This window comes from Brevundimonas sp. GW821-FHT09G01, assembly GCF_059416065.1.
On the sequence record NZ_JBWKOL010000008.1, the window covers coordinates 1 to 108,059 of the forward strand.

A 108,059-nucleotide genomic window follows, 5' to 3' on the forward strand; every position below is an offset into this window, starting at 1 on the left:
CCCCTAGCCGCCGCTCCGGCCGCCCCGCCGGTCGCCGCGCCCGCCGCCGCCAACGCGCCGTCCGCTCCGCCGGCGGTGGCCCCCGTCACCATCCGCGTCGACCTGGACCGCGTCGACCGCCTGATCAACGTCGTCGGCGAACTGGTCATCCAGCAGGCCATGCTGGCCCAGCGCGTCGCCGAAAGCGGCCTCACGCGCTCCTCGGGCGTGCTCATGGGTCTGGAAGACCTGGAGCTGCTGACCCGCGAGATCCAGGACAGCGTCATGGCTATCCGGGCCCAGCCGGTGAAATCGGTGTTCCAGCGCATGCCGCGCCTGGTCCGCGAAGTCGCCGACATGACCGGCAAGCGGGTTAAGCTGGTCACCGCCGGCGAGGACACCGAGGTCGACAAGACCGTGGTCGAACGCCTGGCCGAGCCGATCACCCACATGCTGCGCAACGCCATCGATCACGGGCTGGAGACGCCCGCGGACCGCGAGGCCGCCGGCAAGAGCCCCGAGGGCGTGGTCCACCTGGCCGCCCTGCACCGCTCGGGCCGCATCGTCATCGAGATCAGCGACGACGGCCGCGGCATCAACCGCGAACGCGTCAGGGGCATCGCCGTCAGCCGCGGCCTGATCGCCGAGGACGCCGTCCTGACCGACGAGGAGGTCGACAACCTGATCTTCCTGCCCGGCTTCTCGACCGCCGAGACGATCACGGACGTCTCGGGCCGCGGCGTGGGCATGGATGTGGTCAAGCGCTCCATCCAGGCGCTGGGCGGCCGAATCTCCATCAGCTCGATCCCGGGCAAGGGCTCGACCTTCACCCTCAGCCTGCCGCTGACGCTGGCCGTGCTGGACGGCATGGTCGTCGGCGCCGCCGAACAGACCCTGGTCGCCCCGCTGACCAATATCGTCGAGAGCCTGACCCCCCGCGCCGAGGACGTGCATTACGTCGGCGGCCGCGACGCGGTCATCCGCTTCCGCGACAGCTTCGTGCCGCTGGTCGACGTGGCCCAGGTCATGGGCTTCCGGGACACGCCGGTCCCGCCCGGTCAGGGCGTGGCCCTGGTCGTCGAAACCGAATCCGGCGCCCGCGCCGCCCTGATGGTCGACGCCATCCAGGGCCAGCGACAGGTCGTCATCAAGAGCCTGGAGACCAACTACCAGCAGGTCCCCGGGGTCGCCGCCGCCACCATTCTCGGCGACGGCCGCGTCGCCCTGATCCTCGATGTGGACGCCATCGTCGCCAACGCCCGTCGCCGCGCGGCGGGTCCCGAACTCAAGCTCGCGAGCTGATCCATGACCGAAGTGCAAACCAACGCCGCTGTCCGTGAACTGATCGCCTTCCGTATCGGCGAGCAGGAATTCTGCGTCGACATCATGTCGGTGCGCGAGATCCGCGGCTGGACCCCCGCCACCCCGCTGCCCAGGTCCCCCGGCTATATGAAGGGCGTCATCAACCTGCGCGGGGCCGTGCTGCCGATCGTCGATCTGGGCGCCCGCTTCGGCCTCAGCACCTCGGACCCGACCGCGCGCCACGTCATCATGGTGGCCCACATCGGCGGCCGCACCGTGGGCCTGCTGGTCGACGCCGTCTCGGACATCATCCAGCTGACCGACGGCGCCGTGCAGCCGACCCCCGACGTGGCCAGCGACGACGTGCGCACCTTCGTGAAGGGCATCTTCGCCCTGGAAGGCCGGATGATCAGCCTGATCGAGCTGGACATGATCCTGCCGGAAACGGAAGCCGAAGCCGCATGACGTCCGCCGCCGGGGCGTCGTCGATGGTGGAGGGCGAGTTCGTCCTCACGCCGGAAGACTTCCGCCACATCGCCCACACCCTGCATTCCTACGCCGGCATCGCGCTGGGCGAGGGCAAGGCCGCGCTGGTCTATTCGCGCCTGGCCAAGCGCCTGCGCGTGCTCGGCCTGCGCAGCTTCCGTGAGTATTGCGCCCTGATCGACGGCGTGGACGGGGTGGACGAGCGCCAGCTGATGACCGCGGCCCTGACCACCAACGTCACCCGCTTCTACCGCGAGCCGCACCATTTCGATCATCTCCGGGACAAGGTGATGCCCCGCCTGGCCGAGCGCGCCCGCGCCGGCGGCCGGGTCCGGCTGTGGTCGGCCGCCTGTTCGAACGGGCAGGAGCCCTATTCGATGGCCCTGACCGTCCTGCAGACCCTGCCCGAGGCGGCCGAGCTGGACGTGAAGATCCTGGCCACCGACATCGACTCCAACATGGTCGCCCAGGGCCACGACGGCACCTATTCGGAAGAGGCGCTGGAGCCCGCGCCCGTCACCCTGTGGCGCAAATATTTCGACCGCGCCGACCGCGGAAACTGGACCGCCGGGGCCCAGCTGAAGCGTCTGGTGTCGTTCAAGGAGCTGAACCTGATCGGCGACTGGCCGATGAAGGGCAAGTTCGACGTCATCTTCTGCCGCAACGTGGTCATCTATTTCGACGACGCCACGCAGGAGAAGGTCTGGAACCGGTTCACCCCGCTGATGAACCCGGGCGCCACCCTCTACATCGGCCACTCCGAACGGGTCGCCGGCGCGGCGATGTCCCGCCTGCAGACCAGCGGCCTGACCACCTACCAGCTCGGGACCGCCGCATGAGCCGTCCGGTCACCGTCCTGGTCGTAGACGACAGCCCCACCATGCGGGGGCTGCTGACGGCCGCCCTGCGCCGCGATCCCGAGATCGAGGTCGTCGGCTCGGCCGCCGATCCGCTCGAGGCCCGCGAGGCGATCAAGCGGCTGAACCCGGACGTCATCACCCTCGACGTCGAGATGCCCAACATGAATGGGCTGGAGTTCCTCGAGAAGATCATGCGCCTGCGGCCGATGCCGGTGGTCATGGTTTCGACCCTGACCCAGGCCGGGGCCGAGACGACCGTCGCGGCGCTGGAGATGGGCGCCGTCGACGCGATCGGGAAACCCATGGACGGCACCCCCGCCGCCACCGCCTTCGCCGAGCTGGCGACCAAGGTGAAGACCGCCGGCCGCTCGCGCGTCCGCGCTCGGGGCGACGCGCCCGCGGCGCCGCCGCCGGTCGACACCGACTATCGTCCGGATCCGAACCATGTCCTGGCCATCGGCGCCTCGACCGGCGGCGTCGAGGCCCTGCTGACCATCCTGCAGGGCTTCCCCGCCGACTGCCCGGCCACGGTCATCACCCAGCACATGCCGGCGACCTTCACCAAGAGCTTCGCCGCCCGCCTGGACAAGGTCTGCGCCCCGACCGTCTCCGAGGCCGAGGACGGCGCGCCGGTGAAACCCGGCCACGTCTACATCGCTCCCGGCGGCGAGGCTCATCTGGAAGTCTCCGGCGCCTCCCCGCGTTGCCGCCTGGTGCGCAGCGAGACCGTCAACGGCCACCGTCCGTCGGTCGATGTCCTGTTCCACTCGGTCGCCCGCCTGGGCCGTCCCATGACCGGCGTCATCCTCACCGGCATGGGCAAGGACGGGGCCCAGGGCCTGCTGGCCATGCGCGCCGCCGGAGCCCGGACGCTGGGCCAGGACGAGAATTCCTCGGTCGTCTACGGCATGCCGCGCGCCGCCCAAGAGATCGGCGCCGTCGAGCGCCAGCTCCCGCTCCACCGCCTCCGTCCCGCCATTCTCGACCTCTGCGCCGCGTCCCCCCGCGCCGTAACGCCTGCCGCCTGAAGGATTCCGCATGCCCTCCGCCGCCGCCCTGAATGTCCTTGTGGTTGATGACCAGCTGACGATGCGTTCGCTGGTCCGCAACAGCCTGCAGCAGCTCGGCGTGCGCGAAATCCGTGAGGCCGCGGACGGCGAGATCGCCCTGCGGGAGGTCGTGACCAAGCCCGTCCATCTGGTGATCTCGGACTTCAACATGCCGAACCTGGACGGCCTGGGCCTGCTGCGCGCCATCCGCGCCCACCCGCCGATCCAGACCACGGCCTTCATCATGCTGACCGGCCGCGCCGACCGCGAACTGGTCCAGCGCGCGGTCCAGTTCGGCGTCAACAACTACCTGGTCAAACCCTTCACCGTCGCCCAGCTGAAAGAGAAGCTGGAAGGCGTGTTCGGACCCCTGACATGACCCCCGCCCAGTCTTCGGACCGCGGCGAGATCCGCATCCACGTCGGCCAGGGCGAGCACCATGTGACGGCCGATCCGTCGGTCATGCTGACCACGGTGCTGGGCTCCTGCGTCGCCGCCTGCCTGACCGATCCGGTGGCCGGTGTCGGCGGCATGAACCACTTCCTGCTGCCGGACGGCGCGGGCGCCGGGACCGACGCGGGCCGCCGCTACGGCGCCTATGCGATGGAGCTGCTGATCAACGAGCTGATCAAGGCGGGCGCTCGCCGCGAGCGGCTGGAGGCCAAGCTGTTCGGCGGCGGCCGCATGTTCGACAGCCTGCGCGATGTGGGCATGGCCAACGCCGACTTCGCCGAACGCTTCCTGCGCGACGAAGGCATCCGCGTCATCGGCGGCAGCCTGCGCGGCGCCGGCGGACGCCGGCTGCACTATTGGCCCGTCAGCGGCCGCGCCCTGCAGCGCGGCGTGACCGACGCCGCCACCGTTCCGACGCGTCCGGCGCCCATTCTTCCGCCGGTGGTCGCCGGCGGCGAACTGGAGCTGTTCTGATGCCCGCGGACGCGCCCGCCCTGCTGGCCGCCCTGGCCGCCGAGATCGGCGACGTCCGCGCGGGCGTGGACCGCATGTCCACGCTCGTTTCCGACCTGGTGCGCCGCCTTCCCGCCGAGGACCGGGCCGAGGCCCTGACCGACGCCCAGGCGCTGGACGTGCTGATCCAGCGCCTCGACGCCGTGGCGGGCGTCCTGCACGGCCTGTCCGATGGCCAGACCTCGGCCGACGCCGTCTCCACCGTCCTGCTGGCCGATGTGGCCGGCCGACTGAAGGGCGAGACGCCCGCGTCGCCCGCTGTCGCCCACCCGCCGCCCGCCTCGGGCGATGTCCTGCTGTTCGACTGATCCCATGTCCGCCGCTTCCTCCCAGTCCGCCGCCAACACCCGGGTCAACCTCGAGCACTCGACGGTCCTGCTGATCGACGACAATCCCAAGTCGCTGGATATGCTCAGCTCGATCTTCCACGGCTTCGGCGTGAAGGAGCAGATCAAGTGCGAGAGCGCGGCCGAGGCGGCCGAGATCGTCAAGCGCCGCGCCGTCGACCTGATCCTGGTCGACTGCTCGATGCCCGAGATGGACGGCTATGACTTCACCCGCTGGCTGCGCCGCGAGACCCCCGCGCCGACCCGCCACACGCCGGTGATCATGCTGACCGGCCACGCGGCCCAGTCCAGCATCCAGAAGAGCCGCGACTGCGGCGCCAGCTTCGTGGTCGCCAAGCCCCTGACCCCGACGGTGCTGCTGCGCCGAATCCTGTGGCTGGGCGGCGACGAGCGCGAGTTCGTGGAGTGCGAGACCTACGTCGGCCCCGACCGCCGGGTGCGCAATTTCGGCCCGCCGCTCGGCGAGCCCGGCCGCCGCGCCGGCGACCTGTCCACCCACGTGGGCGAACCGGCCGAGGCGAACATGGATCAGTCCGATATCGACATGCTGATGAAACCCATGCGGGTGGCCCTGTGACCCAAGTGCGCACGACGAAGATCAAGAGCTCGCTGGCGAAGCAGCTGGAACGGCCGGGCGGTCGCACCATCGCCGACGCCCAGCGCCTGGCCGAGGCCGGCCTGCAGAGCCACAAGGCCGACATCATGGCCGACCTCGGCCGCCTGATCGGCCAGCTGGAGGATCTGTGCGCGGCCGCCGCGCCGGAGGGCCGGGAACGGGTCTACGTGCTGGCCGCCGCCCTGGTCGACCTGGCCGGTTTCTTCGACACCGGTCCGCTGTACAGCGCCGGCTACAGCCTGTGCGACCTCAGCGACCGCATGCGCGCGCCCGCGCCGTGGAACTGGCCGGCGGTCGAGGTGCATGTGAAGGCCCTGCGCCTGATCCACACGGGCGGCTGCAAGGCCGGGGCCGAGTCCGATATCCTGCTGGCGGGGCTCCGCAGCGTGCTGGGCGCGTTCACGGCGGCGGCGTGAGGCCAGTTTTCTCCCTCCCCCGGAGTGGGGAGGGATGTCGGCGCGAAGCGACGACAGGGTGGGGAATTTCGGTTCGCCGCCGTTCCCCACCCGTCCCGCTTCGCGGTCCACCCTCCCCATGAGGGGAGGGAAATTTACTATCCGAACCGCGCCTTCAGCTCGGCCTTGACCACCTTGCCCGCCGCGTTGCGGGGCAGGGGGCCGTCGATCACGAAGATCTCCACCGGCGTCTTGAACGCCGCCAGCCGCGCCGCCGTCAGCGCCTTCAGCGTCGCCGCGTCCACCGTCTGGCCGGGCGCCAGCGAGACCACGGCCACCGGCTCCTCGCCCAGCACCGGATGCGGCCGGGCGATCAGCGCGGCCTCGGCCACCGCCGGGTGGTCGAACAGCACCGCCTCGACCTCCTGGCAGTAGATGTTCTCGCCGCCGCGGATGATGATGTCTTTCTTGCGATCGACGATGAAGCAGAAGCCCTCCTCATCGATCCGCGCCAGGTCGCCGGTGCGCACCCAGCCGTCGACGAAGGTCGCGGCGGTCTCCTCCGGCCGGTTCCAGTAGCCCTTGACCACATTGGGCCCATAGGCCAGCAGCTCGCCGACCTCGCCCGCCGGCAGATCGGCGCCGTCCGGACCGACCACCTTGATCGCGCTGACCGGCATGGCCGGGCCGCAGCTGTCGGGGCGGTTGACGTAGTCCTCGCCGAAATGATGGGTGTGGGTGGCCGAGGTCTCGGTCATGCCCCAGCCCGATCCCGGCGAGGCGCTGGTCCGATCGGCGATCTGGCGCACCAGGTCCGTGGGCGCCGCCGCCCCGCCGTAGGTCACGGTCTCCAGCGAGGACAGATCGTACTTGTCCCGGTCCGGATGCTGCAGCAGCTGGATCGCCACCGTCGGCACCCCGCCGATCAGGTTGATCTTCTCCCGCTCGATCAGCATCAGCGCCTCGGCGGCGTCGAACCGGCGCTGGCAGACCAGCGTCTGCCCCGTCACCAGCGCGGGCAGCAGCAGGGCGTTGCAGCCGGTCGTGTGGAAGAAGGGGATAGACACCAGCCCGACCTTGGCCGGGGCCGCCGGGTCCGGCGTCGGCGGCGCCTCGCCCCGGCGCACGAAGCTGCGGACATAGGAATACAGCCCCGCCACCGCGCCGCAGCCGGCGTTCCGATGGGTGCCCAGCGCCCCCTTGGGGAAGCCGGTGGTGCCGGAGGTGTAGAAGATCGCCGCCGGATCCTCGGGGTCCAGCGGCACGCCGGGCATCTCGCCCGCGGGCAGGTCCGCCCAGGTCGCCGGGGCGCCGATGACGGCCTCCAGCCGGCGCACGCGCGGATCGCCGACCGCCTCGGTTCCGCGGCAGACCAGCACGTCGGCCAGGGCCGTCAGCTCCGGCAGGTGGGGCGCGATCCGTTCCAGCCGCTCGATGTCGACGATGGCGACCGTGCTGCCCGAGTCCGCCAGTCCATAGGCCAGCTCCGCCCCGGTCCACCAGGCGTTCAGCGGCGTGGCGACGGCGCCGCACAGGGCGGCGGCGAAGAAGGCCACGGGCCATTCCGGCAGGTTGCGCATGGCGATGGCGACCCGGTCGCCCTTCTTCAGCCCGCGCGCCTTCAGGTCCGCGGCCAGCGCCAGGGTGGCGCGTGCGAAGGCCTCGTACGACACCCGTTCGTCGCCGTAGACGATGAAGGTTCGCCCGCCCCACTGGCGTCCGGCCATGAAGCTGTGCAGCAGCGTCGGCGGCGCGTTCTTCCAGATCTTGTAAGGCCGCCCCTCGATCACGGCGTCGACGACCTCGAACGGCGAGCCCGGCGCGGTCAGGGCGGCGGTCGCATGGGCCAGGGGCAGGGCGGGCCACGGGCGTGTGGTGGTGTCGGTCATGGAGCGTTTCCTGGTCGGGGCCGCCGCTTTGCGCGGTCTGGTCTGGCGCCACACTGACCCCGATTACCGCAACTGATCAAGGTTCAGTTGGTCGCAGCAAGGCGGAGTCTGAAACGGGCGGAGCCTGGCGCTCCGCCCGTGCCCTCGGTTTACTGATTGCGGCCAGTGCTCCGCGCCGCCTGATCGATCACGTCGGCGACCTCGTGCGGCCGGGACACCATCGGAACGTGGCTGGCCTCGATCTCACGCACTTCGGCGCCGATCTTGCGCGCCTGCTGGCGAAGCATGGCCGGGGCGATTGCCGCGTCCTCCGTGGCGACGATGAACCAGCTCGGACGTGTTCTCCAAGCGGCTTGGGTCACCGGCGTTCCAAAGACCGACATTGCGATCGGCACCTGAGAGTCGCGCATGAAGGCGGCGTCCGCGTCATTCACGTCAGCGGCGAAGCCCTCCTGGAAGCGCTCGGGGTTGATGAAGCCGAAGCCGTCGGCCTGGGTGTCGATCACGAAGGTCGAGGGGATGCCAAAGCCTTCGTACTGGTCGCCGGCCGTCTCGCCCACGTCCGGGGTCAGGGCCGAGACATAGACCAGACCCTTCACCTTGTCGTCCACGCCCGCCTCGGTGATCACCACGCCGCCCCAGGAATGGCCGACCAGGATGACGCCGCCCTCCTGGCGGGCGATGGCGCGCCGCGTCGCCGCCACGTCATCGGCCAGCGAGGTCAACGGGTTCTGGACGATCGTCACTCGGTAGCCTCGGGCGGTGAGGTCATCATAGACCCCGCGCCAGCCGGAGCCGTCGGCGAAGGCGCCGTGCACCAGCACGACGTTGCGGACGCTTTGATCCACGGGGATGTGTTGAACGGACTGGGCCTGGGCGGCTCCGCCGATGCTGGCGGCGCCGACGGCGGCGAGGAGGATGTTGCGGAACGTGATCATGGTGGTCTCCTGTCGATGGTGTGAGCGGCGCTGACCGCGCGGGGAAGAAGGTCCCGCGACAACTTTTATCGCGATAAATGAACGTATCGACGAGGGCGGGTTTGTTGTCAAGCGAATAGTTGTCGCGATATAGGTTGCGCCGTATCGCAGGACTGGATGCCGTCATGACCGCCCGCTCCGGGCCCGTTCCAATGGAAGATCAGCTGTGCCCTTGGGCGGCGAGCGGCGTCGCAAGCCTGACTTCTGTCGGATCGATGGGGCGTCCACGACGTCAAACCGTCGGTATGGTCCCTCCGTCGATGACGTAGTCGCCACCGTGGATGGACGACGCCCGGTCCGAGGCGAGGAAGGCGATCAGCTCGGCGATCTCTTCGGGCTCGGCGGGGCGACCCAGCGGGATGCCACCCAGGCCCGCGAGCACGCTCTGTCGGGCGTCCTCGATCGTGCCGCCCGTACCCTCGGCGATCCGTTCGAGCAGTCGCCCCGACGCCTCGGTCATGATCCAGCCGGGGGAGACGACATTGACCCGCACGCCTTTCGGGCCAACCTCCTTGGACAGCGCCTTGCTGTAGGTTGTCAGCGCCGCCTTGGCCGCGGCGTAGGCTGTGGTGGAGTCAGGCAGCGGCAGCCGCCCCTGGATCGATGAGACGTGGATGACGGCTCCGGAGCCGCGCGCGATCATCTGCGGGACCAGCAGGCGATCAAGGCGAACCGCCGGCATCAGGTTGATATCGAACTCTGCCCGCCAGTGGTCGTCGGTCAGGGCCGAAAAGCCGCCTGCCGGCGATGACGACCCGCCCACGACGTGAACCAGGACATCGACGCCGCCCAGCCGGCTCATGGCCGCGTCGGCCAGGGTCTCGCAACCGTCAGGCGCCGCCAGATCGGCCTGGATGAACTCGACTCCGTCGAGGCTGTCCGGCGTGGCGCGGGCGGCGGTGATCACGCGGGCGCCGCCGGCCAGGAAGCGCTGCACGGTCGCCCGGCCGGCGCCCTTGGTGCCGGCGGTGACGAGGATGCGTCGGCCTTCAAACTCGGTGGGATCCGGACGGGGCATGGTCATCCGATCTCCAGGGCGCGGATGACGTCGCCCTTAAGCGTAAAGCGCAGGGTGAACCGTAGCGGACTGCCCTTGAAGTCGCCGCTGGTCACGCCGTCGACGACCACCTGGCCATTCTCCTCGCGATGCGTTTCAGGGGTGAAGATCGCCCGGGCGGCGATGGTCGCGTTCTGGATCCAGGTCCGGAGTTCGGCATGGCCTCGGTGCTCTCCGCCGTCGTCTTGCACGACGCAGTCGGGGGCGAATGGCCGCAACATTCCCTCAGGATCGAGGCGGGCATTAGCCGCGACATAGTCGGCTATGGGCTTGGGAAGGGCGGTGGCCATGTGGCTCTCCGGTTCAGGTGGTTGCCTGAGACCCAAACTGGAAATAAGCTGCGAGGATGGCAAGTACGGACGAAAAAGTAAGGTACTCACCTGAAGGTGAGCGCATCGACTACACGCCGTGGACGGCGGCCTCGAGCGCGCAGAACGTCATCCGGATTCTGGAGGGGCGATGGAAGCTGGTGATCCTGTTCCAGCTCTTCGGGTCGAACGTCCGCCGGTTCTCGGAGCTGGAACGGGCGATACCGGGCGTGTCGCAGAAGATGCTGATCCAGCAACTGCGACAGCTCGAACTTGACGGAGTGGTGGCCCGGATCGTCCATCCCCAGGTCCCGCCCAAGGTCGAGTATCACCTTACGGAATGGGGCCAGTCGCTCTGCCCTGTGCTCGACAAGCTCCTGACCTGGGCCGAAGCCGCGCCTCTCGACGTCCGTGATCGGCTGATCGAGACAGAGAGGAGCTAGCCGAATGGGGCGAGCAGATGTTCGAAAGGGAAAATGGCGCACCCGAGAGGATTCGAACCTCTGACCCCTGCCTTCGGAGGGCAGTACTCTATCCAGCTGAGCTACGGGTGCGTCTGGCGGCGAGAACGCCGGAGGCAAGGCCTCTACAGGATGAGCGGCCCGCCCTCAATCCCGAAAGCATGACCGCTCTTGGCCGGACGGCGCCGCGGGCCTAGGGCGAAATCGGCGGTGCGGGACATCGGTCCCGTGCAGCTCAGATTTCGCTCCTGGATGATGCTGGACCATTTTTTGGGTTCAGGGCGGGTCGCCCTGAAGCAAAAATGGTCTAGCCTGCCGCCGCTTCATCGACGGGAGGTTCCGATGCGCGCCCTCATTCTCGCCCTGCTCTGTCTCGTGGGGGCCTGCGCCACCGCGCCGTCAGCTCCGCCGACCGGACCCGGGGGCGACACCCTGGACGCGGTGGCCCGCGACTATGTCGCGCTGATCCTGGAGATCGGCGAGCGCGAGCCCGGCTATGTCGACGCCTACTACGGCCCGGCCGAGTGGCAGGCGGCGGCGCACGCCAATCCGCGCACCGTGCCGCAGCTGATCCAGGGCGCCGCGACGCTGACCGATCGTCTGAACGCCATCTCAACGACCGGCGCGGAAGCCATGACCGACCAGCGCAAGGCCTATCTGCTGGCCCACGTTTCGGCGGCTTCGGCCCGCCTGCGCATGCTGTCGGGTGAGAAGATGAGCTTCGCCGACGAGGCCTTCGCCCTGTTCGGCGTGCGGCCCGAGCTGAAGCCCCTGTCGGACTATGACACGGTGCTGGCCGAGATCGACGCCCTGCTTCCCGGTCCGGGGGCCCTGTCGGACCGGGTGACCGAGTTCAAATCGCACTACGTCATTCCGAAGGATCGGCTGCAGGCCGTCATGGACGCCGCCATCGCCGAGTGCCGCGCGCGAACCGCCCGTCACATCCGCCTGCCCGCGAACGAGAACTTCACCCTGGCCTTCGTCGGCGACAAGCCGTGGTCCGGATATAATTATTACCAAGGCAATTCGCAGTCCAAGATCGAGATCAACGCCGACTTCCCGATCTACACCGAACGCGCCATCGATCTGGGCTGCCACGAGGGCTATCCCGGCCATCACGTCTATAACGCCCTGCTGGAACAGACCTTCGTGCGCGACCGCGGCTGGGTGGAGATGAGCGTCTATCCGCTGTTCAGCCCCATGTCCTTCGTCGCCGAGGGCAGCGCCAACTACGGCATCGACCTGGCCTTCCCCGGCAGCGAGGGAACCCGTTTCGAGCGCGAGGTGCTGTTCCCCCTGGCCGGCCTGGACCCGGCGACGGCGGAGAAGAAGGCCCGGCTGGGCGCGTTGACCCGCCGCCTGGCCCGCGCCGAATACACCATCGCCGACGACTATCTGGCCGGACGCGTCAGCCGCGACGAGAGCATCGAGCGGCTGATGAAATACAGTCTCGCCGACCGCGCCAAGGCGACCCAGCGGCTGCGCTTCATCGACACCTACCGCAGCTACATCATCAACTACGGCCTGGGCCGCGACGTGGTTCAGGCCTGGGTCGAGCGGCAGGGACCGGATCACTGGCGGGGCATGGAGACCCTGCTGTCCAGCCAGATCCTGCCGGCCGACCTTACGGACTGAACCTCAGCCGGCGACGCGCGGGTCCTGGTCCAGGCGCCGCATGAAGGCGGTCAGCCGGGCCAGGGCGCCCAGGTCCCGGTCGTCCGTCCGGCTGCCGGCGCGCAGATTGTCCTGGAGCACTTCCAGGATCATCGCCGCGTGCTTGGGCGTCTCCGGTTTCTGGTCGAGGATCTGGGCCTCGGCGCGGGCGCGCCGGACCTCGTCGCTGGTGTCAGGGCCGCTGGATTGCGTCCAGATCGACCAGGCTTGATCGATGTTTGTCTTGGTCATGAAACCCGCCCTCCCGGGCAAAGCGTCGAGCGGCCCAGGCTTCCCAGGCGCCGACGAAGAAAGTGATACAGATCAGTAGCCACACCTCCAGGCGGATGGTGATGGCGGTCCATGCGAAGTGCCGGCCGGCGGCCAGCACGGGTACGACGTGGGTCAGGACCGAGATCAGCTGGAAGCCGGCCAGGGCGGTCAGCCACCAGCGATCACGGACATAGGTCAGCCACAGGATCGCGAACAGGAAGGCGATCTCCAGTCCCGCCACTCCGGCGCGCAGGGTGCCGATCTGGATCGGCTCCACGACGCGAATGAGGATCAGCAGGGCCAGAACCATCACGCCGACGGCGCGCTCTTCCCATCCGCCGAAGCGGAACAGGGCCAGCACACCCGCGAGGGTGATGGCGATGATCACGATTGTGGTCACGCGGGGCTGATCGTCAGACCGTGGCCAGACGGCCGGTCGGTTTCGGATTGGGCGTCAGCACCTCGCCGTCCTGGGGCTTGGTCTCGCCCGGGATCAGCAGGGTGTGGTTCAGCCCCATGCGGCGCGCGTCGCGCAGGGCGTGGCCATGGGCCTCGACCAGCTCGCCGCGGGCTTCGGTCAGGGTGTGCAGCGCCTTGGCGGCGGCGCTGAACGCCCGGTGACCGGCGCCGGCGGCCAGGCCGGCGCTCATGCGGCCGGACAGGGCGTGGGAGATCATGTCGGCCAGCCGGGCGCCGGCCGCGTCGATCATGTGTTCGGCTTCCCGCAGATCCAGCGCGACGGCGCTGGCGTACTGGTCGGGCTTCTGAGCGATGTTCATGAGATCCTTCAGGGTCAGGGATTGCCACCTGTCGGTGCGAAAGGATCCGTTCCCCCGAAGACCAGACCGACCAGCCCCGTAAGGATGGTCAGCAGGATCAGCCCGACCATGGCCCATCCGAAGATGGCGAAGGTCCGGACGCGCAGAGAGCCTGGCGTCCGCCACCGTCCCAGTCGGCTGTAGACTCCGTAGAGGCTGCGGTCGGCCGGAACAGTGGAGGCGAGGGAACCGGCGACCCGGTCCGCATCGACCCCGCGATCTGGCGTTGAAAAAGGGCCGGGCGGTATGGCGTCCGTCGCGTATGACGCGTCAGACGCCAGTAGGCGCAAGGCGGCTTTTCGCGTGTTGACCCCGAATTTCCGGAGGATTTCGCGGAAGTGTTTGTCGACGGTGTTTTCAGAGATGCCGAGCGCGCGCGCGATCTCCTTGTCGGTCATGGTCGCCGACAGGCGCAGGCATTCTTCCTGCCGTTTCGTCAACCTTTCCGGCATTCCGCGACCCCTCCCGGAGACAGCTAAGTCCGTTAGGTCGTGGCCGTCCAGAGCCTTGATTCTTCACGCGGCTTTCGAGGCGCCGGGACCACGTTCATCCTTAACGCCCCAAGGTAGTGTTGAGCACCTGACAGACAGATGAATGCGTGAGAAAGGGCGTTCGGCGCGGGCCGTTCGCGGTATGCGAGTCCGCGCTCCCCGCTTTGTCCGGAGCCGGATTGTTCGAGCGCGTCCCGATGAAAAAGGGCCGCGACAATAGTTCGCGGCCCCTTCCGTTCGGTTTGATCGCGACTCAGCCCGGGTCGCCGGGACGTGTGCCGCAGGCGGGGGACGGAGCGTCATCGATCATGACCGAGCCCGCTCTCACAATCCCGGGATCACTGGCCCGGCGAAGGCGCCGCGGGAGCCGCCGGAGCGACGCTCTGGAACAGGGTGCGGGCGAACTGGGTCAGGAGTTGGAGCCAGATGTAGGTCGGCTCCTGCAGCTGGGTGTTTCCGTCGGCGAGCAGCAGGACATCGTACTGGGCCAGGATGGTGGCGTCGGCGCCCGCCGTGGCGGGGGCGACCCAGACCGCCTTCAGATAGCGGTTGTCACGATTCCAGGCGGTGACCTGGGCCTCGGTGATCGGGCCGGTGAAGACGGCGTTGTACTGGATGTCGTCGCAGCGGGTCTGGCAGCCGAACAGGCTGAGGCTCCACGGCAGCGGTTCGTCGGACACGCGCAGCAGGAAGCCGCCGTCGACCGGCGCGGGGTCTGCGACCGTGCCGCCCAGGCTGGTCAGCCAAGCCTTCACCTCGGCCGGAACCACGCCGCGCTCGGGCGCCGCCGCCGCCGGGGGCGGAGTCTGGGCGGCGGCCGGCAGGGCGATGGCGAGCGTCAGGCCGAGAGCGGCGGCGAAGGGGGTCAGGCGGCGCATGGCGATCTCCGTGGGTTCGCGATCAGGTCCGACCGGCGAAGCGAAATTGTGGCCACACCCTAAGCCGCTCTTTCGTGCTCAAGCCAGTCCGCCGAGGCCATTTCATTCAGGCGCGAGACCGTCCGCTCGAACTCGAAGGCGCCGACGCCCTCGGTGTAAAGCGCCTCGGGCGGAGCGGCGGCCAGCGCCACCAAACGCGTCTTCGCCTCATACAGGGCGTCGATCAGGGTCACGAAGCGGCGCGCCTCGTGATGATTGGCGGGGCCCAGGACCGGGACGGCCTCGATGAAGACGGTGTGGAAACGTCCGGCGACGGCCAGATAGTCCTTCGGTCCCAGCGGACGACCGCACAGCTCCTCGAACGTCGCGCGCGCCATGCCGCCGTCGGTCCGCTCGATGACCACGTCACGGCCCAGAACGGTCAGATGCGTCGGACATTCGTGCTGGTCGCCCTTGAGGTCGGACCACAGGGCTTCGAAACCGGCGCGGGCGTCGGCGTCGTTCGGCGCGAACCACATGCGGTCGCCCCTCAGCCGGTCCAGCCGCCAGTCCCGGGCGCCCTGAACCGAGACGACCTCGCACTTCGCCTCGATCATGTCGATGAAGGGCAGGAAGAGCTGGCGGTTGATTCCGTTCAGATAGAGCTGGTCCGGCGCACGGTTGGAGGTGACGGCCAGCACCACCTTCTTCTCGAACAGGGCTTCGAACAGCCGGCCCAGGATCATGGCGTCGGCGATGTCGGTGACCTGCAACTCATCGAAGCACAGCAGCCGGGCTTCCGAGGCGATCAGGTCGGCCACCGGCTCGATGGGGTCGTCGCCCTTGTGCGTCCCGAACACCGCCTGGCGAGCCTTCTTGTCGCCCTTGCGCCACTGGCCGATCAGGTCGTGGATGCGGGCCATGAAGGCATGGAAATGGGCGCGGACCTTCCGCTCTTCCGGCGCGCTGGCGAAGAACAGGTCCATCAGGATGGATTTGCCGCGTCCCGGCGGGCCCCAAAGATAGACGCCGCGCACCTCCGGCCGGGCGCCGAACAGGCCCCGTTTCTCAAGGTCGGCCTCCAGCCGCCCCAGCGCCTCGACCACCGTCACCTGCGACGGATCGGGCGTCAGCCGCCCATCGGCCAAACGACGGTCATAAGCTGTGCGTATGCGAGAGGACATCGTTCTCGGGCTTAACCGTCGCCGTCCCGCCTGAAAAGCGATTGCTTCGCGCCTGCGAAGGGCTACATGCAATCTTGCTTATCCACACCCCCTATCGCGCTCAAGCCGCAAGCCACCGTGTGGCGAGCGTAGGCGCACCAAGGAATATGCTCATGGGCTATCGCGTCGCTGTCGTTGGCGCCACCGGCAATGTCGGTCGGGAGATGATGAACATCATCGAGGAACTGGAATTCCCCGTCGATGAAATGCACGCCATCGCCTCGCGCAAATCCAAAGGCATGGAGGTCTCCTTCGGCGACCGCACGCTGAAGGCCCAGGACCTGGAGCAGTTCGACTTCTCGACCGTCGACCTGGTCCTGATGTCGGCCGGCAGCGGGGTGTCGAAGGAATGGTCCGAAAAGATCGGCAAGGCCGGTCCGATCGTGATCGACAACTCCTCCGCCTTCCGCATGGACCCGGATGTGCCGCTGATCGTGCCGGAAGTGAATCCGGACGACATCAAGCTGGCGAAGAAGAAGAACATCATCGCCAACCCGAACTGCTCGACCGTCCAGCTGGTCGTGGCCCTGAAGCCCCTGCACGACGCCGCCAAGATCAAGCGCGTCGTGGTCTCGACCTATCAGTCGGTGTCGGGCGCCGGGAAGGAAGGCATGGACGAGCTGTGGAACCAGACCAAGGCCATCTACGGCCTGGGCGACGCCACGCCGAAAAAATTCCCCAAGCAGATCGCCTTCAACGTCCTGCCCTTCATCGGCTCGTTCCGCGACGACGGCTACACCGACGAGGAAGCCAAGATGTGGGACGAGACCCACAAGATGCTGGATCCGAACATCAAGCTGACGGTCACTTGCGTCCGCGTGCCGGTCTTCGTCGGCCACTCCGAGTCGGTGACCGTCGAGTTCGACAAGTCGATCAGCCCCGACGAGGCCCGCGCCATCCTGCGTGACGCGCCCGGCGTGCAGGTCATCGATAAGCACGAGGCCGACGGCTACATCACCCCGGTCGACGCCGCCGGCGAGCACGCCGTCTACGTCAGCCGCATCCGCAAGGATCACACGGTCGAGAACGGCCTGTCGTTCTGGGTGGTGTCGGACAACCTGCGCAAGGGCGCGGCCCTGAACGCCGTCCAGATCGCCCAGCTGCTCGACGAGACCGGCACGATCAAATCCTCCAGCGGCTATCGCACCCTGACTGTCTAAGCGTCGGCGCGTCTCCAGACGCGGCCGTTTCCCGCCAGCCTCGCCGCCCTCCCCGGACTAGTCCGTCGGCGAAGGAGAAGCCCATGGCCCCCGCTCCCGGCTCCGACCAGAGCCGTCCCGCCCTGCTGTCCGCCTTCGCCTGCTACACCCTGTGGGGGCTGATGCCCCTGCTGTTCATGGGCCAGCACGCCGTCGGTTTCGACGCGTTCGAGATCCTGGCCCACCGCGCCCTGTGGGCGGTGGTGGTCGCGGGCCTGCTGGTCCTGCTGGCGAAACAGGGCGGCCAGGTCCTGGCGGTCTTCCGCACGCCCAAGGTCCTGGCCTGGCTGTCGCTGTCGACGGTGCTGATCGCAGTGAACTGGGGCATCTACGTCTGGGCGACCACCCACCATTCCACCCTGGAAGCCAGCCTCGGCTACTACATCAACCCGCTGCTCAACATGGTCGTGGGCCTGTGGCTGTTCCGCGAGAAGATCGACAAATGGGGCTGGGTCGCCATCGGCCTGGCCGCCGTCGGCGTCACGCTCCAGGCGGTGGCCCTGGGTCGGCCGCCATGGATCTCCATAGCCCTGGCCCTGTCGTTCGCCAGCTACGGCGTGATCCGCAAGCGCGTGCCGATCGACGCGCAGGCCGGCCTGCTGGTCGAATGCCTGCTGTTGGCGCCGCTGGGTCTGGTCTGGGTGCTGTGGCTGCAGCACACCGGCGGGGGCGTGGCCTTCGACAGCCCGACGAACACCCTCTGGGCCCTGGTCAACGGGCCGGCGACGGTGCTGCCCCTGGCCCTGTTCGCCTGGTCCGCGCGCCGTCTGCCGCTGTCGACCATCGGCTTCATCCAGTTCCTGGCCCCGACCCTTCAGTTCGCCGTCGGCGTCTGGGCGGGCGAGGCGCTGACAGGGCTTCGCATCGCCTCCTTCGCCTTCATCTGGATCGGCGCTGGCGTGTTCGCGGCGGCCGCCTGGTTCCGGGTGCGCGCCGCGCGTCAGGCGTTGAAGGATTCCGCTGAACCGGCGTAGCGTCGGTTCATGACCCTGTCCAAGAGCCGTAAACACTGGGTGCTGGTCGCCACGGTGCTGGGCAGCAGCCTGACCTTCATCGACGGCTCGGCCCTGGGTGTGGCCCTGCCCGCCATCCAGCGCGATCTGGGCGCCGGGCCCGCCGCCGTGCAGTGGGTGTCGAACGCCTATCTGCTGACCCTGGGCGCCCTGGTGCTGATCGGCGGGGCGGCGGGCGACCGGTTCGGACGGCGTCGGGTCTTCCTGATCGGGGTGGCGCTTTTCGCTCTCGCCTCCGTCGCCTGCGGCCTGGCGCCGAGCGTCGAACTCCTGATCGCGGGGCGGGCGGTGCAGGGGGTCGGCGCGGCCCTGCTGACGCCGGGGGCCCTGGCCGTCATCGGCGCGGTCTTCCCGCCCGAGGAGCGCGGCAAGGCCTTCGGGACTTGGGCCGGGGCGGGCGCCCTGTTCGGCATGATCGGTCCGCTGGTCGGCGGCTGGCTGGCCGATGCGGCGGACTGGCGCTTCATCTTCTGGATCAATGTCCCGCTGGCCGCCCTGACCGCCCTGGTCACCCTGAAGGCCGTGCCCGAAAGCCGGGACGCGGACGCCAAGGGACTGGACTGGCTCGGCGCCGTGCTGGCCATGACCGGGCTGGCCGCCCTGACCTGGGCGCTGACGGCGGCGCCGGACCTGGGCTGGACCGACCCGTGGATCGTCGGCGGCCTGGCGGGCGGAACGGCCCTGCTGGCGGCCTTCCTGTGGGCCGAGGCGCGGGAGAAACACCCGATGATGCCGCTGGGCCTGTTCCGGTCCCCCGTGTTCAGCGGGATCAACCTGCTGACCCTGCTGCTCTATTTCGCGCTCGGCGGGGCGATGTTCTTCCTACCGTTCCAGCTGATCCGGGTGCACGGCTGGAGCGCGACGATGGCGGGCGCCGCCATGCTGCCCTTCGCCGTGATCATGAGTCTGTTCTCGGGCGCGGCCGGAAAGCTGGCCGACCGGTTCGGAGCGCGGCTGTCGCTGGGGCTGGGCCCCGCCCTGGCCGGCGTCGGCCTGATCCTTCTGGCCATCATGCCGCGCACCGCGGGCTATGTCGGAGGTCCCCTGGCCGGAATGACCGTGCTGGCCGTCGGCATGACGCTGGCGGTCGGACCGCTGACGGCGGCGGTGATGGGCGCCGTTCCCGAAGGCCACACCGGCGTGGCCTCGGGGATCAACAACGCCGTCGCCCGAGTGGCCGGTCTGCTCGCGGTCGCGGTGTTGGGCGTGGTGCTGTCGGCGCAGTTCGCCCACCATGCCGAGGGCCGTGGCGTCGCCCGGGACTTGCTCGGCGCCTTCATGTCGGGAGAGACCGACGACGGCGGGCTGAGGAACGCGTTTCACTGGGGCTACATCTGGGTGATGTTCAGCTGCGCGCTGGCGGCCTTCGCCGCCGGGATCATCGGCGCCCTGACGGCGCCGAAGCGAAGTCAGAGCGCGCCGTAGAGGGCCCCGATCAGCCGCTGGGCGCGCGGGTCGCCGATCAGATAGGCCGACTGGCGGGTCATCACATAAGCCGCCGACAGGCCGCGCGCCGGGTCTGCCAGGACGCAGCTGCCGCCCCAGCCGCAGTGGCCGACCGTGGTCTCGTCCGGGCCGAAGATGTTCAGCCCGTCGTTGCGGGTGAAGCCGACCGCCCAGCCCATGACGAAGGGCAGCACCTTGTCCAGGCCGTGGATGCGCTCGCGCGTCGCAGCGGCGAGGGTTTCCGGCGACAGGACGGTCCGCCCCTCGAACGCGCCGCCGTTGGCGATGACGCCGGCGATGCGGGCCAGATCCAGCGCGGTCCCGTGCAGGTTGGCCGACGGGATCTCGATCGAGCGCCACTCGGCCGAGCCCCGCCCGCCGGGCGACGAGCCCTTGTCCAGGAAGGCGGCGGTCTTGATGGCGTCGATGCGCCCCAGGTCCGTCGCCTTGGCCGGCTTGCGCATCTGCGCCACCCGGTCGTGCTCCGCCTCCGGTAGGCCGATCCACAGGTCGAGGCCGGGGAAGTCCTGCCGCAGCGCCGTGCCCATGGTCCGGCCGTCGACGATGCGGAACAGCTCGCCCGCCAGATAGCCGATGACGATCGGGCTGTATCCTGACGCGGTGCCCGGCTCCCACATCGGCGTCTGGGCGCACAGCCGCGCCAGGGTCGCCTCGCGGTCGAACCAGATCGCCGGGTCCTCCGGCGTGTCGAAGCCCGGCAGGCCCGCCTGATGGCTCATCATCTGGGCGACGGTGATCCGGTCCTTGCCCGCCTGCCCGAAGGCCGGCCAATAGCTGGCGACCGTCGCCTCGTAATCCAGCAGCCCGCGCTCGACGCAGGTCGCGATCAGCAGGGCCATCACCGCCTTGCCGGTCGAGAACACCGGCGTCAGGGTCCGCTCGCCGAACGGAACCGTCTTCGCTGCGTCGGCCCAGCCGCCCCACAGGTCGACGATCACCTCGCCGCCCCTGCAGACGCTGAACCGCGCGCCCTGCTCGTTCAGCCCCTCGGGCGCATCGGTGAAGTTGGCCGCGAAGGCGTCCTTCACGGCGGCGAATTCGGGCGGGCAGACGCCGTGGATGTCGGGCAGGTCGGTCATGCGGTCCTCCTACCGGCCTCGCCCGCGTCCGTCACTCCCGCCGATCCGCCGAGGCGTTCCGCGCCGCCTCGAACTCGGCGCCTGCGTTCCATTGCGGCCACTCCCGGCTGTCGGCCAGGTCGCGGCCAACGGCGTAGAGCAGGTTCACGTCCACGGCGGCGGCGTCCATCACCCAGTCCGGCGTCCACTCGTCCGAAGGCTGATGATAGCGGTTCTGGACGTAGTCCCGGCTGGCGGCGTTGTGGCCGGTGAAGCCGGCGGCGGCGAACAGGGCCGGGACGCCCATCTTGGCCAGCGGGAAGTGGTCGGAGCGGTAGAAGCCGCCGGCCTGGGGCGCGGGGTCGGGGATCAGGCGGCGGCCCTGTTCGGTCGCCCGGCGTTCGATCCAGGCGTCGGTCTGGCTCTTGCCGGCGCCGATGACGACGATCTCGGGCGAGACCTCCGTGCCCGGAAGGAAGCTGTCCATATTGATGTTGGCGACCGTGGTCTCCAGCGACCAGACCGGATTGGCGGCGTAGTATTCCGCGCCCAGCAGCCCCGCCTCCTCTGCGGTCCAGGCGGCGAAGACCACCGAGCGCTGCGGCGGCGGGCCTTCCTTGAACAGCCGCGCCAGTTCCAGCACGGCGGCCACGCCGGTCGCGTTGTCCACGGCGCCGTTATAGATGTCGTCGCCGTTCTTCGGCGTGGCGCGGCCATAGGCGTCCCAGTGGGCGCCGTAGAGCACCGTCTCGTCCGGATGCTCCGACCCCGGAATGCGGGCCAGGATGTTGCGGCTTTCGATGTTGGCGTGGGTCTGGCCGAAGTCGATCGACATCGTCACCCCGGGCAGTGCGACCGGCCGGAACTCCGGCGTACGGGCCTGATCGCGCAGGGCGGCGTAGTCGAGACCCGCGTCGCGGATCAGCTGTTCCGCCACCGCGCCCTGGATCCACCCTTGGGCCGGCACGCGCTCGGCCTCCCAGTTGGTCCGCACGATGTCGAAGTCGGGCGCGGTGGAGGAGTTCTCCAACACGCTCCAGCCATAGCCGGCGCCGGCGGTGTCGTGGATGACCAGAACGCCCGCGGCCCCCTGCCGCGCCGCCTCCTGGAATTTGTAGGTCCAGCGACCGTAGAAGGTCATCGCATTGCCGTCGAACCGGTCCGTCACAGGGTGGCCCTCGGGCGCGCCGAAGTCGGGGTCGTTGACGATGACGAGCAGGATCTTGCCCCGCACATCGACGTCCTTGAAGTCGTCCCAGTTCCGCTCGGGCGCATCGACGCCGTAGCCGGCGAAGATCACCGGGGCGTCGGCGACGGTGATGCGGTCGACGGGCCGGTCGCTGGCCACGAGGATCTGCGGACCCCGCTCCAGCGTCCGGGTCGCGCCGCCGACGGTGGCCGTGATGACGGCGGGTCCGTCCTGCTGGGTGCGGCTGAGATGGGCGGTCTGCACCCATTGGCCGTCCGGTCCCCCCGGCTCGAGGCCGAGCGCCCGGAATTGCGCCACTACATAGTCGACGGTCTTCTGTTCGCCCGGCGTGGCCACGCCCCGGCCTTCGAATTCATCCGAGGCGAGGACGCGGGTGTATTCGTTGAGGCGGGCTGGGTTGGCCTGCTGGGCCCAGGACAGACTGGGGGCGGCGCTCGCGAGACAGAGCAGCGCCGTGGCCGAAACGAGGATCGATCTCAGGCGCATGCGGATACTCCGGGCGGTCAGGACGGGCGGTCACCCTGCCCCGCGGGACCCAGCCAGTCCAGCAGCCCGTCCGCCGCGACCACGCCCGACGCCAGGCTGGCCTGAAGCAGATAGCCGCCTGTCGGAGCCTCCCAGTCCAGCATCTCGCCGGCCACGAAGACGCCCGGCAGGGCCTTGAGCATCAGCCGATCGTCGACCTGGTCCAGACGGACGCCCCCCGCCGAGGAAATGGCCCGCTCCAGCCCCTGCACCCCGGTCAGGGTCAGGCGCACCGCCTTGATCCGCCGGGCCAGCTTGTCGGCGCCTTCCGGGATCGCGCCCGGGATTTCCCGCATCAGTCCGACCGCCGCAGGCGACAGGCCGCCCGCCTTGCGCAGCCAGTTGGTGACGCTGTCCTTGCCGCGCGCCCGGGTCAGCCGGGCCGCGAGTTGTTCGATGGTCAGGTCGGGGCGGAGATCGACCGCCACCGTCGCGGCGCCGTCGCGCGCGATGGCGTCGCGCAGGGCGGCGGACAGGGCGTAGACCACCCCGCCCTCCAGTCCGTAGCGGGTCAGCATCAGATCGCCGCGCACGGTCTGGCCATCGTGGGTCAGGCTGATGGTCTTCAGCGGCTCGCCCGCGAACCGCTCGATCAGGACCTCGCTCCACGCCACGTCGAAGCCGACGTTGGAGGGGCGGAAATCCGCGACCTCGACTCCCGCCGTGCGCAGATCGTCCGCCCAGCTCCCGTCCGAACCCAGACGCGGCCAACTGGCTCCACCGAGCGCCAGAACCACGGCGTCGGCCTGTTCGACGGTCTCGCCGTTCGGGGTGGCGAAGACCCAGCCGCCGTCGCGGCGGCCGGTCCAGCGCGAACGGGTCCGCACCTCGACGCCCAGGTCCGACAGCCGGCCCAGCCAAGCCCGCAGAAGGGGGGAGGCCTTCATCGCCCTGGGGAACACCCGGCCCGAGGAGCCGGTGAAGGTCGCCTGTCCCAGACCCTCCGCCCAGCCGATCAGGCGGGTGGGGGAGAAGCGGTCCAGCCAGGCCGAGACCGCCGGCGCGGCCTCATTGTAGCGGCCCAGGAAGCTGTCCAGCGGCTCGGAGTGGGTCAGGTTCAGGCCGCCGCGTCCGGCCATCAGGAATTTGCGAGCGACCGACGGCATGGCCTCGTGGACCACGACGCGGACGCCGCCGCCGGCCAGCCGTTCGGCGGCCATCAGGCCCGCGGGTCCGGCGCCGATCACATGGACGGTCTTCATCACGGTTTTGCTTTCGATCGGACGGGCGGGACCTCAAGCGCGGTTCGGGCCGCCGCGCAACCTCAGACCGCCGCGCGCTCGCGCTCGCCCGGAGCGTTGGGATCGGGCGCGGTAGCGGGTTTGCGCGTGTCCTGGCGGCGCGGCAGCCGCCAGGTCTGGCTGGGCTCGAACCGCTCGCCGGTCCAGGCGATCGCCGTCACCGTGATCTCGTGGGCGTCCCATTCGATCTGGTTGAAGCCGGCCGGAACCCCCCGCTCGCGGTGCGACAGCGTCCCGCAGCCGACCGCATAGGAGCAGTGGTCGCCCAGGTTGATCGGCAGGGCGAAGGGCACATGGACGTGGCCCGTGGTGATGAGATCGACCCCGGCCTCGGCGAAGATCAGCGCCGCCTCGTCGCCGCGCTTCACATCGCCGGTCATGGGCGTGCCGATCATCTCGACCAGCGGATGATGGCAGGCCAGCACGCGCAGGGCGCCGACCGGGGCCTGCCGCAGGGCTTCGGCGGCCTTGCGGGTCTGATCCAGGTCGATGATGCCCTTGGACCAGTTGGCACGGGCCTGCCAGCCGCGCGCCGTCACCACGCCGCGCACCATGAGGTCGGGGCTGAGGAACTGGTGATCGTGGGCCGGATGTCCGGTGGCCTTCTCAAACGCCTTCCACGGATGGAACAGGCGCGCGGTCAGGCTCCAGTAGGGCACGTCGTGATTGCCGACGATGACGAAGCGCGGGTCTGGCATGCGCCGGATCCACTCGCCCGCCGCGGCGAACTCGTCAGGGAAGCCCTGCTGGGTGATGTCGCCGGTGATCAGGATCAGGTCGGCCGGGTGGGCATGGGCGTAGTCGAGCGCGGCGGCGCAGGCGTGGCGATGCTCGCAGCCGAAATGGATGTCAGAGAACTGGAGGATACGCCCCACTAGACGGCGTCCTCCGCCGCCGGCGGGATGGGCGCCAGCGCCTGGAAGGCCTTGGGAATGAAGCGCACCTTGGCCTCATGCCGCAGCAGCACCGGCTCGCCGTCGATGACGGCCGGGATGCGCGAACGGGCGCGGATCGTGACGTTCCGGGTGGCGCGGGTGGTCACCGCCGGATCCTGTCGCCAGTCGTCCATCACCGCATGCGCCGCCAGACGGAAGGCTTCCATGGCGTCGCTGGGGTTCATGGCCGCAGCCTCCAGCCCGGTGTTCTCCTCCATGGCGCGCGAGATCATCGGGCTGATCAGGACCAGGGCCTCTGCGCGGCGCTCGGGCCGCTGGTCCAGCGAGAAGCGCAGGCGGCCGCTGAACGCCCGCTTGAAGGCCCGGCGGGCGTAGAGCCAGGCCAGTTTCAGCTTGCCGGTCCGCATGGCCTCGCGGGCGGGCGCCCACAGCGCCGGCGAGCCCATGATGGCCGCGCAATAGAAGGCCTGTTTGACCTCGCCGTCCGTGACCTCGCCGCCCGCGACGCACTGGGGCGCGCCCTCCTCGAGGGCTTTCTGGAGCGCCAGCTTCCAGTCGGCGGTGCCGTACAGCGCCCGCGGCAGCATGTTCATGGTGCCGCCGGGCAGGGGCGCGACAAGGGGGCCGTCCGGACCGGCGCGCGAGGCGATCGTGCCAGCGGTGCCGTCGCCCGCCAGCACGAACAGGACGTCGGGCCTGGCGTCGAGCGCATCCTGGATCTGCTGGTCGAACTGGTCGCCTTCCAGCGACACCACCGAGGCGTCACAGGCGTACTGGGACAGGATGGCCTCGGCCTCCGCCACCGCGCGCGAGCCCACGCCGCCGGACAGCGGATTGACCAGCATGATCACCCGCGACAGCTCCAGATGGGGCGTCAGCGGGCGTGGTTCGACGACCGCATCCGGAGATGCGGCCGCCGGGTCGGAAACCGTAGCCGTTGTCGTGCTCATGCCGCCCGAACGTCCCGCGACGGGGGATGTTCCGGCGGCGCGAGGCCCCGCGGCGCCGGTTATTTCTTGAGTTCGTCGGTGGCGGCGGCGGCGCCGGCCTGGGCCGCGTCACCCGCCTTGCCGGCCGCGGCGCCGGCGGCGTCGACCGCCTCGTCAGCGACCTTGGGCGCCTCGCCCTTCACGGCGGCCACGGCGCTGGAGATCCAGCCGTCCATGATCGCGCCGCCTTCAGCCAGCGACCGTTCCTTGACGCCCAGCACGGCCGTCAGAACGCCGAACACCGCCAGCAGGGTCACGATGACGCCCACCAGGGGATTGGCCCCGCGCCGACGCCTGGTGCGCGCCCATACCGGGCTGTGCTCGCCATCGTCCGCCATACGAACCGGTTCAGAAAAACGCATACGAAACCCCCGTCTCACCCGAAAATCCCGACGCGCGCCCTCCGCGCCGCCGGAACCAAGCCTAATACAGGCTTAACCTTCGTCATAGGCCGGGGAACCGTGACGCTTATCCAGCGTTCTCACCCACGGGGCGAACCCGAGGGATGTGAGGAACACACCATGAAGAAGGCGATCATCGCGATTGCGGCCGCCGGCATGATGGCTTCGGCCTGCGCCAGCGACGGCTACGGCGGCTCGAATGAAACGGTCCGTCAGGGCGCCATCGGCGCCGGCATCGGCGCTGTCGCCGGCGCCATCATCGGCAACAACGTAGGTAACGGCAACGCCGGCACCGGCGCGGCCATCGGCGCCGTCGTCGGCGGCGCCGCCGGTGCGATCCGCGGCTCGTCGCAAGACCGCGCCAACCAGCGCCGTTACAGCGACAGCCAAGGCCGGTACTACTATTGCTACGACGGCCGTCAGGACGAGTGCTATTGGGAAAACGGTCAGCGCCGCCGCTAGGGAGCGCGGGCCTTTAGCCTGAAGTTCCGGGGCGGTTCGTCGGCGACGAGCCGCCCTTTTTCTTGCGCCGCCCGGGGCTGGGCGGAGGAGACAGGGGATGCCTATGAAACGTCTGATCATCATCACGACCGCCGCGGCGGCCCTGGCCGGGTGCGGCTGGACGCCGGGCATGCGGGACCGCAGCGAATTGGTCGCCGAGCCATCGGCGTGCTCGACGAAGCGGTTCGAGGTCTATTTCGCCGAGAACGAGGCGCGGCTGACCAATCCGGCGCTGCAGGCCATCGGCCTGACGGCGACGCAGCTGCAGGGCTGCGACATCAAGCGGGTGCAGGTGCTGGGCCTGGCCTCGGCCACCGGCGACGTGGCCTCGAACCTGAGCCTGTCCGAACGCCGGGCCGTGGCGGTGGCCGAGGCGCTGGCGGCCGCCGGATGGCCGACCCCGGCCTTCGAGCTGGGCGCGGTCGGCGACGCGGGCGCGACCACGACGGCGGGCGCCAACGAGCCCATGCGCCGCCGCACCGAGGTGCTGGTGGAAGCCGCGCCCCGCGGACGCTGATCCGGAACGCTGAGGCGACCTGACGCTGGCGGCGGACAGTGACGGCGGGGGGCAGGGGCGGCTAAGGTCCCCGCTTCCCGAGCGAGAGACCGTCGCGTGCGCCGCCTGCTGTTCCGTTTCCTGATCCTGACCGGCCTGCTGCTGGCCCCCGCCATGGCTTGGGCGCAGGCCGGCCCCCAGCGCAGCGAGCGCATCGAGGCCGAGCTGGTCTCGATGAGCCGCTGGGCCGCGCCGGGTTCGACCGCCGTGGTGGCGATCCGTCAGGACATCCAGCCCGGCTGGCATACCTACTGGCGCAATCCGGGCGATTCCGGCGGCGCGACCACCCTGAACTGGACCCTGCCCAACGGCGTGCGCGCCGGCGAGATCGTCTGGCCCCTGCCCGAGCGGCAGCGGCTGCAGGGGCTGGTCAACTACGGCTATGAGGGCAAGGTCTATCTGCCGGTGCCGGTCGAGATTCCCGCCGACGCCCGGCCCGGCTCGACCCTGCCGCTGTCGGTGAAGGCCCTGTTCCTGGTCTGCAGCGCCGAGATGTGCGTGCCGGACGAACTGACCCTGAACATGGACCTGCCCATCCGCGAGGGCGCCGCGCCCCAGGATTCCGCCCACGGCGCGGCCATCGCCCGGGTTCTGGAACAGGCCCCGCGCCCGGCCGGGATCACCGCCCGGGCGACGCTGGACAACGGCGTCCTGACCCTGACCGCGACCGGCGGGCCGCTGGCGGGCAAGGATCCGGGCGCCGGCTACTTCTTCCCCTACGCCGCCGGGACCATCGACCACGCCGCCGCGCAGACGGGCTCATGGGGCCCGAACGGCCTGACGCTGGTGCTGGGCGCGGGCGGCAAGGTCCTGGCCGGAGGGTTGACCGGCCCGGTGACGGGCGTTCTGGCCACCTCAGAAGGGGCGTTCGAGATCACCGCTGAGCCGGGTCCCGTCCTGCCGGGCGCGACCGGGTCGGGCGACCTTGCCGCCCTGCCCGACGCGGCCCCGGCGGCGCAGGCCCCGGGGACCGGCTGGGCCGTCTTCGCCCAGGCCATGGCCTTCGCCCTGCTGGGCGGGCTGATCCTGAACCTGATGCCCTGCGTCTTCCCCATCCTGGCGATGAAGGCGGCGGCGTTGGCGGCCTCGGCTCACAACGCCCGGCGCTCGCGGATGGACGGGCTGGCCTTCCTGGCGGGCGTTCTCGTCACCTTCCTGGTCCTGGCGGGCGTGCTGCTGGGCCTGAGGGCGGCCGGCGAGGCGATCGGCTGGGGCTTCCAGCTGCAGTCGCCGCCGGTGACGGCGGGACTGGCCGTGCTGATGCTGGCCGTGGCCCTGAACCTGTCAGGGGTCTTCCACGTCGGGGCCGGGCTGCAGGGCGCCGGGTCCGGTCCGCTGGCCCGCCTGCCGGGCGGGATCGGCGCCTTCTTCACCGGGGCGCTGGCCGTGATCGTGGCCGCGCCCTGCACGGCGCCCTTCATGGCCTTCGCCCTGGGCGCCGCCCTGCTGATGCCCTGGCCGATGGCGCTGGCGGTCTTCCTGATGCTGGGGCTGGGCCTGGCCCTGCCCTATGTGCTGGTCAGCCTGAGCCCGCGCCTGCTGGCCAGGCTGCCGCGCCCCGGCGCCTGGATGGAGCGGCTGAAAGGCCTGCTGGCCTTCCCCATGTACGGCGCCGCCCTGTGGCTGGCCTGGGTGTTCAGCCGCCAGACCGGAGCGGACGCCCTGGGCCTGCTGTTCGTGGCCGGACTGCTGGCGGCGGCGGGTCTGTGGCTGGTCGGCGCCGGTCAGGGGCAGCAGGCGCTGGGCCGACGCGGCGTGATCCATGCGACGGCGGGTCTGGTCCTGCTGGTGCTGGCGGGCGGAGCCCTGACGCTGGCCGTGCGGGCGCCGGTCGAAGCCGCCGCCGATCCCGCCGGACCCGAGGCGGCCGCCTGGTCGGCGCCGGCCGTCGACGCCGCGCTGGCGCAAGGCCGCCCCGTGCTGGTCAACTTCACCGCCGACTGGTGCGTGACCTGCAAGATCAACGAGCGCACCGCCCTGGGCGCGCCGGGGGTGAAGCGGGCGATGGAACAGACCAACGCCGTCTACCTGGTCGGGGACTGGACGCGGCGCGATGACGCAATCACCGCCGAGCTGCAGCGCCGGGGCCGCTCCGGCGTTCCTCTTTATCTGCTGTACCGGCCCGGACAGGCGGAGCCCGAAGTCCTGCCCCAGTTGCTGACCGAGGGCGTCGTCGTCGAGGCCCTGACCCGCCGCTGAAGGAGACCGCCATGATCCGCCTGACCGTCGCCGCTCTCGCCGTTCTCGCCCTAGCCGCCTGCCAGCAGCCCGCCGCCGCGCCGGAGAAGGCGAAGGCTCCGGCCCCGGCGGCCGCTCCGGGCGCGATGCCGATGGCCGGTCAGGCGGCTCCAGCCTTCACCCTGGTCGACGCCGAAGGCGCGCCGCGTTCCCTGGCCGACTACCGCGGCAAGGTGGTGGTGCTGGAGTGGACCAATGAGGGCTGTCCCTATGTGAAGAAGCACTACTCCGGCGCCATGCAGGCCCTGCAGCGCGAGGCCGTCGAGGACGGCGTCGTCTGGCTGAGCGTCATCTCCTCGGCGCCGGGGACGCAGGGCTATGTGACCGGAGACGACGCGCGCGGCTGGAAGGCCCGGACCGGAGCCAACTCGACCCATCTGCTGCTGGATCCGACGGGCCAGGTCGGCAAACTGTACGGGGCCAGGACCACGCCGGACATGCGGATCATCGATCGCGAGGGGCGGCTGGTCTATGTCGGCGGCATCGACGACAAGCCGACCACCGATACGGCCGACCTGCAGGGCGCGACCAATTTCGTGCGCCGGGCCCTGGACGATCTGGCGTCGGGCAACCCCATGCGCACCGCCTTCGCCACCCCTTACGGGTGCTCGGTGAAGTATGCGGAGACGGCGGAGACCTAGACCGGCGGCGCGGGCGGGGCGGTGATGACCTCGACGTTGTCGTTCAGCAGATAGGCCAGCTCATCCAGGGCCACGCGGCGGGCGGCGGGCGAAGCGGCGGATTCCACGGCCTCGACCTTTTTCGGCATGTCTTCTGAAATGCCGCGCAGGATGCATTTCAGGTCGCCGTCGGTGCCGCGTTCCTTGAGGATCAGGTGACCCTGCATGTCCAGCGCTGCCAGTTCGGCGGCGCGCGCCTTGAAACCGGTGAAGATCGCGCCGGTCAGGAAGTTGGGCTGGTCGGCGGCGCCCGAGGCCATCCAGTCGCGGACGACGCCGCGCAGGTCGCCCGAGCGGGAGATGATGTCGGCGAACAGGGGCTCGCCGGCGACCGAAACCGGTGCATCGGCGGCGGGCGGCGGCAGGGCCGCGGCGGCGGCCACGTTCGGATCGGTGAGCAGCAGGGAAATGGCCAGGGCGACGCCGCAAGACATGGCGAACCTCAATTGTTTTGCCGAATCACGGATTCAGCGTTGAACCGGCTTACGCCCGACCCGTAAACGAGGGTTTACCTCTCCCGCATCGAGTCCCCCGCCGATGACCGCTCGCAAACAAGCCCTCGACCTGCTCCGCGCCGTCGCGCGCAAGGACGCAGGGGCGCGCATCGTCCATCATTTCGCGACCGATCCGGGCCGCGTCGACCGGATGAGCGTGGACGCCGCGGGCCTGTATCTGGACCTGTCGAAACAGTCGTGGAGCGCCGAGGGCTTCGAGGCCGCGCTGGACGTGGCGCGGGCCTGTGACGTCGAGGGCCGTCGCGCCGCCCTGTTCGGCGGCGAGGCCGTGAACAACACCGAAGGCCGCGCGGTCCTGCACCCGGCCCTGCGCGCCGCCGCCGGCGCCGACTTCCACGCCCTGGGCGAACCGGTGTCGAAGGAGGTCGACGAGACCCGCAAGGCCATGGCGGCCTGGACCGCCGACATCCGGTCGGGCGCGGACACCGGCGGGACCAAGCAGCCGTTCACGGCCATCGTCCACATCGGCATCGGCGGCTCGGACCTGGGGCCGCGCCTGCTGTGGGACGCCCTGCGCCCGCTGGAGCCGGCTATCGACCTGCGCTTCGTCGCCAACATCGATCCGCGCGACATGGCCGAGGCCCTGGCCGGGCTGGATCCGGAGACGACGCTGATCGTGGTGGTGTCCAAGACCTTCACCACGCAGGAGACGCTGGCCAACGCCGACCTGGCCAAGGCCTGGCTGGCCGAGAGCCTGTCGCCGCGCCGTATGGTCCGGCATCTGGTCGGGGTCACCGCCGCGCCGGAGAAGGCCAAGGACTGGGGCTGCGGCCGCACCTTCGGCTTCCGCGACTGGGTCGGCGGCCGCTATTCGCTGTGGTCGGCGGTCAGCCTGTCGGTCGCCGTGGCGCTGGGCTGGGACGTGTTCGAGCGGGTGCTGGCCGGCGCCCGCGCCATGGACGAGCATTTCACTCACGCGGACCTTGAGAAGAACGCCCCGGTGCTGCTGGCCCTGGCGCAGATCTTCAACGTCGAGGGCCTGGGCCGCAACGCCCGCACCGTCGCCCCCTACGCCCACGGCCTGCGCCGCCTGCCCGCCTTCCTGCAGCAGTTGGAGATGGAGTCGAACGGCAAGCGGGTGAAGCGTGACGGAAGCCCCGTGGACACCGGCACAGGCCCCATCGTCTTCGGCGAGCCCGGCACCAACGGTCAGCACGCCTTCTTCCAGCAGATTCACCAGGGTCCGACGGTGGTCCCCGCCGAGTTCGTGGTGGTCGCCCACACCTCGACGGCGGCGATCGACGACCGCGAGGGCGACGCCCCCCTGTGGTCGAACGCCCTGGCCCAGGCCCAGGCCCTGATGGTCGGCAAGACCGAGGCCCAGGCGCGGGCCGAGCTGATCGCGGCGGGCGCCGACGAAGCCGAGGCCGACCGTCTGGCCCCGCACAAGACCTTCCCCGGCGACCGGCCCTCGACCACCATCCTGACCGACGCCCTGACCCCCGAGGCCGTGGGCGCCCTGCTGGCCCTTTATGAGCACAAGACGTTCGTCGAGGGCGTGATCTGGGACATCAACAGCTTCGACCAGTGGGGCGTCGAGCTGGGCAAGGTCCTGGCCAAGGCGATCCTCAAGGACGTCGAGGCGGGCGAACCCTCGCCGGGGCTGGACCCGTCGACGGCGGAACTGATGAAGCGGCTGATGGTGTGACCCACAGGGACCTTCTCCCGATGGGAGAAGGTGGCCGGGCGTAGCCCGCTCGGATGAGGGGACGCTGATTCATTCGGCCTTCCGCCGCTCCGGTCGGCGACACAGCTTACGCCGACCGCCAAGGATCGACCCTCACCCTTTCGCGCAGGGACGACGGCTGCGCCCTCGTGCGCTCAAGCCCTCTCCATCGGGAGAGGGTGCGAAGAAAAAGGCGGCCCCGTTGCAGAGGGGCCGCCTTCCTCGCCCACGTCCGGCCTACTTATGCGGCCGGACGAAGAGGTGTCTGACTACCAGCGGCGATCGTAGCGGTAGTCGCGGTCGCGACGGTCATAGCGGTCGTCGCGGCGATCACGACGGTAGTCGCGATAGTCCTGGCGCTGCTCCCAGCGCGGGTCGCGGCTGTTGATGCCGTGCTCGCGTTCCCAGTGGCCCTGGTTCCGGTAGCACCGGCCGCCGCGGTAGTAGCCGCAGTCGTCGCCGCGATTGCTGGAGGCGGTGCCGACCGCCGCGCCGGCAAGCGCGCCGCCGGCGATGTAGGTGCCGTCGCCGTTGCCGATCAGGGCGCCGGCCAGGCCGCCGACGACGGCGCCGACGATGGCGTTGCGGCCGGTGTTGTCGCGGTCACGGCTCTGGGCCTCGGCGGGGGCGGCGGCCATCAGGGCCAGGGCGCCGACCAGGGCCGGCGAGGCGAAAGCGATCTTCGAAAGCATCTTCATGGTCGTGTCCCTTCAAACGGTTCGGCGCTGTCCGCCGGTTGTGGAGACCCTTATGAGCGTGGCCGTCTGAACGAGTTCGGGGGGAGGCGTTCAGATACGGTTCACCTTGCATACAACGCCGTAATGCGGCCCTGTGCGGGTCTGAGGGGGAGGCGCGGGTGCGGCGGCTGATCGGGATCGGGATTCTGGGGGCGGCGCTGGCGCTGGCGGCGACGCAGGCCCTCGCCCAGACCGCCCCGCCTCAGGAGCCGCCTCCCCGCCCGACCCGGCCCGCGCCGGTTCCGCCCCCGCCGCCACCCCCTCCGCCGCCCCCGCCGCCCCCGGCCGATGTGCGCATCTCGGCCGAGACCGAAATCGACCCGGTGCGCGCCATCCTCGTCCGCGAGAGCGACCCGCAGGCGGCCGCCGAGGCCCTGGTGGCCCTGGGTATCGAACGCTACGGCGCCGATGACGTCCCCGGCGCCGGGGCGGCGCTGAAGGCCGCGGTCGAGGTGGTGGAGACGCGGCTGGGCCCGGTCGCGAAGGCGCTGGTCCACCCGCTGGCGGTGCAGGCGCGTCTGAAGCTGGAGGTCGGCGACTATCCCGGGGCCCTGGCAGACCTCGAGCGGGCCCTGTCCCTGATGGACGAGGCCTCCGATCCGCTGGAGCGGGCCACCCTGATCTACGACCGGGCCCGGACCTTGGACGCCCTGGGCCGCAACGAGGAGGCCGAGGCCGCCGCGCGCGAAAGTCTGGCCATCCGCCGGGCCCAGCTGGGCGAGGTGCACGAGAAGACCGCCGACAGCCTGAACCTGGTCGCCAACGCCCTGACCGCCCAGGGCCGCCACGCCGAGGCCGATCCCCTCTATCGGCAGGTGCTGGGCATGTATGAGGTGCTGTACGGCCCCGACGACTTCCATGTCGCCATCGTACTGTCGAACCTGGGCAACTCCCTGCGCCGCACCGGGCGCGCGCATCAGGCCGAGCCGCTGTATGTGCGCGCCGTGACCATCGCCGAGGGGGCCAATGATCCGGTGCTGCTGGCCCAGTGCCTGACCAATTACGGCTGGTTCCTGCATGTCGCCGGCGACGGGGCGCGGGCCGAGGCGCCGTTCCGCCGAGCGCTGGCGCTGGCCCTGGAGATCGTCGGGCCGGATCATCCCTTCACCGGCAACGCCCGCGCCAACATCGGCTACGCCCTGTCCGACCAGGGGCGCTGGACCGAGGCCGAGGAGCCGTTCCGGCAGGGGCTGGCGATCTCCGAGGCCGGCGTCGGCGCCGACAGCCCGGACCTGCTGGACACCCTGACCGGCTACGCCGCCGTGCTGGACCGGCTGGGCCGGGGCGAGGAGGCGGAAGGCCTGTACCGCCGCGCCCGGACCATCGCCGGCGCCCGCCTGCCGCCCGCCCACGCCACGGCCCTGGCCGGAACAGAGCAGTATGCGGGCTTCCTGATCAACCGGGCGCGCTCGGACGAAGCCCTGGTGCTGGTGCGCGGCGGGCTGGGCGACCTGCTGGGCCAGCAGGCCCGCGGCCGCGACTGGCGCACCCGCGTGCGCGGGGCCCGTCCCCTGTTCGCGCGGCAGGTCGAGGCCGCCTGGACCCTGGCCGCCGCGACCGATTGATCCTCTTAAATCAGCGGTCCTGCTTGACGCTGTGGGCCGCCCGCCCTACCTCCCGCTCGCGTTAGCACTCGGGGCTGTCGGCTGCCAAAATCGACGGTCGCCCGGGTCGCGCATCGAACTTCTCAAGGGAGATACATCAGATGGCGTTTCGTCCGCTCGGCGACCGCGTGCTCGTGAAGCGCGTTGAAGAAGAATCCAAGACCAAGGGCGGGATCATCATCCCCGACACCGCCAAGGAAAAGCCGCAGGAAGGCGAAGTCGTCTCCGTCGGCCCGGGCGCCCGCGATGACAGCGGCAAGGTCAATGCGCTGGAACTGAAGGCCGGCGACCGCATCCTGTTCGGCAAGTGGTCGGGCACCGAGATCAAGATCGACGGCGAAGACCTGATCATCATGAAGGAATCGGACGTCCTGGGCGTGCTGTCCTAAGCACCCGCGTCTGACTTTCCTCCCCAAAATCATAGAATTAGGAGCTGCCTGATGGCTGCCAAACAAGTTCAGTTCTCTACCGACGCCCGCGAAAAGATGCTGCGCGGCGTCAACATCCTCGCCAATGCGGTGAAGGTGACCCTGGGTCCCAAGGGCCGCAACGTCGTGATCCAGAAGTCCTTCGGGGCCCCGCGCTCGACCAAGGACGGCGTGTCGGTCGCCAAAGAGATCGAGCTGGAAGACGCCTTCGAGAACATGGGCGCCCAGATGATCCGCGAAGTCGCTTCGAAGACGAACGACAAGGCGGGCGACGGCACCACCACCGCGACCGTCCTGGCGCAATCGATCGTGCAGGAAGGCCTCAAGTCCGTCGCCGCCGGCATGAACCCGATGGATCTGAAGCGCGGCATCGACAAGGCCGTCACGGTCGTCCTGGCCGACATCAAGGCCTCGGCCAAGAAGGTCTCGAACAACTCCGAGATCGCCCAGGTCGGCACCATCTCGGCCAACGGCGACTCCGAAGTCGGCGAGATGATCGCCAAGGCGATGGAAAAAGTCGGCAACGAAGGCGTCATCACCGTCGAGGAAGCCAAGACGGCTGAAACCGAGCTGGACGTCGTCGAAGGCATGCAGTTCGACCGCGGCTACCTGTCGCCCTACTTCATCACCAACGCCGACAAGATGGAGGTTCAACTCGAGGAGCCGCTCATCCTGCTCCACGAGAAGAAGCTGTCCTCGCTGCAGGCCATGCTGCCGATCCTGGAAGCCGTCGTGCAATCGGGCCGTCCGCTGGTGATCATCGCCGAGGACATCGAGGGCGAGGCCCTGGCCACCCTGGTCGTCAACAAGCTGCGGGGCGGCCTGCGCGTCGCCGCCGTCAAGGCTCCGGGCTTCGGCGACCGCCGCAAGGCCATGCTGGAAGACATCGCCGTCCTGACCGGCGGTCAGGTCATCTCGGAAGACCTGGGCATCAAGCTCGAGAACGTCACCCTCGACATGCTCGGCAAGTCCAAGAAGATCACCATCACCAAGGACGACACCACCATCGTCGACGGCGTCGGTGAGAAGGACGCGATCGAGGCCCGCATCGGCCAGATCAAGGCCCAGATCGAAGCCACGACCTCGGACTACGACAAGGAAAAGCTGCAGGAACGTCTGGCCAAGCTGGCCGGCGGCGTTGCTGTCATCCGCGTCGGCGGCTCGACCGAAGTCGAAGTGAAAGAGAAGAAGGACCGCGTCGACGACGCCCTGAACGCGACCCGCGCGGCCGTTGAAGAAGGCATCGTCCCGGGCGGCGGCATCGCGCTGCTGAAGGCGACCAAGGCGCTGGAAGGCCTGACCGGCGACAACGCCGACCAGACCGCCGGCATCGCCATCATCCGCCGCGCCATCCAGGCCCCGATCCGTCAGATCTCGGAAAACGCGGGCGTCGAAGGCTCGATCGTGGTCGGCAAGGTGCTGGAGAACGCCGACAAGTCGTTCGGCTTCAACGCCCAGACCGAAGAGTACGGCGACCTGGTCAAGATGGGCGTCATCGACCCCGCCAAGGTGGTCCGCACCGCCCTGCAGGACGCCGCCTCCGTGGCCGGCATCCTGATCACGACGGAAGCCGCTGTCGCCGACGCGCCGAAGAAGGCCTCGGCCGGCGCCGCTCCGGGCGGCATGGGCGGCATGGGCGGTATGGGCGACATGGACTTCTAACCGGATCGAGGCGGGCGGCGACGCCCGTCTCGTGACGTCCCGGCGAAAGCGGGGTCCGTATCGTTCAGCGCTTCAGCTGAAACAAAAGAGGGCGCCCCGGGAAACCGGGGCGCCCTTTCTTATGGGTGGCCGGCGCCCGCAAGCGGGCGACCGGGACGTTGTCAGATCAAGCCAGCGAGGGCTCGATGTCCTTGCACGCCTGGATCAGGCCCTGCACCGACTCGACCGACTTGGCGAACATCGCCTTTTCGTCGGCGTTGGTGGTGAACTCGATGACCTTCTCGACGCCGCCGGCGCCGATCAGGGCCGGCACGCCGACGTAGAGGTCCGACAGGCCGTATTCGCCCGACAGCCAGACGGCGCAGGGCAGGACGCGCTTCTGGTCCAGCAGGTAGGAGCGGGCCATGGCGATGGCCGATTCAGCCGGGGCGTAGAAGGCCGAGCCGGTCTTCAGCAGGGCCACGATCTCGCCGCCGCCCTTGCGGGTGCGCTCGACGATGGCGTCCAGTTCGGCCTGGGTCAGGAAGCCGGCGGCGACGGCGTCCGGCAGCGGCAGGCCGCCGACCGTCGAGTGACGGACCATCGGGACCATGTCGTCGCCGTGACCGCCCAGGGTCCAGGCGTGAATGTCCTGCACCGAGACGCCGGTCTTTTCGGCCAGGAAGTAGGCGAAGCGGGCCGAGTCGAGCACGCCGGCCATGCCGACGACCTTTTCCTTGGGCAGGCCCGAGAATTTCTGCAGGGCCCACACCATGGCGTCGAGCGGGTTGGTGATGCAGATGACGAAGGCGTTCGGCGCGTGGGCCTTGATGCCTTCACCCACGGCCTTCATGACCTTCAGGTTGATGCCGATCAGGTCGTCGCGGCTCATGCCCGGCTTGCGCGGCACGCCGGCGGTGACGATGCAGATATCGGCGCCGGCGATGTCGGCGTAGTCGTTGGCGCCCTTCAGGGCCACGTCCTGGCCGAACACGGCGGAGGCCTCGGCGATATCCAGCGCCTTGCCTTGCGGGGTGCCTTCGGCGATGTCGAACAGGATGATGTCGCCCAGCGCTTCACGCGCGGCCACGTGGGCCAGGGTGCCGCCGATCATACCGGCGCCGATGAGGGCGATCTTCGCGCGAGCCATATCATTCTCCGTTGGCCTACCGCGCTTTGCGCTACCTGAGGCCGGGTCAGGGTGGGGAGGGAAGGTTGGCGGCGGTCTAGACCCGCGCGCTTTCGCCTGCAACCGTGACGCCGCGTGAGGTTTTCCCGACCATGACCCATCCCCCCGAGACCCTGCCCGAATTCGTCGCCCCCGATGAGGTGCCGACGGGTCTCGTCGCGATCACGGACGAGCGGGCGATCCGGGCCGAGATGCAGGTCTGGCGGGACAGGGTGCTGAAGCGGCCCGGCCTTTGGGACAAGGCGACGCGGGGGACGCAGGACCGGATCAACCGCATCATCCCCGAGCGCGTCCACGCCATCATCACCTCGGGCGTCGAGGCGATGACCAAGGGCATCCTGCTCGGCTCGGACCTGATCCAGCCGCGGCGCACGGCGGAAGGCTCTCTGGCGGCGCGAGAGCAGCGGGCCCGGGCGGCGATCCGCGCCTACCGCAACACCGCCAGCGTCGAGGGCGGGGTGGCCGGGGCCGGCGGTTTCGTGCTGGCGGCGGCGGACTTTCCGGCCCTGATGGCCATCAAGGTGCGGATGCTGGGCGACGTGGTCGCGGCCTATGGCTGGGGCGGCGGCTCTGTGCGCGAGCGGCTGTTCGTGCTGCATATCTTCCACCTGGCCTTCGCCAGCGCGCGGCGGCGGCCCGAGGCCCTGGCGGACCTGGAGAAGTGGATCGCCGGCGTCGACCAGCCGGAGATTCTCACCGAATACGACTGGCGGACCTTCCAGATCGAGTACCGCGACTACATCGATCTGGCCAAGATGGCGCAGCTGATCCCCCTGGTCGGCGCGCCGATCGGGGCGGTGGTCAACTGGCGGCTGGTCGAGCGTCTGGGCGAGACCGCCGTCATGGCCTGCCGGATGCGGTGGTTCGGCGAGACGGAGGACGCCGTCTAGGTTTCTCCAGCGGGCGCGTCGTCGGTCTTCGGCCGGGTGTTCAGCCGCCGCGCGGCCAGCGCCCCGGCCAGGAACAGGGCTCCGACCACCAGGAAGGAGGCGGCGCGGACGATGCCCTGCAACTGGCTGAGATCGAAGAACAGCACCTTCACCGCCGTGACCAGCAGCACCAGCAGGCCCGCCCAGCGCAGGGTCGCGTCCTTGCGCAGCGTGCCCAGGCTCAGGGCCGCCAGACCGAACACCGCCCACAGGGTCGAGAAGGTCCAGGTCTCCAGCCCGCCGCCCTCCGACGCGTCGCCCATATCCACGCCATGGAAGACCCAGCGGATCAGCAGGGTCATCAGGACGAACAGAACGCCGACCGTCGCCGCCGTCGCGGCCTTGCCCTGGGCGCCCGGCCCCTTGCGCAGGCCGAAGATCAGCCCGGCGCCCGCGGCGTAGAGGGCGAACAGCAGCAGGGCGTGAGGCACGGAGGCCAGCGGGGCGTCCAGCGGGCCCCACCACGGGCTGGCATAGAGGCCGAACACCAGCACCGACACGCCCAGCGCGATCCAGTTCAGCGACCGGGCGATGATCCCGGTCCATTCGCTTCGGGCCCGGAGCGTCAGGGCCTGGCCGGTCAGCAACAGCAGGACGGCGTAGGCGGCGCTCTCGGCGCGGCCGATCCCGGCCCAATTCATGGCGTCGCCATGGAACAGATGACGCAGGACCAGCAGGGCCCAGAGGAAGGCGAACAGCGCGGCCGCCGCCGCCCAGACCCGGGTCCAGACGTCGGCCGGACGCCGGCGCCATGCACTGACGGCCAGCAGGGCCGCGGGGGCCAGGAAGGCGACGATCAGGGTGTTGACCACCGGCAGGCCGACCGGCGCCGCGCCGCCGCCCCACCACGGGTTCCAGACCAGCCCTTGCATCAGCATTCCGTGCAGAGCGCCGACCCCGACCACGATGACCGTGCGCCAGCGGGCGATGGGGCCGTCGTCAGGCCGCTGACGGGTGACCAGCAGGACCCCGGCGGCCAGCAGCAGAAGCGTGCGCAGGGCGCCTTCGAACAGACCGCCCGACACGTCGCCCTTCACGCCGGCCAGCAGGACATGCAGGCCGATGAACAGGCCGGTCAGCAGCACCATCAGGGAGGCGGTGACCTGAGCCTCGACCTCGTTGCGCCGCGCTCCGTCCGGACCGGACATCAGCCGGGCGCCGAGGAACAGAAGGGCCGCGGCGCCGATGGAGACGCCCATCGCGACCGGCAGGGCCAGCCGCCCGTCCAGCGCCGCGCCGATGAAGTCGAAGCGGAACAGCATGGCCAGGGTCAGCAGGCCGCCGACCACGCTGGCCTGGGCCAGGCCCCGCCAGGCGAGGCGGCCGGCGGCGACGGCGAGGAGCAGGGCGGCCGCGGCGAGGGCCAGTGGCTCCAGATGCGTCGGGACCGCCGCATGGATCGACAGGAAGGCCAGCTCGGCGGCGGCGGCGAGCCAGAAGGTCAGCCCCCTGTCGCTCTCGGGCTGTTCGACCCGCCGGGCGATCACGGCGGCCGAGGCGAACATCGCGCCGCTCAGCAGGGCGGCGGGCAGCCAGGGCAGGCGAGCGCCGATCTGATCGAGCAGGGGCCAGGACAGGCTGGCGAGCAGGGCCAGGCCGATACCGCCGACCGCCAGCAGGGTGCTGCGCGCGGCGGGGGGCGAACGGAGCGCTCCGATCAGGGTGACGACGGCGATGACGGCGGTCAGGCCATGGATCCAGACCAGGGGCGTGAGCTGGGCCGGATCGTAGGCGAGGGACGCCAAGGTCAGCAGCGAGGCCAGCACCGCCATGCCGACGGGGACCGCGAAGATCATGGGCATGGCCATGCCCAACGCCACGACGGCCGCGCCGAGCGCGACGAGGACGCCGGCGACCAGCACCGCTTCCGGAACGTCGGCGGCTCCGGTCGGAGACAGCAGCCACAGATGCGCCGAGACCAGGCTGGCCAGGATCAGGGCGACGGCCGGCTGCGCCCGGAAGGTCGCGAGGGGCTGGCCCGGCCGGTCTTCAAGCCCCTGGCGGCGGCGCCACAGGACGGCGAAGACGGGACCGGCCGCGGCGAGGATCAGCAGGCCTGAGCCGTCCCCGAATTTCGGCGCGAGGCTCCACAGCAGCAGGCCGGCCACGGTGATGAAACCGGCCCGGCCCCACAACCGCGTGGCGCTGAGCACGAAGCCGGTGACGCCGATCAGCAGGGCGTAGGCGTACAGCACCGTCGGGGACCAGGCGTCCATGCCGGTCACCCACGGCGTGATCACCGCCCCGAACAGCGCCAGGAGGGCCAGGGGTTCGCCATGGCGGAGGGACAGGCCGAGCAGGCCGACCGATATGGACGCCGTCAGCATCGCCGCGACCGGGAAGGGGATCAGGCCGTACAGGGTGTAGGCCGCGCAGACCGCGCCATACAGGGTGACCGCCCCGGCTCCGGCCGCGACGGCGGCGGCCAGCAGGTGCCGCCCGCCGGGCGCACGCTTCTGACGCAGGATCCATTCGCTGGCGGCGATCATCAATCCGCCCAGGACCACGGCGGCGGCGATGCGCAGCGGCGGGCCGAAGACGCCCTGCTGGGCGGCGTAGACCACCAGCAGCAGGCCGCCCAGGGCCAGCCCGCCGCCGCCCAGCCAGGCCAGACCGTTCTCGGCCAGCCAGGTCGACAGCGCGGCCCAAGTCAGATCGGGGGAGGACCGGCGCGGCTCTGGAATCGGCGTCGGACGGGGCTCGGCGCGCCATTCCGACCGGCGCTCGGACCGCGAGGTCGGCGCGTCATCCGAGACGCTCCAGTCGTCGGCGGGCGTTCGCTGGGCGGGCGAAATGGGGGCGGGCTGCGGTGTGATGGGAGCGCTGGCGCGCGCGACGGGGAGACTTTCGGCGACGGCGGGCGCCGGCTTCGGCGTGGCCGGTTCGGGGGCCGCCCGGGCGACCTCGGGTTTCGGCGCCGTCGGGGCGGGCCGGCGCTGGGCCGCCTCCAGCGCGCGCAGCACCATGTCCAGCCGGCGTTCCAGCTTCTGCAGCGCCCTGGCCTGCACAAACACGAACCCGGCCAGCACCAGGGTCAGAAGCCAATGCAGCATGGTGACGCGCCCCCGAGACACAGGCCTGTCCCTGGGACAGGCTCATCCGGCTATCGCCAGACAGTTGTGCAGGAAGCGTTACCTGCTGCAACCAGCCCGGTCGTCGGAGGGGTGACCATAACCTGTACTGTTCCCAACGACAAAGTTTATTGATTTTCCCTGTCCACAGTACGGGCATAGGCTCCTCCCACCATCAGGGAGAAGACATCATGGACGGCAACGCCGGCGGCCCCTCGCCCCTCAATGATCCGAAGAAGGAGCCCGCGGCGCTCCGCAGCCTTGTGGGACGCACCAACCGCGACTGGTGGCCCAACCACCTGTCGATGGACATCCTGCATCAGCAGGGCAAGTCGGGCGACCCGATGGGCGACGACTTCAACTACGCCGAAGCCTTCAAGACGCTGGACTATGCCGCGGTCAAACGGGACCTGACGGCCCTGATGACCGACAGCCAGCCGTGGTGGCCGGCGGACTACGGCCATTACGGGCCCTTCTTCATCCGCATGGCCTGGCACTCGGCCGGGACTTATCGCACCGGGGACGGCCGCGGCGGCGCCGGCGCGGGCCAGCAGCGCTTCGCCCCGCTCAATTCCTGGCCGGACAACGGCAACCTGGACAAGGCGCGCCGCCTGCTGTGGCCGATCAAGCAGAAGTACGGGGCCAGCCTGTCGTGGGCCGACCTGATGATCCTGGCCGGCAATGTGGCCATCGAGAGCATGGGCGGGCCGGTGTTCGGCTTCGGCGGCGGCCGCGCCGACGTCTGGGAGCCCGAGAAGGACGTCTACTGGGGCACCGAGGAGCAGTGGGTCGGCGAGGAAGGCAACGAGACCCGCATCCAGCCGGACAAGCAGATGGCGCTGGAAGAGCCGCTGGCGGCGATCCAGATGGGCCTCATCTACGTCAATCCCGAAGGTCCGGGCGGCGTGCCGGAAGCCCTCGCCTCGGCCCGCGACATCCGCGAGACCTTCGCCCGCATGGGCATGAACGATGAGGAGACGGCCGCCCTGACCGCCGGGGGTCACACCTTCGGCAAGGCCCACGGCGCCGGCGACGCCTCGAAGGTCGGGATCAGCCCCGAAGGCGCTGACATCGCGCAGCAGGGCCTCGGCTGGATCTCGGGCCACGAGAGCGGCGTGGGCGACCACGCCATCACCTCGGGCATCGAGGGCGCGTGGACCCCGACCCCGATCACCTGGGACATGAGCTTCTTCGACATGCTGCTGGACCATGACTATGAGCTGGTCCGCAGCCCGGCGGGCGCCAAGCAGTGGCAGCCGGTCGGCAATCCGCCGGAGACCCTGGCCCCCGCCGCCCACACGCCGGGCAAGCGCGTCCCGACGATGATGACCACCGCCGACATGGCGTTCAAGATCGACCCGGAATACCGCAAGATCATGGAGCGGTTCCGCGCCGATCCGGCCTATTTCGGCGACACCTTCGCCCGCGCCTGGTTCAAGCTGTGCCACCGCGACATGGGCCCCAAGGTCCGCTACCTCGGTCCGGAGGTCCCCGCCGAGGACCTGATCTGGCAGGATCCGATTCCCGCGCCGTCCGGCCCGGCCCTCGGCGCCGCCGATATCGCCGCCCTGAAGGCGAAGATCGCGGCCTCGGGCCTGTCCGTGGCCGAGCTGGTCTCGACCGCCTGGGCCTCGGCCGTGACCTATCGCGGCTCGGACCATCGCGGCGGCGCCAACGGCGGGCGTCTGCGCCTGGCCCCGCAGAAGGACTGGGACGTCAATGAACCGGCGAAACTGGCCAAGGTCCTCAAGGTCTATGAAGACATCAAGGCCGGGACCAACGCCTCCATCGCCGACCTGATCGTGCTGGGCGGCTCCGTCGGCGTCGAGCAGGCGGCGAAGGCCGCGGGCCAGCCGGTCGAGGTTCCCTTCACCCCCGGCCGGACCGACGCTTCGCAGGAACAGACCGATGTCGAGGGCTTCGCGGTTCTGGAACCGCGCGCCGACGGTTTCCGCAACTATCTGCAGGTGCGCTTCAACGTTCCGACCGAGGAGCTGCTGGTCGATCGGGCCCAGCTTCTGGGTCTGACGGCGCCGGAGATGACCGTCCTGGTCGGCGGCCTGCGTGTGCTGGGCGCCAACCACGGCGGATCGAAGCATGGCGTCTTCACCGACCGGCCGGGCCAGCTGACCAACGACTTCTTCGTCAACCTGCTGGATATGAAGACCGGCTGGAAACAGGTCGATGGTCATGCGGATGAGACCTTCGTCGGCACGGACCGGATCAGCGGCGAGGAACGCTGGACCGCGACCCGCACCGACCTGGTCTTCGGCTCCAACTCGCAGTTGCGGGCCCTGTCGGAAGTCTATGCCTCGGCCGACGCCGGTCCGAAGTTCGTGAAGGATTTCGTGGCCGCCTGGACCAAGGTCATGAACGCCGACCGGTACGACGTCACCCTCGGCGAGGAGTTCGGCGCCGCCGCCGTCTGAGCCTGTTCGCCCTTCGCGGCCTCGGTCGCGAAGGGCGGCCTCATAGGAGGCGTGGATTGCCATGGCTTTCCCTATAGCGAACGCCTATGTCGCTCGCATGCTTCCCACCCTGCGCCAGCTTCAGTATCTGCGCCTTCTCGCCGAGCACGCCTCCTTCAGCCGCGCCGCCGAAGCCGCGCATGTCAGCCAGCCCGCCCTGTCCGCGGGCGTGCAGGAGCTGGAGCGGATCCTCGGCGCGCCCGTCGTCGAGCGCACCCGGGGCAATGTCCAGCTGACCGCCGTCGGCGCCGAGGCCGTGCGCCGCGCCGAGGATGTGCTGGCCCGCACCGAGGACCTGGTCGAGGCCGCGCGCAACGCGGGCAAGCCCCTGTCGGGCCGGTTCCGGCTGGGCGTCATCCCGACCGTCGCCCCCTTCCTGCTGCCGGCGCGCCTGCCGGACATCAAGCGAGACTATCCGGCCCTGCGCCTGTTCATCCGCGAGGACCTGACGCCGCGCCTGGTCGCGGCGCTGAAGAGCGGCCACCTGGACGCCGCGGTGATCGCCCTGCCTTACAGCGCCGCAGGCATCGACCACGCGCGCATCGGCGACGACGAGATCCTGGCCGCCGCCCCGGTGGGCCATGCGCTGGCGGGACCCGGCCCGATCGCCCCGGGCTCGCTGAAGGCCGAGGACCTGATCCTGCTGGAGGACGGCCACTGCCTGCGCGATCAGGCGCTGGCCGCCTTCGACATCGAGGCGCCGAAGGGCGACGACGTCTTCGCCGCCACCAGCCTGCACACCCTGGTCCAGATGGTCTCGTCGGGCCTGGGCGTCAGCTTCCTGCCCGAGATGGCGGTGCGCGCCGGTCTGGCCGACATGCCCGGCGTGGTGGTCCGGCCCATCGCCGCCAAGGCGCCCCGCCGCGAGATTGTGGTCGCCTGGCGCACCGGCTCCAGCCGCGCGGCGGAGGCGAAGCTGCTGGCTGAGGCCCTGACCCTCGACTGAGGGCTTCATTACCACTCTGTAAGGTGCGCCCCGGATCGGCCCTGATAGGGTCGCCCCGCCCGTCGTCCGGGCGTCCGGAGTTGTCCTACATGAAGACCCGCCTGATCCTCACCGTCGCCGCCTCGGCCCTGCTGCTCGGCCTGCCCGCCGCCGCGCCGGCCTTCGCGCAGACCGCCGCCCCGACCGCCGGTTCGGTGGTGGTGCCGCCGCTGGGCTTCCAGGAGCGCACCCTGCCGAACGGCCTGAAAATCTATACGGCGCGGGACACCTCGACCTCCAACGTGACGGTGCAGGTCTGGTACAAGGTCGGCTCCAAGGACGACCCCCAGGACCGGTCGGGCTTCGCCCACCTGTTCGAACACCTGATGTTCAAGGCGACGCAGAACTTCCCGGACGAGACCTTTGACCGCCTGACCGAGGACGTGGGCGGCAACAACAACGCCTTCACTTCCGACGACGTGACCGCCTACCACGAAACCGTTCCGGCCAACCACCTGCAGCGCCTGATCTTCGCCGAGGCCGACCGCCTGGGTTCGCTGGTGGTCAATGAATCGGTCTTCGCCAGCGAGCGCGACGTGGTGAAGGAGGAATACCGCCAGGGTGTCCTGGCCAGCCCCTACGGCCGCCTGTTCAGCCTGTTCGTTCCGGCGACCATCTATCAGGACCACCCCTACCGCCGCTCGACCATCGGCTCGATCGAGAACCTCGACGCCGCCACCATCGAGGACGTGCGCCGCTTCCACGCTACCTACTACCGCCCGGACAACGCCTATCTGATCGTGGCGGGCAATTTCGACCAAGCCCAGTTGGACGGCTGGATCGACCAGTATTTCGGCCCGCTGACCAATCCGTCGCGCCCGCTGCCGGTCAATAATGTGCGCGAGCCGGAGCCGACGGCTCCGCGCGAGACCACCTTCTATGCACCCAACGTGCCCCTGCCCGCCGTGGTGCTGGCCTGGCCGGCGGTGCGCTACGACGATCCGGACCGCGCCGCCCTGACGATGCTGGACGGCATCCTGTCGACCGGCGAGAGCTCGCGCCTGTACCAGGCCCTGATCTACGACCAGAAGATCGCCACCCAGGCCAGCTCGAGCCTCGACGCCAGCCAGCAGGCCGGCGCCGTCGTCACCTACGCCATCATGGCCGAGGGCGAGACGCCTGAGGCCGGTCTGGCCTCGCTGCGCGCCGAAGTCGCTCGCCTGCGCGACGCCCCGGTCACCGAGGCCGAGCTGACCGAGGCCAAGAACGAACTCGTCGCCGGCGCCCTGCGCGACCGCGAGACGGTTGAGGACCGCGCCAGCGCGCTGGGCTGGTCGCTGATCAATACCGGCGACGCGGCCGCCGCCGACCGCGAGGTCGCGGCCCTGCAGGCGGTGACCGCCGCCGACATCCAGCGCGTCGCCCGCCGCTATCTGACGGATCAGCGCAGCATCGCCATCCGCTACCTGAACGCCGACGACCAGCACCCGGCCACGGCCCAGTCCGTCGACGTCGAAGCTCCGGTCAAGGTCGCCGACCTGGCTCCGGTCGGCCGCATCTTTGAACTGCTGCCCGAGGCCCAGCGCGTCGCGATCCCGGCCGCCGGTCCGGCGGTGGATCTGGCCACCCCGGCGGTCGAGACCTTCACCCTCGCCAACGGCCTGGAGGTCTATGTCGCCCACAAGCCGGGCATGCCGCTGATCTCGGCCCGTCTGGGCCTCGCCGTCGGGTCGGCGGACGACGGCGCCAAGTCCGGTCTGTCGGTGCTGACCGCGGGTCTGCTGACCCAGGGCGCCGCCGGCCGTTCCGCGCCGGAGATCGCCGCCGAGATCGAACAGCTGGGGGCCCAGGTCGGCGCCTCGTCCGGCCCGGACTTCTCCAACGTTTCGGCCAATGCGCCGTCCGACGTCTTCCCGCGCGTGCTGGGCCTGATGGCCGATCTGGTGCGCCGTCCGGACTTCGCCGCCGAAGAGGTCGAACGTCAGCGCGACCAGTCGCTGGACGGCCTGCGCGTGCAGCTCAGCTCGCCCGGTCCGGTCGCCGCCATGGCCGCCGGCCGTCTCGTTTACGGCGACGCGCCCTATGGATCGCCTTCGGGCGGCACGCCCGACAGCCTTCCGGGCCTGACCCGCGAGGACGTGGTCGCCTTCCACGCCAGCCGGTACCGGCCGGAGACCGCCCGCCTGATCTTCTCGGGCGACATCACCGTGGCCCAGGCCCGCACCCTGGCGGAACAGGCCTTCGGCGACTGGCGCGCCACCGGGCCGGCGCCGGCCCCGCGCGCCCATCCGGCGGGCGCGGTCACGACCCCGCGCGTGGTGGTCATCGACCAGCCGGGCGCCGGTCAGGCGGCGGTCTATGTCGCCATGCGCAGCATCGCCCGCAGCGACAGCGACTACTTCCCGCTGACGCTGGGCAACACCCTGCTGGGCGGCAGCTTCACCTCGCGCCTCAACCAGGAAATCCGCATCAAGCGCGGCCTCAGCTACGGCACGCGCTCGAACATGGGCGTCCGTCAGGACCAGGGCGCCTTCGTCGCCTCGGCCCAGACCCGCAACGACGCCGCGGTCGAGGTGTCCGACCTGATCCTGGCCGAGATCGCCCGCCTGTCGAACAGCCGTCCGACCGACAGCGAGATGACCACGCGCCAGGCCATCCTGTCGGGCGGCTTCGGCAGCTCGCTGGAGACCGTCGACGGCCTGGGCGGTCTGGTGGCCGGCCTGGCCCTCTACGACCTGCCGATGAGCGACCTTGCCGCCTATGTCGGGCGGGTCGAGGCGATCACGCCCGATCAGGTGCAGGCCGCCTTCGCCGAGCATCTGCCCGCCTCGAACGCCAGCCTGGTGATCGTCGGCGACGCCTCGAAATTCCTCGAGGCCCTGCGCGCCAAACACCCGAACGTCGAGGTCATCCCGCTGACCGACCTCGACCTCGATACGGCGGCGCTGAAGTAGGGATACGGATCTCCCTCCCCTTCATGGGGAGGGATGTCGGCGCGGCGCGTCAGCGACGACAGGGTGGGGGACCTTACGGCCGCTCCCCACCCGTCCGGCTGCGCGGTCCACCCTCCCCATGAGGGGAGGGAGAGATCACCCCGTCATTCGCCTAGACCGACAGACACACCACCCGCGCCACCCGCAGGTCGCGGCGCAGGTTGTCGGCGACGAGGAAGTAGTTGTCGATCGTGACCGCGCGGCTGGTCAGGGGCTCGTCGGCCTTCTGGACCCCGCGCATCGCCGGCAGGAAGGTGTCGGGCGCGGTCGTGTAGATGCGCCCGCGGCGCGGGCTTTCGGCGATGGTCACCCCGACCACCCGGCCCTGACGATCCATCACCGGTGCGCCCGACAGCCCTGCAAGGGTCCCGCCCAGCCCGTCGGTCCGGCCGACCTCGGCCCAGACCAGAACCGGCTCGGAGCGTTCGCCGCGACCGCGAATGTTCAGGGTCTCCCGACCCAGCAGGCGCGAGGTCACCTCGCCCGCCCGCGCCTGCGGAAAGCCGGGGTGGAAGCCTCTCTGACCCGCGCGCAGCGTGCCGGGCGGGGCGATCGGCAGGGCAGGGGGACCGCCGGCGGTTTCCAGCACGGCGATGTCGGCCCGGGCGGCCAAGCGCACGTCGGCGGCCACGGCCCGCCCGCCGCCCACCATGATGGCAGGGCGGCGGCAGCCTTCGACCACGTGGCGGGCGGTCACCCAGCGGCCCGATCGGGCGATGGAGAAGGCGGTGCCCGTGCTGGGCTGGAAGGGAATGTCGGGAGCGTTGACGGTGACGGCCGGATCGAAGGGCGTCACCGGTCCCAGCAGGGCGCCTTCGACGTCGTCCGGAGCGGCCGGCGCGGCCGGGGCGTCCGCGTTCTCGCGATGCGCCAGCGACGCGACCAGAAGGGCTCCAAGCACCGACGAATAGATCAGCCAGTCGGGAACCCGCATCCGATCAGCCCGTGAGAGCCGCCGCGAGGATCACCGCGGTCGCCAGCTTGGCGCCGACCAGCAGGACGGCGGCGGACACCTCGCCCTCGCGGATGCGCTGGGGCAGGCCGGTCAGCAGCAGATCGACGACGCGGAAGGCCAGCAGCTGCAACGCCAGGGTCGCCACACCCCACAGGGCGATGTCCTTGATCGAGGTGGACACGCTGAGCGAGACCGCCAGCGGCACGGCCAGGCCGACCAGAACCCCGGCGAAGGCCACGGCGGCGGCGGCGTTGCCCTCACGGATGAGCGCGATCTCCTTCCACGGGGTGAACAGGGCGTAGACCACGGCTCCGACCAGCAGCAGGCCGAGGGTGACGGCCAGATGGGCCATCGTGGTCGGGAAACCGGTCGCGAAGGCCTGCACCTCGGCGCTTTCGAGCACATTGGAAAGGGACGAGGAGTCCATGGGAGTCCGGCTGGTCAGGGGGTCGAAAACGATTGCCCGTTTTTCGCCCCAATCCGCAAGCGCGTGGAAGCCACAGGTGGTCAAGATTGGTGACGGGGTGTGTCTGGGGGAGTGATTAGTGGTTAGTGATTAGTGGTTGGTTGGATCAGGCATCCCAGCCAACGGACCGACCACCGGCGCGTCCGCATCGACCCACTAATCACTAGCCACTAATCACTTGCCAGGCTCAGGCGGCTTCCGCGCTCGCACTGTCGTCCGCGCCAGCTTTGCGCAAGGCGCTCGCCCGCACCTTCTCGCTCTCGGACTTCAGCTGACCGCAGGCGGCCAGGATGTCGCGGCCGCGCGGCGTGCGGATCGGGCTGGCGTAGCCGGCCTTGTTCAGGATGGCCGCGAAGCGCTCGATCGTCTTCCAGTCCGAGCACTCATAGTCCGTGCCGGGCCAGGGGTTGAACGGGATCAGGTTGATCTTGGCCGGGATGCCCTCAATTAGCTTCATCAGGGCGCGCGCTTCCTCGGGACTGTCGTTGACGCCCTTCAGCATCACGTACTCAAAGGTCACGCGGCGCGCGTTGGACAGGCCCGGATAGGCCCGGATCGCCGCCATCAGCTGTTCCAGCGGGTATTTCTTGTTCAGCGGCACCAGCACGTCGCGCAGCGGGTCGTTGGTGGCGTGCAGGCTGATCGCCAGCATGGTCTGGGTCTTCTCGCCCAGTTCCGCGATCTTGGGGACCACGCCCGACGTCGACACCGTGATCCGGCGGCGCGAGATGGCGATGCCCTCGTTGTCGGAGATGATGTCGATGGCGTTGGCGACGTGGTCCAGATTGTACAGCGGCTCGCCCATGCCCATGAACACGATGTTCGACAGGCGGCGGTCTTCCTTGGGCGACGGCCATTCACCCAGGTCGTCGCGGGCGACCTGCACCTGGGCCACGATCTCGGCGGCGGTCAGGTTGCGCACCAGCTTCTGGGTGCCGGTGTGGCAGAAGGTGCAGTTGAGCGTGCAGCCCACCTGCGACGACACGCACAGGGCGCCCGCGCGGCCCACGTCGGGGATATAGACGGTCTCGATCTCGATGCCCGGCGCGGTGCGGATCAGCCATTTGCGGGTGCCGTCCTTGGACACCTGCCGCTCGACGATCTCGGGGCGGGCCAGGGTGAAGGCCTCGGCCAGCTTGGCCTGCATGTCCTTGGCGACATTGCTCATCGCCGCGAAGTCGGTGACGCCGTAGTGGTGGATCCAGCCCCACACCTGCGACGCCCGCATCTTGGCCTTCTCGGGCGGACAGACCCCGGCGTCGACCAGCGCCTGCCGCAGCTCCGCGCGCGTCAAACCGGACAGGTTGACGGGGGCCGTGGACGGGGTCGCGGTCGTGCGCGATAGATCGAGCGTCAGGCTCAAGGCGGCATCCTTCGGGATTGGGAGACCTGCCTTATACCACAGATCGCGCTGGTTTTAAGGCGGGGGCAGGAGGCGGGCGTAGAGCTCGGGTCGCTCTGTCGCCAAGCGATGGCGAGCTTGACGGGCGTCGGCCATGTGCGTGGTCGTTCTCTCCCAATCTGCAACCGCCCTGGCAAGCCGTCCGTCACGGCCCAACAGGCGATCCGCATGTTCGATCACGACAAGGTTCGGTGTGGCCTGCGGTCGAATGGCGATGAGTTGTTCGACAGCGTCGGGCTCCCGACCCGGACCCAACCGATCCGCGATCACGGCCAGCGCGATCGCCGCCGAACGACCGACGCCATGGAAGCAGTGCACCAGCAATGCGACGTCCCGATTGTCCCGGGCGAACTTCAGGGCGCGCTCGACCTGTTCTCTGGTCGCGACCGCCAGACCGAGCGTATCGTCATCGACATCTTCAAAGGCCAGGACGAGGTGTGGGGGCGCCGGCTTTCGAGTGAAGCGCAGTCGGTTCGCCGGTCGAGCGCCAGGATCCTCAAGAGTGATGACCGCTCCGAAGGCCCGCTTGTGCTTTCGAGCCTGCGAGAGGCTTCCGACGGTGATCTGGCCGGAGGACGGCGTCATGGTTCAATCCGCCTCATCTTCGATGTGGTGGATCTGGTCGTCGTCCAGGCCGAAGTGGTGCCCGATTTCATGGATCAGGACGTGGGCGATGATCTCGCTCAGCCCCACGTCGCCACGCTCGCACCATTCGTCCAGGATCGGGCGGCGGTACAGGAAGATGCGCGAGGGCTCGGCGGCTGGGCCCATGCTGTCCCTCAGGCCGATATCGACGCCGTGGTACAGGCCCGTCAGCTCGAACGGGTCCTCCATCCCGAACCCCGCCAGCACCTCGTCGCTGGCGAAGTCGTCGACGCGGATGACCACGTCTCCGGCCAATCCCTTGAACGGTTCGGGCAGGGCGTCGAACGCCTCGCGCGCCAGCCGGGCGAAATCCTCGAGGGAGGGGGCGAGTTGGTCGGTCCAGGGGGAGGGCATGCAGGATAAGTGAGCAGGCGACGGGCGGCAGGCAACAGGTAAAGCGGTCGCGGGGTCGGTCCAGAGCGTCGCACCATCCCGCCGCCTAACTCCCTAGCCCCTCGCCCCCCATGCGGTATGGTTACCGAATCGGAGCGTGGGAGCTGATCGACACACAATGGCCGAGGCGGACATCGCCTATGTCGCGACCGCGGGCGCCGCGGGCCTCGCCCTGGCGCTCAGCGCTTGGGCCGCGCGGCTGCGTGGGCGGCTGGCCGATCGCAACCGCGTGCTCGAGGCGGCCATGGGCCGCGCCCACGCCGACATCTCCGCCCGAGACGGCGCGCTGGCCGCCTTCGAGGACGTGCGCATCGCCCTGACCCCGGGCGGCGGAGCCGACCGGCTGGGGTCGCCCGCCACCTGGGACGTGATCGTCCGTGATCTGATGACGGACTCGGATGTGGTTGCCTCCGACCCTGTCCTGGTCGTGCTGGACGCCGTCCGCGCCGCCGCCGGCGCGCGCCTGGACGGCCTGATCGACCGGGGCGAGGCCTTCGACGCCGTGCTGGAGGGCCAGTCCGGCGCCTGGGCCGTGGAGGGGCGGTCGGCCGCGGGCGCCGCCTGGCTGCGCCTGTCGCGTCTGGGCCTGATCGGCACGGCGGCCGAGAGCGGCCTGGGCCTGCTGGCCGACTACTATCCGGCCCCGACCTGGGTGGTCGATGCGGGCGGACGCCTGGCCTGGGCCAACCGCGCCTGGCTGGCCGAGATGAAGGTCGAGACCGCCGAGGCCGCCCGCGACAAGGGTCTGACCTTCGACCGCGGGGCCGACGCCATCGTCGCCGAGGCGGGGCGCCTGCATCAGCGTCAGGAAGGCTTCCGCTGGACCACGGGCGGCGGTCGCCGCCGGGCCTGGCGCATCGTGGCCGAGCCCGCGCCGGGCGGCGGCGTGCTGGCCTTCGCCCTGGACATGACCGAGGCGGAAGAGACGCGCGACACCCTGCGCCGTCACGTCGAGGCGCATGACGAGACCCTGAACCACCTCGCCGACGCGGTCGCCATCTTCGGCCCGTCCAAGCGGCTGGCGTTCCACAACACCGCCTTCCAGTCCCTGTTCAGCCTGGACCCCGCCTGGCTCGACGAGCGCCCGACCCACGCCGAACTGCTGGACCGCCTGCGTCAGCGCCGGCTGCTGCCCGAGGTCGTCGACTACGCCGGGTGGAAGGCGCGCGAACTGGACTTCTACGGCGCGGCCGCCGCCGCCCCGGACGACAGCTGGTCCCTGCCTGACGGCCGCACCCTGCGCATGGTGCGCCAGCCCCATCCGCTGGGCGGCGTCCTGCTGCTGTTCTCGGACATCACTGACGAGCTGAAGCTGCGCAGCCGCTTCAACGCACAGATCCAGGTCCAGACCGCCACCCTCGACAAGCTGAACGACGCCGTCGCCGTGTTCGGGTCGGACGGCCGCATCCGGCTGCACAACGAGGCCTTCGAGACCTTCTGGGGCGTCAGCGGCGATCAGCTGCGCGCCGCCGGCGACTTCGACGCCGTAGCGGCCCTTTGCCAAACCACCATGCCCGATCCCAGCCTGTGGCTGGGCCTCAAGGCCCGGGTCGCCGATCCGGATCCGGAAAGCCGTGTGCCGATCTCAGGCGAGGGCCGCACCGCCGACGGCCGCGTCGCCTCATGGCAGACCCGTCCCCTTCCGGATGGCGCGACCCTGGTCGCCTTCTCCGACGTCACCGCCCGCCGCGATCTGGAGCAGGCGCTGGCCGCAAAGGCCCAGGCGCTGGAGGAATCCACCGCCCTGAAACGCGAGTTCGTGGGCAGCGTCTCCTACGAGCTGCGCACCCCGCTGACGACCATCGTCGGCTATTCCGAACTCCTGGAGCTGCAGGGCGAGCTGCCCGAGCGCAGCCGCCAGCACGCGGGGGCCATCCGCGTCGCCGCCAGCCAGCTGGCCAGCTCCATCGACGATGTCCTGGACATGGCCCAGATCGACGCCGGGGAGATGGAGCTGACCCTCGGCGACGTCCGGGTCTGCGACCTGCTGGATACGGCGGCCGACAAGGTCCGTGCACGGATCGAGGGTCGAGGCGCGACGCTGACGGTCGCTTGCCCGGCCGGGCTGCGCCCTATCCGCGCCGACGCCCAGCGGGTCGGTCAGGCGCTGGAACACCTGCTGGACAACGCCGCCCGCGCGGTGGGCGACGGCGGCGGCGTCAGCCTGATCGCAGAAGGCGCGCCGGCCGAGGTCCGCATCCGTGTGGAGGACACCGGGCGGGGCATTCCCTATCACCTGCAGGCCCACGTCTTTGACCGCTTCGTCCGGCGCGAGCGCGGCGGTCCGGGCGTCGGCCTGGCTCTGGTGAAGGCGCTCGTCGAGCTGCACGGCGGCTGGGCCGAGGTCGAGAGCGAGCCGGGCAAGGGCGCCGCCTTCATCCTGCACCTGCCGCTGGAAGCGGCGGGCGTGGCGGCCCCGCCGGAGTTGCGGCTCGGCTGAAGCGTTAGCTCCGCGCGCCCTGGCTGACCAGATAGGCGACGACAGCCGCGTGGCGATTGCGACGCGCCTGGCTGAGGGGGGAGCGGATTTCCGTGGCGCCGGAGTTCAGGGTGACCGGCACGGCCAGGTTGACGTCCGCACCGGCCGCCACAAGCTGTCGCACAACATCCAGATGGCCTTCGCGCGCCGCGTTGATCAGGGGTGTCTCGTCATCCGGGACGACGGCGTTCACATCGGCCCCGAGGCTGATCAGGTAGTCCGCCATCTCGGCCCGACCATTGGCGGCGGCGGCGATCAGGGGATTTCCATCGCCCTTCATCGGACGATCGACTTCAGCGCCTTGCCCGACCAGGAAGCGCGCCATGACGAGATCGCCGTTCCGGGCGGCCACGATCAGGGGCGTGCCGTCGTGGTCCCGGCCTGTATTCACATCGGCGCCGTGAGCGATGAAGACCGCGGCTGCGCGCGTATCCCCGGTGCGGGCGGTATCGACCAACCCGCCGCCGGAAGCCCGCGCGACGGGGGTCTGAGCCGAAGCCTGGATGGCGGCGCCGCAAAGGACGGTCGCGGTGAGAGCGCCGGCGGCGATCAGGGTACGGGCGAAAGCAGGCTTCGAGGGCATAAGCGGCTCCGTAGGACAGTCGAACTATGACAGAGGACCGTCACGGAGGTACTTAAGGTTTGGTCATCTCTTGGCGGCGCTGGCGCGCGGTCGAGTGGAAGAATAAGAACCCGGCATGACGAAGCTTCTGAAAACCGCCCTCATCTATGATTTCGACGGCACCCTCGCGCGTGGCAACATGCAGGAGGTCACCTTCATCCCCTCGATCGGGATGGGAATCGGCGACTTCTGGGCCGAGGCCGAAGCCCTGACCAAGGCCGCCGACGGCGACGGCATCCTGATGTACATGCAGTTGATGCTGGCCCACGCGCGCCAGAACGATGCGCCGATCACCCGCGACACCCTGCGCGAGCACGGCCAGGACGTGAAGCTGTTCGACGGTCTGAAGAACGACCTGACCGGCAAGGGCTGGTTCGATCGGATCAACGCCAAGGGCGCCGAGTACGGCCTCGACATCGAGCACTACATCATCTCCGCCGGGCTGGAGGAGATGATCGACGGCTGCCCGATCCGGGACGAGTTCCACCACGTGTTCGCGTCCAAGTTTGTCTATGACGAGCACGGCGTCGCGATCTGGCCTGCGGTGGGCGTCAACTACACCACCAAGACCCAGTATCTGTTCCGCATCAACAAGGGCGTGCTGAACCACTGGGAGCACGACAAGATCAACAAATTCATGGCCGACGACGACCGGCCCGTGCCGTTCGAGCGGATGATCTTCCTCGGTGACGGGGACACCGATGTCCCGACCATGAAGATGATGCACACCAAGGGTGGCTTCTCGATCGCGGTCTACGACCCGCGCTTCAACGAGAAGGATCAGAAGAAAATCTACTCCCTGATCTCCGAGGACCGGGTCAATTTCGTCGCTGCCGCCGACTACCGCGAGGGTTCGGCGCTGGACCTGATCGTCAAGGGCCTGATCGGCCGTATCGCCATCAACGCAGGGACGATGCCGGACGGGGTGTAGTTCTCCCTCCCCTCCTGGGGAGGGTGGCCGAGCGATGCGAGGCCGGGTGGGGCCCCCTCGCAAGGAGAAACTGCCCCGTCGTCCCCCGCCCTGTCGTCGCTTCGCGCCGACATCCCTTCCCACAAAGGGGGGGGAGAGTCTTACAGCCTACCCTCGCACCCTGTTCCGCTCCCGGACGAACGCGACGAAGGCCGCCAGCGCCGGCGGCGCATGTCGCCGCGACGGATAATAGAGGAAGGGCCCGTCGAAGGGCGGCAGCCAGTCCTCGAACAGGGACACCAGCCGTCCGTCGGCGATGTCGTTGCGCGCCCAGGCCTCGAAGGTGGCGAAGAAGCCCAGCCCGTCCAGCGCCGCGGTCCGGGCCATTGACGCGTCGCTGATCGTCAGGGGCCCCTGCGGCTGGATGCGGACTGTCCGCCCGTCCTTCTCGAACTCCCACGCCATGACCCCGCCGGGCAGCCGCATCCGCAGGCAGGGCAGGGACGCCAGATCCTCCGGGCGTTCCGGCCGCCCGACCCGGTCCAGCAGCGCGGGCGCGGCGACCAGCACGAAGCGCTCGGGCCCGCCCAGCGGCACGGCGATCATGTCCTTGTTCAGCCGTTCGCCGTAGCGCACGCCCGCGTCGAAGCCCTCGCCGACCACATCGGTGAAGGCGTTGTCGATCACGATCTCCATCTGCACGCCCGGGTGGGTCGCCAGGAAGGGTGCGATCAGCGGCCCCAGCGCCGTATCCGCCGCGCCCGGCGCATTGATCCGCAATCGCCCGACCGGCGCGTCGGCCGGCAGGCCGGTCGCCGCCACCGCCTGGGCCAGATCCTCCAGCGCCGGACCGATCCGCGCCATCAGCGCCTCCCCCGCCTCGGTCGGGCTGACGCTGCGGGTGGTCCGGTTGAGCAGCCGGACGCCCAGCCGATCCTCCAGCGCCCGGACGCGCTCGCTCAGGCTGGACGGCGACACCCCCGCCTCGGCCGCCGCCCGGCGGAACCCGCGATGGCGGATCACCGCGGCCAGCAAGGCCAGATCGTCGTAGGAGGGATTCATTGTTCGCTATTCCGAACGGCTCATGCGGACATTGGCGGATTATCGAACGGCGGGGAAGGGCGCACATATCGCTCCACCGATAAGGAGATCCTCGATGACCGCTTCCCTCCCTACCCGCCGGCTCGGCCGCACCGGTCCTGAAACATCCGCCCTCGGCCTCGGCTGCATGGGCATGTCCGGCATGTATGGCCCTGCCGACCGCGCCGAGAGCATCGCCACCATCCATGCAGCCCTCGACCAGGGGATCACCCTGCTCGACACCGGCGACTTCTACGGCATGGGCCACAACGAGATGCTGATCGGCGAGGCCCTGAAGGGCCGCGACCGCGACGCCGTCATCCTCAGCGTCAAGACCGGCGCCCTGCGCGACCCCGACGGTGCCTTCAACGGCTACGACAGCCGTCCCGAGGCCCTCTACAATTTCGTCGCCTATTCTCTGCAGCGGCTGGGGGTGGACCACATCGACATCTATCGCCCGGCCCGCCTGGACCCGGCTGTGCCGATCGAGGAGACCATCGGCGCGCTGGTCCGCATGGTCGAGAAGGGCTGGATCCGGCATATCGGCCTGTCCGAGGTCGGGGCGGAAACCATCCGCCGGGCCGCCGCCGTCGCTCCTATCGTCGATCTGCAGATCGAGTATTCGCTGATCTCGCGCGGCATCGAGGATGACATCCTGCCGACCTGTCGCGAGCTGGGCGTCGGCGTTACTGCCTACGGCGTGCTGTCGCGGGGCCTGATCAGCGGCCACTGGTCCAAGGACCGCGCGCTGGGTCGGGATTTCCGCGCCATGAGCCCGCGCTTCCAGGGTGAAAACCTGGACCGCAATCTGGCCCTGGTGGACGCCCTTCGCGGCGTCGCCGAGGGGCGTGGCCTGACGGTCGCCCAGGCGGCCATCGCCTGGGTGGCGGCGCAGGGCGATGACATCGTCCCGGTCATCGGCGCCCGCACCCGCGAGCGCCTGACGGAAGCGCTGGGCTCGCTCGACGCCGTCCTGACGCCCGCCGATCTCGCCGCGCTGGAGGCCGCCGCGCCCAAGGGCTCGGCCGCCGGATCCCGCTATCCGGAAGCCCAGATGAAGCACATGGACAGCGAACGCGGCTGAGGTTGCATCCAAAGGCTCCCCCGGCGACGACTACTCCATGAAGGCGGATGATCCGCCGGGGGAATTCCAGATGCTTCATCGAATGGCCGGACTTCTGGCCGCCTTCGTCTTGCTGGCCTTCGGGGGCGTGGCGGCGGCTCAAACCGTGACCGAGCGCCCTATCGCGGGCTTCCCGCACGCGGTCCTCTATACCGTGGGCGAGGCCCCGAAGCCTGTGGTGGTCATCCTCCACGGCGCGGACGGCAATGACGAGGCGAGCACCCGCTTCGGCCCCATCCTGGCCCGCATGGGCTATGCCGCCGTCGGCCTGCCCTACTATTCGCCGAACTGGGGCGAGTATGGTCCGCCGCCGAAATTCCCAGACCTGCCGGGCAGCTTCATCGACATCCGCGTCGACCAGATCGCCGACCTGCGCGAGACCCTGAGCGGCATGCCGGGCGCTGACGTCGAGCGCTTCGGCCTGTTCGGCGCCTCCAAGGGGGCCGAGTTCGCCCTGATCGCCGCCAGCCGCTATCCGTGGATCGACAGCGTCGTCGCCTACGCCCCCACCGACGTGGTCTGGGAGGGCTGGGGTCTGGAAATGGTGGAGGCCGAGGGCACGCGGTCGTCCTTCTCATTCGGCGGCCAGGCGCTGCCCTTCATGCCCTATCGCGGCTTTGTCGAGGGCCTGCTGGCGGGACCCGCCGCCGACCTGCGCGCCATCCACGCCAACGGCCGCACCGATCATCCCGAGAGGGAGGCTGCGGCCCGCATTCCGGTCGAGGCCTACCCCGGCGCCCTGCTGCTGATCGCCGGCGGCAAGGACGCCCAGTGGGATTCAGCCGCGGCGGTGAGCAACATCGTCCGTTCACGGAGCGCAGCGAGTCTTGAGACCACCGCCCTGGTCTATCCGGACGCCGGTCACGACCTCGTGGGCGACGGCGGAGTGCGTCAGGCGAACCGCAGCGGCGGGTCGCCCGAGGCCGATGCGGCGGCGCGCCAGGACGCCTGGCCCCAGGTCGTGGCCTTCATGACGCGAACCCTGGCGAACTAGCGCCCGCCGGCTCTCAGGAAGGCGGCGCGGGCCGCCGCGAAACGCGAGGGGGTCAGTCCGCGCAGGCTGGACTGGCCCTTTCGTTTCAATCCCGCCTCCTGCCCTTTCGACCAGGCCACGTCGGCTTCGATGGCGACGCCCTGGGCGATGTCCACCACCTGCACCTGGGGCGGCAGGGCCAGCTTGCGGTCCAGACGAACCTTCAGTCCGGCGCCGGACACGTCCGCGATCAGACACGGCATCTCGAGCCCGGGCGCGACGACGATTCCGCGCGCATTGGCGGGCGAGCGCGGTTCAAAACGGCGGTCCTGGGAACTCATGCGGACACCGTGACCGGCAATCGGTTTCGATCCAGTTTCACCACCACGTCCGCGCGCACGCCGCCGTCGATCATATGGCGGGTCAGGCGTTCGAAGGCCTGGATGAAATCCGCGATCCGGCCGCGTTCCGCCCCGGTCAGGGCCCTGCCCCGTAACGTCTCTTCCTGCTCGCAGCGCCAGTCCAGGACCACCTCGAACCCCGGCGCTTGGAGGAATACGCGCGCGTCCAGCCGCTCGGCCAGCGCCCGGTAGGTCCCGCCGGTGAAACCGTTCACGGCCCTGCGCCAGACACCGTCCGAATCCTGGTCCCGTTCGAGCGGGTTCAGGGGTTCGATCAGGGAAGCGCCGTCCTGGGCGACCGCGCCGAGGCACCATCCGTCGATCAGGATCGCCGCCGGCCGTCCTCTGAAAGGCGTCCAGTCCTGTTCGGGCACGCGGTCGTCCGTCAGCTTGTCGAAGGCCGGGATCGGGGTCGTGTCGTCCGGTGCCGCCGCGGACAGGCTCGTCACCGTACGCTCCAGCAGCCTCAGGTCATGAGTCCCCGGCGGTCCCCGGACCGCGAACAGGGGATGGACCTTCCGCGCCATGGCCTCGCGTTCGGCCCGGGTCAGGTAGACGTCGTCCAGCGAGATCTGCACCGCCCCGAAGGCCTTCGCCGCGGCCCGCGCCAGAGTCGTCTTGCCCGAGCCCTGCGACCCGGCGATCCCGATCAGGGGCGGACGATCCTTCGGTCCGGCGGCGATCAGGCCGCCGATCAGCGCGACCAGATCGGGCCGGGCGTCGGTCAGTGCTGGTTTTCCGGCAGCCGCACGATCAGGCCGTCCAGATCGTCCGACACGCGGATCTGGCACGACAGGCGGCTGTTCGGCTGGACGTTCTCGGCGAAGTCCAGCATCGACTCCTCCATCGCCGAGGCCCTTCCGGTCTCAGCGGTGAAGGCCTCGTCGACGTAGACATGGCAGGTCGCGCAGGCGCAGGCCCCACCGCAGTCGGCGTCGATCCCGGGCACATTGTTCCGGATCGCGCCTTCCATGACGCTGAGGCCGTTCTTGACCTCGACGACGTGCTCGCGGCCGTCATGCTCGATGTAGGTGATCTTCGCCATTGATGGGCTGCTAGCAGACTATGAACGGGCGACATAGACCCAGGCGACCCGCCCGGATTGCAGTGTCACGAGAATGCGGTGGTAGTCGTCGACCTCATAGTCGTCAGCGGCGCGAAGCTCGGCTTCGGTGATGTGGAAAACCGTGCCGTCGATCCGCCCGCCGCCATCGGCCGTCGGGCGGACGATCGGATGATGAGTCAGGCCGCTTTCGGCGATGACTTCCGGATCGGTGATTTCGACCAGGGTGCGGTCATAGCCCGGCAGGGCGTCCACCGAACCGTCCAGCCGCCGCCCGAAGTTCGCCTCCTGCACCCGCGGATCCTGAAGGGTGCCGTAGGAGAAGAGGAGAACTTCGGTCATCCGGATCAGGCCGAAGCCTTTTCCTTCTTGCGGCCCGGCGCGACCATCAGCTTCTTGGTCTTGGCGATGGCCTCGGCCGGGTTCAGCCCCTTGGGGCAGACCTGGGCGCAGTTCATGATCGTGTGGCAGCGGTAGAGTTTGAACGGGTCCTCGAGGTCGTCGAGGCGCTTGTCCGTCGCGTCATCGCGACTGTCGGCGATCCAGCGGTAGGACTGCAGCAGGGCCGCGGGACCCAGGTACTCTTCCTGGTTCCACCAGTAGCTGGGGCAGGAGGTCGAGCAGCAGGCGCACAGGATGCACTCGTACAGGCCGTCCAGCTTGGCGCGGTCTTCCGGCGACTGCAGGCGTTCCTTCTCCGGGTCCGGCTCGTCGGACTGGAGATAGGGCTGGATCGAGTCGTACTGGGCGTAGAACAGGCTCAGGTCCGTCACCAGATCCTTGACCACCGGCTGGTGCGGCAGCGGCCCGATCGAGATCGTGTTGGACGCGCACTCGTCCATGCCCTTGGTGCAGGCCAGCGCGTTGCGCCCGTCGATGGTCATCGAGCAGGAGCCGCAGATGCCTTCCCGGCACGACCGGCGGAAGGCCAGGGTCGGGTCGATCTCGTTCTTGATGTGGATCAGCGCGTCCAGCAGCATCGGGCCGTGGTCGTCGGCCGAGACCTCATAGACGTCCCAGCGCGGGTCGGCGTCGACCTCGGGGTCGTAACGATAGACCTTGTAGGTCTTGACGTTCTGCGCGCCGGCCGGGGCCTTGTGGACCTTGCCGGTGGTGGGCTTGGAGCCGCGGGGGAGAGTGAGCTGGACCATGTTCAGTAAACCCGCGCCTTGGGCTCGATGTACGAGACATCGTCCGACATCGTGTAGTTGTGCACCGGACGGTAGTCGATCTTGGTCTGGTCGCCCGGCGTCTTCCAGGCGAGCGTGTGCTTCATCCAGTTGACGTCGTCGCGATCCGGGAAGTCCTCGCGGGCGTGGGCGCCGCGGCTCTCGGTGCGGTTCAGGGCGCCCTCGATCGTGACCAGGGCCTGATCGATCAGGTTGTCATACTCAAGGGTCTCGACCAGGTCGGTGTTCCAGATCAGGCCGCGGTCTGTGGTCTTGATGTCCGCGCCCTGGGCATGGATGGCGCGCAGCTTGGCGACGCCTTCTTCCAGGGTCTTGCCCGTGCGGAACACGGCGGCGTCCGACTGCATGGCGCGCTGCATCTCGATGCGCAGCTTGGCGGTCGGGGTCGAGCCGTCGGCGAAGCGGAAGCGGTCCAGGCGGGCCAGGTGGCCGTCGGTCGAGGCCGCCGGAGCATCCGGAACGGCGCCGGCCTTGTCGACGATCTCGCCGGTGCGCAGGCCGGCGGCGCGGCCGAACACGACCAGGTCGGTCAGGGAGTTGGAGCCCAGACGGTTGGCGCCGTGCACCGAGACGCAGGCCGCCTCGCCCACAGCCATCAGGCCGGGAACCACGCTGTCAGGGTTGCCGTCGCGCAGGGTCAGGACCTCGCCGTGATAGTTCGTCGGGATGCCGCCCATGTTGTAGTGGACGGTCGGCAGGACCGGGATCGGCTCCTTGGTCACATCGACGCCGGCGAAGATCTTGGCCGATTCCGAAATACCCGGCAGGCGTTCGTGCAGGATCGCCGGATCCAGGTGATCCAGGTGCAGGAAGATGTGGTCCTTCTTCGGACCCACGCCGCGGCCTTCGCGGATTTCGATGGTCATGGAGCGGCTGACCATGTCGCGCGGGGCCAGGTCCTTCACGGTCGGCGCATAGCGCTCCATGAAGCGCTCGCCTTCCGAGTTGGTCAGGTAGCCGCCTTCACCGCGGGCGCCCTCGGTGATCAGGCAGCCGGCGCCGTAGATCCCGGTTGGGTGGAACTGCACGAACTCCATGTCCTGCAGCGGCAGGCCGGCGCGCAGCACCATGGCGTTGCCGTCGCCGGTGCAGGTGTGGGCGCTGGTGGCCGAGAAGTAGGCGCGGCCGTAACCGCCGGTCGCCAGGATCACCATCTTGGCGCGGAAGCGGTGCAGGGTGCCGTCGTCCAGCTTCAGGGCCGTCAGGCCGGTGCAGACGCCGTCCTGCATGATCAGGTCCAGGCCGAAATACTCGACGAAGAACTCGACCTCGCGACGGACCGATTGGCCGTACAGGGTGTGCAGGATGGCGTGACCGGTGCGGTCGGCGGCGGCGCAGGTGCGTTGCACGGGGCCTTCGCCGTAGTTGCGGGTCATGCCGCCGAAGGCGCGCTGGTAGATGCGGCCGTCATCGGTCCGGCTGAAGGGCACGCCCCAGTGTTCCAGCTCGTAGACCGCCTTGGGGGCCTCGCGGACCAGGTATTCGATGGCGTCCTGGTCGCCCAGCCAGTCCGACCCCTTAACGGTGTCGTACATGTGCCATTTCCACGAGTCCTCGCCCATGTTGCCCAGGCTGGCGGAGATGCCGCCCTGGGCCGCGACGGTGTGCGACCGGGTCGGGAAGACCTTGGTCACGCAGGCGACCTTCAGGCCCTGCTGGGCGGCGCCCAGCGCGGCGCGAAGGCCCGAGCCTCCGGCGCCCAGGACCACCACGTCATAGGCGTGATCGATGAATTCGTAAGCAGCCGCCACCGATCAGGCTCCGATACCAGCCGGCAGCGGGGCCGAACCCAGCGCCAGGCGCACGATGAAGAAGACGCTGGCCGCGGCCAGAGCCAGGAAGACGAGGTTCAGGCCGCCGATCGCCAGGGTCTTGGCCAGCGGCTTGTGGATGTAGTCCTCGATGATGACCTTCCACGCCAGGCTGGCGAAGAGGAACAGGGTCAGCAGGGTGAGGATCAGCAGGCCCGCGTTCAGCGGACTGGCGAACCAGGCCAGCAGATCGTCGTAGCCGGCGCCCGCCAGGGTGAAGACGCTCGAGACGACCCACAGGCCGAGCGGCATCAGCAGCGCCAGGGCGACCCGCTCGGTCAGCCACTCGCCGGCGCCGTGGCGCTCGGAGATCTTGACGTGGTTCTTGAACTTAGCCGGACCGCTCACAGCGAGACCCTCCCGGTGGCGAACAGCAGGACCCAGAACAGCACGGCCAGCGGGATCGGCCCCCAGACGGCGATGTTCGACAGCAGGTTGGCCGACTTCAGGGACAGGCCGTTGCCGGTGTCGTTGAACAGGTGGCGCGCGCCGTTCAGCAGGAAGGAGAACAGCACCACCGTCAGGCCGAAGCCGATGAACAGGCCGAACGGCGAGCCCAGCAGGGCCGACACGCCGGCATAGGCTTCCGGTCCGCAGGCCAGGGCGGCCAGCCAGCCCACCGCGATCGCCGCGCCGACGCTGATCGCACCGATGGTGACCCGGAACAGGATCGAGGCCGTCATGGTGACGTGCCAGCGCCAGATCTGGAGGTGGGGAGACAGGGGCCGGATGCGGCCATTGGGCTGACGCACGAAACGGCCGGTCTTGTCGGTCGGATCGTTGGAGGCGTCGCCCGGCAGAGGGGAGCTCGACATATTGCGAATGGTTCTCAAAAACCTGAGCGAAATCAGGCGCTCGAAATCGGTGAACAGGCTTTAGTCAGCGGCGGCGGGGGGGTCAACGCGGCCAAGGTCGAGTTGCGCTCTCAGACGCGTGATCGGGGCGCCCGGCGTCCATCACGATTTCGCGTGTGGCGCTTCTGCACTAGGCGCGGCGGCCCACGCGCGGCAGCTTCCTTTCATGTCGGGGTTCATCGTTCTCGCCTTCGCGGGCGCGCTGCTGCAGCAGTCCGCGCCGCATCCGTCCACGCTGGCGCAATATTCGGCGCCGGCGATCCGGCCGTTCGAGCCGGCGTCCGACTTCGGTCGCGAACGGGCCCAGGGCGACGCGGAGACGGAGGCGCACCGCCGCCCGCTGGACGCGCCGGTCTCGGTCGAGGCTTATGTCCGCTCGTATGAGTATTCGCCCGGCGATACCGAGACGGCCTATGACCAGGGCGTGGCCGCGGCGGAAATCCGCGTCGATCAAAGCGCCGGCGCCATGGACGGCCGCTGGCGGGTCTCGGACGATCAGGGCCGGGTCCTGTTCGGCCTGGTGCTGGATGACGACGGCCGCGGTCCGGTCGAGGGCGGCTGGCGCGGGGCGGCGGGCGCGGGCGTGGCCACGGCGGAGGGCGGAACGGTGACGCTGGACGGGCTGGGCGCGCTGATGCTGGAGCCCGCCGGTCGTGACTGGCGCGGGACCCTGACAGAGGGCGGCCGCACCCGGACCGTCACGGTCAGCCGGGCGAACTGAGTCTGAGCCGCGATACGGCGGCCTGCAGGCCGGACGCGCCATAGGGAACCGCCGGGCCCCGGCCCCAGACCGGATCAGGCCACAGGGCGTCGTCATGGCGACGACCGACCACATGCACGTGCAACTGGGCCGTGACGTTGCCGAGGGCGCCGACGTTCAGCTTCTGCACCGGTCGTCCCGCGGCCTCGCCCAGCAGCCGCACCGCCTCTCCCGCTTTCAGGATCTCGTCCATCAGGACAGCCCGGTCGGCCGTGTCGAGATCTTCCAGTTCGTGCAGGCCCGTCCTGCGCGGGATCAGGATCAGCCACGGAAAGCGGGTGTCGTCCTGCAGCCGGACCTGACACAGCGGCCAGTCGAGCACGATCACGGAGCCGGCGTCGAAGGCGGGGTCGGCCTTGAAGGAAACGGTCATGACGCCTCGGTCGCCCGTCGCGGCCGAGGCGTCAAGCGGAACGCCTAGACCATTTTTGCTTCAGGTCGGAACGACCTGAATCCAAAAAATGGTCCAGCATCAAACTGGAGCGAAATCTGAGCCGAGTTGGACTGCGTCCAACTCAACCGATTTCGCTCTAGTTCAACGCATAGACGACGCAGGCCCGATCGGTCAGTTCGCGCAGCGGCGGCTGCAGCGCGAGGCGGGCCGCCTCGATCTGGGTCTCGTCGGGCGCGACGCCCGGGCGAGGCGGCGGCGGAGGCGGCGGAGGGGGAGCCGGCGACGCGTAGCCGGCGATACGGTTTCCGGTCACGACGGCTTCCTGCACCGTGGTGGCGTCTTCCGTGCCCGATCCATAGGACGGCCAACCGGCGAGGACATCCGTCTGGCAGGCCCGGCCGGTCGGGTCGATGACCCTGACCCCGCCGAGACTGGTTCCGGCGTTCTCGGCCGCAGCGCGAGCCCTGCGAGCCGCGTCCTTGACGGCTTCAGCCTGAAGCCAGGTCAGGATCGCATTGTCCGGCTGCAGGCCGAAACCGACGGCGCTGACCGAGGTCGGCTGCGAGGCGATGACGGTCGCGTAGACCCGTTCCAACACGGCGACATCTCTTATGGTCACCGACACCGAGGCGTCGGATTGATAGCGGGCGATGCGGTCGGCGCGGACGTTGTCGCGCATGACGCCGTTCTCGTCGCGATACTGATCATAGATGGGCCGGGTGGTGATGGTCGTCTCGACCCGGACGGTGTCGGCGCCGTAGGCGCCCAGCGCCTGGCTGAGGGCGCGGACCTGATCCGCCGCCTTGCGGGAAGCTTCCGTCGCGGTGCGTTCCACTGACTGGAAGGTGGCGCCGAAGCTGGCCCGGTTGGCCTGCACTTCGGTTCGCACATAGCCGACCGAGGCGATGACCGGATCGCGCATCCACCAGGGTGCGGGCACGTAGCGGTCGCCGATGGAGGCGGGCGGCGTCTGGGCGAGGGCGGTCGTGGGGGTGATGATCGGCGCGAGGCTGGCGAAGGTGAGGAGGATGGCGGTTAAACGGCGCATTCGAAAACTCCCTGTTACACCCCGACCTGATCCCTGAAACCGGCCAGGGTAAAGGGGCGGAGGGCAATCGTCAGGCTCCGTCAGGGTCTATGCGGACTATAAAAATTATCTATCGATCATTCGCCTCTGCAATGATTGACTTTGTGCATCGCACGCGTCATTTCGCGGCTGCGGCGCCGCTCCCCCGGCGCTCCGGATTTCCATCCTTCAAGCTTATCCAGGAGAACAGCGATGCTGGGCGTCGGTCAAAAACTGCCGGAATTCAAGATCATCGGCGTGAAGCCGGGCTTCAACAGCCACGAAGAAGGCGGCGTCTCGGCCTTCGAGCCGATCACCAACGAGAGCTTCGAAGGCAAGTGGAAGGTCATCTTCTTCTACCCGAAGGACTTCACCTTCGTGTGCCCGACCGAGATCGCCGAATTCGCCAAGCTCGGTAAGGACTTCGCCGACCGCGACACCATCGTTCTGGGCGGCTCGACCGACAACGAGTTCGTCAAGCTGGCCTGGCGCCGTGACCACGCCGACCTGAACGCCCTGCCGATCTGGCAGTTCGCCGACAACGGCGGCAAGTTCGCCCGCGAACTGGGCGTCCTGAACGAGGAAGAAGGCGTCGCCCTGCGCGCCACCTTCGTGGTCGATCCGCACAACGTCGTGCAGCACGTCTACGTCACCAACCTGAACGTCGGCCGTGCGCCGGCGGACACCCTGCGCGTTGTCGATGCGCTGCAGACCGACGAGCTGTGCGCCTGCAACCGCCCGGTGGGCGGCGAGACGCTGGCGGCGTAACTGTAGCGCCCGTGTTTCCCTGACAGGCGGCGGCGCAAGTCGCCGCCTGTTTCGTTTTGTGAACGCGCCGGCCTTTGGCCTATCGGAGCGCGACCACACATGAGGGCGCTGTCCGGCCGTCGGCGCGGATGGCGGACCTCACCTCCCGGAAGGACCCCGAACCATGTCGATCGACGCCCTGCGCGACCTCATTCCCGGCTACGGCAAGGATATCTCGCTGAACCTGTCGTCTCTGGCCGCCGAGACGGTGCTGAACGACCAGCAGAAATGGGGCTGCTTCCTGGCCTCGGCTCACGCCATCGGCGTGGCGCCGGTGGTCAAGGCGATCGAGGCCCAGGCGGCCACGATCCTGTCGCCCGAGGCGATGAACGCGGCCAAGGCCGCCGCCGCCATCATGGGCATGAACAACATCTACTACCGCGCCCTGCACCTGATGAAGAACCAGGAGTACACGACCATCCCGGCCAAGCTGCGGATGAACGTCATCGCCAATCCGGGCGTCGACAAGATGGACTTCGAGCTGTGGTCGACCGCCGTCTCGGCCATCAACGGCTGCGGCGCCTGCCTGGACGCCCACGAGGGCGAACTGCGCAAGCACGGCGTGCCCAGCACCCAGGTCCAGGCCGCCCTGCGCATCGGCGCGGTGGTCCACGCCGCCAGCCGCATCGTGGCGTCGGAAGCGGCGCTGGCCTGAACCTAGGCGGTGACGGGGGCGGCCCAGTCCGTCCCCTTCAGCGCGGCGGCGTAGGTTCGGCTGACCGGCGCCGTCGCTCCGTCCGACAGGACCAGTTCGCCCCGCCCGCTCTTCCAGCGCGCGGTCTCGACGCCGGTCCGGGCCACCCACCATGAGCGATGGGTGCGGAACCCGTCGCAGGCGCCCAGCGAGTCCAGGGCGTCGCCGAACCGCATCAGCACCAGATCGGATCCGGCCTCGGTGCGGACGCGCAGGTAGTGGTCCTCCGCCTCGACGGCGATGAGACGCGCCCGCGCCAGGCGCGGCGGAAGCTTGACCCGAATGGCCGGCGGCGCGGCCCCATCGGAGACGGGCGCGGGGGTCTGCTTGAACGCCGTGCGCACCAGCCAGGCCAGGCCGACGACGGCGATGTTGACCGTCAGCACGCTGGGCATGCCCCAGATCAGCTTTGCGGGCTGAAACGTCGCGCCCCACAGGACCACCGGCAGCATCGCCACCCACAGGGTGATCGGCGGCGTCATGGCGATCAGCTGGGCCAGGACGAACAGGCGCGGTCGGCCGGGAAGCCGCCGCGCGACCCACGGCTCGATCATGGCCGCGATGACGCCGCCGCCGACCAGGGCGAATTGCCAGAAAAGGTAGCGCTGAAGCTTCGGGACGTTTTCCGAGTCAAACGCCGAGGTGGCGGCGAGGAACCACCCGAGCAGCATCAGGCCCATCAGCTCGACGATCCCCGAGCGGCCGATGCGCAGACGCCGCATGCCCTGTTTCACGCCTTCGGTCGTCACGCCCTGCTCCGTTCACGAAGCGGATCGGGCCGTTCGCGAAATCAAGGCTGACACGCCCGGTGCGGGCGTTTCAAGCGGGCTGCATGTTTTCCCGGAGATCCCTCATGCAGCGCGTGGCGACCACGACCCTGTTCGGCCTGCTGGCCCTGATGTGCCTCGCGGTCGCCCTGTTCAGCGCCCGCTTCCTGCTGCCGTCGCCGTTCATGGCGGAATCGATGGCCCCGCACCTGCAGGCGCGGCCGATCATCTTCCTGGCGCATGTGGCGGGCGGAGTGACGGCGCTGGCCCTGGGCGCCTTCCAGCTGGTCACCTGGCGCGGTCCGCGAAGGGCGTGGCACCGCATGGCGGGCCGGGTCTATGTGGTCGCCTGCCTGATCGGCGCGCTCGCCGGCCTCGGCCTGGCGCTGACCACGTCGGCGGGACCGCTGGCCGGCCTAGGGTTCGGCTTGCTGGCCCTCGCCTGGTTCGCGACCACGACGCTGGCGTGGCGCAAGGCCGTGGCCGGGGATTTCGCCCAGCACCGGCGCTGGATGATCCGCAGCCTGGCCCTGACCTTCGCAGCGGTGACGCTCAGGATCATGATCCCGCTGTCGATGATGAACGGGCTGGATTTCGCGATCGCCTATCCGGCCATCGCCTTCCTGTGCTGGGTTCCGAACCTGATCGTAATCGAGCTGTGGCTCAGATTGTGGGGCTGGGACGCTACGCCTCCGGCGCCTCGGGCCCGTAGTGGATATACCGGATGAATCGATAGAACTGATCCTGCATGACCGCGTCCACGCCGTCGGCGTACGCCCCCAGGCCGGGCCCGCGGACGACATAGGTCATCACCACATCCCAGCCGGCCCCGCCCGCGCCGCCGGTCCAGCCGATGCCCCAGTTGGCCAGTGTGGCCTTGCCCTTGAGCGGTCCCAGAGCCGCGTCGATCAGGACCCCTGTCTCCGGATCATATTCATAGACGGCGCCGTGCTCGAACGTCGACCCGTCCGGCATGGCCTCGCAGAAGCAGGTCCCAGGGTCCAGGGACAGGTGCAGATTGTGAGAATCGCCGCTGTAGGTGTGGGCGGGGTTCCACCAGTTCCCGATGTCCTCGACCGAGACGATCAGGTCCTCCTGCGTGGTCTCCAGGGTCGATACATAGCGCAGGACGAAATGGTCGGCGCTGCGTTCGACGACCTCGGCGGCGGCCGGCGTGGCGAACGCCAGCACGGCGACGGCGGCGAGCAATGACTTGAGCATGATCGATCCTCCCGCCGCCATCGGGCGACGAACGGCGGTATTCGTCAAGTCACAGTCTGGCGTCAGGCGGGCGTGAAGGTCAGGGGCGCGCCCCAGAACTGGCTGACCAGTTCCGACTGCGGCCCGGCCTTGCCGCTGGTCAGGAAGTCGCGGCGGCCGGAACCGCCCAGCACATATTCCGGATGCCGTTCGAAATAGCGGTCCAGGGCGTCGGCCACGGCGGTGGGCTGGTGGATCAGCGACGTCCCGGGCGGCAGGGCGGCGGCGAAGATCTCGGCCACGATCTCATAGTGGGTGCAGCCCAGGATGGCCTTGTCCGGATGACGGCCGATGCGGCGGCGCAGGGCGTCGACATGGTCCCGGACCACGACCTCGAGCTCCTCGGCCGGGGCGCCCAGTTCGATCAGGCCGGCCAGGCCGGGGCAGGGCTCGGAGAAGACGGCCAGATCTTCGCGCCGCTTGTCGATCTCGATCTCATAGACCCGGCTCATGGCCGTGGCGGCGGTGCAGAAGACACCGGTGATCTCGAGCGCCTCGATCTTGTCGCCCAGACGTTCGGCCTCATAGGTCCAAGGCAGGCCGGTGGCGGCCTCGATCGTCGGCACGATGATGCCCAGCACATTGACCGGGCGGCCGTGGCGCGCGCGCGCCTCGGGCACCCAGGTCTGCTGCAGGCGGCGCAGGGCGATGGCGCTGGCGGTGTTGCAGGCCAGGACGATGACGTTGGCCCCCGCCTCGAACAGGCGTTCGCAGCCCGCGCGGGTCAGATCGACGATCTCCTCGCCGCCCCGGCCGCCGTACGGGGCGTTCGCCTGGTCCGCCAGATAGACGAAATCCCGCTCGGGAAAGCGTCGGGTCAGTTCGCGGTGAACGGTCAACCCGCCCACGCCGGAGTCGAAAACGCCAATGGCCATGGGCGCGCTTTAGCCGCGCGGCTCCGCGCCGTCCATGGCTGGAGGTTACAGGGCGTTCATGTGACAGTCCGCCCCCCGCGGGCCTAGGGTCCCGGAAACGAACCGCCGCTACGGAGTTCCCATGCAAAGACGTCAACTTCTCATCGCCGGAGGGAGCCTCATGGCCCTGACCGCCACCGCCGGCTGCGCCGCCGGCACGGCCCTGGGCGCCAGCGCCTCCGCCGGGAGTCTCGAAGCGGACGCTCGGGTCGCCCGCGCCGTCCTGCCGGTGCAGACCCCGCGCGCGGAACTGCTGCAGCCCTGGACCGGCCCCTACGGCGGCGTGCCGCCGTGGGACAAGGTGACCGCCGCCAAGCTGCGCGAGGCGCTGCTGGAAGGCATCGAGCTGCAACGCGCCGACTACAACGCCATCGCCGACAACGCCGAGGCCCCGACCTTCGCCAACACCCTGGTGGCCATGCAGATGGCGGGCGAGCCGCTGGATCTGGTCGGCAACATCTACGGCGTCATGACCTCCAACATCGGGTCGGACGACTACAACGCGGTCGACACCGAGCTGTCGCCGCTGCTGTCCGCCGCCGGCGACGAGATCAGCTTCAACGCCAAACTGTTCCAGCGCGTGAAGACGGTCGCCGACAACGCCGACGCCATGGGGCTCACCGCCGCCCAGAAGCGCATCGCGACCCGCAGCCGCGACAGCTTCATCCGCTCGGGCGCGGCGCTGGACGCCGCCGGCAAGGCCGAACTGGGCCGGATCAACACCGCCCTGGCCAACGCCTTCACCGCCTTCAGCCAGAAGGTCGTGGCCGACGAGAACACCTGGACGGTGATCCCCAACGAAGCCGGCGTCGCGGGCCTGCCCGCCTCGAACAAGGCCGCCGCCGCGGCCGCCGCCCGCAATCGCAACCTGCAGGGCTGGGCGATCATCAACACCCGCTCCAGCGTGGATCCCTTCCTCAGCTTCGCCGATGACCGCGCCCTGCGTGAGGTGGTGTGGCGCAAGTTCGTGAACCGTGGCGACAACGGCGACCGCAACGACACCAACTCGACCATCGCCGAGATCGTGCGCCTGCGTCAGCAGCGCGCCCGCCTGCTGGGCTACCGCAACCACGCCGAACTGCGCATGCAGGACACCATGGCCAAGACCCCGGCCGCGGCGATGGAGCTGATGAACCGCGTCTGGGCTCCGGCCAAGGCCCGTGTCACCGAGGAAGTGGCGGACATGCGCGCCATCGCCGGGCACGACATCGAGCCGTGGGATTATCTCTATTATTCGGAGAAGGTCCGGAAGCAGAAGTACGACCTCGATCAGAATGAGCTGAAGCCGTATTTCGAGCTCAACAACGTCCGCGCCGGCTCGTTCGAGATGGCGCGCCGCCTGTATGGCTTCACCTTCGAGAAGCTGGCGCCGGGGACCGTGCCGGTCTTCCACCCGGATGTGGTGGTCTATGAGGTCAAGGACGCGGGCCGTCCGATCGGCCTGTATTACACCGACGACTACGCCCGCGCGGGCAAGCGGTCGGGCGCCTGGATGACGACCTACCGGTCGCATTCGACCTTCGACGGACCGAAGAACACCCTCGGCTCGAACAACAACAACTTTATCAAGGCCGAGGGCGGCGAGCCGATCCTGATTTCGCTGGACGACGCCGAGACCCTGTTCCACGAGTTCGGCCACACCCTGCACGCCTATTCGTCTAATGTGGTTTATCCGGCGCTGGGCGGCACGCCGCGCGACTTCGTTGAGTATCCCTCGCAGGTGCACGAGCACTGGGTGCTGAGCCGTCCGATCCTGAACGGTTACATGAAGCATGTGCAGACCGGCCAATCGATGCCGCAGGCGCTGCTGGACAAGGTCGAGGCCGCTTCGACCTTCAACCAGGGCTACGCCACGGTCAGCTACCTGTCCTCGGCGCTGGTCGATATGGACCTGCACACCCAGGCCACGCCGCCGACCGACATCGACGCCTTCGAGAAGGCCTCGCTGGAGCGTTACGGCATGCCCAAGGAGATAGTGATGCGGCACCGCCTGCCGCAGTTCAATCACCTGTTCACGTCGGACAGCTACTCGGCCGGGTATTATTCGTACCTCTGGTCCGAGACGATGGACGCCGACACCTGGGCCTACTTCGAGGAGTCGGGCGATGTGTTCAATCCGGACATCGCGCGTCGCTTCAAGGAGATCATGCTGGCCCCGGGCAACACTGTGGATCGCGCCGAAGCCTATCGCGCCTTCCGTGGCCGCGACCCGGACGTGCGGGCGCTGCTGAAGGTGCGGGGCTTCCCGACCTCCTGACGGCCCGGCCGCAAGGCGATCGGACGAAAAGAAGAGGGCCGGCGGATCATCTCCGCCGGCCCTTTTTGCACCTCATGCCCGGGATCACGCCGGCCAGGCGGGGGCGACCATGGCCTGCGGGCTGTCGCTGCGGCGGGCGCGGGCGTAGTCGTCCTGACGGGCTTGCGGCAGCTGACGGATCGCTTCGCGCTGGATTTGCCGGATGCAGACGGCGCTGGGCGTCCGGCGCGAAGACGTCACGCAGGCGTCGCGGGCGGCGGCGGCCACGCGGGCGTCGAACGCCGCCGCGCCGGCGGGCGTCGACAGGTCCAGACCGTTGGGGGACACGCGGATGCTGTCCTGGGCGGCGGCCGGAGCGGCGGCCAGCAGAGTGAAGGCGGCGAGGGTAAGCAGGGTCTTGGTCATCGGATCATCCTCCTGTCGCGGGGAGCGGCGACGACAAGTCAGATGATGGTCTCATATGACGAGCGCCAGACGACAACCGTGATGATTCAATGATTCGAGGCCGAGAATGGTGAAGCTGAACATAAGTCTGACTTATGTCAGAACGGGAGCCGCCGAAGCGGCTCCCGTTTATCGATCAATAGGCGGCGGCGCGGCGGCTGGCGGCGTAGTCGACCTGGGCGGCGCCCGGCAGCTGGCGGACGGCCTCGCGGCGCACGGCGGCCTCGCAGAAGGCGCGGTCGTCCAGGCGGCTGCCGGGGCGTCGGGCGTCGCGGCAAAGCGCCCGGGCGGCGGCTTCGACGCGCTGGTCGAAGGCGTCGGCGCCGGCCACGCTGGCCAGATTGAGATCGGACCAGCCGATGCGGGCGTCGGCGGCGGAGGCGGCGCCGGCGGTGGCCAGAACCAGGATGGCGGTCAGGGAAGCGAGGGTTTTCATGGCGGTCTCCTTGGGGAGCTCTGCATCGCCCGGGGGCGGCGACCCCGGCCGTATGGGCCGACCCTGTTTCAACCCCGTGAGAGTTCGGCGGCGAAATAGAGACGCCGCATTAAATCGCGGACATCTGAACCTTGATCAGCCGCTGTTGCGCAGCCCCGCCGCCACCCCGTTGAGCGCCAGCAGGATGCCTTCCCGCACGCGCGGATCGTCATCCCCGGCCCGGCGGCGGCGGATCAGTTCGATCTGCACGTGGTTCAGCGGCTCGACATAGGGCATGCGCAGGCGGATCAGCCGGTCCAACTCGGGCTGGCCGCCCAGCAGGGCGTCCTGACCGGTGATGGCCAGCACCGCCGCCTCGGTCCGGTCCCACTCCGCCCGGATGGCGGAGAAGACGCGGTCGGCCAGCGCCTGATCCGGGACCAGTCCCGCGTAGCGGCGGGCGATGGTCATATCGGCCTTGGCCATGACCATCTCCATGTTCTGGATCAGGGTGCGGAAGAACGGCCAGTCATGGTGCATCTGGCGCAGCTCGTTGATGTCCACGCCCTGCACCGCCGAGCCGAAGCCGAACCAGCCCGGCAGCATGACCCGGCTCTGGCTCCAGCTGAACACCCAGGGGATGGCGCGCAGGTCCTCGATGGCGGTGGAGGCGGTGCGCGAGGCCGGACGCGACCCGATCTTCAGATCGGCGATCTCGGCGATCGGGGTGGCGGCGCGGAAATAGTCGACGAAGCCGTCGGTCTCATAGACCAGCGCCCGGTAGGCGCTCATCGAGGCCTGGGACAGCTTCGACAGGGTCGCGCCGTGCCGCGCGGTCAGCTCGGCGTCCGGCGGCGGGGCCAGCGAGGCCAGCAGGACGCCGCAGGTCAGGGCGTCCAGGTTGCGCCGCGCCACCTCCGGCTCGCCGTACTTGTTGGCGATGACCTCGCCCTGTTCCGTCACCCGGATACGGCCCGCGACGGTGCCCTGCGGTTGGCCCAGCACGGCGGCGAAGCTGGAGCCGCCGCCCCGGCCCACGGCGCCGCCCCGACCGTGGAAGAGCTGCAGGCGCAGGCCCGCCGCATCGGTCACCTGCAACAGGGCGCGCGAGGCCTCGTGCAGCTCCCAGGTCGAGGTCAGGTAGGAGCCGTCCTTGTTGCTGTCGGAATAGCCGATCATCACCTCCTGCACCCCCCGCGCCCGGGCGACAGCGAGGGCGGACGGCTCTTTCAGCAGGCGCTCGAGCGTCGGCTTGGCCGCGCGCAGGTCGCCGATGGTCTCGAACAGGGGCGCGGCCTGGACCGGGCAGGCGGCGGGGTCTTCGGGGCGGTAGAGGCCGACTTCCTTGAGCAGGAGATAGACCTCCAGCAGGTCCGAGGCTGCGTCGGTCTTGGACACGATGTGGGTGCGGATGGCCTGCGGACCGAACAGGCGCAGGGCTTCGGCCGCCGCCTGCAGGATGCCGCGCTCCTTGAGCGTTTCCTCGGCATAGGTCTCGTAGGGATTGAACAGCAGCCGGCCCGAGGCCAGTTCGGCGGCCAGCACCGACAGACGGGCCTCCTCGTCCAGCGCGGCATAGTCGTCGGCGACCCCGGCGACCCTGAGCAGGTCGGCCACGACTCGCTCATGCACATCCGAGTTCTGGCGCAGGTCCAGCGTCGCCATGTGGAAGCCGAAGACGTCGGCGGCGGTGATCAGCCGGGCCAGCCGGTCGTCGGCAAAGACCGCGCCGTGGTTGGCGACCAGGCTGTCCTGCAGCACGGCCAGATCGGCGCGGAAGGCGGCGGGCCCCTCATAGGGCTGGGCGGTGAAGGCGGCGGCGCGCGGCGCGGGCTGGCCGGTCAGCACGGGATGGGTGGCGGCCAGGCGCGCGTAGATCTGGCTGAGCACCCGGCGATAGGGTTCGTCGGCGCGGTGGAGCGAATGATCGCCCGACGCTTCCGCCAGGGCCTTCAGGGCGGGCGAGATCTCGCTCATCGATCCCGACAGGCTGAGCTCGGCCCCCAGGGTGTTCACCTCGTCCAGATAGAAGCGCAGCACGGCCCTGGCCTGGCTGCGGAAGGCGGCGCTCAGCACCGCGCCGTCGACGTTCGGATTGCCGTCCCGGTCGCCGCCCACCCAGGTGCCGATGCGGATGAAGGGCTCCAGCTCCGGCGCGTCCAGCCGCTTGCGCCATTCGGCCAGCTGGGCCGGAGCGACATGCAGGAAGACGCGGTCCAGGAAGGAGACGACGGTGTCGATCTCGTCCTGCACCACCAGCCCGGCCTGCCGCACCAGCCGCGTGGCCCACAGGATGGTGGTCTGGCGGCGCAGGCCGGCGTCGCGGGCCTCCAGATCGCAGGCGTCGCCGTTCTGGTCGCAGGCGTCCAGCAGATCGGAGACCGAGGCGATGCGGTCGATGACGCTCTTGCGCCGGACTTCGGACGGGTGGGCGGTCAGCACCGGCGAGATCAGGGCGCCGGCCAGCAGGTCGCGGGCTTCTTCCGGCGAGCGTCCGGCGGCCTTCAGCCGTTCCAGCGCGCCCTCGGGCGTATCGGGCCGGGCGCCCGACGCGGTCTGCTCCTGCGCCCGCCGCTTGCCCGCCCGATCCTCGGCGACATTGGCCAAAAGGGAGAAGACCGCGAAGCCGTGGGCCAGACCGACCGCCTGATCCAGCGACAGGTCTCCCAGCAGCTGCTCCAGCCGCTGGGCGTCCGCGGCGCCCGCGTCCCGGTGCCAGGCGACCGAGGCCTGACGCACCGCCTCGATCCGGTCGTAGAGGTCCTTGCCGCCCTCGACGAGAATGACCTCGCCCAGCAGCCCGCCCAGCAGGCGCACCTCGTCTCGCAACCGGTCGTCGGCGGCCTGGATCATGTCGGTTTCTCTCAGCGGGGAGGCTGTGAGCGTCACCGTATCAGGGGATTTCGGACTGGCCATCCCAAGGCGAACGCTGAAACCGAACGTGCGTTCGGCGCGGCGTTTGCAGCACTGGCGGCGACGACAGATGACCGCGGGTCCTGCGCAAGGAGAAAGTCATGTCTATTTCGCCGGTTAGTGGTTTCCTCAGCGGCCTGACGGGGATCTTCGGGGCAGATTCGACCCGGCAGAAATCGCCCGCTTCCATCGACGCCGCGCGTTCGGAGATGGACGAAATTCGCGAGAAGGGCCTGACCGAATGGGCCCGCGAGCAGAAGATGGAGGCGCTGAAGGAAAAGCTTCGCGCCGAGGTCCTGTCCGACAAACGCCTGACCGAGGACGGCGTCGCCGGGCTGTCGGTCGAGCAGCGCAGTTCGGTCGAGGACGAGATCGCCAAGCTGATCCAGCAGAAGATGGAAGAGATGATGCAGCGTTCGATGGATGACGCCGCGCGCACCGGCAAGACCGAGGCGGTCCTGCTGGACATCATGGTCTGAGGCGCGACGAGTCGACAAACGGTCGACTTTCCTCCATAAGCCGCCGCTTCCGACGCAAGTGAACCTCGCGTCTCCACCTGCACGACCCCATTTTCGAATGGACGAGGCAGGCGAGAACCCTCTGCCGACGTGATCGTCGCCAGAGGCCGTTGTCGTATGGAGCCGTCTCACCCGTCGGATGTTTGGCTGGCCCATTTTCTGGATTCAGGTCGTTCCGACCTAAAGCGAAAATGAGCATGAGGTAGTTGATGTTCGAGGCTCTGAACGAGCGGCTGACAGGCGTTTTCGACCGGATCACCGGTCGCGGCGCCCTGTCCGAAAAGGACGTAGCCGAGGCGATGCGCGAAGTGCGCGTGGCCCTGCTCGAGGCCGACGTCGCCCTGCCCGTCGTCAAGGACTTCATCGCCTTCGCCACCGAGCGCGCCACCGGCGAAGAGGTCATCCGTTCGGTCAAGCCGGCCGATCAGGTGATCAAGATCGTCTACGACGGCCTGGTCGAGATGCTGGGCGGCGATGAGCCGACCCCGATCAACCTGAACGCCACGCCGCCCGCCGTCATCCTGATGGCCGGCCTGCAGGGCTCGGGCAAGACGACGACCTCGGCCAAGCTGGCGCTGCGCCTGACCAAGTTCGACCGCAAGAAGGTCATGCTTGCATCCCTCGATACGCGCCGTCCGGCCGCGATGGAGCAGCTGGCCCAGCTCGGCAAGCAGATCGAGGTCGCCGTCCTGCCGATCGTCGCCGGCGAGAGCGCGGTCCAGATCGCCAAACGCGCCCTGACCTCGGCCAAGCTGCAGGGCTTCGACGTCCTGATCCTGGACACCGCCGGCCGGATCACCCTGGACGAGGCCCTGATGGCCGAGGTGGCGGAAGTCGCCGCCGTGTCCAAGCCGGTCGAGACCCTGCTGGTCGCCGACAGCCTGACCGGCCAGGACGCCGTCCGCACCGCCAAGGCCTTCCATGAGCGCCTGCCGCTGACCGGCCTGGTGCTGACCCGCGCCGACGGCGACGGCCGCGGCGGCGCCATGCTGTCGATGCGGGCCGTCACCGGCCTGCCGATCAAATATCTGGGCGCCGGCGAGAAGGTCGACGCGCTGGATGTGTTCGACAGCCGCCGCGTCGCCGGCCGCATCCTGGGTCAGGGCGACATCGTCGCCCTGGTCGAGAAGGCCAGCCAGGAACTGGACGCCTCCAAGGCCGAGGCCATGGCGCGCAAGCTGGCCAAGGGGCAGTTCGACCTGAACGACCTCGCCGCCCAGCTGCAGCAGATGAAGAAGATGGGCGGTCTTCAGGGCATCATGGGCATGCTGCCCGGCGTCGCCAAGATGAAGAACCAGATGGCGGAAAGCGGCGTCGATGACCGCATGATCGCCCGCCAGGAAGCCATCATCTCCTCGATGACCAAGGCCGAGCGCAAGAAGCCGGACCTGCTCAACGCCAGCCGCAAGAAGCGCGTCGCCGCCGGCGCCGGCGTCGAGGTCCAGGACATCAACCGCCTGCTCAAGCAGCACCGGCAGATGGCCGACATGGTCAAGTCGCTGTCGCGCGGCGGACCCAAGAAGATGCAGCAGATGGCCGCCATGCTGGGCGGCCTCGGCGGCGGCGGCGGCCCCGACATGGCCCGCCTCAAGGCGATGGGCGGGGGCAAGATGCCCGAGCCGAGCGCCGACGAAATGAAAGCCCTCCAGGACCGGCTCGCCGGGCTTGGAAACCCCCTCGGGGGCGGCGGACAACTTCCGGGGGGCCTTCCGGGCCTGCCGGGCTTCCCTCCCAAGAAATAACGACTTCCTAGAAAAGAGACTGAAAATGCTGAAGATTCGTCTGGCCCGCGGTGGCGCCAAGAAGCGCCCGTACTACTACATCGTCGTCGCCGACTCCCACTCGCCGCGCGACGGCAAGTTCATCGAGCGCGTCGGCACCTATAACCCGATGCTGCCGCGCGACGGCGAGCAGAAGCGTGTCGTGCTGAAGGCCGACCGTATCTCGGAATGGCTCGCCAAGGGCGCCCAGCCGACCGACCGCGTCGCCCGCTTCCTGTCGCAGGACGAAGCCCTGGCCGGCAAGGTGAAGTGGACCCAGTCCAACAACCCGAACAAGGCCCAGCCGGGCAAGAAGGCGCAAGAGCGCGCCGCCGAACGCGCCCAGCGCGAAGCCGACCGCGCCGAAGCCGAAGCCGCCGCCAAGGTGGAAGCCGCTGAAGCCGCCGTCCGCGCCAAGGAAGAAGCCGCCGCCGCCGCCGAAGCCGCCAAGAACGCTCCGGTCGTCGAAGAAGCCCCGGCTGAAGTCGCTGCTGAAGAAGCCCCGGCCGCCGAAGCCGCCGCTGAAGAGGCTCCGGCCGCTGAAGCCCCGGCTGCTGAAGAAGCCGCCGAGGAAAAGTCGGAAGGCTGATTTCGTCCGGTTCGCCGGTTATGAAATGAAGAGGGCGGCGTCCGTTCGGGCGCCGCCTTTCTTTTTGAGGCGCGCTATTTGAGGCGTGACGACGGCGAGGCCGTGGCGAGGTGAACGTGGCGCAGGACAAACTGATTCTGGTCGGGCAGGTCGCCGGCGGCTTCGGGGTCAAGGGCGAGGTGCGCATTACCGCCTACACCGCCGAGCCGATGGCCCTGCTGGGGTACCGCGACCTGCTGCGGGCGGACGGCTCGGTGGGGCTGACCCTGCTGTCGGCGCGGCCGGACAAGGTCGGCGTCGTCGGGCGGGCGAAGGAGATCGCCACCAAGGAGGAGGCCGATGCCCTGCGCGGCCTCAAGCTGTTCATCCCGCGCGAACGGCTGCCCGAGCCGGACGAGGACGAGTTCTACCTGACCGATCTGGTCGGGGTTCAGGCGCGTGACCCTGACGGGGCGGTGCTGGGGGTGGTGAAGTCGGTGCAGAATTTCGGCGCGTCGGACATGCTGGAGATCGCCCCGGTCGCCGGAGGGCCGACCTGGTACCTGCCGTTCACCCGCGAGGCCGTGCCCGAACTGCATCTGGCCGACGGTTGGGTGCTGGCGGTGCGGCCCAATGAGGTGGGCGAACGCGAGCCCGACTAGGGCGAAACCGGCCCGGGCGGGATGACGCCGGAGCCGATTTCGCTCCCGTTCAAGGTTGTCGTCGGCCCGTGACTAGCTGTTGTCCTCGGTCGGGGCGCCCGGTCCGTTCTTCTTGATGGAGTCGATGGCGTTCTGAGCCGAGGCTTTCGACGAATACCCCTCGGTCGAGAATATGGTCTCGGAATTGTACTTGAAGCGGACCCGGAATTCGCCCGCCTTGTCTTTGTAGATCTCGAACTTGTGCGCCATTTCAACATCCTTGGGTTGGGCCTTCGAGGGTGTCACAGTGAGGCTCGTCGTCAACCGCGTTGTGTCCGGCGCCCGACACAGGAGCGTGATCGCGACGGAGGTGAACCCCGGCTGTAGCGCGGCGTTACCGGTCCCGTGCAGCAAGGGAAAGGCGCGCGACATGAGCATTTTCAGTTCGATCTGGGACCGCATCCGGGGCCGCAAGCCGGCCGCCGCGACGCCGGCGCCCGACGTGACGTTGACGTCTGCTCCCGCCGCCGCCGCGCCCGTCGCAGCGGCTCCCGTGGATGTCGAGGCGGTGCTGGTCGCCCTGGCCGAGCAGAAGGGCGGGGGCGGTAACTGGCGCACCTCGATCGTCGACCTGCTCAAGCTGCTTGATCTCGATTCCAGCCTCGACGCCCGCAAGGCGCTGGCCGAGGAGCTGAACGTTCACGCCGGGGCGCACGGCAGCGCCGAGCAGAACATCGCCCTGTCCAAGGCGGTGTGGGCCAAGCTGGCTGAGAACGGCGGGGTGGTTCCAGCCTCGCTGCGGGACTGATCCGGGCGGGCGATCATACCCTCCCCCACGCTCTCTCCGGGCCCCTCCAGCGTCATCCGCCGCTTCGACTATGACGCGCCGCGTCGGCGGCTGCGGGTGACGTTCACCTCGGGTGACGTCTACGACTACGACGCCGTGCCGCCCGAGGTGGTGGAGGGTCTGCGGGCCGCGCCTTCCAAGGGGCGGTTCTTCGGGCCGAACATCCGGGACAGCTATCGCTACCGGCGGATCGCGCGCGGCGAGGGCCGCGCCTGATCCGTCTCTTCAGGCCGGGCGCCGCCAGCGCAGGGCGGCCAGGGCCACGAAGCCCGCCAGCAGGCCCCAGAAGGCCGAACCGATGCCGAACAGGGCCACGCCTGAGGCCGTGGCGGCGAAGGCGATGACGGCGGCCTCGCGGTCGCGCGGCTCGGCCATGGCACCGGACAGGGCTCCGGTCAGCGGGCCGATCAGGGCCAGGCCGGTCAGGACCGCCAGCGCGCCCGGCGGCATGGCGATGAACAGCCCGGCCAGCGGCGCGGCGAACAGGGCGACGACCAGATAGAGGCCGCCGTAGAGCACGCCGACGACCCAGCGGCGCTGCGGATCGGGATGGGCGTCAGGCCCGACGCAGATGGCCGCGACGATGGCCGCCATATTGATCCCGTAGCCGCCGAAGGGCGCCAGGACGACGGTGGCCAGTCCGGTCGAGAGCAGCAGCGGCCCCGGCGGCGGCTCGTAGCCGGCGGCCTTGAGCACGACGAGGCCGGGCAGGTTCTGCGAGACCAGGGTCACCAGGAACAGCGGCAGGGCCAGGCTGACGGCGGCCTTGAGGTCGAAGGCGGGCGCGACGGGCGACAGCTGGCCGAACAGGCCGGTTCCCGGCGGCGTCGTGACCTGCCCGCGCAGGGCCAGCACCAGGAAAGCGCCGACCAGCACCGCGGGCAGGGCCCAGGTCGGGGCCAGCCGCCGCATGATCAGGAAGACCGCGAACAGCCCCGCCGCCAGCGCCAGATCGGTCGGGAAGACGAGGAACAGCTTCAGGCAGAAGGGCAGCAGCACGCCCGCCAGCATGGCCGAGGCGATGCCGCCGGGGATCCGTCCCGCCAGCCGCCCCAGCGCGGGCACCAGGCCGGTGACGACCATCAGCAGGCCCGCGATGACGAAGGCCCCGACCGCGGTGGGCCAGCCGAGGCCCAGCGTCGACGCCGCCAGCAGGGCCGCGCCGGGGGTCGACCAGGCGAGGATGATGGGGACCTTCATCCGCCAGCTGAGCAGCATGCCTGGCACGGCGATGCCGAGGCACAGCGCCGTCACCATCGACACGATCTGGTCCGGCGAGGCGCCCAGCGTGTGGCCCGCCTGGACCACCAGGGCCACGGTCCCGCCGAAGCCGATGATCACCCCGACGGCGGCGGCCGACAGGGCGGAGACGGGCAGGCGGGAAGAGGTCATGCCTCGCGCTTACCGCCTCGTCCCGGACGGGGGAAGCGGGAACGGCGCGCCCGGCCCCCGTGAAGGCGCCATGGGCTACTACGGCGCCTTCGTGCTGGACCCCGACGGCAACACCATCGAGGCGGCGTACCGGACGGGGGGCTAGCGAAGGCCCGCCGGCCAGGTCGGATCCACCTCGGGCAGGCGCTGCAGCATGTCGCGCGTCGCGATCCCCTCCGGCGGTTCGGTGGTCCAGCAGTCCTGCAGTTGGGTGTCGGCGAAATCCACCCACTGACGGATCAGGCCGTCCGAGCCGGTGATCATCATCGTGCCGAAGGCCATGTCGGTCAGGCTGGCGTAGCCCCAGAAGGCGAGGCTCGGCGCGCCCGTATCCAGGGGTGGCGAGGGCGGTCCGCCGGCGCCGGCTGGAAGGTCAATAAAACGCGGCGCCCTGAATCGGCCCGCGGGGAAGTCCGCCATGGCGACCTGCACGCTATAGACGCCGGGACAGGTGCGCCCGTCGGCCCACTCCACGCGTCGGCTCTGGGTTCCAGAGCCGGTCAGGCGCACGGCCCAGGGCAGCCAATCCGGCTGCCGATCGGCGGAATCTCGTTCGCTTCGAAAGTCGTAGAGGTGAACCCGATACGGCGTGAAATCCCGGGCCCCCGAATAGCCGCCGACGTAGAAGCTGCCGTCCGGTTTGAGGGCTTCACCCTCCACCATGCGCGGGATGTTGTGTCCGCCCGCCACCGGCGTCTGGGCTTGTGCATTGCCGTGGATGAGGCCCAGGGCTCCAAGGACGAGTATCCGGATCAGGGTCTTGGACATGGCGACGCCTCTGGGATGCGCAAATGCGAGGTGGGTCATTCCGACCGCCAGCAATCCTTCAGTTTGAGATCGGCGCCGATCACCCATTCCGCCAAGGGGCCGGAGGTTGCTGACATTTCCAGGTCAGCAAACGATCCCTCGGGCTGGTGAGCTCTTCCCCAGCCCCTGAAGGCGGCGGCGCTCGGGAGCGGTGGCGCGGGATGACCCGTGGCGGGACTGCCCGGACGCCGAATCTCCACGGAAGGAAGGTTTGCGACCTCAAGGACGGCGGCGCTCAAAGCCGGGCAGGTGTCGGTATCCGTCCACGTAAACTGTTCGGGGCCGGCGGGCGTGGCGAGTGACCGCCTGGCCACGAAGACATCCGGGCTGAAATTATCGCCTTGCGGCGAATAGATTTCGACCTGCCACATCCCGTGGTGGTCGATCCCGTAGCCCATCAGGAACCTGAGGCAGCGGGCTCAGATCGTATGCTGTCCTGAACCCCGACGGCTTGTGGGCCTGCGGGAACGGCGGCTAGCAGGCCGAGGGCAATAAGAAGAGGCGTCATTGTTCCTCACAGGATTTGGCGTCCGGATTGACCTCCGGCCCAACTGCTCCCGACGAGGAGGTCTGCTCGACGTTGGCGCCGACAACCCACCCGGTGGCGACGAGAGGGCTATGCAGCGGGAGGCTCCTGCGCCCCCCAGCACTTGTCGAGTTGGGCTTCAGCAAAAGTGGTCCATCTGTCTATGAGGCCATCCGATCCGGTAAAGGTGAGAACGGATGGAGCGCCATCCGGCTGCCGGGCGAGGCCCCAGACCGAGCTATCGATCGGGTGCATTCGCGTGGGCGGGCCGCCCAGCGCTTGGCTACCGGCCAGCGGTGCCTGGTAGAGGAATGGAACCTGGAAGGCGGGCGCAACCAGTCTGGAGTATTCCATCAGCACGCCGTTGAGCGAGCCGCATGTGCGTCCATCGGCCCATGCCAGTACGGCTGGCACGCCCGCACCGGTGTCGAGGCTGCGCCGCGCGAAGGGAATCGCGCCGAACCGGATGCCGTCATTGGTCAGGGAGCGATCCTGCCGTGAGTAGAAGTCGACGATGATCTGCCCGTCTTCGCTATCCCGGGAGTATCCGCCCAGATACAGGGCGCCTTGGGGGGCGGTTCCATACCCATGATCATATCTCGGGTGCACATCCGCATGGCGTTGGGCCATGGCGGGTCCGGGCCATATGAGAGCGATCGCGACAAGCAGATTGGTCAGCTTCCAGGACATGATTCTGCTTCCGGATCCGTCACCCGCCAGGCCCATCATGTGGACGCCGGGGCCAACAAGGATGACTTCGACCGTGGTGGAAACGCCGAGGGCAGGGCGCAGCCACAGGGCTCAATGAGCTGACCGCCAGCAAGCCGCAAGATTGGCTTGGGCGGCGCGACCGAACTCGGCCACCAGCCCGCCATTGCTGGATATCTCAACGCGCGTGTTGGCGATGTGATCGGGCTGTGTGCCTCTTCCCCAGACGGTGATCTGGAGGCCGTCTTCCGTGACGCTTCTCGGTCTCCGGCCCTCATGAGAAGCCTCGCTGGCGGTGATGCCGGGGATTTCGATGCGAGGCGCGACAAGCGTCGTCAGCCAGATGAGGGTGTTTCTGAGCGCCGGACAATCTTCCGAACTTGCCCATGTTGTCTCCTCGCCGCCGGCGGCGCTGGTCACCTGCCTTTGGGCCGCAAAATCAATCCACGGTGCGCCGTCCGGCAATCGAAGGTCACGGCGCGGCTTGATGAAGACGTCGATGCTTTCGATGACGCCTGTTTGAGAGTCGCGGATGCTGAAACCGGCCACGGCCGGTAAACCTTCCACTCTTTCCAGTGACCCGGTCTCCTGCGCGCGAGCGGCGGTAGGCAGGGACATTGCGCCGAGAATCAGTAGAAGCGCGACCTGGCCAACTACGTAGATCGTGCCGAGATCAGTCGGCGGGCCTGAATCCGTCATCGAGGTTGTCCCGGTCAGCTTGTGCTGGCCGGGACTTGAACACTCTATGGATGTCTATTCAACCAACCAAGGGTTGGGGCGCTAACCGTCAGCCCTCGTCGTCGCCCGCCAGGCCCATCATGTGGAAGCCGGCGTCGACGTGGATGACTTCGCCGGTGGTGGAGAAGCCGAGGTCCGAGCACAGCCACAGGGCGGCGCCGGCGACGCCCTCCATGGAGGTGTCTTCCTTCATCGCCGACATGGCGCGGCCCTGGGCGATCATGCCCCGTCCGCCCGAGATGCCGGCCAGCGACAGGGTGCGCATGGCGCCGGCCGAGATGGCGTTGACGCGGATGCCCTTGGGACCCAGGTCGCGGGCGATGTAGCGGGTCGCCGCTTCCAGCCCGGCCTTGGCCACGCCCATGGTGTTGTAGTTCGGGATGGCCCGCTCGGACCCGAGGTAGGTCATGGTGATCATCGAGCCGCCGTTCGGCATCAGCCTGGAGGCGCGCTTGGCCACGTCGACGAAGCTGAACACCGAGATGTTCATGGCCAGCAGGAAGCTGTCGCGGGTGGTGTTGTCGACGAAGGAGCCCTGCAGCTCGTTCTTGTTGGCGAAGGCCACCGAGTGGACGACGAAGTCGATCGTGCCGAAGGTCTTTTCCAGCTCGGCGAAGGCCGCGTCCATCGAGGCGTCGTTGGTGACGTCGGCCTCGAGGATCAGCTTGGCGTCCACGCTCTCGGCCAGCGGGCGCACGCGCCGCTCCAAGCCCTCGCCGAGGTAGGTGAAGGCCAGCTCGGCGCCCTGGGCGGCCAGCTGCTGGGCGATGCCCCAGGCGATGGAGTTGCTGTTCGCGACCCCCATGACCAGGCCCTTCTTGCCCTTCATGAGGTCGCCCTTGGGCATGTTCCAGGCGGATTCGGCGGCCATGGGGTGTCTCTCCATCTTGCGTCGCCCGGTTGCCCCGGGTCGGTCGGTGTCGCCGGAGGGGTAGCAGCGGCGGCCGCGCGGGGGAAGCGGGGATGGCCGGCGGCGGGGTTCACGGGCGCGCGCCTGAGTTTCGCGTGTCGCAAAACGACGTTATGGTTGTGTTTCTTCGACAGGAGGACGCCATGAAGGTCGATCGTCTGAAGGGGGTGGTGGAAACCACCGGCGTCCGCCTCGTCGAGGAGGTCGGACCGCCGGCCTCGACCCGGGCCGCGCCGATCGAGGAGAAGGCGGCTGAGGCCATCGACCTGCTGAAGGCCCGCGTTGACGCCACCGCGCCCGGCCAGCTGGAAACCCCGGAACGGCAGGCGCTGCGCACCCTCCAGCTTCAGGAAGGCGGCCGCCGGGCCTCGCTGTCCGAGCTGGAGCGGACCATCGGCAGCGACGATCTGGTCGATCTGAACTATCTGTTGCGCGGATTGGACGCGGCGCGGCCGGTCGGGCGGATCACCATCCGGGACGGCGGCGGACGCGCGCTGGGTGACGCCACGGGCTTCATGGTCACCCCGACGCTTCTGCTGACCAACCAGCATGTGCTCGCCGATGCGGCCACCGCTGCGGCCTCGCGCGTCGATTTCGACTGCGAGCTGGACCGGCTGGGCTTCCCCCGCCCGACCACCACCTTCGGCTTCGATCCCGGCCGGTTCTTCGTGGTCGACGCCGCCCTGGACATGGCGCTGGTCGCCGTCAGCCCCCAGCCGATGAGAGGCGACGGGCGGCTGGGCGACTACGGCTGGCTGAGGCTCAGCCCCGAAGTGGGCAAGATCAACGTCGGTGAGGCCATCACCATCATCCAGCATCCCAATGGCCGGACCAAGCAGGTGGCCCTGCGCGAGAACCGGCTGCTGGACATCACCGCCGACCACCTGACCTATGAATCCGATACGGCTCCGGGGTCGTCGGGTGCGCCGGTGTTCAATGATTCCTGGCAGGTCGTGGCCCTGCATCACTCGGGGGTGCCGCGGAAGGACGCGCAGGGCCGCTGGCTGCTGCAGAACGGCCAGCCGGCGGGCGAGGAGGACGATGACGCCGACATCGACTGGATCGCCAACGAGGGCGTGCGCGCCAGCCGCATCGTGACCACCGCCCTGGCGCTGGCTCCCGCCGGCGCGCTGCGGGACGAACTGGAAGCCTGCAGCCTGGGCCGGGTCGAGCCTCCGGTTCCGGCGACGGAAAGCACGCGGATTCCCGGTTCGGCTGTCAGCGGCGCCCCCGTCGGCGCCTCGACGGGCCTGTCGGTCGCGGCGTCTGGAACGTCCGCCACCCTGACCGTGCCCCTGACCATCACGATCGGCCTGGGCGGCGCATCGGCTTCCGCCGGGACCGCGAGCGCTTCCGCCGGGGCGGTCGAGAAGGTCGTCGAGCCGTGGCACGATCCGAACTATCCCGGCCGGACCGGATACGACCCCCATTTCCTCGGCGTTTCCGTGCCGCTGCCGACGCTGCGGGACGCCTCGGTGGCGGCGCGGATGCATGACGGCGGCATGGTCGTGCCCTACCAGAATTTCTCATTGGCCATGCACAAAGCGCGGCGTCTCCCCGTGTTCACCGCCTCGAACGTCGACGGGTCGGACGCCGCCAAAGAACCGGAACCCGGCCGGTCCTACAACCGCGACGCCCTGGGCGGCCTGGCCGAGAACGATTTCGAGCGCTGGTTCCTGGACCCGCGGCTGCCGGCCGACGCCCAGTTGCCGGACCGCTTCTTCGACAAGGACCGCAAGGCCTTCGACAAGGGCCATCTGGTCCGGCGCGAGGAGGTCTGCTGGGGCGTCGACTACGCCCAGGTGCGGCGGGCCAACGGCGACACCTATCACGTCACCAACTGCACGCCCCAGGTGGCCGGCTTCAACCGGTCGAACCGCAAGGGCGTCTGGGGCCTGCTGGAAAACCTGATCGAGGCGCAGGGGCGGGTCGAGCGCTATTCCCTGTTCGCCGGGCCGCTGCTGGCGGCGGACGATCCGGTCTTCGTCGGCGTCGATGACGACGGCCCGGTGCAGGTGAAGATCCCGCGCGCCTACTGGAAGGTGGTGATCGCGCGCGGGCAGTCCGGGCTGGAGGCCTTCGGCTTCCTGCTGGAGCAGGACCTGACCCAGGTCGCGTTCGAATTCGACGTCGACCCGGTATGGCGCGCCCGCATGATTCCCCTGAAGAAACTGCAGGACCGGATCGGCCTGATCCGCTTCCCCCGCGCCGTGATGCGGGCCGACAAGGGCGCCTAGAGCCTGATCGGCTGAAGTGGAATCAGGCTCCAGAATCAGGCTGGAGCGAAATCTGAGCCGAGTTGGACTATGTCCAGCTCAACCGATTTCGCTCTGGGGTCTCAGACCTTCGACAGGATCAGCGTGCCGTTCGTGCCGCCGAAGCCGAAGCTGTTCGACATGACGTGCTTCAGCGGCCCGTCGTGGCGCTTGCGCAGGATCGGCATGCCCTCGAACTCCGGATCGAGGTTCTCGATGTGGGCGCTCTCTGCAGCGAAGTCGTTGTCCATCATCAGCAGGCAGTAGATGGCCTCCTGGGCGCCCGCCGCGCCGAGCGAGTGGCCCGTCAGCGACTTGGTCGAGGAGATCATCGGCAGGTCGTCGCCGAAGACGTTGCGCACCGCGCCCATCTCCTTGCTGTCGCCGACCGGCGTCGAGGTGCCGTGCGGATTCAGATAGTCGATGCGCGGATTGCCGGCCATTTCCAGCGCGATCTTCATGCAGCGCTCAGCGCCCTCGCCCGAGGGCGCGACCATGTCGTAGCCGTCCGAATTGGCGCCGTAGCCGGTCACTTCGGCGTAGATCTTGGCGCCGCGCGCCACGGCCCGCTCGTACTCTTCCAGAACCACGATGCCGGCGCCGCCGGCGATGACGAAGCCGTCGCGGTCCTTGTCATAGGCGCGGCTGGCCTTGTTGGGCGTCTCGTTGAAGTTGGACGACATGGCGCCCATGGCGTCGAACATGTTCGACATGGACCAGTCGATGTCCTCCACGCCGCCGGCGAAGACGACGTCCTGCTTGCCCCAGGCGATCTGTTCGGCGCCCGCGCCGATGCAGTGGGCGCTGGTCGCGCAGGCCGAGCTGATCGAATAGTTGATGCCCTTGAGCTCGAACCAGGTGGCCAGCACGGCCGAGGGGCCCGAGGCCATGGCCTTGGGCACGGCGAACGGCCCGATGCGCTTGGGCGAGCCCTTTTCGATCGTGGTCTGGGCCGCCTGAAGGATGACCTGGGTCGAGGGGCCGCCCTCGCCGACGATCAGGCCGATGCGCTCGGACTTGATCTCTTCCGGAGTCATGCCGGAGTCCTTCAGGGCCTCCTCGAAGGCGATGTGGCCCCAGGCGGTGCCGTTGGCCAGGAAGCGCGCGGCGCGGCGGTCGACCAGCGGGGCCCAGTCCTCGGCCGTCACGCCCAGCGCCGGAGGCGCCCAGACCTGCGAACGGAAGCCGTGCGTGACGTGGTCGGGGGCGGTTTGCACGCCCGACTTCGCCTCGCGCAGCGATGCGATGACCTCTTCCTGGCCCGTGCCGATGGAAGAAACGATGCCCAGCCCGGTGACGACGACACGCCGCATGGTGGTTTCCTTCTAAGAACGCTCAGTCGCCGCGTAGTGCGCGGTCTGTCTGAATATAGGGGTTCAGCCGCCGGCCGCTTCCGTGGTCGCGCCGAACAGGCCGACGCGCATGTCGTTGCAGGTGTAGATCACCTCGCCGTCGGCCTCGAGCACGCCGTCGGCGATGCCCATGACCAGCTTGCGGTTGATCACGCGCTTCAGGTCGATCTTGTAGACTACCTTCTTGATGTGCGGCTGGACCTGACCGGTGAACTTGACCTCGCCGACGCCGAGCGCGCGGCCCTTGCCGGGGCCCCCGATCCAGCCGAGGTAGAAGCCGACCAGCTGCCACATGGCGTCCAGGCCCAGGCAGCCCGGCATGACCGGATCGCCGATGAAGTGGCACTGGAAGAACCAGAGGTCCGGATGGATATCCAGCTCGGCCTCGACATAGCCCTTGCCGTGCGCGCCGCCGTCGGCGTTGATCTTGGTGATCCGGTCGAACATCAGCATCGGCGGGGCCGGCAGCTGGGCGTTGCCCGGCCCGAACAGCTCACCCCGGCCCGAGGCCAGCAGGGCTTCATAATCAAACGACGACGGATATTTCAGCTCGGTCAAAAGCGTTCTCGTTGCGGCAGGGCGCGACTTCGCGTCCGGATGTTGCCGTGGGGTTACACGAGGGAACCCGGGCGCTCAAACGTTTTAACAGACCGGTGGAGTCCTAGCGTTCGGCCCGTCCCGTGCCCGCGGGCCGGTTGGCGTTGCACAGGGCGTGGTCCTGGGCGCCGAACACCGCGCGCTGACGCAGCCAGCCGCGCAGACGACGGACGCGGACCTCGCACCACTGGTCGACGCACGCGTCCAGCGACACCAGCGAGCGGGGCGACAGGCGGGCGCGCACCGGCGAGGTGTCGGAGCGTCCGGCGTGGATGGCGATTTCCTCGCGGGAGGCGTTGAAGACGCTGCGGCGGCTGGAGACCACGCTGCGGTGGACCCAGGCGACCGCGCCTTCGGGATCGCAGATCTTCCGCCATTCGGCGGTTTCGGCGATGACCTGAACCGGCAGGCCCGGGACGCGGTATTCCCACAGGATCGGATAGTCGAGCCCCGGCCCCTGGCGCGCCCGGACCTCGTCGGACTTGAGCGACAGCCAGCGCGGCACGGGTTGGCCGCTGGGGGTCGGGCGGCCGCCCGGCATGGCGTTTCCGGCCCCGGCCATGACGCCGAGCCCGACCAGGGCGGCGACCAGCGCGACGCGCTTGAGGCGAGGAACTTTGCCAGACACCGGGAGGACCATTAAAGCCGGGGACGTGAAACCGAAGGCTCCGAATGTCCTCTCCCCGGCTTAAGGTCGTATTAACCAGACGCTTGCCCGACGCCGTGGAGACACGGATGCGCGAGCTGTTCGACGCCGAGCTTAACCTGACCGACCGTCCGATGGACCGGGCGGCGCTGGAGGCCGCGGTGCAACGGGCCGACGTCCTGGTGCCGACCATCACCGACATCATCGACGCCGACCTGATCTCCAAGGCCGGGCCGCAGCTGAAGATGATCGCCAATTTTGGCGCGGGCGTGGATCACATCGACGTGGATGCGGCGGTCGGTCGGGGCCTGATCGTCACCAACACCCCGGGCGTCCTGACCGAGGACACGGCGGATCTGGCCATGACCCTGATCCTGGCGGTCAGCCGCCGGATCGTGGAGGGGGCGCAGGTCATGCAGGAGGGCCGGTTCGAGGGCTGGAGCCCGACCTGGATGACCGGGCGCAAGCTCTGGGGCAAGCGGCTGGGCATCGTCGGCATGGGCCGGATCGGTCAGGCGTTGGCCCGCCGCGCCAAGGCCTTCGGGATGCAGGTCCACTATCACAACCGCAAACCCGTCCCCGACATGATCGCCGAGGAACTGGGCGCGACCTACTGGGATGACCTGGACCAGATGCTGGCGCGGATGGACCTGATCTCGCTGAACACCCCGGCGACGAAGGACACGCATCATCTGCTGTCGGCGCGGCGGCTGGCCCTGCTGCGGCCCGAGGCCATTCTGGTCAACACCGCGCGGGGCGAGCTGATCGACGAGGCGGCGCTGGCCGAGGCGGTGGCGCAGCGGCGCATCGCGGGCGTCGGACTGGACGTGTTCGAGCAGGAGCCCAAGGTGCATCCGGGTCTGCTGGGGCACGCCAATGTCGTGCTGCTGCCCCACCTCGGCTCGGCGACGATCGAGGCCCGTCAGGACATGGGCGACCGGGTCATCGCCAACATCCAGACCTTCGCCAACGGCCACCGTCCGCCGGACCGCGTGATTCCCGCGATGTTCTGACGCTCCGGCTTGACGGCGCGGCGACGCTTCGGTTGTTTGCCGGAACAAGTCTTGGGGGATTACCGTGAAGTGTGGATTGAGCGAGGCGGCGCAGGCCGCCCTGTCGCGGCGTGGGCTGTTGGTCGGCGTCGGGGCGCTGGCGGGTATGGCGGCGTTGCCGACCGGGGTCGGATCGGCCCGGGCCCAGACCGCCCCGCACGCCATCGGTGACTTCTTCGGATCGACCGGAACGCGGGCCGTGTCGCTGTCGCCGTCGGGCGCGCGCATCGCCGTGCTGGAACAGCTGGGCACCCAGGAAGAGCCCAACGGCGCCATCGACATCATCCAGGCGGACGACCCCGAGGGCACGCGCCGCCGGCTCGATCTCGGTCCGGTCGAGGTCAACTACCTCTACTGGGGCAGCGACGACCGGCTGCTGGTGGGCGTCCTCATTCGCCAGAAGACGGCGCGGCGCTCGCAAGCCGGCTCCAATTTCACCACGCCCGGCGTCGAATATACGACGCGGCGCGCCCTGTCGGTGAACGTCAGCACCGGCGCCATCGTGGTCCTGTTCAACGACCAGCGTCAGCGCATGCGCGCCACCGCCGACATGGGCCGGATCATCGACCTGCTGCCCAACGATCCCGACCACGTGCTGATGGCGGCCTGGGAGGCCGACGGGATCATGGCCCTGCACAAGGTCAACCTTGCCACCGGCAGCGCCGAGCGGATCGAGCGCGGCAGCGCCGGCACCTTCAACTGGCGCACGGTGAACGGCGTCCCCGTCATGCGGCATGACGTCAACAGCCGCGGCACGATGGAGACCATCATGGTCCGCGCGCCGGGTGAAACGGAATGGAAGATGGCGCGTCGTTCGCGCTTCCGCGACGCGCCGGACTTCTACTGGGTCGGCGGCACGGACCGTCCGGGGACGGTGCTGGTCCGGGCCCGACTGGAAAGCGAGGACGTGCAGTCCGTCCGCGAGATGGACCTGGCCACTCTGGCCGTCGGCCCGCCGCTGAACGGTCGCGCCGGGCGCGACGTGAGTTACGGACTGCGCGACTCCGCGGGTCACTATCTCGGCGCGGCCTACTATGGCGAGCGGCTGGAGTATGAGTTCGCCGATCCGACGCTGGCGCCGCACCATCGCGCCCTGAACCGCTTCTTCGACAACCAGTGCAACGTGACCCTGACCGGCGTCGACGCCGCCCGGAACCGCTTCATCGCGGCGGTCGAGGGACAGAACGAGCCGGGTTCGTGGTATTTCTACGACAAGGCCGCGCGGGCGATCGTCCACATCGGCTCCGCCACGGCCCTGGTCACGGAGCGTCTCGGCGCCGGCGAGATCCTGCAGGTCCAGACCCGCGACGGGGCGACCATCGAGGCCTACCTCATCGCGCCTCCGGGCGGAGCGCCGGGACCGCTGATCGCCCTGCCCCACGGCGGACCCGAGATGCGCGACACGCCTTCGTGGGACCGGCAGGCGCAGGTGCTGGCGGCGCAGGGCTGGTGGGTGTTGAGGCCGAATTTCCGCGGTTCGGGCGGCTACGGCATGGCCTTCGCTCGCGAAGGCTGGACCCGCTGGGGCACGCGCATGCAGGAGGACATCGAGGACGCGGTCGCCCATGCGATAGCGCTCAAGGGTCTGGACGCCGGCAAGGTCGCCATCATGGGCACCAGCTACGGCGGCTACGCGGCCCTGATGAGCGCCGCCAAGCGACCGGATCTCTACAAGGCCGCGATCGGCATCTGCGGCGTCTACGATCTGCCGGACATGCTGGCCTGGGAAGAGCGCGAGGATGATCTGGCGGGCAAGCCGATCTACGAGTTCTGGACCAAGCGCATCGGCGACCGCCGCACGGAGGCCACCGCGATCGAGGCCGCCTCGCCGCGGCGTCGGATCAGTGACATCACCTGCCCGGTGCTGCTCGTCCACGGCGTCGAGGACGGCGTCGTGCCGATCATACAGTCCCGGCGTATGCGCGACGCCTTCCGCGCCGCCGGACGGCCGGTTGAGCTGATCGAGGTCGAGGACTTCGGCCACGGGGACTGGGAGGACGACAAGGAGCAGGAACTGATGACCCGCTACGTCGCCCTGTTCCGTCAGGCCTTCGCCTGACCCCCGCAATCGGGGCAATCCGGATCGGGGGCGACGCGGACCGTGCGCGCCGTCCCCGCCAGTCCGTCATAGATCAGCAGGCGGCCTGACAAGGGCTCTCCGGCGCCGGCGATCAGCTTGATCGCCTCGAGCGCCGCCATCGCTCCGACCACGCCCGCCAGCGCGCCGACGACGCCGACGCGGCTGCAGGTGTCGGCGTCGGGCGGCGTCTCCGGCACCAGACAGCTGTAGCAGGGGCCGCCGTGGAAGACCCCGACCTGACCGCTCCATCGGCCCAGGGCGCCCGAGACGAGCGGGATCCGGCAGGCGAGGCAGGCGGCGTTGACGGCGAAGCGGGCGCCGAAGTCGTCCGTCCCGTCGATGACCACGTCGCAACCCTCGATCAGGGCGGCGGCGTTGGTCGCGGTCAGGCGTTCGGGGCGCGGCTCCAGGCCGACATGGGGATTGAGCGCCGCCAGGGTCTCGGACCCGGCGATCACCTTGGCCCGGCCGACGTCCGCTGTGTCGAAGACGATCTGGCGCTGCAGATTGGACAGGGAGACGGCGTCGTCGTCGATCAGGCGCAGGGTGCCGACCCCGGCGGCGGCCAGATACAGCGCTGCGGGCGCGCCGACGCCGCCCAGGCCGATCAGGCCGACCCGCGCGGCCTTCAGCCGCTGCTGACCCGGGCCGCCGACCTCGGACAGCACCAGATGGCGGGCGTAGCGTTCGATTTCGTCTTCGGAAAAGCTCACCGGCTCCAGTTAGGCGCTGCGGCGGCGAAGGTCACGCCCTCAGGCGGCGTACTTCAGGTCGAGCAGGGCCTCGGCCTCATTGGCCGTGAGGCGTGAGATCTCGCCCACGCCGGCGCCCCGAAGAATCGCCTGAGGGTCCGGGCAGACGCTGACGGGATCGCTCAGAAGGCGGTCGGTGATCGGCGTATCGACCAGAATCCGCAGTCCTGTATGGCGACGGTCGGCCAGCAGGCGGCGCATCAGGCGGTCGATATCGACGCGCTTGCCCTCGATGGCCTGCACGATATGGCCGCGGTGGAACATGATGGCGGCGGTGATCTCGTCGCGCCGGTTGTTCACCTCGGACACGCCGAGAATCTGGGCGATGGAAAGAGTCGACACCCCCGTCGGGCCAACGGCTTCGCTGGCGTAGATCACGCGATGAAGCACGAAGCCTCCCTTAATTTGCGAAAATGGGGTACGGATTGACAATGTAACGCGTTACATGGGCTATATTACGGCGGAGCCGGAACGTTGTTTTCCCAAGCTTTTCGCTTGCCGCGCCGCATTCCGGTCTCCATCTGCAAGGAATGATGAACAGCACCTCCTCATTCCCTGACTGGCACGGCACCACCATCCTCGCGGTGCGCAAGGACGGCCGCACGGTCATTGCCGGCGACGGCCAGGTCTCCATGGGGCCGACCATCGTCAAGGGCGCCGCGCGCAAGGTGCGCGTCCTGGCCAGCGGCAAGGTCCTGGCGGGTTTCGCCGGAGCGACAGCGGACGCCTTCACCCTGATCGAGCGGCTGGAAGCCAAGCTGGAGCAGTATCCGGACCAGCTGGCCCGCGCCTGCGTCGACCTGGCCAAGGACTGGCGCACGGACCGCTATCTGCGCCGGCTGGAGGCGATGCTGCTGGTCGCCGACCGCGACTCGATCTTCACCGTGACCGGGGTGGGCGACGTGCTTGAGCCGGAATACGGGGTCGCGGCGGTCGGCTCGGGCGGCAACTACGCCCTGTCGGCGGCGCGGGCCCTGATGGAGAACACCGACCTGGACGCCGAGGCCATCGCGCGCCGGTCGATGGCCCTGGCGGCGGAGATCTGCGTCTACACCAACGGCAATCTCACCGTCGAAACGCTGGAGTAGCGCCGGCTTTCCGCGATTTAACGGGACAAATCCCCGCTTCTGCCGCTCCATGGCGGCGGGAGGACTATCCAATGCGCGCTCTGACCTTCGCCGCGGCCCTGATCGCCGCCTCGCCCGTCATGGCCCAGACGCCGGACGCGGCCCCGGTCGTAGCCGCCGAGCGGGCGTTCGCGGCGGATGCGCCGTCGATGGGCGTCGCCGGCAGTTTCAACAAATGGTCGACACCGGACGCCATCGTCATCGGCGGCGGGCAGGTGCAGCGCGTGCGTGACGCCTATCCTGACGGGCCGCGACCGGCCGACGAGCCGCTGTTGGAGTGGTGGCCGAACTTCGCCGGCGTCTCGCGGTCGGGCGACATGGGTTTCACCACCGGCGGGGTGCAGGTCGGCGGCCGCCGCACCGGCCACTATTTCACGATCTGGCAACGCCAGCCCGACGGGTCCTGGAAGTGGGTCTATGACGGCGGTTCGGGTGCGAGCGCGGCGGACGTGCCGGGGCCGGAGACCGAGCCGGCGATCCTCGAACAGGGGCCCCAGCTGGTGCTCGCGGTGGGGCCGAACGGCGAGCGTCCGGGCGGCGTTCCCAGCGAATGGGCGATGCGGGATGTCACGGCGAGGGAAGTGCAATTGGCCCGGGCGGCCGCGACCGACCAGAGGACGGCCCATCTGGCGGCCATGGCCGACAACGGCCGTCTCTACGTCGCGCCGAGGCCCCCGGCGATCGGGCGCGCCGCCTTCGCCGAAGCGCTATCGGCGTGGCCGGCGACGTTCCGCTTCGGCCCCACCGAAGGCGGCGGCGCATCCCGCTATGGCGACCTCGTCTGGACCTATGGGACGGCGGCGTGGGAGCGGGACGGTCAGGCGCGAACCGGTCACTACGTCCGCCTGTGGCAACGGCAGGAAGGCGGCTGGAAGATCGTCCTGGCCCAGTTGATCCCCGCGCCGATCGCCGCGCCCCCTCCCGCCGGCGGCTGAGGCGTCCTATCTCGGTCCCATGACCGATCTGTCTCCCCGCGAAATCGTTTCCGAACTCGACCGCTTCATCGTCGGCCAGGACGACGCCAAGCGCGCCGTCGCCGTCGCCCTGCGCAATCGCTGGCGCCGCAAGCGCGTGCCTGACGACCTGCGCGACGAGGTGACTCCAAAGAACATCCTGATGATCGGGCCGACCGGCGTCGGCAAGACCGAGATCGCCCGCCGGCTGGCCCGGCTGGCCGGCTCGCCCTTCCTGAAGGTCGAGGCGACCAAATTCACCGAGGTCGGCTACGTCGGACGCGACGTGGACCAGATCATGCGCGACCTGGTCGAGGCGGCGCTGGTCATGGTGCGCGACAAGCGTCGCTCGGGTGTGAAGGCCAAGGCCGAGGGCGCCGCCGAGGAGCGGATTCTGGACGCCTTGGTCGGGCCCGGCTCCCAGCCGGCCACGCGCGATAGTTTCCGCAAGAAGCTGCGGGCCGGCGAACTGGACGACAAGGAGATCGAGGTCGAACTGGCCGACACCGCCTCGCCGATGCAGGGCATGGACCTGCCCGGCGGCAACGTCGGGATGATCAACCTGTCCGAAATGTTGGGCAAGCTGGGCGGCGGTCGCACCAAGAAGGTCCGGCTGGCGGTCAAGGACGCGGTCGCGCCCCTGACCACTGAGGAGAGCGACAAGCTGCTGGATCAGGAGAGCCTGACCAACGAAGCGCTTCTGCTGGCCGAGAACGAGGGCATCGTCTTCATCGACGAGATCGACAAGGTCGCGGCCCGGTCCGAGGCGCGCGGCGGCGATGTCAGCCGCGAAGGCGTGCAGCGCGACCTGCTGCCGCTGATCGAGGGCACCACGGTGTCGACCAAATACGGGCCGGTGAAGTCCGACCATGTGCTGTTCATCGCCTCGGGCGCCTTCCACGTGGCCAAGCCGTCGGACCTGCTGCCGGAACTGCAGGGCCGCCTTCCGATCCGTGTCGAACTGAAGGCCCTGACCCGGGACGACTTCAAGCGCATCCTGACCGAGCCCGAGGCCAATCTGATCCGTCAGAATCAGGCCCTGCTGGCCACGGAAGAGGTGACGCTGGTCTTCACCGAGGACGCGGTCGAGGCCATGGCCGACGCGGCGGTGGCGGCCAATTCGGCGGTAGAGAACATCGGCGCGCGGCGGCTGCAGACCGTGCTGGAGCGGGTGCTGGAAGAGACCAGCTTCAAGGCCTCGGACCTGACCGGCCAGACCGTGACCTTCGACGGCGACAAGGTGCGCGAGCGCATCGGCGACCTGGCCAGGAACGCCGACCTGAGCCGCTACATTCTCTGACCCGGTTCTGACCGGCGCATCCGATCCGGGCCCTGGCGCGTAAACAGGGCGTCGGGACCACAGGAGAACTGCGCCATGATTCATCGTCCCGCCGTTGTCGTACTCGCCCTGGCCTGCGCCCTGTCCGCGAACGCCGCTGTCGCCCAAGCCGTGGACATGGACCGCTTCGACGGCCGCTGGTTCGAGATCGCGCGCAGTCCCAACGACGTCCAGAAGGACTGCCGCCGGGCCCAGATCGACTTCACGCCCCAGGCGCGGGCCGACCGCTACGGCATCGTGGTGACCTGCACCCGCCGCGCCGACGGTCGGGTGGAGACGCTGCGGGCCAACGCCCGGGTCACCGACCCCGGCGAGAACCGCAACCTGCGTTTCAGCCTGACGGGCCTGCTCAGCTTCGGCGGGCTGGCCGGGCAGAACTACCGGGTGCAGGCGCACGCGCCGGACTACAGCTGGGCGATCCTGTCCCTGCCCAACCGGTCGGATTGGTGGATCTGGCATCGCAGCCAGAGCCCGTCAGAGGCGGTCCGGGCCGATCTGTTGCGGCGTGCGGCGGCGCTGGGGCTGGAGACCGGGGCGGTCGTGCAGACCGGTCAGTAGGGCGCCGCCCCTCCCTTCGGCGGGGCGGGCGCGGGAATGGACGACGGCGCTTCCGCGTGGGCCACGACGGCATCCAGCTCGCGGCTGGCGCGCTGATCGGCGGCGATCGACTTCAGCACGACGGCGACGATGAGCAGGGCGACCGCGACGCCGAGCGCCGCCAGCAGCCAGAGGCCGCGCGGGTTGCCGCGATTGCGTCGGGCGACGCGGTCTTCGGGCATGGACTGGGTCCTTCAGGGCGTTTCAAGGCGAGCTTATCACCCGCTCTGCGGCCAAGCTTAATCCTCTCTTGAACCGTGAACAGAGCCGGAACATAAAGGTGGATGGCCGCCGCCGCCCTGCAGATCGACCTCGTCTTCAGTCGTCCCGACACCACGCTGTCGGTGACGCGCGGGGCCGCGCGGCTGATGCTGAACCTGGGCTATGCGCCCTTGCTGGAGGTCGGCCTGCCCAACGGGCGGCGCGCCGACGTCATGGCGCTGGGGCCGCGCGGCGACATCGTCATCGTCGAGGTGAAGTCAGGGATCGAGGACTATCGCGTCGATCGCAAATGGCATGAGTACGGGCCGTTCTGCGACGCCTTCTATTTCGCCGTCGCGCCCGAGTTTCCGCAGGGCGTCCTGCCCGACGAACCGGGGCTGATCGTGGCTGACGGCTTCGGCGGGGCGGTGGTGCGCGAGGCGCCGTCCAGTCCGCTGGCCCCGGCCCGGCGCAAGGCCCTGACCATCGCCTTCGCCCGTCTCGGGGCGATGCGCACCCTCAGGGATCAGACAGTCTAGGCCATTTTTGCTTCAGGTCGAATCGACCTGAATCCAAAAAATGGCCCAGCATCAAACTGGAGCGAAATCTGAGCCGAGTTGGACTGCGTCCAACTCAACCGATTTCGCTCTAGACGACCAGGCCGCTCTCGCCCGCGCGCGCCAGGGCGGCGGTCGAGGCCGCGCAGCCCATCAGCGTCTCCTCGCCGACCTTGACCACGGCGGTCAGCGGATAGGTGCGGTCGCTCATCCCGTCGCTGCATTCGGTCGCGGTCAGGGTGATGTCGAAGGTCGTGCCCGCCGCCGACTGGGTCTGGAAGGTGGCGACGGTGCCCTGAACCTCGATCTTCGGCTGCGGCGCGCGTTGCTCGGGGCGATCCAGGCCTTCGTAGATCAGTTCCGCGCCGGTCAGCTTGATCGTCCAGAACGGCTCCGTGCCCGACACGGTCACCGGTTCCGACAGGTTCACGCCCGACAGCACCGGCGGCGGCCCGGCGGGCTCGGCGGGCGCGGCCGGCGTCTCGGCCCCCTGCGAACAGGCCGACAGGATCAGGGCTGAGGCGGCGAGGGCGAGCAGGCGCATGAAGGACTCCGGCGAAGGGCGGGCAGGAAGCCCCGACCGGCGGGGCGGGTCAAGCTCTACAGCCAGCCCTTGTGCTTGAACCACATCAGGGGAAGCAGGGCCGAGATGACCATGGCGGCCACCGCCAGCGGATAGCCGCCCATCCAGTGGAGCTCCGGCATATGGTCGAAGTTCATGCCGTAGATTGAGGCGATCAGGGTCGGCGGCAGGAAGGCGACGGCGGCCACCGAGAAGATCTTGATGATCGACGACTGCTCGATGTTGATCAGGCCCAGCGCGGCCGAGAGCTGGAAATTGATCGAGGCCGCGACCGACTGGTTATGCGCGGTCAGGCTTTCCACGTCGCGGCTGAGCGAGCGCAGGTGGGCGCGGGCCTCGCCGCTGTCGATCCGTTCGTCGATGGCCACGAAGGCGAAGACCCGGGTCAGGCCGGCCAGGCTCTGCTCGATGCGGGCGTTGGCGATCTGGGCCCGGCCCAGCTTGCCGATCAGCTTCTCGAAGCCGACCGTCTTGCCGCCCGAGAAGACGTGGCTGGCGATGCCTTCGACCCGCGTCACGGTCCGGGACAGGATGTCCGAGGCGCGGTCGACCACCAGCTCCATCAGGTGCAGGAACAGTTCCGCGCCCGAGGCGCAGAGGCCGGGCTCGCGCTCCAGCTTCTCCAGCAGCATCGTGAACGGCTTGGGGTCCACATAGCGGATGGTGATCAGCGGGCCGGTGGTCAGGACGAACGTCACCGGCTCGATGCCCGGGATGTCCTCGTCGCCCCGGGTGATGATGTCTGCGGTCAGATAGGTGGCCCCGTTCTCGCGATAGACGCGGCTGGACGCCTCCAGCTCCTGCATCTCTTCGCGCGTGGGCACGGAGACGCCCAGGGCGGCTTCGACGGCGGCGTCTTCCTCGCGCGTCGGGTTGATCAGGTCGATCCACAGCACGTTCGGCCCCAGCTTCAGGGCGCCGGCCTCAAGCTGCACGTCCTCGCAGGCCGAGCCTGTCGAGCGATAGAGACGGATCATGCGGAAGGCCCCGTCGACGAGGCCGAACCCTCAATGCTGGCCGGGGCCGACCGGCTGGACCGAAGCCATCTGCACACCGGCGGCCTGCGGGGCCTGCTGGTAGATGAAGCCATGGGTCGGGTAGACGGTCGTGCCGAGGTCATGGATCGGGTTGTACCAGACCTTGACCGCCGTCCAATCGTTGCTGTTCGAGACGTCCACGACGGTGACGTTTTCCTCGACCTTGCCACGGCTTCCGCCCCAGTTGGCGTGGGTCACGCGGATGACGCGGTCGGTCAACACTTCCGAGACGACGGCGACGTGGCCGCGGTTCATGCGGCCGTTGGCTTCGAAGGCGAGAACCGAACCGGTCTGCGGACGATGGCCGGTGGTGAAGCGGCCCTGGGCCTGACGCCACCAGGTCACGGCGTCGCCGAAGATCTGGATGCCCGAGAACATGCGGGCGAAGGTCACGCACTGCCAGTACGGCTCATCGGCCTTTGCGGGAGCGGGCGCGACGCCCAGCGCAAAAATCCCGAGGGTCGTCGCAACTGCGACGGCTGTGAGCCGTTTGATCATGCTGTGGCTTTTCCCGACTGCCGCTGAAACAACCCGTAACGGATAGTTCCGGAGGGTTGAAGACCCCTTTCAGGCGAGTCGGGTGTGCGCTTTCGTCGCGGCTTGACCTGAGCCGTTTCGGTCCGCCAACCGCCGCAAAGCCTTACGGGCCGGGCGTTCGACGAGGTGGTAGGTCAGCATGGCGGCCACCGGAATGGCCGCGACAATCCCCAGCCACACAATGATGTGAAAGCGCTTGTCGTCGGCTCCGGTCAGGCGGGCCGCGACGTTGGTCATGACCAGCAGGACCGGCGCGCAGACCATGTAGATCGAGTAGCTGATTTCTCCGAGATAGACGCCGGCCTTCGAGGCCAGCGGCCCCGCGCGTTCGTTCGTCATCGAGCCCAGGCCCAGGATCAGACCGCCCGCGAACAGGACCGTGATCGGGTCCCAGAGGCCCAGCGAGGCGCTGATCAGCACGCCCGCGCCGCTCAGCAGGGCGACCGGCCCGGCGAAGGGGATCGGGGCGCGGCGGTAGACCAGGTACAGGGCGCAGCCCAGCAGGAAGCACGGCACGATGCGCAGCGCGCCCCAGCGGAAGGTCGCCTCGGTCAGGGAGAAGCCGGCGAGGGGCTGGAAGGCGGCGTAGATCCCCAGCGCCACGGCGGCGGCCAGGACGGTGGCCAGCACCGGCTGGTTCCGCAGTCGCCAGGCCACGAAGGCGAAGGCCGGGAAGCTCAGATAGGCGAACCATTCCGCAGAGATCGACCACGAGGGGTGGTTGAAGGCTGATGACGGGGCCAGACCCCAGGCATGGGTCAGGGTCAGGTGGGCGGGCAGGGCGCGCCAGTCGGTCAGGCTGTCGCTGACGGACAGCCCCGCGACCACCGCACCGACGCCCAGCACGGCCATGCCCGCCAGCGTCACTAGATGCAGTGGATAGACCCGCGCGATCCGGGCCCACAGGAAGCCCTTGTACGAATAGCGCTTTTCGCCCGCCGCCTCGAGATAGACGTGGCTGAGGATGAAGCCCGACAGGACGAAGAAGACCTCGACGCCCAGATAGCCCTTGGTCACCGCCACCGGCGTGAAGCCGACGTTCAGGTGCGGCCAGGCCGTGTAGAGCACCACCCACGCCGCCGCGAGGAAGCGCAGGGTGGTCAGGGCGCGAAGATCGGCGGGTGTGGCGGCGGAGGTCATTCCGCCACCGTACAACCCTGACGTCTGTAAACCGTTAAGCGGCGCACTCCGCCGGCTTGGTCTCGCCCGGCTTGTAGGCGGCGCAGGCGCGGTCGATCTCGTCCTGGATCAGCTGGCAGGGGTTTTCCGGGTTGCACGGCGGATGGCTGGCGGTGCTGACGGCCATGCAGCGGCGGACCAGCTCCATCGCCCCGTCCGATCCTTGGTCGAGCGTGCACGAGGTCGAGGACGCCTCGACGGGCGCGATCGCTTCTTCCTGCGGCGGGGCGTCGGCCGGCATGACCGGATCCGGCGTCGCTTCAGCGGCGGGCGCGGCGGCGTCGGGGCCCTTGGGCGCGGCCTGCTGGTCGCAGGCGGAAACCAGCAGAAGGGCGGCGGTCAGCAGGATCGGCAGGCGCATCGTCATCTCCCCGGACGTTGTGAAATGACGATGCCTGCTTTCGGCGAACGATGAAACCCCGAGCGCCTGTAAGGCGAAGCTTACCGGCCCAGCGCGGCCCGCTGCAGGGCGAACAGCTCGGCGCAGCCGCCGTCGGCCAGCTGGAACAGGCGGTCGAATTCGGCGCGGGTGAAGCCGCGCTTCTCGCCGGTGGCCTGGATCTCGACGATCGTGCCCGAGCCGGTCAGGACGAAATTGCTGTCGGCCTCGGCGGTGGAATCCTCTTCGTAGTCGAGGTCCAGCACCGGCTGGTCGTTGCACACGCCGCACGAGACGGCGGCGACCTGGTCCAGGATCGGATCGGTCTTCATCACGCCCTCGGCGCGCAGATAGTCGAACGCGCTGGCCATCGCGACCCAGGCGCCGGTGATGGCGGCGGTGCGGGTGCCGCCGTCGGCCTGGACCACGTCGCAGTCCAGCACCACCTGACGTTCGCCCAGCGCCTTCAGATCGACCACGGCGCGCAGGGACCGTCCGATCAGGCGCTGGATTTCCTGCGTCCGGCCGGTCTGCTTGCCCGCGGCGGCCTCGCGGCGGCCGCGGGTGTGAGTGGCGCGGGGCAGCATGCCGTATTCGGCCGTCACCCATCCCTGACCCTTGCCGCGCATCCAGCCGGGCACGTTCTCCTCGACCGAAGCCGTCACCAGCACCTTGGTATGGCCGAAAGTGACCAGGCAGGAGCCCTCGGCGTAGCGGTTCACCCCGGTCTCCAGCGTCACCTTGCGCAGTTGTTCGGGGGTGCGGTCGGAGGGGCGGGGTGTCGTCATGGTCATGGTCCTTGGAAGCCGTCGCGGCGGTGCTTATCCTGAAACCATGAGCCTGTCCCCCTCCACGCCCGGTCTGGTGCGCCTGCGTCCCGCGACGGTCGCCGACGCGCCGATGCTGGCGTTGTGGGATCGCGAGCCGCATGTGATCGCCTGTTCCAGCGACGACGCGGACGCCGAGGTCGCCTTCGGGGGGCAGGACTGGATCGAGGAGATCGAGGCTGGGTCCGACGTCAGCTTTCACCTCGTCGCCGAGGTGGACGGCCGTCCCATCGGCGTCATGCAGGTCTGCGACCCGCATCTGGAGCCGACCCACTACTGGGGTGAGATCGAGCCGAACCTGCGCGCCATGGACATCTGGATCGGGCCATCGGACGCGCTGAACCGCGGCTACGGCACGCAAATGATGACCCTGGCGATCAACGACGCCTTCGCCGATCCGGCGGTCGCGGCCATCGTCATAGATCCGTTGAACACCAACACGGACGCCCACCGCTTTTATCGGCGGCTGGGGTTCGCGGTCGTCGGACGCCGGATGTTTGACGAGGACGACTGCCTGGTCATGCGTCTTGACCGCGATCTCTGGGAGGCTCGGCCATGAAAACCCCTCTCCTGACCGCCCCCGGGCTGGAGGCCGGCGGCCTGGCCGGGCTCGACCAGCGGGCGCGCGACATCTTCCGGCGCATCGTCGAAAGCTATCTGCAGACAGGCGAGCCTGTCGGATCGCGGACCCTGTCGATGAGCGGGGTCAGCCTGTCGCCGGCCTCGATCCGCAACACCATGCAGGACCTGACCCTGGCCGGCCTTCTGGCGTCGCCGCACACCTCGGCGGGGCGGATTCCCACCCATGCGGGCCTGCGCCTGTTCGTCGACGGCCTGCTGGAGATCGGCGACATCTCCACGGAAGAACGGCGCGAGATCGACGGACGCCTGGCCGGCCGCGGCCGCAGCTTCGACGAGGCGCTGAACGAGGCGTCGTCCCTGCTGTCCGGCCTGGCGGGCGGAGCCAGCATCGTGGCCAGCCCGGTGCGCGACGCCGGGGTCAAGCATGTGGAGTTCGTGGCCCTGGGCCGCGATCAGGCCCTGGCGGTGCTGGTCGGCGACGACGGCTCGGTCGAGAACCGGCTGATGCCGCTCAAGGCCGGGGTCACGCCCTCGACGCTGCAGGAGGCGTCGAACTTCCTCAACGCCCGGCTCAAGGGCCGCCCGCTGCACGAGGCGCGCACCGAAATGCGCACCGAACTGGACGCCGCCCGGCGCGAACTGGACGAGACCGCGGCACGGCTGGTCGAGGACGGTCTGGCCGCCTGGTCCGGCGGTGCGGAGCGCGAGCGGGCCCTGATCGTGCGCGGCCGCGCCAACCTGCTGCAGGACGCGGGAGCCATGGAGGACCTGGAAAAGGTCCGGATCCTGTTCGACGATCTGGAGCAGAAGGAACAGCTGATCGGCCTGCTGGACGGGGTGTCCACGGCCCAGGGCGTGCGCATCTTCATCGGCGCCGAGACGCGACTATTCTCACTTTCGGGTTCCGCCGTGATCGCGGCGCCCTATATGAGCGGCCGACAGCGGGTTCTCGGCGCCATCGGCGTCATCGGCCCCGCGCGACTGAACTACGCCCGTGTGATCCCGTTGGTGGACTATACCGCCAGGGTGCTGGGCCGGATGCTGGACGGACAAGACACGTGAACGATACCCCCGACTACGATCCCGAAACCGAGCTGGACGCCGACCTCGGCGAGGCCGCAGGCTTTGACGGTGAGGACGATCTGGCTCCGCTGGACGCCGTCATCGCCGAGCGCGACCAGTGGAAGGACCGCGCCCTGCGCGCCGTCGCGGAGACCGAGAACGTCAAGCGCCGGGCCGAGACGCAGAACAACGACGCCCGCGCCTACGCCATTCAGAAATTCGCGCGCGACCTTCTGGTCGTGGCCGACAACCTGGAGCGCGCCATCCAGGCCGCGCCCAAGGACGCCAACGCCGGCGAGGCCGGTCTGGTCACCGGTCTGGAGCTGACCCAGAAGGCCCTGCTGTCGGCCTTCGAGGCCAACAACCTCAAGCGCGTCGCGCCGGAGCCGGGCGAGGCCTTCGATCCGCACCTGCATCAGGCGATGATGGAACAGCCTTCCGACACGGTTCAGGGCGGCCAGGTGCTGCAGACCCTGCAGGCCGGCTACGCCCTGTTCGGCCGCACCGTGCGTCCGGCCATGGTGGTGGTCGCCGCCAAGGGCTCCGGTGCTGCGGCGGGCAATGCGGCCTACGCCGCCGCCCAGGCCACCGGTGGGAATTTCGACGGCAAGGCCTAGGCCTTCAGCCGCGCGCCGAAGAAGGCCAGCAGCTTGCCCCACCCGTCGGCGGCGTCCGCGGCGCGGTAACTGTCGCGATAGTCGGCGTGGAAGCCGTGCGGGGCGCCCGGATAGATAACGATCTCGCTGGAGGTCTGGCCCGCGCGGGCCAGGGCGCTGCGCATGGCTTCGACGCTGGGCAGGGGGATGCCGCGGTCTTCCGCGCCGTACAGGCCCAGCACCGGGCATTTCAGGTCGTCGGCCAGGTCGACCGGCCACGGCTGGCCGCTGCTGACCTGTTCCGGGGTGGCGGTGGCCGCCGGGGCCAGGCGACCGTACCAGGCGACGCCGGCGTCCAGCACGGCGAAGCGGGCGCAGGCCTGCCACACCACCTTGCCGCCCCAGCACCAACCGGTGATGCCGATCTTGTCGCCGTTGGCCCAGAGCTGCTGGCTGACCCAGTCCAGGGTGGCCGAGACGTCGCCCATCACCTGCTCATAGCCGGCGGCGCCGACGATCTGCTGGATCCGCTGCATGTCGGACAGGGGCGCCGGGTCCTCGACCCTGTTGAAGAAGGCTGGAGCCACCGCCGCATAGCCGGCCTTGGCCAGGCGGCGGCAGATGTCGCGGATGTATTCGTGCACGCCGAAGATCTCGGAGACGACGATCACCACCGGGAAGGGGCCGTCGCCGTCCGGGCGGGCGACGAGGGCGGGCAGCTGGAAGCCGTCGGGGGCCGGGAAGCTGACCTCGCCCTGCGACAGGCCCGCGCCGTCGGTCGTCACCGGACTGGCCTGGGCCGCCAGGGCCGCGGGTGCATAGCCGGCGAAGAACAGACCGCCCAGCGTTCCGGCGCCCAACGTCCGGCGGCTCAGGATCACATCATCGGCCTGCGGGCCTTCGGGACGGATCAGCGACATTGGCGGGCTCCGGGCTGTGGGAGGCGGGACAGTGGCGGCGGCGCCCGCCAGCGTCGAGTCACGATTGCCGTGAAGACGGCCCCCCGACGGGGCCTGCCCGGCGCAGGGTCAGATTGATGCGCCCGCCGCCCGGAATCAGGCTCGACGAGCCGGGCAGCAACCGGTCGATCCCGTGCCGCGCCAGCCGGGC

General features: G+C 69.3%; 117 protein-coding genes and 1 tRNA gene (1 of these 118 running past the window's edge). 53 read left to right on the forward strand and 65 right to left on the reverse strand.

The genetic code is table 11. The features are described 5' to 3' along the window. The 9 genes from AC07NB_RS14455 to AC07NB_RS14495 form a co-directional block, all read left to right on the forward strand. Window positions 1–1,281: chemotaxis protein CheA (locus tag AC07NB_RS14455; protein ID WP_494572587.1), on the forward strand; the 1,281-nt coding region annotated here is incomplete at its 5' end. A 3-nt stretch (window positions 1,282–1,284) separates the two neighbouring features. Continuing rightward, window positions 1,285–1,746, forward strand: a complete 462-nt coding sequence (locus AC07NB_RS14460) for a chemotaxis protein CheW (protein ID WP_291836793.1) — start codon at window positions 1,285–1,287, stop codon at window positions 1,744–1,746. Beyond that, window positions 1,743–2,606, forward strand: a complete 864-nt coding sequence (locus AC07NB_RS14465; RefSeq protein WP_494570567.1) for a CheR family methyltransferase — start codon at window positions 1,743–1,745, stop codon at window positions 2,604–2,606. The genes AC07NB_RS14460 and AC07NB_RS14465 overlap by 4 nt, the downstream gene beginning before the upstream one ends. After that, window positions 2,603–3,655 (forward strand): protein-glutamate methylesterase/protein-glutamine glutaminase, encoded by a 1,053-nt coding sequence (locus AC07NB_RS14470; RefSeq protein ID WP_494570568.1) that lies wholly within the window; start codon window positions 2,603–2,605, stop codon window positions 3,653–3,655. The genes AC07NB_RS14465 and AC07NB_RS14470 overlap by 4 nt, the downstream gene beginning before the upstream one ends. A 10-nt stretch (window positions 3,656–3,665) precedes the next feature. Continuing rightward, window positions 3,666–4,055: a response regulator gene (locus AC07NB_RS14475; RefSeq protein WP_291836802.1), complete on the forward strand. Its 390-nt coding sequence runs from the start codon at window positions 3,666–3,668 to the stop codon at window positions 4,053–4,055. After that, entirely contained in the window at window positions 4,052–4,603 is a 552-nt protein-coding gene (locus AC07NB_RS14480; protein WP_291836805.1) for a chemotaxis protein CheD, read from the forward strand. Before AC07NB_RS14475 ends, AC07NB_RS14480 begins: the two co-directional genes overlap by 4 nt. Continuing rightward, window positions 4,603–4,950, forward strand: coding sequence for a DUF8776 family protein (locus AC07NB_RS14485; RefSeq protein WP_494570569.1), 348 nt, complete (start codon window positions 4,603–4,605; stop codon window positions 4,948–4,950). Before AC07NB_RS14480 ends, AC07NB_RS14485 begins: the two co-directional genes overlap by 1 nt. A 4-nt stretch (window positions 4,951–4,954) precedes the next feature. Beyond that, complete coding sequence (locus AC07NB_RS14490; protein WP_291836810.1) at window positions 4,955–5,566, forward strand: response regulator; 612 nt, start codon at window positions 4,955–4,957, stop codon at window positions 5,564–5,566. Beyond that, window positions 5,563–6,021 carry a chemotaxis protein CheE gene (locus AC07NB_RS14495; RefSeq protein WP_492312007.1) on the forward strand — a complete coding sequence of 153 codons (459 nt, stop codon included), beginning with the start codon at window positions 5,563–5,565 and terminating at the stop codon, window positions 6,019–6,021. The genes AC07NB_RS14490 and AC07NB_RS14495 overlap by 4 nt, the downstream gene beginning before the upstream one ends. A gap of 137 nt (window positions 6,022–6,158) precedes the next feature. On the opposite strand, the gene AC07NB_RS14500 is transcribed toward AC07NB_RS14495, so the two are convergent. The 4 genes from AC07NB_RS14500 to AC07NB_RS14515 all read right to left on the reverse strand — a co-directional run bounded on the left by AC07NB_RS14500 (window position 6,159) and on the right by AC07NB_RS14515 (window position 10,213). Beyond that, complete coding sequence (locus AC07NB_RS14500) at window positions 6,159–7,889, reverse strand: class I adenylate-forming enzyme family protein (protein ID WP_494570570.1); 1,731 nt, start codon at window positions 7,887–7,889, stop codon at window positions 6,159–6,161. A 149-nt stretch (window positions 7,890–8,038) separates the two neighbouring features. Continuing rightward, the gene (locus AC07NB_RS14505) at window positions 8,039–8,827 is read right to left on the reverse strand and encodes an alpha/beta fold hydrolase (RefSeq protein ID WP_291836816.1); all 789 of its coding nucleotides are present in this window, start codon (window positions 8,825–8,827) and stop codon (window positions 8,039–8,041) included. 271 nt (window positions 8,828–9,098) lie between these two features. After that, entirely contained in the window at window positions 9,099–9,890 is a 792-nt protein-coding gene (locus AC07NB_RS14510) for an SDR family oxidoreductase (protein ID WP_494570571.1), read from the reverse strand. Next, the gene (locus AC07NB_RS14515; protein ID WP_494570572.1) at window positions 9,887–10,213 is read right to left on the reverse strand and encodes a nuclear transport factor 2 family protein; all 327 of its coding nucleotides are present in this window, start codon (window positions 10,211–10,213) and stop codon (window positions 9,887–9,889) included. The genes AC07NB_RS14510 and AC07NB_RS14515 overlap by 4 nt, the downstream gene beginning before the upstream one ends. Before the next feature lie 56 nt (window positions 10,214–10,269). On the opposite strand from AC07NB_RS14515, the gene AC07NB_RS14520 reads away from it, so the two are divergent. After that, complete coding sequence (locus AC07NB_RS14520) at window positions 10,270–10,674, forward strand: winged helix-turn-helix transcriptional regulator (protein ID WP_291836822.1); 405 nt, start codon at window positions 10,270–10,272, stop codon at window positions 10,672–10,674. 34 nt (window positions 10,675–10,708) lie between these two features. Here the strand turns inward: AC07NB_RS14520 and AC07NB_RS14525 are convergent. Next, window positions 10,709–10,785: transfer RNA gene (locus AC07NB_RS14525), tRNA-Arg, on the reverse strand. Window positions 10,786–11,034: 249 nt separating this feature from the next. Between AC07NB_RS14525 and AC07NB_RS14530 the strand changes: the two genes are divergently transcribed. Beyond that, the gene (locus AC07NB_RS14530; protein ID WP_494570573.1) at window positions 11,035–12,327 is read left to right on the forward strand and encodes a hypothetical protein; all 1,293 of its coding nucleotides are present in this window, start codon (window positions 11,035–11,037) and stop codon (window positions 12,325–12,327) included. A gap of 3 nt (window positions 12,328–12,330) precedes the next feature. Here the strand turns inward: AC07NB_RS14530 and AC07NB_RS14535 are convergent, their stop codons facing one another. The 6 genes from AC07NB_RS14535 to zapE form a co-directional block, all read right to left on the reverse strand. Then, window positions 12,331–12,597 (reverse strand): hypothetical protein, encoded by a 267-nt coding sequence (locus AC07NB_RS14535; RefSeq protein WP_291834910.1) that lies wholly within the window; start codon window positions 12,595–12,597, stop codon window positions 12,331–12,333. After that, a complete protein-coding gene (locus AC07NB_RS14540) occupies window positions 12,539–13,018 on the reverse strand; it encodes a hypothetical protein (protein WP_291834907.1) in 480 nt (159 codons plus the stop codon). Before AC07NB_RS14540 ends, AC07NB_RS14535 begins: the two co-directional genes overlap by 59 nt. 13 nt (window positions 13,019–13,031) lie before the next feature. Continuing rightward, on the reverse strand, window positions 13,032–13,397 hold the full coding sequence (locus tag AC07NB_RS14545; RefSeq protein ID WP_291834904.1) for a hypothetical protein: 366 nt from the start codon (window positions 13,395–13,397) through the stop codon (window positions 13,032–13,034). A 14-nt stretch (window positions 13,398–13,411) separates the two neighbouring features. Then, window positions 13,412–13,888, reverse strand: coding sequence for a helix-turn-helix domain-containing protein (locus AC07NB_RS14550; protein ID WP_291834901.1), 477 nt, complete (start codon window positions 13,886–13,888; stop codon window positions 13,412–13,414). A 377-nt stretch (window positions 13,889–14,265) separates the two neighbouring features. Beyond that, window positions 14,266–14,805, reverse strand: coding sequence for a type III secretion system chaperone family protein (locus tag AC07NB_RS14555; RefSeq protein WP_494570574.1), 540 nt, complete (start codon window positions 14,803–14,805; stop codon window positions 14,266–14,268). 59 nt (window positions 14,806–14,864) lie between these two features. Further along, on the reverse strand, window positions 14,865–15,968 hold the full coding sequence (zapE, locus tag AC07NB_RS14560; protein WP_494570575.1) for a cell division protein ZapE: 1,104 nt from the start codon (window positions 15,966–15,968) through the stop codon (window positions 14,865–14,867). Between the two features lie 152 nt (window positions 15,969–16,120). Here zapE and AC07NB_RS14565 point away from each other — a divergent pair, with 152 nt between their 5' ends. The 3 genes from AC07NB_RS14565 (at window position 16,121) to AC07NB_RS14575 (ending at window position 19,644) form a co-directional block, all read left to right on the forward strand. Beyond that, window positions 16,121–17,167, forward strand: coding sequence for an aspartate-semialdehyde dehydrogenase (locus AC07NB_RS14565; protein WP_291834893.1), 1,047 nt, complete (start codon window positions 16,121–16,123; stop codon window positions 17,165–17,167). A gap of 83 nt (window positions 17,168–17,250) precedes the next feature. Continuing rightward, window positions 17,251–18,180 carry an EamA family transporter RarD gene (gene rarD / locus AC07NB_RS14570; protein ID WP_492312015.1) on the forward strand — a complete coding sequence of 310 codons (930 nt, stop codon included), beginning with the start codon at window positions 17,251–17,253 and terminating at the stop codon, window positions 18,178–18,180. A gap of 9 nt (window positions 18,181–18,189) precedes the next feature. Beyond that, a complete protein-coding gene (locus AC07NB_RS14575; RefSeq protein WP_494570576.1) occupies window positions 18,190–19,644 on the forward strand; it encodes an MFS transporter in 1,455 nt (484 codons plus the stop codon). On the opposite strand, the gene AC07NB_RS14580 is transcribed toward AC07NB_RS14575, so the two are convergent. The 6 genes from AC07NB_RS14580 to AC07NB_RS14605 all read right to left on the reverse strand — a co-directional run bounded on the left by AC07NB_RS14580 (window position 19,629) and on the right by AC07NB_RS14605 (window position 25,967). Next, window positions 19,629–20,765, reverse strand: a complete 1,137-nt coding sequence (locus AC07NB_RS14580) for a serine hydrolase domain-containing protein (RefSeq protein ID WP_494570577.1) — start codon at window positions 20,763–20,765, stop codon at window positions 19,629–19,631. The two genes, AC07NB_RS14575 and AC07NB_RS14580, sit on opposite strands and share 16 nt — an antisense overlap. A 31-nt stretch (window positions 20,766–20,796) precedes the next feature. Continuing rightward, the gene (locus AC07NB_RS14585; RefSeq protein WP_492312018.1) at window positions 20,797–22,440 is read right to left on the reverse strand and encodes a M20/M25/M40 family metallo-hydrolase; all 1,644 of its coding nucleotides are present in this window, start codon (window positions 22,438–22,440) and stop codon (window positions 20,797–20,799) included. A gap of 17 nt (window positions 22,441–22,457) precedes the next feature. After that, window positions 22,458–23,681 carry a BaiN/RdsA family NAD(P)/FAD-dependent oxidoreductase gene (locus AC07NB_RS14590; protein ID WP_492312712.1) on the reverse strand — a complete coding sequence of 408 codons (1,224 nt, stop codon included), beginning with the start codon at window positions 23,679–23,681 and terminating at the stop codon, window positions 22,458–22,460. A gap of 62 nt (window positions 23,682–23,743) precedes the next feature. Then, window positions 23,744–24,595: a metallophosphoesterase family protein gene (locus tag AC07NB_RS14595; protein ID WP_494570578.1), complete on the reverse strand. Its 852-nt coding sequence runs from the start codon at window positions 24,593–24,595 to the stop codon at window positions 23,744–23,746. After that, on the reverse strand, window positions 24,595–25,566 hold the full coding sequence (locus AC07NB_RS14600) for a diacylglycerol/lipid kinase family protein (protein ID WP_291837003.1): 972 nt from the start codon (window positions 25,564–25,566) through the stop codon (window positions 24,595–24,597). Before AC07NB_RS14600 ends, AC07NB_RS14595 begins: the two co-directional genes overlap by 1 nt. 59 nt (window positions 25,567–25,625) lie before the next feature. Beyond that, the gene (locus AC07NB_RS14605) at window positions 25,626–25,967 is read right to left on the reverse strand and encodes a hypothetical protein (RefSeq protein WP_291837001.1); all 342 of its coding nucleotides are present in this window, start codon (window positions 25,965–25,967) and stop codon (window positions 25,626–25,628) included. A 159-nt stretch (window positions 25,968–26,126) separates the two neighbouring features. Between AC07NB_RS14605 and AC07NB_RS14610 the strand changes: the two genes are divergently transcribed. The 4 genes from AC07NB_RS14610 to AC07NB_RS14625 all read left to right on the forward strand — a co-directional run bounded on the left by AC07NB_RS14610 (window position 26,127) and on the right by AC07NB_RS14625 (window position 29,942). Beyond that, on the forward strand, window positions 26,127–26,468 hold the full coding sequence (locus AC07NB_RS14610) for a YMGG-like glycine zipper-containing protein (protein ID WP_291836999.1): 342 nt from the start codon (window positions 26,127–26,129) through the stop codon (window positions 26,466–26,468). A gap of 97 nt (window positions 26,469–26,565) precedes the next feature. Beyond that, entirely contained in the window at window positions 26,566–27,024 is a 459-nt protein-coding gene (locus AC07NB_RS14615) for an OmpA family protein (RefSeq protein WP_492312020.1), read from the forward strand. A 96-nt stretch (window positions 27,025–27,120) separates the two neighbouring features. After that, a complete protein-coding gene (locus AC07NB_RS14620) occupies window positions 27,121–29,262 on the forward strand; it encodes a protein-disulfide reductase DsbD family protein (protein ID WP_494570579.1) in 2,142 nt (713 codons plus the stop codon). 11 nt (window positions 29,263–29,273) lie between these two features. Then, window positions 29,274–29,942 (forward strand): thioredoxin family protein, encoded by a 669-nt coding sequence (locus AC07NB_RS14625; RefSeq protein ID WP_492312022.1) that lies wholly within the window; start codon window positions 29,274–29,276, stop codon window positions 29,940–29,942. On the opposite strand, the gene AC07NB_RS14630 is transcribed toward AC07NB_RS14625, so the two are convergent. Continuing rightward, window positions 29,939–30,415, reverse strand: a complete 477-nt coding sequence (locus AC07NB_RS14630; protein ID WP_494570580.1) for a hypothetical protein — start codon at window positions 30,413–30,415, stop codon at window positions 29,939–29,941. The two genes, AC07NB_RS14625 and AC07NB_RS14630, sit on opposite strands and share 4 nt — an antisense overlap. A gap of 103 nt (window positions 30,416–30,518) precedes the next feature. Between AC07NB_RS14630 and pgi the strand changes: the two genes are divergently transcribed. Continuing rightward, window positions 30,519–32,144 carry a glucose-6-phosphate isomerase gene (pgi, locus tag AC07NB_RS14635; protein WP_494570581.1) on the forward strand — a complete coding sequence of 542 codons (1,626 nt, stop codon included), beginning with the start codon at window positions 30,519–30,521 and terminating at the stop codon, window positions 32,142–32,144. A 287-nt stretch (window positions 32,145–32,431) separates the two neighbouring features. Here the strand turns inward: pgi and AC07NB_RS14640 are convergent, their stop codons facing one another. Continuing rightward, the gene (locus AC07NB_RS14640) at window positions 32,432–32,860 is read right to left on the reverse strand and encodes a YMGG-like glycine zipper-containing protein (RefSeq protein WP_494570582.1); all 429 of its coding nucleotides are present in this window, start codon (window positions 32,858–32,860) and stop codon (window positions 32,432–32,434) included. Between the two features lie 158 nt (window positions 32,861–33,018). On the opposite strand from AC07NB_RS14640, the gene AC07NB_RS14645 reads away from it, so the two are divergent. The 3 genes from AC07NB_RS14645 (at window position 33,019) to groL (ending at window position 36,593) form a co-directional block, all read left to right on the forward strand. Beyond that, window positions 33,019–34,464, forward strand: a complete 1,446-nt coding sequence (locus AC07NB_RS14645; protein ID WP_494570583.1) for a tetratricopeptide repeat protein — start codon at window positions 33,019–33,021, stop codon at window positions 34,462–34,464. 140 nt (window positions 34,465–34,604) lie between these two features. Further along, complete coding sequence (gene groES / locus AC07NB_RS14650) at window positions 34,605–34,892, forward strand: co-chaperone GroES (RefSeq protein WP_492312025.1); 288 nt, start codon at window positions 34,605–34,607, stop codon at window positions 34,890–34,892. 51 nt (window positions 34,893–34,943) lie between these two features. Further along, a complete protein-coding gene (gene groL, locus AC07NB_RS14655) occupies window positions 34,944–36,593 on the forward strand; it encodes a chaperonin GroEL (RefSeq protein WP_492312026.1) in 1,650 nt (549 codons plus the stop codon). Window positions 36,594–36,759: 166 nt separating this feature from the next. Here the strand turns inward: groL and mdh are convergent, their stop codons facing one another. Next, entirely contained in the window at window positions 36,760–37,722 is a 963-nt protein-coding gene (gene mdh / locus AC07NB_RS14660) for a malate dehydrogenase (RefSeq protein ID WP_291835762.1), read from the reverse strand. Window positions 37,723–37,853: 131 nt separating this feature from the next. Here mdh and AC07NB_RS14665 point away from each other — a divergent pair, with 131 nt between their 5' ends. Further along, on the forward strand, window positions 37,854–38,651 hold the full coding sequence (locus tag AC07NB_RS14665) for an EcsC family protein (protein WP_494570584.1): 798 nt from the start codon (window positions 37,854–37,856) through the stop codon (window positions 38,649–38,651). On the opposite strand, the gene AC07NB_RS14670 is transcribed toward AC07NB_RS14665, so the two are convergent. Beyond that, complete coding sequence (locus AC07NB_RS14670) at window positions 38,648–41,743, reverse strand: DUF2339 domain-containing protein (RefSeq protein WP_494570585.1); 3,096 nt, start codon at window positions 41,741–41,743, stop codon at window positions 38,648–38,650. The genes AC07NB_RS14665 and AC07NB_RS14670 overlap by 4 nt on opposite strands. A 209-nt stretch (window positions 41,744–41,952) precedes the next feature. Here AC07NB_RS14670 and katG point away from each other — a divergent pair, with 209 nt between their 5' ends. The 3 genes from katG (at window position 41,953) to AC07NB_RS14685 (ending at window position 48,108) form a co-directional block, all read left to right on the forward strand. Beyond that, window positions 41,953–44,190 (forward strand): catalase/peroxidase HPI, encoded by a 2,238-nt coding sequence (gene katG, locus AC07NB_RS14675; protein WP_494570586.1) that lies wholly within the window; start codon window positions 41,953–41,955, stop codon window positions 44,188–44,190. A gap of 97 nt (window positions 44,191–44,287) precedes the next feature. Beyond that, window positions 44,288–45,175, forward strand: coding sequence for a hydrogen peroxide-inducible genes activator (locus tag AC07NB_RS14680; RefSeq protein ID WP_492312713.1), 888 nt, complete (start codon window positions 44,288–44,290; stop codon window positions 45,173–45,175). Between the two features lie 89 nt (window positions 45,176–45,264). Next, window positions 45,265–48,108 (forward strand): M16 family metallopeptidase, encoded by a 2,844-nt coding sequence (locus AC07NB_RS14685; protein WP_494570587.1) that lies wholly within the window; start codon window positions 45,265–45,267, stop codon window positions 48,106–48,108. A 151-nt stretch (window positions 48,109–48,259) separates the two neighbouring features. Here AC07NB_RS14685 and AC07NB_RS14690 read toward each other — a convergent pair whose 3' ends face one another. From AC07NB_RS14690 to AC07NB_RS14710, 5 genes are all read right to left on the reverse strand, one after another. Further along, on the reverse strand, window positions 48,260–49,081 hold the full coding sequence (locus AC07NB_RS14690) for a S1 family peptidase (protein ID WP_291841066.1): 822 nt from the start codon (window positions 49,079–49,081) through the stop codon (window positions 48,260–48,262). Between the two features lie 4 nt (window positions 49,082–49,085). Continuing rightward, window positions 49,086–49,529 carry a DUF350 domain-containing protein gene (locus AC07NB_RS14695; RefSeq protein WP_291841064.1) on the reverse strand — a complete coding sequence of 148 codons (444 nt, stop codon included), beginning with the start codon at window positions 49,527–49,529 and terminating at the stop codon, window positions 49,086–49,088. 226 nt (window positions 49,530–49,755) lie between these two features. Continuing rightward, window positions 49,756–50,931, reverse strand: a complete 1,176-nt coding sequence (gene rlmN / locus AC07NB_RS14700) for a dual-specificity RNA methyltransferase RlmN (RefSeq protein ID WP_494570588.1) — start codon at window positions 50,929–50,931, stop codon at window positions 49,756–49,758. A 54-nt stretch (window positions 50,932–50,985) separates the two neighbouring features. Beyond that, window positions 50,986–51,555, reverse strand: a complete 570-nt coding sequence (locus tag AC07NB_RS14705) for a tyrosine phosphatase family protein (RefSeq protein ID WP_494570589.1) — start codon at window positions 51,553–51,555, stop codon at window positions 50,986–50,988. 3 nt (window positions 51,556–51,558) lie between these two features. Next, a complete protein-coding gene (locus AC07NB_RS14710; protein WP_494570590.1) occupies window positions 51,559–51,969 on the reverse strand; it encodes a metallopeptidase family protein in 411 nt (136 codons plus the stop codon). Between the two features lie 157 nt (window positions 51,970–52,126). Between AC07NB_RS14710 and AC07NB_RS14715 the strand changes: the two genes are divergently transcribed. Beyond that, window positions 52,127–54,448, forward strand: a complete 2,322-nt coding sequence (locus AC07NB_RS14715) for a PAS domain-containing sensor histidine kinase (protein WP_494570591.1) — start codon at window positions 52,127–52,129, stop codon at window positions 54,446–54,448. 4 nt (window positions 54,449–54,452) lie between these two features. On the opposite strand, the gene AC07NB_RS14720 is transcribed toward AC07NB_RS14715, so the two are convergent. After that, window positions 54,453–55,070 carry an ankyrin repeat domain-containing protein gene (locus tag AC07NB_RS14720; protein ID WP_492312033.1) on the reverse strand — a complete coding sequence of 206 codons (618 nt, stop codon included), beginning with the start codon at window positions 55,068–55,070 and terminating at the stop codon, window positions 54,453–54,455. 115 nt (window positions 55,071–55,185) lie between these two features. Here AC07NB_RS14720 and AC07NB_RS14725 point away from each other — a divergent pair, with 115 nt between their 5' ends. Then, window positions 55,186–56,040, forward strand: coding sequence for an HAD family hydrolase (locus AC07NB_RS14725; protein WP_492312034.1), 855 nt, complete (start codon window positions 55,186–55,188; stop codon window positions 56,038–56,040). 147 nt (window positions 56,041–56,187) lie between these two features. Here the strand turns inward: AC07NB_RS14725 and AC07NB_RS14730 are convergent, their stop codons facing one another. Then, a complete protein-coding gene (locus AC07NB_RS14730) occupies window positions 56,188–57,081 on the reverse strand; it encodes a LysR family transcriptional regulator (RefSeq protein WP_494570592.1) in 894 nt (297 codons plus the stop codon). A 94-nt stretch (window positions 57,082–57,175) separates the two neighbouring features. Between AC07NB_RS14730 and AC07NB_RS14735 the strand changes: the two genes are divergently transcribed. Beyond that, window positions 57,176–58,183 (forward strand): aldo/keto reductase, encoded by a 1,008-nt coding sequence (locus AC07NB_RS14735; protein WP_492312036.1) that lies wholly within the window; start codon window positions 57,176–57,178, stop codon window positions 58,181–58,183. Between the two features lie 70 nt (window positions 58,184–58,253). Then, window positions 58,254–59,216: a dienelactone hydrolase family protein gene (locus AC07NB_RS14740; RefSeq protein ID WP_492312037.1), complete on the forward strand. Its 963-nt coding sequence runs from the start codon at window positions 58,254–58,256 to the stop codon at window positions 59,214–59,216. On the opposite strand, the gene AC07NB_RS14745 is transcribed toward AC07NB_RS14740, so the two are convergent. The 8 genes from AC07NB_RS14745 to sdhC are packed head-to-tail and all read right to left on the reverse strand — an operon-like array spanning window position 59,213 to window position 64,382. Next, window positions 59,213–59,536: a PilZ domain-containing protein gene (locus AC07NB_RS14745; RefSeq protein ID WP_492312038.1), complete on the reverse strand. Its 324-nt coding sequence runs from the start codon at window positions 59,534–59,536 to the stop codon at window positions 59,213–59,215. The genes AC07NB_RS14740 and AC07NB_RS14745 overlap by 4 nt on opposite strands. Next, window positions 59,533–60,387 carry a kinase gene (locus AC07NB_RS14750; protein WP_492312039.1) on the reverse strand — a complete coding sequence of 285 codons (855 nt, stop codon included), beginning with the start codon at window positions 60,385–60,387 and terminating at the stop codon, window positions 59,533–59,535. Before AC07NB_RS14750 ends, AC07NB_RS14745 begins: the two co-directional genes overlap by 4 nt. After that, window positions 60,321–60,641: a 2Fe-2S iron-sulfur cluster-binding protein gene (locus AC07NB_RS14755; RefSeq protein ID WP_494570593.1), complete on the reverse strand. Its 321-nt coding sequence runs from the start codon at window positions 60,639–60,641 to the stop codon at window positions 60,321–60,323. The genes AC07NB_RS14750 and AC07NB_RS14755 overlap by 67 nt, the downstream gene beginning before the upstream one ends. An 18-nt stretch (window positions 60,642–60,659) precedes the next feature. Further along, a complete protein-coding gene (locus tag AC07NB_RS14760) occupies window positions 60,660–61,001 on the reverse strand; it encodes a gamma-glutamylcyclotransferase family protein (RefSeq protein ID WP_492312040.1) in 342 nt (113 codons plus the stop codon). Window positions 61,002–61,006: 5 nt separating this feature from the next. After that, window positions 61,007–61,810 (reverse strand): succinate dehydrogenase iron-sulfur subunit, encoded by an 804-nt coding sequence (locus AC07NB_RS14765; RefSeq protein ID WP_291833493.1) that lies wholly within the window; start codon window positions 61,808–61,810, stop codon window positions 61,007–61,009. 2 nt (window positions 61,811–61,812) lie between these two features. Next, window positions 61,813–63,600, reverse strand: coding sequence for a succinate dehydrogenase flavoprotein subunit (sdhA, locus tag AC07NB_RS14770; protein WP_291833491.1), 1,788 nt, complete (start codon window positions 63,598–63,600; stop codon window positions 61,813–61,815). A gap of 3 nt (window positions 63,601–63,603) precedes the next feature. Continuing rightward, the gene (sdhD, locus tag AC07NB_RS14775) at window positions 63,604–64,008 is read right to left on the reverse strand and encodes a succinate dehydrogenase, hydrophobic membrane anchor protein (RefSeq protein WP_291833488.1); all 405 of its coding nucleotides are present in this window, start codon (window positions 64,006–64,008) and stop codon (window positions 63,604–63,606) included. Next, window positions 64,005–64,382, reverse strand: a complete 378-nt coding sequence (sdhC, locus tag AC07NB_RS14780; protein WP_291833523.1) for a succinate dehydrogenase, cytochrome b556 subunit — start codon at window positions 64,380–64,382, stop codon at window positions 64,005–64,007. The genes sdhD and sdhC overlap by 4 nt, the downstream gene beginning before the upstream one ends. A gap of 298 nt (window positions 64,383–64,680) precedes the next feature. Between sdhC and AC07NB_RS14785 the strand changes: the two genes are divergently transcribed. Next, on the forward strand, window positions 64,681–65,235 hold the full coding sequence (locus AC07NB_RS14785; protein ID WP_492312042.1) for a hypothetical protein: 555 nt from the start codon (window positions 64,681–64,683) through the stop codon (window positions 65,233–65,235). Here the strand turns inward: AC07NB_RS14785 and AC07NB_RS14790 are convergent. Both AC07NB_RS14790 and AC07NB_RS14795 read right to left on the reverse strand, forming a co-directional pair. Beyond that, complete coding sequence (locus tag AC07NB_RS14790; protein ID WP_494570594.1) at window positions 65,219–65,647, reverse strand: HIT domain-containing protein; 429 nt, start codon at window positions 65,645–65,647, stop codon at window positions 65,219–65,221. The two genes, AC07NB_RS14785 and AC07NB_RS14790, sit on opposite strands and share 17 nt — an antisense overlap. Before the next feature lie 157 nt (window positions 65,648–65,804). Further along, window positions 65,805–66,716: an SIMPL domain-containing protein gene (locus tag AC07NB_RS14795; protein WP_494570595.1), complete on the reverse strand. Its 912-nt coding sequence runs from the start codon at window positions 66,714–66,716 to the stop codon at window positions 65,805–65,807. Window positions 66,717–66,947: 231 nt separating this feature from the next. On the opposite strand from AC07NB_RS14795, the gene AC07NB_RS14800 reads away from it, so the two are divergent. Both AC07NB_RS14800 and ahpD read left to right on the forward strand, forming a co-directional pair. Then, window positions 66,948–67,502: a peroxiredoxin gene (locus AC07NB_RS14800; protein WP_291833476.1), complete on the forward strand. Its 555-nt coding sequence runs from the start codon at window positions 66,948–66,950 to the stop codon at window positions 67,500–67,502. A gap of 163 nt (window positions 67,503–67,665) precedes the next feature. Further along, window positions 67,666–68,196, forward strand: a complete 531-nt coding sequence (ahpD, locus tag AC07NB_RS14805; RefSeq protein ID WP_494570596.1) for an alkylhydroperoxidase, AhpD family — start codon at window positions 67,666–67,668, stop codon at window positions 68,194–68,196. A gap of 2 nt (window positions 68,197–68,198) precedes the next feature. Here ahpD and AC07NB_RS14810 read toward each other — a convergent pair whose 3' ends face one another. Continuing rightward, window positions 68,199–68,984 carry a LytTR family DNA-binding domain-containing protein gene (locus AC07NB_RS14810; protein ID WP_494570597.1) on the reverse strand — a complete coding sequence of 262 codons (786 nt, stop codon included), beginning with the start codon at window positions 68,982–68,984 and terminating at the stop codon, window positions 68,199–68,201. 104 nt (window positions 68,985–69,088) lie between these two features. On the opposite strand from AC07NB_RS14810, the gene AC07NB_RS14815 reads away from it, so the two are divergent. Then, on the forward strand, window positions 69,089–69,730 hold the full coding sequence (locus AC07NB_RS14815) for a DUF2306 domain-containing protein (RefSeq protein WP_494570598.1): 642 nt from the start codon (window positions 69,089–69,091) through the stop codon (window positions 69,728–69,730). On the opposite strand, the gene AC07NB_RS14820 is transcribed toward AC07NB_RS14815, so the two are convergent. Further along, the gene (locus tag AC07NB_RS14820; protein ID WP_494570599.1) at window positions 69,687–70,223 is read right to left on the reverse strand and encodes a hypothetical protein; all 537 of its coding nucleotides are present in this window, start codon (window positions 70,221–70,223) and stop codon (window positions 69,687–69,689) included. The two genes, AC07NB_RS14815 and AC07NB_RS14820, sit on opposite strands and share 44 nt — an antisense overlap. A 62-nt stretch (window positions 70,224–70,285) precedes the next feature. Further along, a complete protein-coding gene (locus tag AC07NB_RS14825) occupies window positions 70,286–71,137 on the reverse strand; it encodes a glutamate racemase (RefSeq protein ID WP_291833461.1) in 852 nt (283 codons plus the stop codon). A 121-nt stretch (window positions 71,138–71,258) separates the two neighbouring features. Here AC07NB_RS14825 and AC07NB_RS14830 point away from each other — a divergent pair, with 121 nt between their 5' ends. Further along, window positions 71,259–73,433, forward strand: coding sequence for a M3 family metallopeptidase (locus tag AC07NB_RS14830; RefSeq protein ID WP_291833458.1), 2,175 nt, complete (start codon window positions 71,259–71,261; stop codon window positions 73,431–73,433). 84 nt (window positions 73,434–73,517) lie between these two features. Here the strand turns inward: AC07NB_RS14830 and AC07NB_RS14835 are convergent, their stop codons facing one another. From AC07NB_RS14835 to ppc, 3 genes are all read right to left on the reverse strand, one after another. Beyond that, a complete protein-coding gene (locus AC07NB_RS14835; protein ID WP_291833455.1) occupies window positions 73,518–73,838 on the reverse strand; it encodes a UrcA family protein in 321 nt (106 codons plus the stop codon). 175 nt (window positions 73,839–74,013) lie between these two features. Next, window positions 74,014–74,313, reverse strand: a complete 300-nt coding sequence (locus tag AC07NB_RS14840; protein ID WP_494570600.1) for a UrcA family protein — start codon at window positions 74,311–74,313, stop codon at window positions 74,014–74,016. Window positions 74,314–74,448: 135 nt separating this feature from the next. Beyond that, window positions 74,449–77,145 (reverse strand): phosphoenolpyruvate carboxylase, encoded by a 2,697-nt coding sequence (gene ppc, locus AC07NB_RS14845; protein ID WP_494570601.1) that lies wholly within the window; start codon window positions 77,143–77,145, stop codon window positions 74,449–74,451. A 161-nt stretch (window positions 77,146–77,306) separates the two neighbouring features. Here ppc and AC07NB_RS14850 point away from each other — a divergent pair, with 161 nt between their 5' ends. The 4 genes from AC07NB_RS14850 (at window position 77,307) to rimM (ending at window position 80,713) form a co-directional block, all read left to right on the forward strand. Further along, complete coding sequence (locus AC07NB_RS14850) at window positions 77,307–77,684, forward strand: hypothetical protein (RefSeq protein ID WP_291840068.1); 378 nt, start codon at window positions 77,307–77,309, stop codon at window positions 77,682–77,684. 248 nt (window positions 77,685–77,932) lie between these two features. Then, window positions 77,933–79,465 (forward strand): signal recognition particle protein, encoded by a 1,533-nt coding sequence (gene ffh, locus AC07NB_RS14855; protein ID WP_494570602.1) that lies wholly within the window; start codon window positions 77,933–77,935, stop codon window positions 79,463–79,465. Between the two features lie 25 nt (window positions 79,466–79,490). After that, window positions 79,491–80,072 (forward strand): 30S ribosomal protein S16, encoded by a 582-nt coding sequence (gene rpsP, locus AC07NB_RS14860; RefSeq protein ID WP_291837167.1) that lies wholly within the window; start codon window positions 79,491–79,493, stop codon window positions 80,070–80,072. Between the two features lie 116 nt (window positions 80,073–80,188). Continuing rightward, the gene (gene rimM, locus AC07NB_RS14865; protein WP_492312051.1) at window positions 80,189–80,713 is read left to right on the forward strand and encodes a ribosome maturation factor RimM; all 525 of its coding nucleotides are present in this window, start codon (window positions 80,189–80,191) and stop codon (window positions 80,711–80,713) included. Window positions 80,714–80,785: 72 nt separating this feature from the next. Here the strand turns inward: rimM and AC07NB_RS14870 are convergent, their stop codons facing one another. Then, window positions 80,786–80,962: a YegP family protein gene (locus AC07NB_RS14870; RefSeq protein ID WP_492312052.1), complete on the reverse strand. Its 177-nt coding sequence runs from the start codon at window positions 80,960–80,962 to the stop codon at window positions 80,786–80,788. 160 nt (window positions 80,963–81,122) lie between these two features. Between AC07NB_RS14870 and AC07NB_RS14875 the strand changes: the two genes are divergently transcribed. Continuing rightward, window positions 81,123–81,500: a DUF3597 family protein gene (locus AC07NB_RS14875; RefSeq protein WP_494570603.1), complete on the forward strand. Its 378-nt coding sequence runs from the start codon at window positions 81,123–81,125 to the stop codon at window positions 81,498–81,500. Window positions 81,501–81,554: 54 nt separating this feature from the next. Then, window positions 81,555–81,755, forward strand: a complete 201-nt coding sequence (locus AC07NB_RS14880) for a KTSC domain-containing protein (RefSeq protein ID WP_492312714.1) — start codon at window positions 81,555–81,557, stop codon at window positions 81,753–81,755. 9 nt (window positions 81,756–81,764) lie between these two features. Here AC07NB_RS14880 and AC07NB_RS14885 read toward each other — a convergent pair whose 3' ends face one another. Next, complete coding sequence (locus AC07NB_RS14885; protein WP_494570604.1) at window positions 81,765–82,931, reverse strand: benzoate/H(+) symporter BenE family transporter; 1,167 nt, start codon at window positions 82,929–82,931, stop codon at window positions 81,765–81,767. Between AC07NB_RS14885 and AC07NB_RS14890 the strand changes: the two genes are divergently transcribed. Next, window positions 82,930–83,076, forward strand: coding sequence for a hypothetical protein (locus AC07NB_RS14890; protein WP_494570605.1), 147 nt, complete (start codon window positions 82,930–82,932; stop codon window positions 83,074–83,076). The genes AC07NB_RS14885 and AC07NB_RS14890 overlap by 2 nt on opposite strands. Here AC07NB_RS14890 and AC07NB_RS14895 read toward each other — a convergent pair. The 5 genes from AC07NB_RS14895 to AC07NB_RS14915 all read right to left on the reverse strand — a co-directional run bounded on the left by AC07NB_RS14895 (window position 83,073) and on the right by AC07NB_RS14915 (window position 86,596). Then, a complete protein-coding gene (locus AC07NB_RS14895; protein WP_494570606.1) occupies window positions 83,073–83,738 on the reverse strand; it encodes a hypothetical protein in 666 nt (221 codons plus the stop codon). The genes AC07NB_RS14890 and AC07NB_RS14895 overlap by 4 nt on opposite strands. A 35-nt stretch (window positions 83,739–83,773) precedes the next feature. Then, window positions 83,774–84,175, reverse strand: coding sequence for a hypothetical protein (locus tag AC07NB_RS14900; protein ID WP_494570607.1), 402 nt, complete (start codon window positions 84,173–84,175; stop codon window positions 83,774–83,776). Between the two features lie 218 nt (window positions 84,176–84,393). Continuing rightward, window positions 84,394–84,993, reverse strand: a complete 600-nt coding sequence (locus AC07NB_RS14905; RefSeq protein WP_494570608.1) for a hypothetical protein — start codon at window positions 84,991–84,993, stop codon at window positions 84,394–84,396. A gap of 111 nt (window positions 84,994–85,104) precedes the next feature. Further along, on the reverse strand, window positions 85,105–85,710 hold the full coding sequence (locus AC07NB_RS14910; RefSeq protein ID WP_494570609.1) for a hypothetical protein: 606 nt from the start codon (window positions 85,708–85,710) through the stop codon (window positions 85,105–85,107). An 88-nt stretch (window positions 85,711–85,798) separates the two neighbouring features. Continuing rightward, a complete protein-coding gene (locus tag AC07NB_RS14915; RefSeq protein WP_494570649.1) occupies window positions 85,799–86,596 on the reverse strand; it encodes an enoyl-ACP reductase FabI in 798 nt (265 codons plus the stop codon). A 206-nt stretch (window positions 86,597–86,802) separates the two neighbouring features. Here AC07NB_RS14915 and AC07NB_RS14920 point away from each other — a divergent pair, with 206 nt between their 5' ends. Continuing rightward, a complete protein-coding gene (locus AC07NB_RS14920) occupies window positions 86,803–88,896 on the forward strand; it encodes a DNA/RNA non-specific endonuclease (RefSeq protein WP_494570610.1) in 2,094 nt (697 codons plus the stop codon). Between the two features lie 101 nt (window positions 88,897–88,997). Here the strand turns inward: AC07NB_RS14920 and fabB are convergent, their stop codons facing one another. The 3 genes from fabB to AC07NB_RS14935 all read right to left on the reverse strand — a co-directional run bounded on the left by fabB (window position 88,998) and on the right by AC07NB_RS14935 (window position 91,491). After that, a complete protein-coding gene (gene fabB / locus AC07NB_RS14925; protein ID WP_494570611.1) occupies window positions 88,998–90,227 on the reverse strand; it encodes a beta-ketoacyl-ACP synthase I in 1,230 nt (409 codons plus the stop codon). Between the two features lie 63 nt (window positions 90,228–90,290). Then, window positions 90,291–90,815 (reverse strand): 3-hydroxyacyl-[acyl-carrier-protein] dehydratase FabA, encoded by a 525-nt coding sequence (gene fabA, locus AC07NB_RS14930; protein WP_291839928.1) that lies wholly within the window; start codon window positions 90,813–90,815, stop codon window positions 90,291–90,293. Window positions 90,816–90,927: 112 nt separating this feature from the next. Continuing rightward, window positions 90,928–91,491: an SH3 domain-containing protein gene (locus tag AC07NB_RS14935; RefSeq protein WP_291839917.1), complete on the reverse strand. Its 564-nt coding sequence runs from the start codon at window positions 91,489–91,491 to the stop codon at window positions 90,928–90,930. A gap of 44 nt (window positions 91,492–91,535) precedes the next feature. On the opposite strand from AC07NB_RS14935, the gene AC07NB_RS14940 reads away from it, so the two are divergent. Next, on the forward strand, window positions 91,536–92,522 hold the full coding sequence (locus AC07NB_RS14940) for a 2-hydroxyacid dehydrogenase (protein WP_494570612.1): 987 nt from the start codon (window positions 91,536–91,538) through the stop codon (window positions 92,520–92,522). A 64-nt stretch (window positions 92,523–92,586) separates the two neighbouring features. Next, window positions 92,587–94,620, forward strand: coding sequence for an alpha/beta hydrolase family protein (locus tag AC07NB_RS14945; protein WP_494570613.1), 2,034 nt, complete (start codon window positions 92,587–92,589; stop codon window positions 94,618–94,620). On the opposite strand, the gene AC07NB_RS14950 is transcribed toward AC07NB_RS14945, so the two are convergent. Both AC07NB_RS14950 and AC07NB_RS14955 read right to left on the reverse strand, forming a co-directional pair. Then, the gene (locus AC07NB_RS14950) at window positions 94,605–95,354 is read right to left on the reverse strand and encodes a HesA/MoeB/ThiF family protein (RefSeq protein WP_494570614.1); all 750 of its coding nucleotides are present in this window, start codon (window positions 95,352–95,354) and stop codon (window positions 94,605–94,607) included. The two genes, AC07NB_RS14945 and AC07NB_RS14950, sit on opposite strands and share 16 nt — an antisense overlap. Before the next feature lie 39 nt (window positions 95,355–95,393). Next, entirely contained in the window at window positions 95,394–95,783 is a 390-nt protein-coding gene (locus AC07NB_RS14955) for a BLUF domain-containing protein (RefSeq protein WP_492312063.1), read from the reverse strand. 143 nt (window positions 95,784–95,926) lie between these two features. On the opposite strand from AC07NB_RS14955, the gene hslV reads away from it, so the two are divergent. The 4 genes from hslV to AC07NB_RS14975 all read left to right on the forward strand — a co-directional run bounded on the left by hslV (window position 95,927) and on the right by AC07NB_RS14975 (window position 99,370). Then, window positions 95,927–96,481, forward strand: coding sequence for an ATP-dependent protease subunit HslV (hslV, locus tag AC07NB_RS14960; protein ID WP_494570615.1), 555 nt, complete (start codon window positions 95,927–95,929; stop codon window positions 96,479–96,481). A 71-nt stretch (window positions 96,482–96,552) separates the two neighbouring features. After that, on the forward strand, window positions 96,553–97,455 hold the full coding sequence (locus AC07NB_RS14965) for a nuclear transport factor 2 family protein (protein ID WP_494570616.1): 903 nt from the start codon (window positions 96,553–96,555) through the stop codon (window positions 97,453–97,455). A gap of 19 nt (window positions 97,456–97,474) precedes the next feature. Continuing rightward, window positions 97,475–98,773: an ATP-dependent protease ATPase subunit HslU gene (hslU, locus tag AC07NB_RS14970; protein ID WP_494570617.1), complete on the forward strand. Its 1,299-nt coding sequence runs from the start codon at window positions 97,475–97,477 to the stop codon at window positions 98,771–98,773. Window positions 98,774–98,848: 75 nt separating this feature from the next. Then, window positions 98,849–99,370 (forward strand): lipocalin family protein, encoded by a 522-nt coding sequence (locus AC07NB_RS14975; RefSeq protein ID WP_291839709.1) that lies wholly within the window; start codon window positions 98,849–98,851, stop codon window positions 99,368–99,370. Here the strand turns inward: AC07NB_RS14975 and AC07NB_RS14980 are convergent. After that, window positions 99,364–99,591 carry a hypothetical protein gene (locus AC07NB_RS14980; RefSeq protein ID WP_494570618.1) on the reverse strand — a complete coding sequence of 76 codons (228 nt, stop codon included), beginning with the start codon at window positions 99,589–99,591 and terminating at the stop codon, window positions 99,364–99,366. The genes AC07NB_RS14975 and AC07NB_RS14980 overlap by 7 nt on opposite strands. Window positions 99,592–99,693: 102 nt before the next feature. On the opposite strand from AC07NB_RS14980, the gene mmcB reads away from it, so the two are divergent. Then, window positions 99,694–100,149, forward strand: a complete 456-nt coding sequence (gene mmcB / locus AC07NB_RS14985; protein ID WP_492312068.1) for a DNA repair putative endonuclease MmcB — start codon at window positions 99,694–99,696, stop codon at window positions 100,147–100,149. Between the two features lie 109 nt (window positions 100,150–100,258). Here the strand turns inward: mmcB and AC07NB_RS14990 are convergent, their stop codons facing one another. From AC07NB_RS14990 to rph, 6 genes are all read right to left on the reverse strand, one after another. Next, complete coding sequence (locus AC07NB_RS14990) at window positions 100,259–100,711, reverse strand: COG3650 family protein (RefSeq protein ID WP_291839702.1); 453 nt, start codon at window positions 100,709–100,711, stop codon at window positions 100,259–100,261. Window positions 100,712–100,767: 56 nt separating this feature from the next. Continuing rightward, entirely contained in the window at window positions 100,768–101,727 is a 960-nt protein-coding gene (locus AC07NB_RS14995) for a magnesium transporter CorA family protein (RefSeq protein ID WP_494570619.1), read from the reverse strand. Window positions 101,728–101,757: 30 nt separating this feature from the next. Beyond that, entirely contained in the window at window positions 101,758–102,285 is a 528-nt protein-coding gene (locus AC07NB_RS15000; protein ID WP_291838047.1) for a CHAP domain-containing protein, read from the reverse strand. Between the two features lie 69 nt (window positions 102,286–102,354). Beyond that, complete coding sequence (locus tag AC07NB_RS15005) at window positions 102,355–103,464, reverse strand: acyltransferase family protein (RefSeq protein WP_494570620.1); 1,110 nt, start codon at window positions 103,462–103,464, stop codon at window positions 102,355–102,357. A 34-nt stretch (window positions 103,465–103,498) separates the two neighbouring features. Further along, window positions 103,499–103,864: a hypothetical protein gene (locus tag AC07NB_RS15010; RefSeq protein WP_291838043.1), complete on the reverse strand. Its 366-nt coding sequence runs from the start codon at window positions 103,862–103,864 to the stop codon at window positions 103,499–103,501. A gap of 80 nt (window positions 103,865–103,944) precedes the next feature. Beyond that, on the reverse strand, window positions 103,945–104,670 hold the full coding sequence (gene rph, locus AC07NB_RS15015) for a ribonuclease PH (RefSeq protein WP_291838041.1): 726 nt from the start codon (window positions 104,668–104,670) through the stop codon (window positions 103,945–103,947). Window positions 104,671–104,716: 46 nt separating this feature from the next. Here rph and AC07NB_RS15020 point away from each other — a divergent pair, with 46 nt between their 5' ends. Genes AC07NB_RS15020 through grpE form a run of 3 tightly spaced genes read left to right on the forward strand, consistent with a single transcriptional unit; the run spans window position 104,717 to window position 106,970 of the window. Next, entirely contained in the window at window positions 104,717–105,268 is a 552-nt protein-coding gene (locus AC07NB_RS15020) for a GNAT family N-acetyltransferase (RefSeq protein WP_494570621.1), read from the forward strand. Then, the gene (gene hrcA / locus AC07NB_RS15025; protein WP_494570622.1) at window positions 105,265–106,353 is read left to right on the forward strand and encodes a heat-inducible transcriptional repressor HrcA; all 1,089 of its coding nucleotides are present in this window, start codon (window positions 105,265–105,267) and stop codon (window positions 106,351–106,353) included. Before AC07NB_RS15020 ends, hrcA begins: the two co-directional genes overlap by 4 nt. Beyond that, window positions 106,350–106,970 (forward strand): nucleotide exchange factor GrpE, encoded by a 621-nt coding sequence (grpE, locus tag AC07NB_RS15030; RefSeq protein WP_291838034.1) that lies wholly within the window; start codon window positions 106,350–106,352, stop codon window positions 106,968–106,970. Before hrcA ends, grpE begins: the two co-directional genes overlap by 4 nt. Here grpE and AC07NB_RS15035 read toward each other — a convergent pair. Together AC07NB_RS15035 and AC07NB_RS15040 are read right to left on the reverse strand one after the other, a co-directional pair. Further along, window positions 106,967–107,869, reverse strand: a complete 903-nt coding sequence (locus tag AC07NB_RS15035) for a dienelactone hydrolase family protein (protein WP_494570623.1) — start codon at window positions 107,867–107,869, stop codon at window positions 106,967–106,969. The genes grpE and AC07NB_RS15035 overlap by 4 nt on opposite strands. 58 nt (window positions 107,870–107,927) lie before the next feature. Continuing rightward, window positions 107,928–108,059, reverse strand: partial view of an alpha-ketoglutarate-dependent dioxygenase AlkB gene (locus tag AC07NB_RS15040; RefSeq protein WP_492312077.1) — the 3' portion only. Its footprint extends 513 nt past the window's final position; only the last 132 of its 645 coding nucleotides appear in the window; its start codon lies beyond the right edge, outside the window — the gene reads right to left on this strand; it ends in the stop codon at window positions 107,928–107,930.

Bases quoted from the DNA above. Each gene is read 5' to 3' on its own strand.
- AC07NB_RS14580 (WP_494570577.1), bottom strand. From the start codon at position 20,765: ATGACCGACCTGCCCGACATCCACGGCGTCTGCCCGCCCGAATTCGCC.
- AC07NB_RS14665 (WP_494570584.1), top strand. From the start codon at position 37,854: ATGACCCATCCCCCCGAGACCCTGCCCGAATTCGTCGCCCCCGATGAG.
- AC07NB_RS14940 (WP_494570612.1), top strand. From the start codon at position 91,536: ATGTCCTCTCCCCGGCTTAAGGTCGTATTAACCAGACGCTTGCCCGAC.
- AC07NB_RS14725 (WP_492312034.1), top strand. From the start codon at position 55,186: ATGACGAAGCTTCTGAAAACCGCCCTCATCTATGATTTCGACGGCACC.
- AC07NB_RS14975 (WP_291839709.1), top strand. From the start codon at position 98,849: ATGATTCATCGTCCCGCCGTTGTCGTACTCGCCCTGGCCTGCGCCCTG.
- groES (WP_492312025.1), top strand. From the start codon at position 34,605: ATGGCGTTTCGTCCGCTCGGCGACCGCGTGCTCGTGAAGCGCGTTGAA.
- AC07NB_RS14460 (WP_291836793.1), top strand. From the start codon at position 1,285: ATGACCGAAGTGCAAACCAACGCCGCTGTCCGTGAACTGATCGCCTTC.
- AC07NB_RS14485 (WP_494570569.1), top strand. From the start codon at position 4,603: ATGCCCGCGGACGCGCCCGCCCTGCTGGCCGCCCTGGCCGCCGAGATC.
- fabB (WP_494570611.1), bottom strand. From the start codon at position 90,227: ATGCGGCGTGTCGTCGTCACCGGGCTGGGCATCGTTTCTTCCATCGGC.
- rph (WP_291838041.1), bottom strand. From the start codon at position 104,670: ATGACGACACCCCGCCCCTCCGACCGCACCCCCGAACAACTGCGCAAG.
- AC07NB_RS14990 (WP_291839702.1), bottom strand. From the start codon at position 100,711: ATGCGCCTGCTCGCCCTCGCCGCCTCAGCCCTGATCCTGTCGGCCTGT.
- AC07NB_RS14980 (WP_494570618.1), bottom strand. From the start codon at position 99,591: ATGCCCGAAGACCGCGTCGCCCGACGCAATCGCGGCAACCCGCGCGGC.
- AC07NB_RS14590 (WP_492312712.1), bottom strand. From the start codon at position 23,681: ATGAAGACCGTCCATGTGATCGGCGCCGGACCCGCGGGCCTGATGGCC.
- AC07NB_RS14680 (WP_492312713.1), top strand. From the start codon at position 44,288: ATGCTTCCCACCCTGCGCCAGCTTCAGTATCTGCGCCTTCTCGCCGAG.
- AC07NB_RS14470 (WP_494570568.1), top strand. From the start codon at position 2,603: ATGAGCCGTCCGGTCACCGTCCTGGTCGTAGACGACAGCCCCACCATG.
- AC07NB_RS14555 (WP_494570574.1), bottom strand. From the start codon at position 14,805: ATGCGCCGCCTGACCCCCTTCGCCGCCGCTCTCGGCCTGACGCTCGCC.
- AC07NB_RS14790 (WP_494570594.1), bottom strand. From the start codon at position 65,647: ATGACCGTTTCCTTCAAGGCCGACCCCGCCTTCGACGCCGGCTCCGTG.
- AC07NB_RS14965 (WP_494570616.1), top strand. From the start codon at position 96,553: ATGCGCGCTCTGACCTTCGCCGCGGCCCTGATCGCCGCCTCGCCCGTC.
- AC07NB_RS14730 (WP_494570592.1), bottom strand. From the start codon at position 57,081: ATGAATCCCTCCTACGACGATCTGGCCTTGCTGGCCGCGGTGATCCGC.
- AC07NB_RS14685 (WP_494570587.1), top strand. From the start codon at position 45,265: ATGAAGACCCGCCTGATCCTCACCGTCGCCGCCTCGGCCCTGCTGCTC.
- AC07NB_RS14745 (WP_492312038.1), bottom strand. From the start codon at position 59,536: ATGAGTTCCCAGGACCGCCGTTTTGAACCGCGCTCGCCCGCCAATGCG.
- AC07NB_RS15000 (WP_291838047.1), bottom strand. From the start codon at position 102,285: ATGATCAAACGGCTCACAGCCGTCGCAGTTGCGACGACCCTCGGGATT.
- mdh (WP_291835762.1), bottom strand. From the start codon at position 37,722: ATGGCTCGCGCGAAGATCGCCCTCATCGGCGCCGGTATGATCGGCGGC.
- rpsP (WP_291837167.1), top strand. From the start codon at position 79,491: ATGCTGAAGATTCGTCTGGCCCGCGGTGGCGCCAAGAAGCGCCCGTAC.
- AC07NB_RS14670 (WP_494570585.1), bottom strand. From the start codon at position 41,743: ATGCTGCATTGGCTTCTGACCCTGGTGCTGGCCGGGTTCGTGTTTGTG.
- AC07NB_RS14690 (WP_291841066.1), bottom strand. From the start codon at position 49,081: ATGCGGGTTCCCGACTGGCTGATCTATTCGTCGGTGCTTGGAGCCCTT.
- AC07NB_RS14500 (WP_494570570.1), bottom strand. From the start codon at position 7,889: ATGACCGACACCACCACACGCCCGTGGCCCGCCCTGCCCCTGGCCCAT.
- AC07NB_RS14505 (WP_291836816.1), bottom strand. From the start codon at position 8,827: ATGATCACGTTCCGCAACATCCTCCTCGCCGCCGTCGGCGCCGCCAGC.
- ffh (WP_494570602.1), top strand. From the start codon at position 77,933: ATGTTCGAGGCTCTGAACGAGCGGCTGACAGGCGTTTTCGACCGGATC.
- AC07NB_RS14830 (WP_291833458.1), top strand. From the start codon at position 71,259: ATGCAAAGACGTCAACTTCTCATCGCCGGAGGGAGCCTCATGGCCCTG.
- AC07NB_RS14910 (WP_494570609.1), bottom strand. From the start codon at position 85,710: ATGACGGATTCAGGCCCGCCGACTGATCTCGGCACGATCTACGTAGTT.
- AC07NB_RS15035 (WP_494570623.1), bottom strand. From the start codon at position 107,869: ATGTCGCTGATCCGTCCCGAAGGCCCGCAGGCCGATGATGTGATCCTG.
- AC07NB_RS14740 (WP_492312037.1), top strand. From the start codon at position 58,254: ATGCTTCATCGAATGGCCGGACTTCTGGCCGCCTTCGTCTTGCTGGCC.
- AC07NB_RS14625 (WP_492312022.1), top strand. From the start codon at position 29,274: ATGATCCGCCTGACCGTCGCCGCTCTCGCCGTTCTCGCCCTAGCCGCC.
- AC07NB_RS14575 (WP_494570576.1), top strand. From the start codon at position 18,190: ATGACCCTGTCCAAGAGCCGTAAACACTGGGTGCTGGTCGCCACGGTG.
- AC07NB_RS14550 (WP_291834901.1), bottom strand. From the start codon at position 13,888: ATGCCGGAAAGGTTGACGAAACGGCAGGAAGAATGCCTGCGCCTGTCG.
- AC07NB_RS15005 (WP_494570620.1), bottom strand. From the start codon at position 103,464: ATGACCTCCGCCGCCACACCCGCCGATCTTCGCGCCCTGACCACCCTG.
- AC07NB_RS14815 (WP_494570598.1), top strand. From the start codon at position 69,089: ATGCAGCGCGTGGCGACCACGACCCTGTTCGGCCTGCTGGCCCTGATG.
- AC07NB_RS14785 (WP_492312042.1), top strand. From the start codon at position 64,681: ATGTCGGGGTTCATCGTTCTCGCCTTCGCGGGCGCGCTGCTGCAGCAG.
- AC07NB_RS14840 (WP_494570600.1), bottom strand. From the start codon at position 74,313: ATGAAAACCCTCGCTTCCCTGACCGCCATCCTGGTTCTGGCCACCGCC.
- AC07NB_RS14825 (WP_291833461.1), bottom strand. From the start codon at position 71,137: ATGGCCATTGGCGTTTTCGACTCCGGCGTGGGCGGGTTGACCGTTCAC.
- AC07NB_RS14715 (WP_494570591.1), top strand. From the start codon at position 52,127: ATGGCCGAGGCGGACATCGCCTATGTCGCGACCGCGGGCGCCGCGGGC.
- AC07NB_RS14530 (WP_494570573.1), top strand. From the start codon at position 11,035: ATGCGCGCCCTCATTCTCGCCCTGCTCTGTCTCGTGGGGGCCTGCGCC.
- AC07NB_RS14600 (WP_291837003.1), bottom strand. From the start codon at position 25,566: ATGAGCACGACAACGGCTACGGTTTCCGACCCGGCGGCCGCATCTCCG.
- AC07NB_RS14720 (WP_492312033.1), bottom strand. From the start codon at position 55,070: ATGCCCTCGAAGCCTGCTTTCGCCCGTACCCTGATCGCCGCCGGCGCT.
- AC07NB_RS14885 (WP_494570604.1), bottom strand. From the start codon at position 82,931: ATGACCTCTTCCCGCCTGCCCGTCTCCGCCCTGTCGGCCGCCGCCGTC.
- AC07NB_RS14515 (WP_494570572.1), bottom strand. From the start codon at position 10,213: ATGGCCACCGCCCTTCCCAAGCCCATAGCCGACTATGTCGCGGCTAAT.
- AC07NB_RS14735 (WP_492312036.1), top strand. From the start codon at position 57,176: ATGACCGCTTCCCTCCCTACCCGCCGGCTCGGCCGCACCGGTCCTGAA.
- AC07NB_RS14695 (WP_291841064.1), bottom strand. From the start codon at position 49,529: ATGGACTCCTCGTCCCTTTCCAATGTGCTCGAAAGCGCCGAGGTGCAG.
- AC07NB_RS14510 (WP_494570571.1), bottom strand. From the start codon at position 9,890: ATGACCATGCCCCGTCCGGATCCCACCGAGTTTGAAGGCCGACGCATC.
- AC07NB_RS14480 (WP_291836805.1), top strand. From the start codon at position 4,052: ATGACCCCCGCCCAGTCTTCGGACCGCGGCGAGATCCGCATCCACGTC.
- AC07NB_RS14760 (WP_492312040.1), bottom strand. From the start codon at position 61,001: ATGACCGAAGTTCTCCTCTTCTCCTACGGCACCCTTCAGGATCCGCGG.
- katG (WP_494570586.1), top strand. From the start codon at position 41,953: ATGGACGGCAACGCCGGCGGCCCCTCGCCCCTCAATGATCCGAAGAAG.
- AC07NB_RS14765 (WP_291833493.1), bottom strand. From the start codon at position 61,810: ATGGTCCAGCTCACTCTCCCCCGCGGCTCCAAGCCCACCACCGGCAAG.
- AC07NB_RS14890 (WP_494570605.1), top strand. From the start codon at position 82,930: ATGCCTCGCGCTTACCGCCTCGTCCCGGACGGGGGAAGCGGGAACGGC.
- AC07NB_RS14915 (WP_494570649.1), bottom strand. From the start codon at position 86,596: ATGCCCAAGGGCGACCTCATGAAGGGCAAGAAGGGCCTGGTCATGGGG.
- rarD (WP_492312015.1), top strand. From the start codon at position 17,251: ATGGCCCCCGCTCCCGGCTCCGACCAGAGCCGTCCCGCCCTGCTGTCC.
- AC07NB_RS14875 (WP_494570603.1), top strand. From the start codon at position 81,123: ATGAGCATTTTCAGTTCGATCTGGGACCGCATCCGGGGCCGCAAGCCG.
- AC07NB_RS14895 (WP_494570606.1), bottom strand. From the start codon at position 83,738: ATGTCCAAGACCCTGATCCGGATACTCGTCCTTGGAGCCCTGGGCCTC.
- AC07NB_RS14490 (WP_291836810.1), top strand. From the start codon at position 4,955: ATGTCCGCCGCTTCCTCCCAGTCCGCCGCCAACACCCGGGTCAACCTC.
- AC07NB_RS14565 (WP_291834893.1), top strand. From the start codon at position 16,121: ATGGGCTATCGCGTCGCTGTCGTTGGCGCCACCGGCAATGTCGGTCGG.
- AC07NB_RS14630 (WP_494570580.1), bottom strand. From the start codon at position 30,415: ATGTCTTGCGGCGTCGCCCTGGCCATTTCCCTGCTGCTCACCGATCCG.
- AC07NB_RS14585 (WP_492312018.1), bottom strand. From the start codon at position 22,440: ATGCGCCTGAGATCGATCCTCGTTTCGGCCACGGCGCTGCTCTGTCTC.
- AC07NB_RS14605 (WP_291837001.1), bottom strand. From the start codon at position 25,967: ATGCGTTTTTCTGAACCGGTTCGTATGGCGGACGATGGCGAGCACAGC.
- zapE (WP_494570575.1), bottom strand. From the start codon at position 15,968: ATGTCCTCTCGCATACGCACAGCTTATGACCGTCGTTTGGCCGATGGG.
- AC07NB_RS14545 (WP_291834904.1), bottom strand. From the start codon at position 13,397: ATGAACATCGCTCAGAAGCCCGACCAGTACGCCAGCGCCGTCGCGCTG.
- AC07NB_RS14870 (WP_492312052.1), bottom strand. From the start codon at position 80,962: ATGGCGCACAAGTTCGAGATCTACAAAGACAAGGCGGGCGAATTCCGG.
- hslU (WP_494570617.1), top strand. From the start codon at position 97,475: ATGACCGATCTGTCTCCCCGCGAAATCGTTTCCGAACTCGACCGCTTC.
- AC07NB_RS14615 (WP_492312020.1), top strand. From the start codon at position 26,566: ATGCCTATGAAACGTCTGATCATCATCACGACCGCCGCGGCGGCCCTG.
- pgi (WP_494570581.1), top strand. From the start codon at position 30,519: ATGACCGCTCGCAAACAAGCCCTCGACCTGCTCCGCGCCGTCGCGCGC.
- AC07NB_RS14475 (WP_291836802.1), top strand. From the start codon at position 3,666: ATGCCCTCCGCCGCCGCCCTGAATGTCCTTGTGGTTGATGACCAGCTG.
- hslV (WP_494570615.1), top strand. From the start codon at position 95,927: ATGAACAGCACCTCCTCATTCCCTGACTGGCACGGCACCACCATCCTC.
- hrcA (WP_494570622.1), top strand. From the start codon at position 105,265: ATGAAAACCCCTCTCCTGACCGCCCCCGGGCTGGAGGCCGGCGGCCTG.
- AC07NB_RS14800 (WP_291833476.1), top strand. From the start codon at position 66,948: ATGCTGGGCGTCGGTCAAAAACTGCCGGAATTCAAGATCATCGGCGTG.
- AC07NB_RS14900 (WP_494570607.1), bottom strand. From the start codon at position 84,175: ATGGGCTACGGGATCGACCACCACGGGATGTGGCAGGTCGAAATCTAT.
- AC07NB_RS14710 (WP_494570590.1), bottom strand. From the start codon at position 51,969: ATGCCCTCCCCCTGGACCGACCAACTCGCCCCCTCCCTCGAGGATTTC.
- AC07NB_RS14850 (WP_291840068.1), top strand. From the start codon at position 77,307: ATGTCTATTTCGCCGGTTAGTGGTTTCCTCAGCGGCCTGACGGGGATC.
- AC07NB_RS14465 (WP_494570567.1), top strand. From the start codon at position 1,743: ATGACGTCCGCCGCCGGGGCGTCGTCGATGGTGGAGGGCGAGTTCGTC.
- AC07NB_RS14905 (WP_494570608.1), bottom strand. From the start codon at position 84,993: ATGTCCTGGAAGCTGACCAATCTGCTTGTCGCGATCGCTCTCATATGG.
- AC07NB_RS14795 (WP_494570595.1), bottom strand. From the start codon at position 66,716: ATGCGCCGTTTAACCGCCATCCTCCTCACCTTCGCCAGCCTCGCGCCG.
- ppc (WP_494570601.1), bottom strand. From the start codon at position 77,145: ATGATCCAGGCCGCCGACGACCGGTTGCGAGACGAGGTGCGCCTGCTG.
- AC07NB_RS14835 (WP_291833455.1), bottom strand. From the start codon at position 73,838: ATGACCAAGACCCTGCTTACCCTCGCCGCCTTCACTCTGCTGGCCGCC.
- AC07NB_RS14705 (WP_494570589.1), bottom strand. From the start codon at position 51,555: ATGACGCCGTCCTCCGGCCAGATCACCGTCGGAAGCCTCTCGCAGGCT.
- AC07NB_RS15020 (WP_494570621.1), top strand. From the start codon at position 104,717: ATGAGCCTGTCCCCCTCCACGCCCGGTCTGGTGCGCCTGCGTCCCGCG.
- AC07NB_RS14755 (WP_494570593.1), bottom strand. From the start codon at position 60,641: ATGGCGAAGATCACCTACATCGAGCATGACGGCCGCGAGCACGTCGTC.
- AC07NB_RS15010 (WP_291838043.1), bottom strand. From the start codon at position 103,864: ATGCGCCTGCCGATCCTGCTGACCGCCGCCCTTCTGCTGGTTTCCGCC.
- AC07NB_RS14520 (WP_291836822.1), top strand. From the start codon at position 10,270: ATGGCAAGTACGGACGAAAAAGTAAGGTACTCACCTGAAGGTGAGCGC.
- mmcB (WP_492312068.1), top strand. From the start codon at position 99,694: ATGGCCGCCGCCGCCCTGCAGATCGACCTCGTCTTCAGTCGTCCCGAC.
- AC07NB_RS14920 (WP_494570610.1), top strand. From the start codon at position 86,803: ATGAAGGTCGATCGTCTGAAGGGGGTGGTGGAAACCACCGGCGTCCGC.
- AC07NB_RS14820 (WP_494570599.1), bottom strand. From the start codon at position 70,223: ATGCTCAAGTCATTGCTCGCCGCCGTCGCCGTGCTGGCGTTCGCCACG.
- ahpD (WP_494570596.1), top strand. From the start codon at position 67,666: ATGTCGATCGACGCCCTGCGCGACCTCATTCCCGGCTACGGCAAGGAT.
- groL (WP_492312026.1), top strand. From the start codon at position 34,944: ATGGCTGCCAAACAAGTTCAGTTCTCTACCGACGCCCGCGAAAAGATG.
- AC07NB_RS14535 (WP_291834910.1), bottom strand. From the start codon at position 12,597: ATGACCAAGACAAACATCGATCAAGCCTGGTCGATCTGGACGCAATCC.
- AC07NB_RS14640 (WP_494570582.1), bottom strand. From the start codon at position 32,860: ATGAAGATGCTTTCGAAGATCGCTTTCGCCTCGCCGGCCCTGGTCGGC.
- AC07NB_RS14610 (WP_291836999.1), top strand. From the start codon at position 26,127: ATGAAGAAGGCGATCATCGCGATTGCGGCCGCCGGCATGATGGCTTCG.
- AC07NB_RS14995 (WP_494570619.1), bottom strand. From the start codon at position 101,727: ATGATCCGTCTCTATCGCTCGACAGGCTCGGCCTGCGAGGACGTGCAG.